122 protein-coding genes, 1 pseudogene, 2 riboswitches and 3 other annotated features (1 of these 128 cut by a window edge) are annotated in these 114,079 nt (G+C 42.9%); of the genes and pseudogenes, 86 read left to right on the top strand and 37 right to left on the bottom strand.

Annotation, left to right across the window (positions count from 1 at the left end):
- Nucleotides 1–116: the beginning of an MATE family efflux transporter gene (locus tag D3H55_RS08790; RefSeq protein WP_119546532.1), read on the bottom strand. It extends 1,246 nt beyond the left edge of the window; the window shows 116 of its 1,362 coding nt (coding positions 1–116); the start codon lies at nucleotides 114–116; its stop codon lies off the left edge, out of view.
- A 659-nt stretch (nucleotides 117–775) separates the two neighbouring features.
- Between D3H55_RS08790 and murG the strand changes: the two genes are divergently transcribed.
- Nucleotides 776–1,846, top strand: a complete 1,071-nt coding sequence (gene murG / locus D3H55_RS08785; protein ID WP_119546531.1) for an undecaprenyldiphospho-muramoylpentapeptide beta-N-acetylglucosaminyltransferase — start codon at nucleotides 776–778, stop codon at nucleotides 1,844–1,846.
- 986 nt (nucleotides 1,847–2,832) lie between these two features.
- Here murG and D3H55_RS08780 read toward each other — a convergent pair.
- The 4 genes from D3H55_RS08780 to D3H55_RS08765 all read right to left on the bottom strand — a co-directional run bounded on the left by D3H55_RS08780 (nucleotide 2,833) and on the right by D3H55_RS08765 (nucleotide 6,239).
- Nucleotides 2,833–3,384, bottom strand: a complete 552-nt coding sequence (locus tag D3H55_RS08780) for a GNAT family N-acetyltransferase (protein ID WP_119546530.1) — start codon at nucleotides 3,382–3,384, stop codon at nucleotides 2,833–2,835.
- Nucleotides 3,385–3,668: 284 nt separating this feature from the next.
- On the bottom strand, nucleotides 3,669–4,799 hold the full coding sequence (locus D3H55_RS08775; RefSeq protein ID WP_119546529.1) for an amidohydrolase: 1,131 nt from the start codon (nucleotides 4,797–4,799) through the stop codon (nucleotides 3,669–3,671).
- A gap of 36 nt (nucleotides 4,800–4,835) precedes the next feature.
- On the bottom strand, nucleotides 4,836–5,447 hold the full coding sequence (uptA, locus tag D3H55_RS08770; RefSeq protein ID WP_119546528.1) for an undecaprenyl phosphate transporter UptA: 612 nt from the start codon (nucleotides 5,445–5,447) through the stop codon (nucleotides 4,836–4,838).
- Nucleotides 5,448–5,459: 12 nt separating this feature from the next.
- Entirely contained in the window at nucleotides 5,460–6,239 is a 780-nt protein-coding gene (locus D3H55_RS08765; protein WP_119546548.1) for an undecaprenyl-diphosphate phosphatase, read from the bottom strand.
- 222 nt (nucleotides 6,240–6,461) lie between these two features.
- Between D3H55_RS08765 and D3H55_RS08760 the strand changes: the two genes are divergently transcribed.
- The 13 genes from D3H55_RS08760 to ribH all read left to right on the top strand — a co-directional run bounded on the left by D3H55_RS08760 (nucleotide 6,462) and on the right by ribH (nucleotide 17,414).
- The gene (locus D3H55_RS08760; protein ID WP_119546527.1) at nucleotides 6,462–6,788 is read left to right on the top strand and encodes a DUF4870 domain-containing protein; all 327 of its coding nucleotides are present in this window, start codon (nucleotides 6,462–6,464) and stop codon (nucleotides 6,786–6,788) included.
- Between the two features lie 166 nt (nucleotides 6,789–6,954).
- Nucleotides 6,955–7,944, top strand: a complete 990-nt coding sequence (locus tag D3H55_RS08755; protein WP_240628523.1) for a helix-turn-helix transcriptional regulator — start codon at nucleotides 6,955–6,957, stop codon at nucleotides 7,942–7,944.
- A 398-nt stretch (nucleotides 7,945–8,342) separates the two neighbouring features.
- The gene (locus tag D3H55_RS08745) at nucleotides 8,343–8,558 is read left to right on the top strand and encodes a PLD nuclease N-terminal domain-containing protein (RefSeq protein WP_119546524.1); all 216 of its coding nucleotides are present in this window, start codon (nucleotides 8,343–8,345) and stop codon (nucleotides 8,556–8,558) included.
- On the top strand, nucleotides 8,555–9,460 hold the full coding sequence (locus D3H55_RS08740; RefSeq protein ID WP_119546523.1) for an ABC transporter ATP-binding protein: 906 nt from the start codon (nucleotides 8,555–8,557) through the stop codon (nucleotides 9,458–9,460). The genes D3H55_RS08745 and D3H55_RS08740 overlap by 4 nt, the downstream gene beginning before the upstream one ends.
- Nucleotides 9,461–10,237 carry an ABC transporter permease gene (locus D3H55_RS08735; protein WP_119546522.1) on the top strand — a complete coding sequence of 259 codons (777 nt, stop codon included), beginning with the start codon at nucleotides 9,461–9,463 and terminating at the stop codon, nucleotides 10,235–10,237.
- 84 nt (nucleotides 10,238–10,321) lie between these two features.
- A complete protein-coding gene (locus D3H55_RS08730) occupies nucleotides 10,322–11,164 on the top strand; it encodes a GNAT family N-acetyltransferase (RefSeq protein WP_119546521.1) in 843 nt (280 codons plus the stop codon).
- 92 nt (nucleotides 11,165–11,256) lie between these two features.
- Nucleotides 11,257–12,141 carry a patatin-like phospholipase family protein gene (locus tag D3H55_RS08725; RefSeq protein ID WP_119546520.1) on the top strand — a complete coding sequence of 295 codons (885 nt, stop codon included), beginning with the start codon at nucleotides 11,257–11,259 and terminating at the stop codon, nucleotides 12,139–12,141.
- Nucleotides 12,142–12,349: 208 nt separating this feature from the next.
- Nucleotides 12,350–12,799, top strand: a complete 450-nt coding sequence (locus D3H55_RS08720; RefSeq protein WP_119546519.1) for an NUDIX hydrolase — start codon at nucleotides 12,350–12,352, stop codon at nucleotides 12,797–12,799.
- Between the two features lie 123 nt (nucleotides 12,800–12,922).
- On the top strand, nucleotides 12,923–13,588 hold the full coding sequence (locus tag D3H55_RS08715; protein WP_119546518.1) for a hypothetical protein: 666 nt from the start codon (nucleotides 12,923–12,925) through the stop codon (nucleotides 13,586–13,588).
- 91 nt (nucleotides 13,589–13,679) lie between these two features.
- Nucleotides 13,680–13,827: riboswitch (FMN riboswitch) on the top strand.
- Between the two features lie 133 nt (nucleotides 13,828–13,960).
- Nucleotides 13,961–15,052 (top strand): bifunctional diaminohydroxyphosphoribosylaminopyrimidine deaminase/5-amino-6-(5-phosphoribosylamino)uracil reductase RibD, encoded by a 1,092-nt coding sequence (gene ribD / locus D3H55_RS08710; protein WP_119546517.1) that lies wholly within the window; start codon nucleotides 13,961–13,963, stop codon nucleotides 15,050–15,052.
- A gap of 4 nt (nucleotides 15,053–15,056) precedes the next feature.
- Nucleotides 15,057–15,713, top strand: coding sequence for a riboflavin synthase (gene ribE, locus D3H55_RS08705; RefSeq protein ID WP_119546516.1), 657 nt, complete (start codon nucleotides 15,057–15,059; stop codon nucleotides 15,711–15,713).
- A gap of 23 nt (nucleotides 15,714–15,736) precedes the next feature.
- A complete protein-coding gene (locus D3H55_RS08700) occupies nucleotides 15,737–16,930 on the top strand; it encodes a bifunctional 3,4-dihydroxy-2-butanone-4-phosphate synthase/GTP cyclohydrolase II (RefSeq protein ID WP_119546515.1) in 1,194 nt (397 codons plus the stop codon).
- Nucleotides 16,931–16,943: 13 nt separating this feature from the next.
- Nucleotides 16,944–17,414 (top strand): 6,7-dimethyl-8-ribityllumazine synthase, encoded by a 471-nt coding sequence (gene ribH / locus D3H55_RS08695; RefSeq protein ID WP_119546514.1) that lies wholly within the window; start codon nucleotides 16,944–16,946, stop codon nucleotides 17,412–17,414.
- A gap of 106 nt (nucleotides 17,415–17,520) precedes the next feature.
- Here the strand turns inward: ribH and D3H55_RS24885 are convergent.
- Nucleotides 17,521–17,977, bottom strand: a pseudogene (locus tag D3H55_RS24885) (transposase); the annotation flags it as partial.
- Nucleotides 17,978–18,472: 495 nt separating this feature from the next.
- On the opposite strand from D3H55_RS24885, the gene D3H55_RS08685 reads away from it, so the two are divergent.
- The gene (locus D3H55_RS08685) at nucleotides 18,473–19,762 is read left to right on the top strand and encodes an NCS2 family permease (RefSeq protein WP_119546512.1); all 1,290 of its coding nucleotides are present in this window, start codon (nucleotides 18,473–18,475) and stop codon (nucleotides 19,760–19,762) included.
- Nucleotides 19,763–20,005: 243 nt separating this feature from the next.
- Nucleotides 20,006–21,283 (top strand): EAL and HDOD domain-containing protein, encoded by a 1,278-nt coding sequence (locus tag D3H55_RS08680; protein WP_119546511.1) that lies wholly within the window; start codon nucleotides 20,006–20,008, stop codon nucleotides 21,281–21,283.
- Here D3H55_RS08680 and D3H55_RS08675 read toward each other — a convergent pair.
- Nucleotides 21,274–21,561, bottom strand: coding sequence for a hypothetical protein (locus D3H55_RS08675; RefSeq protein WP_119546510.1), 288 nt, complete (start codon nucleotides 21,559–21,561; stop codon nucleotides 21,274–21,276). The two genes, D3H55_RS08680 and D3H55_RS08675, sit on opposite strands and share 10 nt — an antisense overlap.
- Before the next feature lie 231 nt (nucleotides 21,562–21,792).
- Here D3H55_RS08675 and dapF point away from each other — a divergent pair, with 231 nt between their 5' ends.
- Nucleotides 21,793–22,785 (top strand): diaminopimelate epimerase, encoded by a 993-nt coding sequence (gene dapF / locus D3H55_RS08670; RefSeq protein ID WP_119546509.1) that lies wholly within the window; start codon nucleotides 21,793–21,795, stop codon nucleotides 22,783–22,785.
- Nucleotides 22,786–22,944: 159 nt separating this feature from the next.
- Here the strand turns inward: dapF and D3H55_RS08665 are convergent, their stop codons facing one another.
- Nucleotides 22,945–24,783, bottom strand: a complete 1,839-nt coding sequence (locus tag D3H55_RS08665; protein ID WP_119546508.1) for a DNA ligase D — start codon at nucleotides 24,781–24,783, stop codon at nucleotides 22,945–22,947.
- Between the two features lie 142 nt (nucleotides 24,784–24,925).
- On the opposite strand from D3H55_RS08665, the gene ku reads away from it, so the two are divergent.
- Nucleotides 24,926–25,786: a non-homologous end joining protein Ku gene (gene ku, locus D3H55_RS08660; RefSeq protein WP_119546507.1), complete on the top strand. Its 861-nt coding sequence runs from the start codon at nucleotides 24,926–24,928 to the stop codon at nucleotides 25,784–25,786.
- A gap of 12 nt (nucleotides 25,787–25,798) precedes the next feature.
- The gene (locus D3H55_RS24880) at nucleotides 25,799–26,494 is read left to right on the top strand and encodes a phosphatase PAP2 family protein (RefSeq protein WP_240628521.1); all 696 of its coding nucleotides are present in this window, start codon (nucleotides 25,799–25,801) and stop codon (nucleotides 26,492–26,494) included.
- A 227-nt stretch (nucleotides 26,495–26,721) separates the two neighbouring features.
- Here the strand turns inward: D3H55_RS24880 and D3H55_RS08650 are convergent, their stop codons facing one another.
- Both D3H55_RS08650 and D3H55_RS08645 read right to left on the bottom strand, forming a co-directional pair.
- Complete coding sequence (locus D3H55_RS08650; RefSeq protein WP_119546506.1) at nucleotides 26,722–28,269, bottom strand: hypothetical protein; 1,548 nt, start codon at nucleotides 28,267–28,269, stop codon at nucleotides 26,722–26,724.
- Between the two features lie 234 nt (nucleotides 28,270–28,503).
- Entirely contained in the window at nucleotides 28,504–29,004 is a 501-nt protein-coding gene (locus tag D3H55_RS08645; protein ID WP_119546505.1) for a GNAT family N-acetyltransferase, read from the bottom strand.
- A gap of 143 nt (nucleotides 29,005–29,147) precedes the next feature.
- Here D3H55_RS08645 and D3H55_RS25195 point away from each other — a divergent pair, with 143 nt between their 5' ends.
- The 5 genes from D3H55_RS25195 (at nucleotide 29,148) to D3H55_RS08630 (ending at nucleotide 33,483) form a co-directional block, all read left to right on the top strand.
- The gene (locus D3H55_RS25195; RefSeq protein WP_276310217.1) at nucleotides 29,148–29,279 is read left to right on the top strand and encodes a hypothetical protein; all 132 of its coding nucleotides are present in this window, start codon (nucleotides 29,148–29,150) and stop codon (nucleotides 29,277–29,279) included.
- 213 nt (nucleotides 29,280–29,492) lie between these two features.
- Complete coding sequence (locus tag D3H55_RS08640) at nucleotides 29,493–30,332, top strand: GNAT family N-acetyltransferase (protein ID WP_119546504.1); 840 nt, start codon at nucleotides 29,493–29,495, stop codon at nucleotides 30,330–30,332.
- A 403-nt stretch (nucleotides 30,333–30,735) separates the two neighbouring features.
- Nucleotides 30,736–30,885 (top strand): hypothetical protein, encoded by a 150-nt coding sequence (locus D3H55_RS24135; RefSeq protein WP_168413009.1) that lies wholly within the window; start codon nucleotides 30,736–30,738, stop codon nucleotides 30,883–30,885.
- A 116-nt stretch (nucleotides 30,886–31,001) separates the two neighbouring features.
- Nucleotides 31,002–31,271: a binding site (T-box leader), on the top strand.
- A gap of 64 nt (nucleotides 31,272–31,335) precedes the next feature.
- Nucleotides 31,336–32,958 (top strand): methionine--tRNA ligase, encoded by a 1,623-nt coding sequence (metG, locus tag D3H55_RS08635; protein ID WP_119546503.1) that lies wholly within the window; start codon nucleotides 31,336–31,338, stop codon nucleotides 32,956–32,958.
- A gap of 27 nt (nucleotides 32,959–32,985) precedes the next feature.
- The gene (locus D3H55_RS08630; protein WP_168413008.1) at nucleotides 32,986–33,483 is read left to right on the top strand and encodes a metallophosphoesterase family protein; all 498 of its coding nucleotides are present in this window, start codon (nucleotides 32,986–32,988) and stop codon (nucleotides 33,481–33,483) included.
- Between the two features lie 37 nt (nucleotides 33,484–33,520).
- Here D3H55_RS08630 and D3H55_RS08625 read toward each other — a convergent pair whose 3' ends face one another.
- Nucleotides 33,521–34,348 (bottom strand): GNAT family N-acetyltransferase, encoded by an 828-nt coding sequence (locus tag D3H55_RS08625; RefSeq protein ID WP_119546502.1) that lies wholly within the window; start codon nucleotides 34,346–34,348, stop codon nucleotides 33,521–33,523.
- Nucleotides 34,349–34,473: 125 nt separating this feature from the next.
- Nucleotides 34,474–35,538 carry a DUF3900 domain-containing protein gene (locus D3H55_RS08620; protein WP_119546501.1) on the bottom strand — a complete coding sequence of 355 codons (1,065 nt, stop codon included), beginning with the start codon at nucleotides 35,536–35,538 and terminating at the stop codon, nucleotides 34,474–34,476.
- 175 nt (nucleotides 35,539–35,713) lie between these two features.
- On the opposite strand from D3H55_RS08620, the gene D3H55_RS08615 reads away from it, so the two are divergent.
- The 4 genes from D3H55_RS08615 to D3H55_RS08600 all read left to right on the top strand — a co-directional run bounded on the left by D3H55_RS08615 (nucleotide 35,714) and on the right by D3H55_RS08600 (nucleotide 39,420).
- Nucleotides 35,714–36,295, top strand: a complete 582-nt coding sequence (locus D3H55_RS08615) for a DedA family protein (RefSeq protein ID WP_119546500.1) — start codon at nucleotides 35,714–35,716, stop codon at nucleotides 36,293–36,295.
- Nucleotides 36,296–36,467: 172 nt separating this feature from the next.
- Entirely contained in the window at nucleotides 36,468–37,694 is a 1,227-nt protein-coding gene (locus D3H55_RS08610; protein ID WP_119546499.1) for an ATP-binding protein, read from the top strand.
- A 479-nt stretch (nucleotides 37,695–38,173) separates the two neighbouring features.
- Entirely contained in the window at nucleotides 38,174–38,482 is a 309-nt protein-coding gene (locus D3H55_RS08605) for an ArsR/SmtB family transcription factor (protein WP_119546498.1), read from the top strand.
- An 11-nt stretch (nucleotides 38,483–38,493) separates the two neighbouring features.
- A complete protein-coding gene (locus D3H55_RS08600; protein ID WP_119546497.1) occupies nucleotides 38,494–39,420 on the top strand; it encodes a cation diffusion facilitator family transporter in 927 nt (308 codons plus the stop codon).
- Between the two features lie 38 nt (nucleotides 39,421–39,458).
- Here D3H55_RS08600 and D3H55_RS08595 read toward each other — a convergent pair whose 3' ends face one another.
- A complete protein-coding gene (locus tag D3H55_RS08595) occupies nucleotides 39,459–40,265 on the bottom strand; it encodes an EcsC family protein (protein WP_119546496.1) in 807 nt (268 codons plus the stop codon).
- Nucleotides 40,266–40,416: 151 nt separating this feature from the next.
- Here D3H55_RS08595 and pssA point away from each other — a divergent pair, with 151 nt between their 5' ends.
- Complete coding sequence (gene pssA, locus D3H55_RS08590) at nucleotides 40,417–41,106, top strand: CDP-diacylglycerol--serine O-phosphatidyltransferase (protein ID WP_119546545.1); 690 nt, start codon at nucleotides 40,417–40,419, stop codon at nucleotides 41,104–41,106.
- A 275-nt stretch (nucleotides 41,107–41,381) separates the two neighbouring features.
- On the opposite strand, the gene D3H55_RS08585 is transcribed toward pssA, so the two are convergent.
- The 4 genes from D3H55_RS08585 to D3H55_RS08570 form a co-directional block, all read right to left on the bottom strand.
- The gene (locus D3H55_RS08585; RefSeq protein WP_119546544.1) at nucleotides 41,382–42,005 is read right to left on the bottom strand and encodes a TetR/AcrR family transcriptional regulator; all 624 of its coding nucleotides are present in this window, start codon (nucleotides 42,003–42,005) and stop codon (nucleotides 41,382–41,384) included.
- Nucleotides 41,959–43,224: an MFS transporter gene (locus D3H55_RS08580; RefSeq protein ID WP_119546495.1), complete on the bottom strand. Its 1,266-nt coding sequence runs from the start codon at nucleotides 43,222–43,224 to the stop codon at nucleotides 41,959–41,961. The genes D3H55_RS08585 and D3H55_RS08580 overlap by 47 nt, the downstream gene beginning before the upstream one ends.
- A 160-nt stretch (nucleotides 43,225–43,384) precedes the next feature.
- Entirely contained in the window at nucleotides 43,385–44,284 is a 900-nt protein-coding gene (locus D3H55_RS08575) for a ferritin family protein (RefSeq protein ID WP_119546494.1), read from the bottom strand.
- A gap of 124 nt (nucleotides 44,285–44,408) precedes the next feature.
- Nucleotides 44,409–45,884, bottom strand: a complete 1,476-nt coding sequence (locus D3H55_RS08570) for an amidase (protein WP_119546493.1) — start codon at nucleotides 45,882–45,884, stop codon at nucleotides 44,409–44,411.
- A gap of 204 nt (nucleotides 45,885–46,088) precedes the next feature.
- On the opposite strand from D3H55_RS08570, the gene D3H55_RS08565 reads away from it, so the two are divergent.
- Entirely contained in the window at nucleotides 46,089–47,027 is a 939-nt protein-coding gene (locus D3H55_RS08565) for a ring-cleaving dioxygenase (RefSeq protein ID WP_119546492.1), read from the top strand.
- Nucleotides 47,028–47,063: 36 nt separating this feature from the next.
- Here D3H55_RS08565 and D3H55_RS08560 read toward each other — a convergent pair whose 3' ends face one another.
- Nucleotides 47,064–47,258, bottom strand: coding sequence for a histidine kinase (locus tag D3H55_RS08560; RefSeq protein WP_119546491.1), 195 nt, complete (start codon nucleotides 47,256–47,258; stop codon nucleotides 47,064–47,066).
- Nucleotides 47,259–47,415: 157 nt separating this feature from the next.
- On the opposite strand from D3H55_RS08560, the gene D3H55_RS08555 reads away from it, so the two are divergent.
- The 5 genes from D3H55_RS08555 (at nucleotide 47,416) to D3H55_RS08535 (ending at nucleotide 49,321) form a co-directional block, all read left to right on the top strand.
- Nucleotides 47,416–47,697, top strand: coding sequence for a hypothetical protein (locus D3H55_RS08555; RefSeq protein WP_119546490.1), 282 nt, complete (start codon nucleotides 47,416–47,418; stop codon nucleotides 47,695–47,697).
- A gap of 101 nt (nucleotides 47,698–47,798) precedes the next feature.
- A complete protein-coding gene (locus tag D3H55_RS08550) occupies nucleotides 47,799–48,059 on the top strand; it encodes a spore germination protein (RefSeq protein ID WP_119546489.1) in 261 nt (86 codons plus the stop codon).
- Between the two features lie 14 nt (nucleotides 48,060–48,073).
- Nucleotides 48,074–48,316, top strand: coding sequence for a spore germination protein (locus D3H55_RS08545; RefSeq protein ID WP_119546488.1), 243 nt, complete (start codon nucleotides 48,074–48,076; stop codon nucleotides 48,314–48,316).
- 12 nt (nucleotides 48,317–48,328) lie between these two features.
- Entirely contained in the window at nucleotides 48,329–48,754 is a 426-nt protein-coding gene (locus tag D3H55_RS08540) for an Hsp20/alpha crystallin family protein (RefSeq protein WP_119546487.1), read from the top strand.
- A gap of 123 nt (nucleotides 48,755–48,877) precedes the next feature.
- Entirely contained in the window at nucleotides 48,878–49,321 is a 444-nt protein-coding gene (locus D3H55_RS08535; protein ID WP_119546486.1) for an LptM family lipoprotein, read from the top strand.
- 43 nt (nucleotides 49,322–49,364) lie between these two features.
- Here the strand turns inward: D3H55_RS08535 and D3H55_RS08530 are convergent, their stop codons facing one another.
- Both D3H55_RS08530 and D3H55_RS08525 read right to left on the bottom strand, forming a co-directional pair.
- Complete coding sequence (locus D3H55_RS08530; RefSeq protein WP_119546485.1) at nucleotides 49,365–49,610, bottom strand: DUF2164 domain-containing protein; 246 nt, start codon at nucleotides 49,608–49,610, stop codon at nucleotides 49,365–49,367.
- Between the two features lie 65 nt (nucleotides 49,611–49,675).
- Nucleotides 49,676–50,143, bottom strand: coding sequence for an NUDIX domain-containing protein (locus D3H55_RS08525; protein WP_119546484.1), 468 nt, complete (start codon nucleotides 50,141–50,143; stop codon nucleotides 49,676–49,678).
- Nucleotides 50,144–50,250: 107 nt separating this feature from the next.
- Between D3H55_RS08525 and D3H55_RS08520 the strand changes: the two genes are divergently transcribed.
- From D3H55_RS08520 to D3H55_RS08460, 12 genes are all read left to right on the top strand, one after another.
- Nucleotides 50,251–50,637: an NUDIX hydrolase gene (locus D3H55_RS08520; protein WP_119546483.1), complete on the top strand. Its 387-nt coding sequence runs from the start codon at nucleotides 50,251–50,253 to the stop codon at nucleotides 50,635–50,637.
- Between the two features lie 270 nt (nucleotides 50,638–50,907).
- On the top strand, nucleotides 50,908–51,459 hold the full coding sequence (locus tag D3H55_RS08510; protein WP_119546481.1) for a DinB family protein: 552 nt from the start codon (nucleotides 50,908–50,910) through the stop codon (nucleotides 51,457–51,459).
- A gap of 335 nt (nucleotides 51,460–51,794) precedes the next feature.
- Entirely contained in the window at nucleotides 51,795–53,378 is a 1,584-nt protein-coding gene (gene abc-f / locus D3H55_RS08505) for a ribosomal protection-like ABC-F family protein (RefSeq protein ID WP_119546480.1), read from the top strand.
- Nucleotides 53,375–54,136, top strand: a complete 762-nt coding sequence (locus tag D3H55_RS08500) for an SDR family oxidoreductase (RefSeq protein ID WP_119546479.1) — start codon at nucleotides 53,375–53,377, stop codon at nucleotides 54,134–54,136. Before abc-f ends, D3H55_RS08500 begins: the two co-directional genes overlap by 4 nt.
- A 117-nt stretch (nucleotides 54,137–54,253) precedes the next feature.
- A complete protein-coding gene (sda, locus tag D3H55_RS25480; RefSeq protein WP_119546478.1) occupies nucleotides 54,254–54,397 on the top strand; it encodes a sporulation histidine kinase inhibitor Sda in 144 nt (47 codons plus the stop codon).
- Between the two features lie 266 nt (nucleotides 54,398–54,663).
- Nucleotides 54,664–55,290: a flavodoxin family protein gene (locus D3H55_RS08490; protein WP_119546477.1), complete on the top strand. Its 627-nt coding sequence runs from the start codon at nucleotides 54,664–54,666 to the stop codon at nucleotides 55,288–55,290.
- Between the two features lie 522 nt (nucleotides 55,291–55,812).
- Nucleotides 55,813–56,235, top strand: a complete 423-nt coding sequence (locus D3H55_RS08485) for a GNAT family N-acetyltransferase (protein ID WP_119546476.1) — start codon at nucleotides 55,813–55,815, stop codon at nucleotides 56,233–56,235.
- A gap of 221 nt (nucleotides 56,236–56,456) precedes the next feature.
- A complete protein-coding gene (locus tag D3H55_RS08480; protein WP_119546475.1) occupies nucleotides 56,457–57,311 on the top strand; it encodes a dimethylarginine dimethylaminohydrolase family protein in 855 nt (284 codons plus the stop codon).
- Nucleotides 57,312–57,383: 72 nt separating this feature from the next.
- Nucleotides 57,384–57,428, top strand: a riboswitch (PreQ1 riboswitch).
- A gap of 121 nt (nucleotides 57,429–57,549) precedes the next feature.
- Nucleotides 57,550–58,212: a 7-cyano-7-deazaguanine synthase QueC gene (gene queC / locus D3H55_RS08475; RefSeq protein ID WP_119546474.1), complete on the top strand. Its 663-nt coding sequence runs from the start codon at nucleotides 57,550–57,552 to the stop codon at nucleotides 58,210–58,212.
- Entirely contained in the window at nucleotides 58,209–58,643 is a 435-nt protein-coding gene (gene queD / locus D3H55_RS08470) for a 6-carboxytetrahydropterin synthase QueD (RefSeq protein WP_119546473.1), read from the top strand. Before queC ends, queD begins: the two co-directional genes overlap by 4 nt.
- Complete coding sequence (queE, locus tag D3H55_RS08465; protein ID WP_119546472.1) at nucleotides 58,640–59,359, top strand: 7-carboxy-7-deazaguanine synthase QueE; 720 nt, start codon at nucleotides 58,640–58,642, stop codon at nucleotides 59,357–59,359. Before queD ends, queE begins: the two co-directional genes overlap by 4 nt.
- Before the next feature lie 299 nt (nucleotides 59,360–59,658).
- Entirely contained in the window at nucleotides 59,659–60,903 is a 1,245-nt protein-coding gene (locus D3H55_RS08460) for a DHH family phosphoesterase (protein ID WP_119546471.1), read from the top strand.
- A gap of 31 nt (nucleotides 60,904–60,934) precedes the next feature.
- On the opposite strand, the gene D3H55_RS08455 is transcribed toward D3H55_RS08460, so the two are convergent.
- The 4 genes from D3H55_RS08455 to D3H55_RS08440 all read right to left on the bottom strand — a co-directional run bounded on the left by D3H55_RS08455 (nucleotide 60,935) and on the right by D3H55_RS08440 (nucleotide 64,672).
- Entirely contained in the window at nucleotides 60,935–61,669 is a 735-nt protein-coding gene (locus D3H55_RS08455; protein ID WP_119546470.1) for a LamB/YcsF family protein, read from the bottom strand.
- A gap of 41 nt (nucleotides 61,670–61,710) precedes the next feature.
- Nucleotides 61,711–62,670 carry a 5-oxoprolinase subunit C family protein gene (locus D3H55_RS08450; RefSeq protein ID WP_119546469.1) on the bottom strand — a complete coding sequence of 320 codons (960 nt, stop codon included), beginning with the start codon at nucleotides 62,668–62,670 and terminating at the stop codon, nucleotides 61,711–61,713.
- A complete protein-coding gene (pxpB, locus tag D3H55_RS08445; RefSeq protein ID WP_168413007.1) occupies nucleotides 62,671–63,369 on the bottom strand; it encodes a 5-oxoprolinase subunit PxpB in 699 nt (232 codons plus the stop codon).
- A 238-nt stretch (nucleotides 63,370–63,607) separates the two neighbouring features.
- Nucleotides 63,608–64,672, bottom strand: coding sequence for a hypothetical protein (locus D3H55_RS08440; RefSeq protein WP_119546467.1), 1,065 nt, complete (start codon nucleotides 64,670–64,672; stop codon nucleotides 63,608–63,610).
- A gap of 180 nt (nucleotides 64,673–64,852) precedes the next feature.
- Here D3H55_RS08440 and shc point away from each other — a divergent pair, with 180 nt between their 5' ends.
- From shc to trpA, 9 genes are all read left to right on the top strand, one after another.
- Nucleotides 64,853–66,712 carry a squalene--hopene cyclase gene (gene shc, locus D3H55_RS08435; protein ID WP_119546466.1) on the top strand — a complete coding sequence of 620 codons (1,860 nt, stop codon included), beginning with the start codon at nucleotides 64,853–64,855 and terminating at the stop codon, nucleotides 66,710–66,712.
- Between the two features lie 171 nt (nucleotides 66,713–66,883).
- Nucleotides 66,884–67,137: a binding site (T-box leader), on the top strand.
- A 137-nt stretch (nucleotides 67,138–67,274) separates the two neighbouring features.
- Nucleotides 67,275–67,527 (top strand) — a binding site (T-box leader).
- A complete protein-coding gene (locus D3H55_RS25190; protein ID WP_276310215.1) occupies nucleotides 67,492–67,623 on the top strand; it encodes a hypothetical protein in 132 nt (43 codons plus the stop codon). Its footprint overlaps the feature before it by 36 nt.
- Nucleotides 67,616–69,013, top strand: coding sequence for an anthranilate synthase component I (gene trpE / locus D3H55_RS08430; protein WP_119546465.1), 1,398 nt, complete (start codon nucleotides 67,616–67,618; stop codon nucleotides 69,011–69,013). The genes D3H55_RS25190 and trpE overlap by 8 nt, the downstream gene beginning before the upstream one ends.
- Nucleotides 69,010–69,618: an anthranilate synthase component II gene (locus tag D3H55_RS08425; RefSeq protein ID WP_119546464.1), complete on the top strand. Its 609-nt coding sequence runs from the start codon at nucleotides 69,010–69,012 to the stop codon at nucleotides 69,616–69,618. Before trpE ends, D3H55_RS08425 begins: the two co-directional genes overlap by 4 nt.
- Nucleotides 69,590–70,615, top strand: coding sequence for an anthranilate phosphoribosyltransferase (gene trpD, locus D3H55_RS08420; RefSeq protein WP_119546463.1), 1,026 nt, complete (start codon nucleotides 69,590–69,592; stop codon nucleotides 70,613–70,615). The genes D3H55_RS08425 and trpD overlap by 29 nt, the downstream gene beginning before the upstream one ends.
- A 1-nt stretch (nucleotide 70,616) precedes the next feature.
- Entirely contained in the window at nucleotides 70,617–71,411 is a 795-nt protein-coding gene (gene trpC, locus D3H55_RS08415; protein WP_119546462.1) for an indole-3-glycerol phosphate synthase TrpC, read from the top strand.
- Complete coding sequence (locus D3H55_RS08410; protein WP_119546461.1) at nucleotides 71,395–72,015, top strand: phosphoribosylanthranilate isomerase; 621 nt, start codon at nucleotides 71,395–71,397, stop codon at nucleotides 72,013–72,015. Before trpC ends, D3H55_RS08410 begins: the two co-directional genes overlap by 17 nt.
- 15 nt (nucleotides 72,016–72,030) lie before the next feature.
- Complete coding sequence (trpB, locus tag D3H55_RS08405; RefSeq protein ID WP_119546460.1) at nucleotides 72,031–73,233, top strand: tryptophan synthase subunit beta; 1,203 nt, start codon at nucleotides 72,031–72,033, stop codon at nucleotides 73,231–73,233.
- The gene (trpA, locus tag D3H55_RS08400) at nucleotides 73,226–74,017 is read left to right on the top strand and encodes a tryptophan synthase subunit alpha (RefSeq protein WP_119546459.1); all 792 of its coding nucleotides are present in this window, start codon (nucleotides 73,226–73,228) and stop codon (nucleotides 74,015–74,017) included. Before trpB ends, trpA begins: the two co-directional genes overlap by 8 nt.
- Before the next feature lie 378 nt (nucleotides 74,018–74,395).
- On the opposite strand, the gene bcbE is transcribed toward trpA, so the two are convergent.
- Complete coding sequence (bcbE, locus tag D3H55_RS08395) at nucleotides 74,396–75,619, bottom strand: bacillibactin exporter BcbE (protein WP_119546458.1); 1,224 nt, start codon at nucleotides 75,617–75,619, stop codon at nucleotides 74,396–74,398.
- 433 nt (nucleotides 75,620–76,052) lie between these two features.
- Nucleotides 76,053–76,589 carry an Hsp20/alpha crystallin family protein gene (locus D3H55_RS08390; RefSeq protein WP_119546457.1) on the bottom strand — a complete coding sequence of 179 codons (537 nt, stop codon included), beginning with the start codon at nucleotides 76,587–76,589 and terminating at the stop codon, nucleotides 76,053–76,055.
- A gap of 582 nt (nucleotides 76,590–77,171) precedes the next feature.
- Here D3H55_RS08390 and D3H55_RS08385 point away from each other — a divergent pair.
- The 7 genes from D3H55_RS08385 to D3H55_RS25185 all read left to right on the top strand — a co-directional run bounded on the left by D3H55_RS08385 (nucleotide 77,172) and on the right by D3H55_RS25185 (nucleotide 82,440).
- Complete coding sequence (locus D3H55_RS08385; RefSeq protein WP_119546456.1) at nucleotides 77,172–80,003, top strand: 2-oxoglutarate dehydrogenase E1 component; 2,832 nt, start codon at nucleotides 77,172–77,174, stop codon at nucleotides 80,001–80,003.
- Between the two features lie 19 nt (nucleotides 80,004–80,022).
- The gene (odhB, locus tag D3H55_RS08380; RefSeq protein ID WP_119546455.1) at nucleotides 80,023–81,267 is read left to right on the top strand and encodes a 2-oxoglutarate dehydrogenase complex dihydrolipoyllysine-residue succinyltransferase; all 1,245 of its coding nucleotides are present in this window, start codon (nucleotides 80,023–80,025) and stop codon (nucleotides 81,265–81,267) included.
- A gap of 308 nt (nucleotides 81,268–81,575) precedes the next feature.
- Complete coding sequence (locus D3H55_RS24130) at nucleotides 81,576–81,719, top strand: hypothetical protein (protein ID WP_168413006.1); 144 nt, start codon at nucleotides 81,576–81,578, stop codon at nucleotides 81,717–81,719.
- On the top strand, nucleotides 81,667–81,825 hold the full coding sequence (locus tag D3H55_RS24125; RefSeq protein ID WP_168413005.1) for a hypothetical protein: 159 nt from the start codon (nucleotides 81,667–81,669) through the stop codon (nucleotides 81,823–81,825). The genes D3H55_RS24130 and D3H55_RS24125 overlap by 53 nt, the downstream gene beginning before the upstream one ends.
- 34 nt (nucleotides 81,826–81,859) lie before the next feature.
- A complete protein-coding gene (locus D3H55_RS24120; RefSeq protein WP_168413004.1) occupies nucleotides 81,860–82,030 on the top strand; it encodes a hypothetical protein in 171 nt (56 codons plus the stop codon).
- Nucleotides 82,031–82,034: 4 nt separating this feature from the next.
- A complete protein-coding gene (locus D3H55_RS08375; RefSeq protein WP_168413003.1) occupies nucleotides 82,035–82,295 on the top strand; it encodes a hypothetical protein in 261 nt (86 codons plus the stop codon).
- Nucleotides 82,296–82,305: 10 nt separating this feature from the next.
- Complete coding sequence (locus D3H55_RS25185) at nucleotides 82,306–82,440, top strand: hypothetical protein (RefSeq protein WP_276310214.1); 135 nt, start codon at nucleotides 82,306–82,308, stop codon at nucleotides 82,438–82,440.
- Between the two features lie 114 nt (nucleotides 82,441–82,554).
- On the opposite strand, the gene sda (D3H55_RS08370) is transcribed toward D3H55_RS25185, so the two are convergent.
- Nucleotides 82,555–82,689 (bottom strand): sporulation histidine kinase inhibitor Sda, encoded by a 135-nt coding sequence (gene sda / locus D3H55_RS08370; RefSeq protein ID WP_119546453.1) that lies wholly within the window; start codon nucleotides 82,687–82,689, stop codon nucleotides 82,555–82,557.
- Between the two features lie 272 nt (nucleotides 82,690–82,961).
- Between sda (D3H55_RS08370) and D3H55_RS08365 the strand changes: the two genes are divergently transcribed.
- The 4 genes from D3H55_RS08365 (at nucleotide 82,962) to D3H55_RS08350 (ending at nucleotide 86,840) form a co-directional block, all read left to right on the top strand.
- Entirely contained in the window at nucleotides 82,962–84,602 is a 1,641-nt protein-coding gene (locus D3H55_RS08365; RefSeq protein WP_119546452.1) for an AMP-binding protein, read from the top strand.
- A 183-nt stretch (nucleotides 84,603–84,785) separates the two neighbouring features.
- Nucleotides 84,786–85,166, top strand: a complete 381-nt coding sequence (locus tag D3H55_RS08360; protein WP_119546451.1) for a gamma-glutamylcyclotransferase family protein — start codon at nucleotides 84,786–84,788, stop codon at nucleotides 85,164–85,166.
- Nucleotides 85,167–85,395: 229 nt separating this feature from the next.
- Nucleotides 85,396–86,196: a GNAT family N-acetyltransferase gene (locus tag D3H55_RS08355; RefSeq protein WP_119546450.1), complete on the top strand. Its 801-nt coding sequence runs from the start codon at nucleotides 85,396–85,398 to the stop codon at nucleotides 86,194–86,196.
- 35 nt (nucleotides 86,197–86,231) lie between these two features.
- Nucleotides 86,232–86,840: a DedA family protein gene (locus tag D3H55_RS08350; protein ID WP_119546449.1), complete on the top strand. Its 609-nt coding sequence runs from the start codon at nucleotides 86,232–86,234 to the stop codon at nucleotides 86,838–86,840.
- A 2-nt stretch (nucleotides 86,841–86,842) separates the two neighbouring features.
- On the opposite strand, the gene D3H55_RS08345 is transcribed toward D3H55_RS08350, so the two are convergent.
- Nucleotides 86,843–87,187 (bottom strand): hypothetical protein, encoded by a 345-nt coding sequence (locus D3H55_RS08345; protein ID WP_136035662.1) that lies wholly within the window; start codon nucleotides 87,185–87,187, stop codon nucleotides 86,843–86,845.
- Nucleotides 87,188–87,354: 167 nt separating this feature from the next.
- On the opposite strand from D3H55_RS08345, the gene D3H55_RS08340 reads away from it, so the two are divergent.
- The 5 genes from D3H55_RS08340 to D3H55_RS08320 all read left to right on the top strand — a co-directional run bounded on the left by D3H55_RS08340 (nucleotide 87,355) and on the right by D3H55_RS08320 (nucleotide 92,639).
- Nucleotides 87,355–87,561: a DUF6501 family protein gene (locus D3H55_RS08340; RefSeq protein ID WP_119546447.1), complete on the top strand. Its 207-nt coding sequence runs from the start codon at nucleotides 87,355–87,357 to the stop codon at nucleotides 87,559–87,561.
- A gap of 312 nt (nucleotides 87,562–87,873) precedes the next feature.
- Nucleotides 87,874–88,755 carry an ATP-binding protein gene (locus D3H55_RS08335; protein ID WP_119546446.1) on the top strand — a complete coding sequence of 294 codons (882 nt, stop codon included), beginning with the start codon at nucleotides 87,874–87,876 and terminating at the stop codon, nucleotides 88,753–88,755.
- 11 nt (nucleotides 88,756–88,766) lie between these two features.
- Nucleotides 88,767–90,686: a vWA domain-containing protein gene (locus tag D3H55_RS08330; RefSeq protein WP_119546445.1), complete on the top strand. Its 1,920-nt coding sequence runs from the start codon at nucleotides 88,767–88,769 to the stop codon at nucleotides 90,684–90,686.
- A 153-nt stretch (nucleotides 90,687–90,839) separates the two neighbouring features.
- A complete protein-coding gene (locus tag D3H55_RS08325) occupies nucleotides 90,840–92,417 on the top strand; it encodes a cation:proton antiporter (RefSeq protein WP_119546444.1) in 1,578 nt (525 codons plus the stop codon).
- 39 nt (nucleotides 92,418–92,456) lie between these two features.
- The gene (locus D3H55_RS08320; protein ID WP_119546443.1) at nucleotides 92,457–92,639 is read left to right on the top strand and encodes a hypothetical protein; all 183 of its coding nucleotides are present in this window, start codon (nucleotides 92,457–92,459) and stop codon (nucleotides 92,637–92,639) included.
- A gap of 42 nt (nucleotides 92,640–92,681) precedes the next feature.
- Here the strand turns inward: D3H55_RS08320 and D3H55_RS08315 are convergent, their stop codons facing one another.
- The 3 genes from D3H55_RS08315 to D3H55_RS08305 form a co-directional block, all read right to left on the bottom strand.
- A complete protein-coding gene (locus tag D3H55_RS08315; RefSeq protein WP_119546442.1) occupies nucleotides 92,682–93,833 on the bottom strand; it encodes a toxic anion resistance protein in 1,152 nt (383 codons plus the stop codon).
- A 15-nt stretch (nucleotides 93,834–93,848) separates the two neighbouring features.
- Nucleotides 93,849–94,460, bottom strand: coding sequence for a 5-bromo-4-chloroindolyl phosphate hydrolysis family protein (locus D3H55_RS08310; RefSeq protein ID WP_119546441.1), 612 nt, complete (start codon nucleotides 94,458–94,460; stop codon nucleotides 93,849–93,851).
- Between the two features lie 190 nt (nucleotides 94,461–94,650).
- Nucleotides 94,651–94,929, bottom strand: coding sequence for an acylphosphatase (locus D3H55_RS08305; RefSeq protein WP_205685439.1), 279 nt, complete (start codon nucleotides 94,927–94,929; stop codon nucleotides 94,651–94,653).
- 482 nt (nucleotides 94,930–95,411) lie between these two features.
- On the opposite strand from D3H55_RS08305, the gene D3H55_RS08300 reads away from it, so the two are divergent.
- From D3H55_RS08300 to D3H55_RS08285, 4 genes are all read left to right on the top strand, one after another.
- Nucleotides 95,412–96,560, top strand: coding sequence for a D-alanyl-D-alanine carboxypeptidase family protein (locus D3H55_RS08300; protein ID WP_119546439.1), 1,149 nt, complete (start codon nucleotides 95,412–95,414; stop codon nucleotides 96,558–96,560).
- A gap of 771 nt (nucleotides 96,561–97,331) precedes the next feature.
- A complete protein-coding gene (gene crcB, locus D3H55_RS08295; RefSeq protein WP_119546438.1) occupies nucleotides 97,332–97,718 on the top strand; it encodes a fluoride efflux transporter CrcB in 387 nt (128 codons plus the stop codon).
- Nucleotides 97,715–98,074, top strand: a complete 360-nt coding sequence (locus D3H55_RS08290; RefSeq protein WP_240628520.1) for a fluoride efflux transporter FluC — start codon at nucleotides 97,715–97,717, stop codon at nucleotides 98,072–98,074. Before crcB ends, D3H55_RS08290 begins: the two co-directional genes overlap by 4 nt.
- Before the next feature lie 154 nt (nucleotides 98,075–98,228).
- Nucleotides 98,229–98,828, top strand: a complete 600-nt coding sequence (locus D3H55_RS08285) for an IS3 family transposase (RefSeq protein ID WP_168413002.1) — start codon at nucleotides 98,229–98,231, stop codon at nucleotides 98,826–98,828.
- A gap of 73 nt (nucleotides 98,829–98,901) precedes the next feature.
- Here D3H55_RS08285 and D3H55_RS08280 read toward each other — a convergent pair whose 3' ends face one another.
- Nucleotides 98,902–99,357: a cupredoxin domain-containing protein gene (locus D3H55_RS08280; RefSeq protein WP_119546436.1), complete on the bottom strand. Its 456-nt coding sequence runs from the start codon at nucleotides 99,355–99,357 to the stop codon at nucleotides 98,902–98,904.
- A gap of 555 nt (nucleotides 99,358–99,912) precedes the next feature.
- Between D3H55_RS08280 and D3H55_RS08270 the strand changes: the two genes are divergently transcribed.
- Nucleotides 99,913–100,326, top strand: a complete 414-nt coding sequence (locus D3H55_RS08270) for a DUF1033 family protein (protein WP_119546434.1) — start codon at nucleotides 99,913–99,915, stop codon at nucleotides 100,324–100,326.
- A gap of 72 nt (nucleotides 100,327–100,398) precedes the next feature.
- Here D3H55_RS08270 and D3H55_RS08265 read toward each other — a convergent pair whose 3' ends face one another.
- The 5 genes from D3H55_RS08265 to D3H55_RS08245 form a co-directional block, all read right to left on the bottom strand.
- Entirely contained in the window at nucleotides 100,399–101,478 is a 1,080-nt protein-coding gene (locus D3H55_RS08265; RefSeq protein WP_119546433.1) for an AI-2E family transporter, read from the bottom strand.
- A gap of 116 nt (nucleotides 101,479–101,594) precedes the next feature.
- Nucleotides 101,595–103,112, bottom strand: a complete 1,518-nt coding sequence (locus D3H55_RS08260; protein ID WP_119546432.1) for an HD-GYP domain-containing protein — start codon at nucleotides 103,110–103,112, stop codon at nucleotides 101,595–101,597.
- A 225-nt stretch (nucleotides 103,113–103,337) separates the two neighbouring features.
- Complete coding sequence (locus D3H55_RS08255) at nucleotides 103,338–104,501, bottom strand: Ger(x)C family spore germination protein (protein ID WP_119546431.1); 1,164 nt, start codon at nucleotides 104,499–104,501, stop codon at nucleotides 103,338–103,340.
- Complete coding sequence (locus tag D3H55_RS08250; RefSeq protein WP_119546430.1) at nucleotides 104,498–105,610, bottom strand: GerAB/ArcD/ProY family transporter; 1,113 nt, start codon at nucleotides 105,608–105,610, stop codon at nucleotides 104,498–104,500. Before D3H55_RS08250 ends, D3H55_RS08255 begins: the two co-directional genes overlap by 4 nt.
- Before the next feature lie 15 nt (nucleotides 105,611–105,625).
- A complete protein-coding gene (locus tag D3H55_RS08245) occupies nucleotides 105,626–107,146 on the bottom strand; it encodes a spore germination protein (RefSeq protein WP_119546429.1) in 1,521 nt (506 codons plus the stop codon).
- A gap of 101 nt (nucleotides 107,147–107,247) precedes the next feature.
- Between D3H55_RS08245 and D3H55_RS08240 the strand changes: the two genes are divergently transcribed.
- The 9 genes from D3H55_RS08240 (at nucleotide 107,248) to D3H55_RS24110 (ending at nucleotide 113,736) form a co-directional block, all read left to right on the top strand.
- Nucleotides 107,248–108,024 carry a nucleotidyltransferase domain-containing protein gene (locus tag D3H55_RS08240; RefSeq protein WP_119546428.1) on the top strand — a complete coding sequence of 259 codons (777 nt, stop codon included), beginning with the start codon at nucleotides 107,248–107,250 and terminating at the stop codon, nucleotides 108,022–108,024.
- 40 nt (nucleotides 108,025–108,064) lie between these two features.
- Complete coding sequence (locus tag D3H55_RS08235; RefSeq protein ID WP_119546427.1) at nucleotides 108,065–108,196, top strand: YuzL family protein; 132 nt, start codon at nucleotides 108,065–108,067, stop codon at nucleotides 108,194–108,196.
- Nucleotides 108,197–108,455: 259 nt separating this feature from the next.
- Nucleotides 108,456–108,656 (top strand): cold-shock protein, encoded by a 201-nt coding sequence (locus D3H55_RS08230; RefSeq protein WP_006834898.1) that lies wholly within the window; start codon nucleotides 108,456–108,458, stop codon nucleotides 108,654–108,656.
- Between the two features lie 104 nt (nucleotides 108,657–108,760).
- Nucleotides 108,761–108,964, top strand: a complete 204-nt coding sequence (locus D3H55_RS08225; RefSeq protein ID WP_119546426.1) for a cold-inducible protein YdjO-related protein — start codon at nucleotides 108,761–108,763, stop codon at nucleotides 108,962–108,964.
- Between the two features lie 187 nt (nucleotides 108,965–109,151).
- Nucleotides 109,152–110,093: a nucleoside hydrolase gene (locus D3H55_RS08220; RefSeq protein ID WP_168413000.1), complete on the top strand. Its 942-nt coding sequence runs from the start codon at nucleotides 109,152–109,154 to the stop codon at nucleotides 110,091–110,093.
- A 95-nt stretch (nucleotides 110,094–110,188) separates the two neighbouring features.
- Nucleotides 110,189–110,362, top strand: coding sequence for a hypothetical protein (locus D3H55_RS24115; RefSeq protein WP_168412999.1), 174 nt, complete (start codon nucleotides 110,189–110,191; stop codon nucleotides 110,360–110,362).
- Nucleotides 110,363–110,709: 347 nt separating this feature from the next.
- The gene (gene recQ, locus D3H55_RS08215) at nucleotides 110,710–112,833 is read left to right on the top strand and encodes a DNA helicase RecQ (RefSeq protein WP_119546424.1); all 2,124 of its coding nucleotides are present in this window, start codon (nucleotides 110,710–110,712) and stop codon (nucleotides 112,831–112,833) included.
- A 136-nt stretch (nucleotides 112,834–112,969) separates the two neighbouring features.
- On the top strand, nucleotides 112,970–113,155 hold the full coding sequence (locus D3H55_RS08210) for a hypothetical protein (protein WP_119546423.1): 186 nt from the start codon (nucleotides 112,970–112,972) through the stop codon (nucleotides 113,153–113,155).
- Nucleotides 113,156–113,580: 425 nt separating this feature from the next.
- Entirely contained in the window at nucleotides 113,581–113,736 is a 156-nt protein-coding gene (locus D3H55_RS24110) for a hypothetical protein (protein ID WP_168412998.1), read from the top strand.
- Nucleotides 113,737–114,079 lie beyond the last annotated feature (343 nt).

Raw genomic sequence — 114,079 nt, 5'->3', positions numbered from 1 at the left:
GACATCATCGTATCGAAAAAGCTCATGCTGAACATCCCTAACTGTGTAACCAGGATAGGCACCAGTACGACCAGGAATTGTCTGAATTTATCTTTTAATGTTGTGGTTTGTCTCATGAATTTAAGCCTCGCATTTAAAGTGAATTATAAGATGGGGTATACAGATGCAGCTGTTATGAAAGTCTGATGTCGCTTTCATTGCAGCCTTCGGAAACATCACAATAGCCGGGTTTTCACTCTGTATCCCTTCAAGAACGAAAGAGCAGGAAATTTTTATTAAATAGCAGAAGAATTTACGAAAAGAGCTTTCGAAAAACTGAAGCCTTATGAAACTAACGGTTTTCTCTTCCAATCAAGTGAACATCAGTTTTGAATCCCTTGTTAATAAATGCTGTTTTGGCAAGCATTGTTGCTTTTGGAAAAATCCCGAGCACCGGATTTTTTCGCTGTATTCCAAGGTTTTACCCTCTAGAAAGAAAGAGCAGATCTTTTCTTCTGCTTAACGGCGTTTTTACGGCTATTTATCAGGATATTAATTGAAGCTTATATTGAATAACAACAAAGTATACGAAAAGAGCCTTAATAAAACTCTGGGAATCGATTTAAATGAACTAATGAATTATATCACACTTATTTCAGAATATGGGCAAAGAAGGTTTACGAAAGGAGTTACTGCTCGATAGCGATGGACTTACGTGTTAATATAAATATTTGATTATGTTTAGGCAATTAGCGTGTATAATGATAAAGGATACTTAATGGATAGGAGCTTGAAGATGAGCAAACATATACTTTTTACCGGCGGCGGTTCTGCCGGGCATGTTACCGTGAATGCGGCCCTTATCCCTTTTTTTAAAAGGCAGGGATGGAATGTTTCTTACATAGGATCACAAGACGGCATAGAAAATGAAATCATTACAGAACAGTTCCCTGAGATTCCTTATTATGGTATTTCCAGTGGAAAGCTGCGCAGGTATTTTTCCTGGAAAAATTTCTCCGATCCCTTCAAAGTAATGAAAGGACTTCTGGAAGCCTTAACGATCATCAGGAAAACTAAGCCGGATGTCATCTTTTCAAAAGGCGGGTTTGTTTCTGTTCCTGTCGTCATGGCGGCGAAAATGTCCGGTATTCCCACCGCGATCCACGAGTCGGACTTTACACCTGGGCTGGCGAATAAGCTCGCTGTTCCATTTGCGACGAAAATCTTCACAACATTTCCGGAAACGTTGAACAGCATGCCTGCTGACAAAGCGATTTGTGCTGGTGCCATCATCAGGGAAGAATTATTTACTGGAGATAAAGCAGAAGGGAAGAGACTGACCGGTTTTTATGAAAACAAACCGGTCCTCATGATCATGGGCGGAAGCCTGGGTTCACGCAAGATCAATGAAGCTGTGAGAAAAAATCTGCAGGAGCTGCTTTTGGATTACCAAATTATCCATCTCTGCGGAAAAGGGAACCTCGACCCCGCTTTGCAGCAAAAGGGTTACCGCCAGTATGAATATGTGTCAACTGAACTATCGCATTTCCTGGCCATGACAGATTATGTCATCTCAAGAGCGGGATCAAATTCGATATTTGAATTCCTGGCACTCAAGATACCGATGCTGCTGATCCCCCTTTCAAGGGAAGCCAGCAGGGGGGACCAAATCATCAATGCAGATTCTTTTGTAAAGCAGGGCATTGCCTTGAAGCTGGAAGAGGAAGAATTAACACCTGAAACCTTCAAGCATAAAATGGATGAGCTGGAACAAAACAGTGCTTCCATGATCTCAGCAATGGAAAAAAATGAATCTTCATATACCATCGAGGATATTTTCCATGAGCTTTCCAAATTATCGAAATAGAAATATCTTGCCTGGCGCTGAATTGCAGTGCCGGGCATTTTGATTTTTGCCGGGGTATTCATGGTTTTAAATCGCGTCAGGCTCGGAGGTTTCACCGGAAGCAGATAAAATACTAGTGATGGAGTGGCAGATGAAAATACAGAAGGGTTGAATGATGTATGAATAGTAGTCAGCAGTGTCAGGCATGAAAAACGCGGGGATCTTGGAATGATGTATGAAAAGGGAGTGGATTCAGGCATGCAAAGAGCGGGGGCCCTGGAATTATGTATGAAAACCTCGTGGATTCGGACATAAAAACCGCGTCCCCCTTGAAATGATGTATGAAAAGGCAGTGGATTCAGGCATGAAAAGAGCGGGGATCCTGAAATGATGTATGAAAAGGGAGTGGATTCAGACATGAAAAGGGCGTGGACCCTGGAATGATGTATGAAAACCTCGTGGATTCGGACATAGAAAACGCGTCCCCCTTGGAATGATGTATGAAAAGGGAGTGGATTCAGACATGAAAAGGGAGGGGGCCCTGAAATGATGTATGAAAAGGGAGTGGATTCAGACATGAAAAGAGCGGGGACCTGAAAATGATGTATGAAAAGGCAGTGGATTCAGACATGAAAAGAGCAGGAATCCTGGAATGATGTATGAAAAGGCAGTGGATTCAGACACGAAAAGAGCACGGACCTGAAAATGATGTATGAAAAGGCAGTGGATTCAAGCATGAAAAGAGCGCGAACCTTGAAATGATGTATGAAAAGGCAAGGGATTCAGACATGATAAGCGCTTCGCCCTTGGAATGATGTATGAAACAACCGTGGAATCAGGCATAAGAAAAACCCTTCAATGAAGTAATAGAAATAACACAAAATGCTGAATTTAAAAGGTCAATTCTCAACTGGTGAACACCAAATTTCTTTCCTATTAAAGTTGTATTCCCAAAAGAATTTTAATAAAAAAACTCCGGATCCCAGTTTGGTATCCAGAGTTTATTCTTATGCCTCCATTGCTTGCTCGTCTTCTTGAGAAGTAGTGTAAAGATGCATGGTATAGAGGTCTTTTGGAATTTCATATAGATCGTAGATATCGCCATCTGCGTTTAGCTGCTGATAGATTACCGGTCTTAATTCATTGGCTTTGATGACATAAGGAAGCTTTTCCGCAGCTTTTTGTGAACGTATGTTGACTTTCCTGATTCTCATGAAAATTGTTTCCATACCAAGCTCATAGAAGAGTTCCTGGAAAAAAGCTTCTTTTGCAGGCTGGTTATAACCTTTTCCATGGTATGGTTTTCCGATCCAAGTGCCAAGGAATCCAGCCCCGTTTTCAATGTCGAACAGATTGATTGTACCGATAGGGCTTCCCCACTCATCAACAATCGTACGTGAAATTAATTCTCCGCGCTCTTCGGCTTCAATTGTGCTTTTTGACAAAAATAGAAATTCCTCATAGGAAAAAGCTTTTTGACGCACAAAAGGGAAGACCTCAGGGTGCACCATCAAATCGAACAGAACATGACAGTCCTGCAGATCGCGTTTCTTGATCATTAGTATCCCTCCATGAGGGCAGTCTTTTAGCGTAAGACCCCACCCTCGAAATTTTTCATAAAACACATAAAAAATTTCGGGGTGGGAATCGAACCCACTAAGACCAGTCAAGAAACTGGTGGCGCACCATTTGCCTTCCCTCCATTACATAAGCCATATATATTCAGATTGCTCGGCTAGTGAACAATATAATGGAATATATCATCTGTTCGTATCATACTAAAAAAAATCATAAAAAGAAATAGGTAAAACGTTAATTTTTTTTGAAAAAATTCACCAATTTTCTACATTTTTTTATAAGCGATTTCCCCATCTATCATTGTCAGCAGAGGCTTAGCCAAAAAATGAAATGGGTGGTCGCTCCAAAGGACCAAATCGGCATCCTTTCCTTCTTCAATACTTCCCAAACGGTGGTCAACACCTAAATTCCTTGCAGGATTTATTGTGATGCCTTCAAGGGCTTTTTCAATGTCCCAGCCTTCCCTTACCGTGACAGCCGCACACATATTCAGGTATTGAACAGGAGTATAAGGATGATCTGTGGTAATGGAGACTTCTACACCATTATTCGACAATTCCTGATAAGTCGTCCAGCTCTTATTTCTAAGTTCCACCTTGGACCGACGGGTAAAAGTCGGTCCGACACAGACTTTTAACGATAAGTTCCGCAGCTCCTTGGCAATCAGGTGCCCCTCGGTACAATGCTCGATTCTTAAATCCAGATCGAACTCTTTTGCAAGTCGGACAGCAGAAAGGATATCATCCGCACGATGAGCATGCACCCTTACAGGAATTTCCCTTCTTAAAGCCAGGACCAGCGGTGCGGTCCGGAGCTCTTCGGGTTGGTCGCTGTACTTGGCATTGAAGAAGGCCTCCCTTAACATTCCCATGATTCCCATACGGGTGATGGACTCTTTATTTCCGTTACTGTGTATTCTTTTCGGGTTTTCCCCAAGCGCGATCTTCAGGCCGGAAGTTTCCCGTACAAGCATCTGAGCTATATTTTTTCCATGTGTTTTGATGACAGCCGTTGTACCGCCTATAACATTGGCGCTGCCCGGCATGACATTCACTGTTGTCACGCCATATTTAAGCGCGTCTTGAAAACCAGGATCAAAGGGGTGTACACCATCAAATGCACGGATATGCGGAGTCATCGGTTCGATGGTTTCATTGGCATCATTTCCCGCCCAGCCAGTTCCTTCGTCATAAAGGCCTAGGTGGGTATGGACGTCAATGAAGCCGGGAAGGAGGGGTCTGCCCTTACAATCAATAACCGTGGCATCCTTCACTCCCTCGCATCCGGCAGAAGAAATTTTTTTGATTTTTCCTCTCTCAATCCATACGCAGCTGTTGGGAATAATACCGGAAGTGATCGTATATAACGTTGCATTCCTGAATATGATTTTCTGCATGGTTTCTATTTCCTTCCTATTCGGGCTGAGAATAAATCAATCCCGGGTTTTTCCCCCGCGGCTTCCACGCCAGAGATGGGTGGCAAAATACAAAGCGATGCCTGAACAAGCAATAAGAGCGATAGGTTTTACATACTGGCTGCCGATGACTTCGATCTGCTCCCAATGATTTCCAAGCTCCATTCCTATCAGAAGGAACAGGATTGTCCAGGGAATCATTGCTGCAAAAGTATAGAGGAAGAATAAAGAAAAGTTCATTTTACCGATGCCTGCCGGAATGGATATCGCATGGCGGACCACAGGTATGAAACGGGCAGCGAAAATGACGAATGTCCCATATCTGCTGAACCAGTCCTCAGAAGCCTGCAGGTGCTTTTCGCGAATAAAAAGGAACTTCCCCCATTTTTCAAAAAACGGACGGCCGCCATAAAGCCCCAGCCAATATAAAAACAATTGAGCCAGAGTACCGCCAAGGACACCTGCCAGAAGGGCTCCCATAAAATGCAATTGATTTTCGGATACCAGAAAGCCGCCGTAACTCAATACCAGCTCACTTGGGATCACTTCTACCATCAACCCGAAAGCAATACCGAAGTATCCCCATTCAGAAAGGAGCTGAAGCAATGCTTCAATCCATTCATGTCCCACTTCAATTCCTCCTTAAAAGATTCCCGACCATTGAAGAATCAATATCAGGATTCCGAGCCCCCATACATAATATGAGAATATCTTTAATGAACGGTTCTTTAAAAAATTTATCATGGCTACGATGGCGATATAGCCAAACACAGCAGATGCAGCCGTGCCAACCATTAATGCCGTTAGTGATACAGCTTCGACATGGCCGGTGAAAAGGTCTTTTCCTTTCATGATCAGTCCGCCAAGGATGGCTGGAGTAGAGAGAAGGAAGGAAAAATAGGCTGCGGTCTGGCGGTCCAGCTTTCGAAAAAGACCGGCTGCAATGGTCAGGCCGGACCGGGATAATGCAGGGAAGATGGCCGCTGCCTGAAAACTCCCGATGACAAATGCGTCTGTATAGGTGATGTCTTCAATTTTTTTTAAGCCGTCCTTGACTCCATCTGCAATGTACATGATCAATCCTGTAATCAGAAATTCCCATCCGATGGTGCTTCCGGTAGTGGAAATCCTGTCAAAATAATCTTCAAAGGAAAAGCCGATAATGACAGCCGGGATCGTCCCGATCACCAGTATGAAGCTTAACTTACTGAAGGGGTGGCGAATCATATGGAGAAGCTCCTTCTGATAAACGACGACAACGGCCAGCAAGGTGCCCAAGTGCAGCATCGTATCAAGGAAAAGCCCGGCTTCCTCAAGACCAAACGCTTTCCTTCCTAAATAAAGATGGCCGGTGCTGGAAACCGGCAAAAATTCAGTCAGTCCTTGAATCATCCCCAATATCAAGGCTTCCAGTTTTGACATCATATTCCTTCACCCTTCCTGGACAAGGTTTCTCTATTAACATATATTCAGAAATACCTGAAGAAGACCTAAACTTTACCGCTTTAAAGCACCGGGGGACAGTCCCCTGTTACTTTAAAGTACTAAAGCACAAACGATGAATGCGAATAGATAATAAGAAACTTTTCGGCCGCTCATTCGTATAGATAATTAGAAACAATATTAGCTTTGAGGGGGAATAACGTGGAATCCACAAAAGATGAAAGGTTATTGGCAGCATTCATTTACATTATCAGCTTTTTTACCGTCTTTATAGGACCGCTGATCATATGGCTAATTAAGAAAGATGACTCAGAATATATTGACTTCCATGGAAAAGAATATATGAATTTTCTTATATCCTATTTCGTCTATGGTCTTATCAGCTCGTTACTGATGCTGGTTCTGGTTGGATTCATTCTGGCACCGATCGTCGGACTGCTTGCCTTCATATTTACAATATTGGGGGCGATCAAGGCGTACGAAGGAGAAAGGTACCGGATACCGACAGTTTTCCGCATCATTAAGTAAGGATTACTTTATTGTAGTAACGCTTCACCGCAAGTGGGGACTGTCCCCGCTTGCTTTAAAGTGTTAAAGCGCTGGAAACCGGCTGTACTTCGATATGTGCAGCCGGGTTTTCTATTTTCAGGAAATCCTTCCTCTGATTTGCTAGAATAAGAGAGAGGTGAGCAGAGTGGAACGAGTAAATAATAAGGAACGGCTGCTGAAGTTGATGGAAATTTTAAGAGAGTATACCGATGAAGAACATGAGCTAAGTTATGAAGAACTAATGGATCGCTTCAGGCTTTCCTATGGTCCGGGAATGAAGGTCAATAAGATCTCGCTGAAGGATGATATTGATCACTTAATCGCTTCAGGCTTTGACGTAACCATCAATCAGGAGAAAGAAGGCCTTCCAAAATACTATAGTCACCAATACCGATTATTTGAGCTGTATGAGTTGCGGATGCTGATCGATGCCGTGGTGTCTGCCCGATTCATTACCAAGAATGAAACCAGGAATTTGATTCGCAAGATTAAGAAGCTTACCAGTATCCACCAGGCAAAATTACTTCAAAATGAACTATTGATTGATTCCTCAGTGAAAAGTGAAAGCCCGATGGTAAGGCTTGCTATTCATGTGCTTCATCAGGCTGTTGCGGAGAAGAAAGTGATTGCGTTTCAGTATGGCAGATATAATGTGGACAAAGAATTTACATTGAGCAGGAATGGAGGGAAATACCTCGTCAAGCCCCTTGCCCTTACATGGACGAATGACTTTTACTATCTCATTGCGTGCTTTATGGAAGCGGATGAAATCCGTCATTATCGGATCGACCGAATCAGGAATGTTGAAGTGACGACTGAATCTTTCAAATACGATCCGTTTGATGTGAGCAGATATGTTCAGTCCACTTTCCATATGTTTGCCGGCTCTGAGCAATGGATCAAAATCTGCTTCAGGAACGAACTGATAAACGTCATGCTCGATAAGTTCGGGAAAGAAGTGGACATTCAGAAAGATGGTGAAAGCCATTTTATCCTTACTACTAAAGCAAGAGACAGTGCAGGACTGGCAAGCTGGATTTTAAATTGGGGAAGTCAGGCCAAAGTCATTTCTCCTCCATCTCTTGTGGAAAAAATCAAAAGCGAGATTGCAAGCATGCATGAATTATATAATTGAAGGGCAGTCCCAGCTGATATAGGGGGCTGTCCTTTTTCTTTATGGTTAATTATGAAATCTTTGAGAAGAAGGAAAAATGTATTCCGAATCGTGGCAGAACCCTATTTCCCGGCACAGTACCTAATTCATCAAGGAAATAAAGGAGCTGGCCCTTCTGTCGGTTTTCCTCAACCCTGCCAGGGAGCTGATAAACTGCTCCCGTTTTTTAGTCAATCCAGCTGCGAGGTCCAAACAGCTGTCAAACTGCAGGCTTCCTTCTTGTGACAAGTCAACATCAACTCCCGTTAATTCCCATTCTCACATCGCTTCAGTTCAAAAAATTAAAATTAAAATGAACGAAAAGGGGTTCCCTTCGTATTATCCTTGAAAACAAAAAAACACCAAGTGGGGGAATTGCAATGGCGGAAATACAACAGGCACTGGAATCAATCAATTGGGGGCTGGTTGCTCCTTTAATCGTCATCCAGCTGATTTTGATGGTGACAGCACTTGTGGACCTGATCAGAATTAAAGATACAAATGGACCAAAATGGATGTGGGTATTGATAATCATTTTCATTAATGTAATCGGGCCGATCATCTATTTCGTTGCCGGAAGGAGGCAAAATGGATGAATGTCATTTCTGTAAATGGATTGAGTAAAAGATACAGAGATAAAGTTGCAGTGGAGAAACTGAACTTTCAGCTCGAAGAAGGCAAGTGTACAGCATTGCTTGGGCCGAACGGGGCGGGCAAGACGACAACAATCAACATGCTCGCAGGATTGACCAGGCCATCTTCTGGAAGCATCTTTACAGAACTCCTGCCCAATAAGAAGGACCTCCGCACATTGATAGGCTATCTTCCTCAATATCCAACCTTTTTTGAATGGATGACCGCACGGGAATATATGGTGTTCTCAGGTGAACTTGCAGGATTAAGTAAAACAGAAGCGGGAGAGCGGACTGTTGAACTGCTTGAGCTTGTCGGCCTTGCTGAGGATAATAACAGGAGGGTCGGCCAATTTTCCGGCGGGATGAAACAGAGGCTCGGCATTGCTCAAGCACTGATCCACCGCCCGAAACTTGTCATGCTGGATGAACCAGTCTCGGCTCTTGATCCATTCGGCAGGAGGGAAGTATTGGAATTGATGAGGAAACTTAAGCAGCAAACGACGATTCTATTTTCCACTCATATCTTGAATGATGCAGAAGAAATCTGCGATGATATTCTGTTTCTTCATAAAGGAAAACTGGTGGAAAGCGGAACGTTGAAAGATATCAAGGGAAAATATAAAGAAGCTGTGCTGACTGTTCAATTTGAAGATAAGGAGGAGAATTACACTGAACAGCTTACCAGTATGCCCTTTGTGAAAAGGCATCGAATAAATGGAAGCCTTTTACACTTGGAAGTCGAAGAAATCAATTTTGCAAGAGCTCAAGTGCTGAAGGCAGCCGCAGGTTCAGATATGCCAATAAAAAAGTTTGAGACCAGTGAAAGCAGTCTTGAGGATATATTCATGAAGGTGGTTAAATAGATGCGGCAATTCATTGTGTTACTAAAAAAAGAACTCCTTGAATCCAGACGGAACTTAAAGTGGGTGTGGATGCCGGTTGTATTTATCCTTTTCGGCATCACGGAGCCTTTGACTGCTTATTATATGCCGGATATTCTTGATGCAGTGGGGAATCTGCCAGAAGGAGCGGTGATAGAGATACCGACGCCCACATCTGAAGAAGTGCTGCTTTCTACGCTTGGCCAGTACAGCATGCTCGGTGTTCTTGTGATCGTGCTGGGATTCATGGGTACAGTGGCAGGTGAAAGGAAGAACGGCAGTGCGTTCCTTGTATTGGCAAAACCAGTGTCAAGCCGGAACTACATTTTGTCCAAATGGACTGCTGCTATGATCATTGTTTGGGTTTCTTATATATCAGGCATGCTCATCAGTTGGTATTATATCAATATCCTATTTGAAGCCATCGCGGCAGAGTATTTCATGCAGACACTCATCGCCTATGGCCTCTGGCTTTCATTTGTCTTGTCTTTGACTGTGTTTTTCAGCAGCCTGACCTCATCACAAGGGTTATCTGCATTCTCAGCCATTGCTGCTTCGATTCTTCTGTCATTCCTTTCCGGGACATTTTCCCGGCAATTGGAATGGTTGCCATCACAATTGTCCTCTTATGCAGAAGAAATTATGCTGGAAGGAAATTGGTCTTTTGATCTTTCCATGACAATGATCATAACTATGGGAAGCATTATCCTGCTCATGGCTGCATCTTCAAAAATTTTCAAAAATAGTGAATTATCATAGGAAAAAGCAATCTTTCGTAGAATAATAGTAGAAATAAGGCTGGTTCTAATCTGGAATCGGTCTTTTGAACTTGGGGGGATTGCATTGGAAACATACTTTCTGACAAATAAAGTGAAATCTTTAATCAAAAATGCGGAAGAAGTCAGCGAAGGACCGGTTTCGCCGATCGATCTATATCTAGGGGCAGCACTTGTAAAACAAGGGACATTGCTGGAAATGTATCTGCTCATTGAGGAAAAGCTGCATGATCTTCTTGTTTTAAATAGCACAAGGGAAGAAACAAGTATCTTTCATCGTGACTTTTCAACTCCGGTTACTAAAAGAACAGAAAGTATTTGGAACAAGGCGCTGGAAATCAAGAAACATTACAATCAAACCTTTTTGAATGAAGGACATATCATAAAAGCATTTTATCAACATTGGACTACAGAAGAGCAGGATTTGCTGCATGGACTTCCTCATGAGAGGATAATGGAAGCCGTGACAACCGCAAGGGATCTGCTCGTGTCTATGAATGATTACGTAAAAAAGGAAACCATGAATACAGGAGTGGCACTTAGAAGGGCGCTGAAATCAGATGAACCATCATTGATGGAATTTGCAGGAAGAAACTTTGGCGAAGGCTGGAAAGAAACCCTGAAAAATGGTTTCCGAAAAGAGAAGATACCTATTTTCTTGGCCTGGAAAAACGGGCGAATCATCGGCTTTTCTTCGTATGATGTCTATCGGAACCAGAAGGGGATTTATGGCCCGATGGGGGTTGTGGATACAGAAAGAAAAAACGGGCTTGGAAGTTCACTTCTGCACGAAGCACTCTCTGATATGAAAAGGAATGGCTATGCGTATATCGTTTTAGGAGAAGCAGGACCGATTGAATACTATGAAAGAGAGTGCAAAGCCAGGTTGATTCCTTTAAATCCAACCTAAGCGGATTGATACACAACATTTCCATTTTATGAGACAATCAGTATGTGTTTTGAACAGACTAGGAAAGAATCAAAATAAAGAAGGTGAGTTTCATGCTTTTCAAACAAACCGGGCTTGTCTTGGAAGGCGGGGGGATGAGAGGAGTATACACTGCAGGAGTGCTGGAGTATTTTCTGGAAAAAGATATCGAGTTCCCATATGTAATCGGTGTATCAGCCGGAGCCTGTATCGCAGCCTCTTATTTATCAAAACAAAAAGGGCGGAACAAAAAGGTCAATATTGGATTTGCAGGCAACCCGCAGTATCTATCCTGGAGAAATTATTTTAAAAAACGTGAACTATTCGGCATGGATTTTGTCTTCGATGAAATCCCTAACAAGATCGTTCCATTCGACTATCAAGCGTTCCAGGAAAATAACGCTGAGTTTGTAATCGGAACAACCGACTGCGAAACAGGTGAGCCTGTCTATCACTATCGTGAGGATTATGCAGGGGATGTCCTTACTCCGATCCGCGCCTCCAGTTCCCTTCCTTTTGTGGCACCGGTGGTGGAGTACAATTCCCGGCATTTGCTGGATGGTGGAATAAGCGACCCGATTCCTTTAAAGAAAGCTGAAGACGACGGGTTCGGTAAGAATGTAGTTGTGCTGACAAGGAACAAGGATTATCAAAAAAGTCCATCCCGGTTCAACTATCTCGTAAAAAGGAAATACCCTCAATATCCAGGGCTGTGGCAGGCTATGGTGCAGCGGTATAGGCGATATAATGAGACAGTGGACTACCTCGAAAAGGAAGAAGAGAAGGGAAATGTCTTTATCATCCGTCCTAACTTGCCGCTGAAAGTTGGAAGGATCGAACGCAACCCAAGAAAACTTGAAGATTTATATAATCAAGGCTATTCGGATGCAGAAAGAAGATTTATGGATCTCTTGTCATGGAAAGAAAAAGATATTCAATTCCAGGATGTCAAGGTTTAATTATAACAATTACCTCAAGAAGAAATGACCTTTCTTGGGGTTTTTCTTGACAGCTTTTTAATACATCCCCTCCATTCCCGAGAGTCCCTCGAAATATCGGCCCTGCCAAGCTGAAGCGGTATATTCGTTACTGGCATAACTCCTGAGTTGAAAAATCTCTAAGAAAGTCATTATTTTACACTAAATACGAAAGCAGGTTGAAACTAATTTGAGTGCTATTAACAAAACCGTTGTTGCGGTTAAAGGGATGGTCGTTAATGATGAGGGGAAGGTTCTGATCGTCCAGCGGTCGCTGGAGGACGCGGTTGGGGCTGGTTCCTGGGAGTTTCCCGGTGGCAAGATTGATTTTGGTGAAGATTTGGAAGCGGCCCTTTACAGGGAGATTAAAGAAGAAACGAATCTTGAATCAGCAGTTGAGAGAATTTTATTCGCTGTAAGCTTCAAAACAGATCCGAACAGGCAAGTGGTGCTGTTGACTTATCTATGCAGAACCAAGTCAGCGAGTGTATCCTTATCTGAAGAACACATGGATTACCATTGGGTGGAAGCGGAACAATTGAGGGCATTCCTGCCTGATGAAATCATTGCAGAAATGGAGGCTCATAAGGTGTTTTTGTTAGATGAACTAAAGCTTGAAGAAAGGGAGGCCCTCTCGTAAAAGGGCTTCCCCTTCTTTTTGTTTGACCTTGCTCCCTGATCTGAAGGCGATTTTGCTAGAGTTCTATAATCTCTATTAAACTCATACTATAAAAGGAACTCTGGTAAGGGGTGACTACTACTGATGAACATAGCCCTATTTTATGATAGAATGAGCCGGCTGTATTTTAAGAGAGCGATGGCATTGTTGCTCCTCGGTGTATTGTTGAGCATTCTTATACCTGGTATCCATATCATCTTTTATCTGGTTATGATCCTGATGGGGATGGCATTTGTTTCTGTGCATCTAATCTATGCTTATGAAGTCAGGCGTTCAAGCCGGGGATTGAAACGTGCCACTGCCGGCAGCGAAAATTGCCTTGTGGTTATTAGAAATGAAACTTCTTACTGCTTCTTCAATTTCAGTGGAAGGATGACTGCCAGGGTGATTCAAAGAGGCGGTGTTTGGACGCTTCAATATGAGAATGAAGAAGCATTGATGCAGAGAAAAGGGAGTTCTGTAATGGTTTCCGCACCTTTTTTTGGAAGGACTGCCTTTACTGGGGACGACAGATTATGGAAAGACCGCCAAGGAAACAGGATCTCTTTTGAGAAAAAGGGGGAGGGATGGGATCTTTCAATCAATGAAGACAAAGTATGTTCCTTGATCAAGGGAAAGATGCCGGTCGTTAAACAGCAGCTATTCGATCCGGCAAGCCTTCTCATTATGTTTGAAGAAACGGATATGGCCCTTAAACAGATTGCTTTGCTATTTATTGTGCTGGTAATGGAGGATTATTTCCTTATATAGAAGCAGCTGTCTGTAAAGCATTGTTCGAACTTTCAGGCAACCGACTATGTACGTTCTTTATTATTATGGTATAGTAAACACAATCGAATAATTATTCCTTCGGGGCAGGGTGAAATTCCCTACCGGCGGTGATGAACTTTTTAGTTCTTAGTCCGTGACCCGTCATTTTCTATTGGATGACGGTGGATTTGGTGAAATTCCAAAGCCGACAGTGACAGTCTGGATGGGAGAAGGAAGAGGCCGCGTAAAAAACTTTTGTTTTATACGCTTATTTAGTTATGGCTATTCTCCCTGAGTGCTCCAACCGCTCAGGGTTTTTTATATTTTGCAATATATTTGGGGATATGTTGTGTCAGAAAGGAGATTTCATCTTTGCAGGAAGAAGAATACATGAAATTGGCTTTATCCCTGGCAAGTGCAGGTAAGGGACAGACCTCTCCTAATCCTGCAGTCGGTGCTGTAGTCATTAAAGATGGAGAAATCATTGGAATGGGAGCACACTTGAAAGCAGGAGAGCCGCATGCAGAGGTCCATGCCATCCGCCAGGCTGGTTCGAAAGCAGAGGGAGCAGATATATACGTAACCTTGGAACCATGTGCCCATAAAGGGAAGACACCTCCTTGTGCCAATCTTATCGTTGAAAATAAACTGAAACGTGTTTTTATTGCAAGTTTGGACCCCAATCCATTAGTGGCCGGAAAAGGAATTTCAATTCTTGAAATGGCCGGAATAGAAGTCATGACAGGTATTTGTGAAGAAGAGGCACTGGAATTAAATGAACACTTCTTTCACTTTATCCAGAACGGGACACCTTATGTCACTCTCAAGGCAGCAGTGACCCTGGATGGGAAAACAGCCGCATATACAGGTGACAGCAAGTGGATCACTTCTGAAGAATCCAGGATGGATGTACATAAATACCGCCATGCACATGATGCCATTTTAGTTGGAGTCAACACAGTCTTAACAGATAACCCTCTTCTTACCACCCGTCTGCCCCGCGGTGGAAAAAATCCCATTCGAGTTGTTTTGGATACGAATTTAAGAATTCCTTTGGATAGCAGTATTTTAAATACAAAGGACGCAGAGACTGTAATTTTTTGCGGAAGCGAAGCGAAGGATAAGAGCAAAGCGCTTCTTCTGGAAAAGGGAGTGAAAGTTGAACAGCTTCCTTCTCCTGTTTTGCAGATTCAACCGGTTTTACAGCGGCTTGGTGAGATGAATGTAACCTCACTTTTCGTTGAAGGCGGGTCAGCAGTACATTTTTCCTTTTTAAAAGAAAAGGCATTTCAGAAAGTGGTTACCTATATCGCTCCTAAGTTGGTCGGGGGATCCCAAGCATTCTCCAGTTTTGGGGGCCAGGGGTTTCCTTCGATTGCAGAAGGCGTGGAACTGCAATTCACTTCCATAGAAAAAATCGGAAATGATATCAAGGTCATTGCAAAGCCGTTAAGAAAGGAGTGACCTTATGTTCACTGGAATCATTGAGGAAATCGGCACAATTGAAAAAATAAAAAAATCTTCCGCATCCATGGTACTTTCGGTTTCAGGAAAAAGGGTATTGGAAGATGTGAAACTGGGAGACAGCATTTCAATCAACGGAACTTGCCTGACGGTCACTTCCTTTAACAGCCGGACCTTCACTGTTGATGTCATGCCTGAAACCTTTGAACATACGTCATTGAACATACTTGGAGCAGGTGCGAAAGTGAACCTGGAAAGGGCAATGCCGGCAAATGGGCGGTTCGGCGGTCATTTTGTGACTGGACATATAGACGGGACGGGTACAATTGTCTCGACTCATTTTGTTGAAAATGCGCTTTACATCACCATTGAAATCCCAGGCGGCTTATCCCGTTATTTTATCCATAGGGGCTCTGTTTGTCTTGATGGCACTTCGCTGACCGTCTTCGAATTAGGGAATAATACCATTACAGTTTCGTTGATACCGCAAACAAGGCATGACACGATTCTCGGCAGCAAGAAAGTCGGGGATATCGTTAATGTCGAATGCGATATGATGGCAAAATACATTTATAAATTCATGAACGGCGGCGGGGGTGAAGGGCCGGGAAAAAGCGATATTGGAACCGATTTTCTTACCCGGCATGGATTTATGGAATGAGCAATTTGGAGGAGGTACAGGACATGTTCAATACGATTGAAGAGGCATTGGAAGATTTAAAAGCTGGGAAAGTCATCATTGTTGTAGATGACGAAGACCGGGAAAATGAAGGGGACTTCGTCGCCCTTGCAGATAAAGCGACTCCTGAAGTGATCAACTTCATGGCAACAGAAGGAAGAGGGTTAATCTGTACTCCGATTACAATCGAAAAAGCAACTGAACTACAGTTGAATCCGATGGCTGACCAGAATACAGATCCTTTCGGCACAGCCTTCACCATCAGTGTCGATCATGTAAACACCACAACAGGGATCAGTGCTTTTGAGAGGTCGACAACTATTTTGGAAATGATTAAAGAGGGGACACAGCCTGCCGATTTAAAGCGGCCGGGCCATGTCTTTCCGTTGATCGCCAAAACCGGCGGTGTCCTTAAACGTGCTGGCCATACAGAAGCGGCTGTAGATCTTGCAGCCTTGTCTGGAGCAACAAAGGCTGGAGTGATATGTGAAATCATGAATCCTGATGGAACGATGGCCAGAGTTCCACAATTGAGGGAAATCGCTGAAAAGTTCAAATTAAAACTGATTACCATCCAGGATCTGATCGCGTATAGAAGGAAAGAGGAGAAACTGGTAGAAAAAGAAGTTGAAATTGAGCTTCCTACAGATTTCGGACATTTCAAAGCGGTAGCTTATACAGAGAAATTAACAGGCAAGGAGCATGTTGCGCTCGTGAAAGGAGAGTTATCTCCTGATGAGCCGGTACTTGTAAGGGTTCATTCTGAGTGCCTGACAGGTGATGTATTCGGTTCTAACCGGTGCGACTGCGGTCCCCAGCTTCATGCGGCACTTTCTCAGATTGAAAAGGAAGGCAGGGGTGTCCTTTTATATATGAGGCAGGAAGGACGAGGAATCGGACTCGTCAACAAGATGAAAGCCTATAAACTGCAGGAAGAAGGATTAGATACCGTCGAAGCGAATCATAAGCTGGGTTTTGCAGCAGACCTGCGTGACTACGGCATCGGGGCCCAAATCTTGAAGGATCTTGGCGTCTCGAAAATGAGGCTTTTGACGAACAACCCCCGCAAAATCACAGGTGTCAAAGGCTATGGACTTGAAGTCGAGGAAAGAGTGGCCATCCAAATGCCTTCAAAAGAAGAAAATGAAAAATATTTAAAGACAAAACAGAGTAAATTGGGACACTTACTTCAATTTTAGGGAGGAAATAATAATGAAAACAATTTATGAAGGCAATTTAGTAGGGTCGGGATTAAAGGTGGCAATCGTGGTTGCGCGATTCAATGAATTCATCACAAGCAAACTTCTCGGTGGTGCAGAAGACGCATTAAAACGCCATGGCATTGATGAAGCAGACATTACGGTTACATGGGTGCCAGGTGCTTTTGAAATCCCGGTCATTGCCAAGAAATTGGCCGCAACGAAAAAGTATGATGCTGTCATCACACTGGGAACAGTCATCAGAGGCGCGACAGCCCACTTTGAGTATGTTAGCGGTGAAGTTGCAAAAGGTGTTGCTAATGTGGGGCTTCAGGAAGAGGTTCCAGTGATCTTCGGTGTCCTGACAACAGATACAATCGAGCAGGCAATCGAGCGTGCAGGAACAAAAGCAGGAAACAAAGGATGGGAAGCAGCTGTCAGTGCCATTGAAATGGCAAATCTTATCCGTCAGATCAATCAGTGACTCAAAGAAGAGCGGGATATTTCCCGCTTCAGACCATAGACAAACCCCACTCCAAACAAAAGGTTGGAGTGGGGTTTGTTAATTTTCGAGTGAAAATCGTTGATATTTAGACTGGACATGGCCTTCGCCATGTCCAGTTTGCTAACTTTTTAAGGTTCTTGGCAGCAAACGTAAGCATCGCCTGCATTGAAACTTTTTTAACTCTCAAGGTTGTCCAACGCGTGCCATGCTTCTCTTTCGCATCAGCAAAAACTCTTTCGATTGTTTCTTTTCACTGCACGTATAGTGTATTATTCATATCTGTGTGCCTCAGATGAATCAACCTCATATATGTAATCCTGCCAAAGGTGTCTATGTTTCATTTTGGTATGGATGTGACTTTGAGTGCACTTCTGTAATAACGGACAATCCTTACACTTTAAAGGATCAGAAGCGTACTTTTTGTATCCATCTCTTGTGGTGGTGTGGTATGGAAGTAATTGACCTTCCGGAAAAATAGAGCAGTCAAAATGTTCATTATAAACGTAATCGTATTTCCTTAGGTACCCATCTTTCGTTCGAGGACAATCTGGTTCCTTCCTTCTTCAACATGTTTTGATAACATAGTGTATCCCCCAGATTTTTTTAAAAGTTTTTATGTTGGAAGCAGCGTAGTTTACAATGGTTGATTGGAGCGGAAGGCGTACGACCTCCTGCGGGATTAGCGGGACAGGTGAGACCCCGCAAGCGCAGCGAGGAGGCTCACCGCCCGCCCCGCGGAGTCGTGCGCCTGTAGCGGAAATCAACTTTCCGTTTCCAACCACCCTACTTTTTAACAAACTTATAGGCATGGTCCATCAATTGTACTTTGTCTACAAGCTGAAGCGGGATATTTCCCGCTTTTTTTATAGGAGATTTTTAATAAACAGCAGTTCATCTGTACAACACTACTCTGCCACAATCAAATCGTTCAATACATATTGGCAAAGGTACGTACATCTGCTACAATTACTTCTTGTGGCTTCCCTTTTTCAGGGTAAGCGGGTAGGGAGAGGGCTATGTCGTGAGGACATGATATTATGAAAACAACAGGAGGTATTTTTCGTTTAAAGCAGCACGGAACAACAGTGAAAAAAGAGATGACAGCAGGAGCGATCGGGTATTTTACGATAGTGTATATCATCGCGATCAATGCAATGATCCTATCGGAAGCAGGCATGCCGTTTGAAGGAGCGGTTATGGCGACCATCCTTGCCTCGTTTTTCGGGTGCCTCGTAATGGCATTATGGGCAAATGCCCCGATTTTGCTTGTTCCCGGAATGGGAATCAACGCGATGTTCACCTTTACCTTGGTGGGGTCGATGGGGCTTTCCTGGCAGGAAGCGTTGGCAGCTGTATTCATTTCTGGACTGTTATTCATGCTTGTTGCATTTACGAAGTTATCAAGTATTCTATCAAAAGCGATTCCGAAAACTCTTAAAGAGGCGATTACGGTCGGATTAGGTATGTTCCTGATGCTGATCGGACTGGAAAAAGGCGGAATCGTCGAAAGAGGCTCAAGTGCCTTGATCAGTTTGGGAGACGTCAGTGACATTCGTGTCATTGCCACTATCCTGACCTTCCTTGTGACGATTTTTCTGTTTATCAGAAACGTTAAAGGCGGATTCTTATGGAGCATTGTCTTCGGTACACTGCTAGGATTCTTTTTCGGGATTGAACCGGAAACCAGCGGATCGGGATTCAGTTTCTCCGAATACGGTTTTGTCTTTGGTGAACTGTCTTTCTCTAAATTAATGGAACTGCCGTTTTGGATTGCTGCTTTTTCAATCACCATGGTTTTGGTTTTTGAAAATATCGGCTTGGTTCATGGCCATACCGATATGGCCGGAAATCCGGAAAAGTATCCAAGAGCGTTTCAGGCTAACGCATTTTCGGCCGCATCATGCGGTGTATTTGGAACAAGTCCTACTGTTTCCACGGTAGAGAGTGCAGCTGCCATAGCAGCAGGTGGAAGAACGGGATTGACCTCTTTGACAACGGGTGTGTTATTCCTTGCATCTTCATTGTTCATCCCATATCTTAAGTGGATCCCGGACCATGCGATTGCCCCGATATTGATCATTATCGGAGGGCTGATGATTCAAAATATCCGCCATATGGACTTAAGAGATTTAACAGAAGCGTTTCCTGCCATTTTCATCATTGCGATGATTCCGTTTACTTTCAGCATTGCTGACGGAATAGCGATCGGATTTATATTGTATCCCATCTTGAAGGTCGCAAATGGAAAGGCAAGGGATGTTTCAATTCCTTTATATATAATAGCAGGACTGTTCTTGATTAATTTCTTTGTACATTCAGTCCATTGATCCGAAAACACCAGGACCATTTTTCCTGGTGTTTTTTTGTGTATTGTATTACACATCATCGCGTTAAAGCAGCGGGGGACAGTCCCCCGCTGCTTTAACGTGGTAAAGTGAGCTTAAAGAAATTAGATAGACTTATGTAAGAATTCTTGATATTCTAATAGAGAAATCTTCAAATATTATCCTTTTTTGTGTTAGTAAAGAACTAATGCGGACTTTTTCATCATCTCATAGGAGTGAACAGAAATGGAAGTTTTTGTGGCTAGACAGCCTATTTTCGACGACAATGAAGAAACGATGGCCTATGAGTTACTATATCGAAATAACCAGGAAAATGCTTTTCCTAATATAAATGGTGACAGGGCAACAGCGGATGTGATAATCAACAGTTTTTTGAACATAGGAATCGATCAGCTTTCAGGGGGAAAGCCCTGCTTTATCAACTTTACTGAAACTTTGCTGAAGCTGAAGGTGCCCACTTACTTCCATCCTCGTGAAATTGTAGTGGAAATCCTGGAGACTGTAAAGCCATCACCTGCTATCATCACGATCTGCAGGGAACTGAGACAGCTGGGGTATAAGGTAGCATTGGATGATTTTGTATTTGACAAGGAAGATCCGAATTGCAGGGAATTGATGAAGCAGGCAGACTATATAAAAGTCGATATGCTTGCGACATCTGAAGAAAAAAGGGAAGAAATCGAGTTGATTGCCCGGCTGCTGGATATAAAGCTGCTTGCGGAAAAGGTTGAGACCAGAGCAGACTACGATGAAGCGAGGAAGAGGGGATATACCCTTTTTCAGGGATACTTCTTCAGCAAGCCGGTCATACTGAGTACCTATGATGTGCCGATCTATTTTCATTCTTATTATGATGTGATCCAAAGCCTCGAGATGAATGAACCAAGTATACAGAAAATATCGGAGCTCATTGAGAGGGATATTTCACTATCCTACAAACTTCTGAAACTCATTAATTCTCCTGCCTATCGTCCTAAACAGAAAATCAATTCAATAAGGCAGGCAATCATGCTGTTAGGGTTGGTCGAAATAAAACGATGGATATACGTCCTTGCTATAAGGGACATGACCGGCTCATCTAATCAAATGTCCGATGAGGTAATCAAACTTTGTCTCATCCGTGCCAAGATGTGTGAATTAATTTCTGCAGCGGCCATTGGAGATGAAGTCCCTTCCAGTTATTTTCTCACCGGGATGTTTTCCCTGATGGAATCCATCATTGGACAGCCCATCGAAACAATATTGAAAGATATGCCTCTTCAGGATGATATCTGCGATGCGTTAAAAGGGAAGGATAATCATCTTGGAAAAGTGCTGGATCTTGTTGTGGCAATCGAGACAGCTGACTGGGAAAGCGCAAATATGCTTGGACAGGATCTCGGCCTGGCACAAAGCGATATCAATCAGTATTATGCAGATTCCTGCCAATGGGCTGAGGGGCTTTTAAGAATCGAATATTTAAAAGAATCACATATGACAGGCGGGCACGAGAATCAATCGTAATCGCCTGGTTCCAAAAACTGCTTCTGCGGCTTGATATACCGCTTTAACTCAAAAGGAATCAGTCTGCGAAGTGCAGGGTGCTGCACCTTTTCGGCAATGGTTTTTGGTACAGGGAAAATTCCAATTTCCGTAATTCTGACAGGGAAATCATCCTCAAGGCAGATCTCACCGCTGCCTTTTTTTATTTTCGTCTGGACCAGCACTTCTTTTACACTGTCGTCATCTTCTATTACAACTACTTTTTTTACTTTGAAATAGAACCTGTAATCCGTGGACATGAGAAAATTCTCCTCCTAATTTTGCATGGCTGACTTTTTTCTTATCATAACGTTTCCTGCTTAATAACTGAACTGATTTTGCTCATACTGAAAGCCCATGGCCGTCCCCCCATATTTCGGTTGCTTAATGGCCTTGAATATGGCAAGCTAATGATACGAATAATATAGATTAATAGGAGGATACCCCGTTAGTTATCCTCCGCCAACAAGTTACTCCCTGGAGGGTCTTATATGGAACTTAACCTTATAAAATGTCATGGATCGAACAATGATTTTTTGTTGATCGATGAAATTACTGAAACGTATAATTTTTCCGAGAAGGATCGTCAGAATCTGGCTATTGCTCTTTGTGACCGCAAAAAGGGAATCGGGGCAGACGGTATTCTCTTTGTTATGAATAGTGATAGATGTGATGGTAAGATGAGGGTCTTTAATGCGGATGGATCTGAAGCGTCCATGTGCGGCAATGGCTTAAGGTGTGTCGGCCGGTATGTAACGGAATTGAAGAATAAAGCTGAAATAACGATCGAAACACTGAAAGCCGACCTGCAGGTTTCTAAGGAGCCGCCGATTTATTCCCGAATCCCAACGTACAAGGTAGAGATATCCCCTGTGTTGTTCGAACTGGAACACCTGCCAATGAATCTTGACAGAGAAACCTTGATTTCCGGTAAGGTACCGGAAATCTCCGACTCTTTGACATTTACGGCAGTGGCAGTTCCGAATCCGCATTTGATCAGTATTGTCGAGAATGAGCATATCATTTCCAATGAGCAAAAAAGTATTTCGGAAACGGTGAATGGCCCAAACAATCTTTTCCCGGATGGAGTCAATGTCAGCTTTGTGCAGTCACTTGGACCAGCCGGAATATATGTAAGGACCTTTGAAAGAGGTGTCGGCTTCACCAACGCCTGCGGCACTGCAATGTCGGCTTCAACGCTTGTAACTTGCCTGGCCGGCATGAATGAGTACGAAAAAGAAATTGACGTTTACAATAATGGAGGCAAAGTTAAGGTCATCGTCCATAAAGATGCCGGGAAATACTCCATGGACTTAATCGGAAATGCAACATACATGGCCAGCTTCAAGCTTGAGGTGGATGTGAAGGAGCCTGAAAGCTTTCGTACATTGAATCATGAGGAGCTTGAGGAAAAGGAAAGTTATTCAGAGCTTCAGGAACACGCTAAGGAAATAGTGGAAGAGAACGTTTTTTTGAAAGCTTAAAAAACTTGAAAAACCATGGGTGACAAGCAGGAAAAGGTTTTATTCTGTTATAAAACTCTTTGTACCCAGGTGGACTCAGGTCCTTAAGCACCGATGCAGTCAAAAATAATAATCATAAAAGACAGGCGCATGGTTATGCCCTGTCTTTTATGATTGTTTTTATCCTTGTTTGTTTGTTTGCAGGAAGGAGAGGACCTCTTCAAAATTCTGATGTTCTTTTGCTTCTTCAAATCCTGCAAAAGGACAGCCGGTTTTTTTTAGTCTTTCCAGTACTGTCTTCATTGTGAATGCTTCTGGCCTTAGTTGATCTGTTACTTCATCCCAATACAGCGGTGCGGAAACAAGAGCATCATCATTAGCTCTTGGTGAATACGGCGAAATGATTGTCTTTCCTTCAGCATGCTGGATATAGTCCACATATAACCGGTTATTCCTGTTCTTCTTCAAACGCTCTATCGTGAATTCATCAGGGTGGAGATTGACCAAATAATTTGCCATGAACTCCGTAAAGAGATGAGTATCTTCCCACGTGTACCCATCATTTATAGGAATATAAATCTGCAGTCCCTTATTGCCGGAAGTCTTGACAAAACTGATTAAATTCAATTGATCGAATACTTTCTTCATTTCTTTCGCAGCTTTGACAGCCAGGTGGAAGTGCTCCCTTGAAGGAGGGTCCAGGTCAAAAACAATTTCATTTACATAAGCAGTTCCGTTCTTCTGGAACGGGATATGAAATTCAATGGCAAGCTGGTTTCCCAGCCAAATAAGGGTTTCCAGGTCATTACAGAGGATGTAATCAATATTCTCCTTCTTAGCAGTTTTTACAAAGTCAGGAGCATAATCGGGGCAGTTCTTCTGGTAAAAGGATTCGCCGAACATCCCGTGCGGGAGCCTGATTACGGTAAGGGGACGGTCGCGAAGGAAGAACAAAAGCCGGGATGAAACCTTCCTCAAATAGCGGATGTACTGTAATTTATCGATTTCAGGCTCTTTCCAAAGAGGCTTGTCAGGGTGGGTGATCTCTGCCTTTATGGGAAGGGCTGCTTCATCCAGCATGAACTGTGCCCACGTGCATTCCTCAGGTTTAACATGAAACAGAAATTGATGAAAATGCGGTTCTCTTAATTGGTCTTCATACCATTCTAAATAGTGCAGTTCAACACATAGTCCAGGCTGGACGAACGCCTTCCCATTCTCGGTCTTCATTGCATTATCTTTAATGATTGAATTCAGTGCTTGTTTCTCTTCCGGACTTATGCCGAAATAAAACGCACCTATGTGGATAACCTTTTTATTGTGAAAAACTCCAACCTCATAGTACCCGTTTTTACTGTCATGAGATAGGATAAAACACTTTGCGTTTCTCCAGTTTTTCATTTTACGCCAAGTTGTAGTCCGTTTTCCCTCTTCCCAAACGCTTTTCTCTGCTTTGGCAATCAATCCTTCGCCGTCAAACGTCCGGACATTGGTCCAGGCTGTATGGGTGTCTGTTGTGGATGGTATCATTTGGATCCTTGCTGAAGATCCATGGCTTGGTTCTAATGGAAGGCTTGCCTTCTTGAACAATGTCTTCAATTCCTTCTTTCTAAGTGAATAAGCCTTATCTGCGATTCCCTTCCCGCTTAATCGTAAAATATCGAATGCAAGGAAGGTACATGGGTTTTTGTCAGCTGCTTTCTTGATGTTAATTGGGTTCTTCATCCTGCCTCTTGCTTGCAGGCTGCCGAAATTGCTTTTGAAATCATTTTCCAAAAGTGTGATTTCACCATCCAGAAGAAGAGGCAGCGCCCATTCTTGTTGATCGATTATGCTTGTTATAAAATCCCGGATTTCAGGGAATTGGGGAAGCAGGTCATTTCCATTGCGCGACATGAGGGAAATTTCAGCTCTAGAGCCGATGCATAACAGTCCCCTGAAACCATCATACTTCACCTCATATTTCCACTTTCCTTTTTCGGGAAATTCTTCGAATAAAGTCGGTAGCATTGGCTTCACCGTTAATCACCACTTCTTATTACAGGATAATCATTATTTTAACCAGACATGGAAGAAGTATTTCCAGAACTTTTATAGGATAGATCCATAGCCCGCTAATCCAAATTAAGAGTAAGACGAAGAAAATGGAGGACTTAATGTCATGCACACAATTTGGAAAGGAAGCATCAGTTTTGGCTTGGTCAATATACCGATAAAACTGCACGCGGCCACAGAAGATAAAGATGTTAAATTGCGGTCACTGCACCGGGAATGCCATACACCGATTAAATATGAGAAAATTTGTCCCGTCTGTGAAAAGGATTTGGAGTACGAGGATATCGTAAAAGGATATGAAATTGCAAAAGGGAAGTTTGTCGTCATAGAAGAAGAGGAAATAAAAGAATTAAGGAATTCCAGTGAAGAGAAAGCTGTAGAGATTGTAGACTTCATAAAAATGGAAGATATTGACCCGATCTACTACAACAAAAGCTACTTCATGTCCCCGAATGAAGGGGGAAAAAAAGCTTATAGTCTCTTAAGGAAGGCTCTGACGGAATCAAACAAAGTCGGGATTGCCAAAATTGCCATAAGGTCCAAGGAGCAGCTGGCAGTGGTAAGAGTCTATCAAAACACAATGGTGATGGAAACGATCCATTTTCCAGATGAGGTCCGCAGTACCGGGGATGTGCCGAATGTCCCAGCAGAAGATGAAGTAAGCAAGAAGGAGCTTGAAACAGCTGTGATGCTGATCGATCAACTGTCAACCGGGTTCGAACCGGAGAAGTATGAAGATGAATATCGTCAAAAGCTGATGGACCTGATTCAATCCAAGCAAACAGGGGAAAAGTTTGTTACACCAAAAGAAAAAGCTCCTGCTGCGAATGTTACAGATTTAATGTCAGCACTGCAGGCTTCCATAGATAAGACGAAGCCGCAGAAAGGACCCAAACCTGACACAAAAGCACCGGCAGAGAAAATCCAGAAAAAGAAAAGAACGACCAAGAAGGTAGAGGCTCAGTAAACCTCTGCAGGAATGGAGAAGGGAGAGGTCATGAGAGAGAGGGAAATTGACTGGAAGCAGACAATCTTATTTATTATAGGGGTCGGCCTGATCATTTTGTTGGCAGCGGGCTTCATCGAAATTGTAGAAGAATGGAAGGAACGGGAGATTGAAGCATTCGACTCAACAGTTTACTCTGAAGTAAACACCATTACTTCTCCAGGCGTGACGGAGTTCATGAAGAAGATAACTTTTCTTGGAGGAGTTCAGTGGATTACGGTTTTAACCGGGATTGCTTCCATTCTGTTCTTTGTCTTCAAAAAATATTCTTTAGGGCTCTATGTCTTGTTGACCGTAGCTTTGGGGGGCGGCTTCAATTGGCTGCTTAAGGAGTATTTCAAAAGACAGAGACCAGACATTGAAGCACTCGTTGAGCAAGGGGGATACAGCTTTCCCAGTGGCCATTCAATGGGTTCTTTCATTCTCTACGGGGCGCTCGCATTTGCTGTCTTCAGGCTTTATGATCATCGTTGGTCAAAATTCATAGGTGCCGCGGCTTTGCTCCTGCTTGTGCTTTTAATAGGACTGAGCAGAATATACCTTGGCGTACACTACCCGAGCGATATCCTTGGCGGGTTTTCAGCCGGAGGGGTGTGGCTGGCCTTTTCAATTCTTGTGTATACTTTTATCAAAGGAGCCAGACCATGGAGAAAAATTAGCAGAGCATAACAAAACGGACTGGGTTATGCCAGTCCGTTTTGTCTTTGTTCCCGAATAGCGGATTTGCCTTGATGACAGTCTGGTAATACAGAGTACCCCCGGGTACTGGAGGTTCTGCTTTTAAAAGGAAGAGCTGGACTTTTCTTTCATATCAGCTACTTTTCCAAGGAGAGCAGGGATGTATTTTTCTGATCCATATCAAAGCAATGAGCCTTAAGAACTTACGAAAATTATTATTAGAAAAGATTGAAAACATAGGTTCCGATGCTTGTGATGTAAAGCATAATGTATATCCCGATGAAATAGAAGGCACCTCCGAAAGTTCCCCATTCAGGATCACGGCCGAATTTCCAAACAGCTGCAGAGACTGCCGTGATCACCAGGAGAAGAACCCATCCGCTCCCACTGAAGGTGAGGTAAGAAGGGGCGATTTCATAGAAATAGCTATTCATCGCTTTATCAACAAAAGTGAACGGCATGACTGCAAAGATTGCAATGGAAACATATTCAACCCAATTAATTTCTTCTTTTTCAAAAATATTTGGCTTTGCCATGTACAGGACGATCAGAAGTAACAGGGACGGCAGGATCCAATAGAATGAAACAAGGAAAGTGATAAGGCTGCTGGCCAGCATAAGCACTGTATTAATACCTGCTTCCTTATAGGAACGTGACCCCAATTCTGTGCTTTCGTCTTTAACTTTATCTGACTGTGAGGCACCATACAGTTCGTAGCTGGCACCGTCATAGTCCAGCCATATGATGGATCCATCACTGGCTTCTACAGGATAATGGGTTATGCCATCGGTAGTAGTCATGGACGAGGCACTGATGTCAGTGCCGTTGTCGAGGCTTCCCGTATACAGGCTCACAGAATTGCCATTGCCGACTCCTTGTCCTTCAGCTGTGAAAAGAAGGGTCGGTGCTTCCTCAGAATTCAGGATTTGAACATAGCGGGGAGTTTCCAGTTTAGCACCGGTGGCCTCGTTGATAATGGTTGCCTTATCGGCTTTCAGTGTGCTCGTTCCTAATTCAGTTACAGCTGTTTTGGCCGTATGTAAATTATAGGAAAGGGCTCCCTGGGAACGCATTTGTGTATCAAAAATAAAAGTGATTTCTCCATCTTGGACGGTATAGGCGATATTTCCAATCTTGTTATCTTTGTTATTAGCAACCTTCAGGAAAGGATTTTGCTTTACCTCCCCCTCCGGAGACACGAAAAACAAGTCAGCATTGACATCATCTGTCTGCTGAGCGACTATGTAACTTCCATCATTGCCGAAGAAAACATTTCCTACCTCTCTTGCAAAGCTGTGGATGCTTTTCGATTCCATTGTGGACGGATCTATTTCAAAAACATCGCTTCCCTGCCAGTACACAATTTTGTTGCTCATGGTGGCTGTTCCAGTGACATCTTCAGCAATGACTTTTTCATCCCCCCCGCTGAGTTTAAGAGTACCCTGGCTTAAAGTGACAAACTGCCGTCCATCTGTCCAGAAAGGATATCCCCGGGGAATGCTAAAAGAAATATCCCCTTCGTCCTTAATTTGCAGTCCCTCATTCATACTGAAGTGATGGACCTTGTCTTTTTCACTGTAAAATACTTCGTCTCCATTTTGAAACACTAATGGTTTCTCTTCGGTTTCCATAGTGAATGGAATGGATCGGCTCCAGTTTTCATTGGGAAGCTCGGTCATTCGCTGAAGTTGTTGAAAAAATATTATGCCGATCAGCACCAAAATAATTACAATCGGCAGTCCAAAAGCTTTTAGTTTCTCTTTCATACATTACCCCCGAGTATTTTTTCTATTTCTCTAATTTTGAATTTTACCACAATTTGGCGGTTTGTAATATATTTTGAATAAAACATTTTTTGTTGACAGGGGAATAATTATAGATTAAAATGATATTGAAAATCATTCTCAATGATGTGACAAGAGATTCCCCCTCTTATGAGAGTGATGAAAAGGTTAAGAAAAAGAAGTGAGAGCTGTGCTCTCACTTCTTTTTTTGATCCTTCATATCATCTTGTTCATCCAGACTTCATCAATATAATTCCCGTTCTGTTTCATAGCTTTTTTTTCAATACCGAATGACTCAAAACCAAAATCCCTGTATAGAGTAATAGCTGATTTGTTTGTGGTCACTACTGTCAGCTGTAAGAGTTCAATCCCATTCTTCTTTGCAGTTGTTTCAGCAGCCTCAAGCAGTTGCCTTCCAATACCCGCCTTTCTGAAAGAAGGAGATACATACATGGCTGCAATAGTAGCCTTATGTCTCATCTTTTCGTGTTGATTATATAAGAGGGTTACATTAGCGGACAAATGTCCTTCAATGAATGCCCCGATTGTTACACTGTTTTCGGAAGCGAGGTTATTCCGGACTCCCGCAATCGGATTGCTCCGGGCAAGGGATTCTTTATATGTAACGGCAAATGCCTCTCCATTTTTTTGCAAAGCCTCCAGCCGAAGGTTCCAGTATTCCTCCGCATCGGCAGCTGTCAATTCTCTTATCGTCATCTTGATACCCCCTAAATGGTTAGTATTATAGCGGAAAAATGCCGATTGAGCTACCTTGATTTTCCTGAACAAGGCACAAAGTTATTCAGTGGATAAACGAGAAGCAGAGGTAAACACTAGAAGAGTGAAAGGAGAGATGAGAATTGACAAAACGCAACCGAAAAACAAAATCAGGCATGCAATCAGCCAAGCCCCTGACTTCTGAAGAGTTCTCCAGGGAACTAACAGCAGGCGGCAAGAACCAAAAGGCCGAGAAAACAAAGCCTGCTACGTAAGCCGGGAGGTTCATCCCGGTTTTTTATTGATATCCTTTGATTGTAAATCTTTCAGTTTGGGAATTCCCGCTTCAGCTGCAGGGTTGATGGTTTGGATGCTTTTTAATGATTTCAGGGCTCGAATCCACAAGGGACCTTTTCCCTCTCTTTTGTTTCCGATAGCAGCAGGAATAATGGCAGTTATGTCGAATTTTCCATGAGAGGTGAAGGAAAATGAATATAAATGTCTATACGGACACCAGAGATTTTGACAATAAGGTACGTCCATTACTGCTTGAAAAGGAAGCAGAAAATAATCTGCCATTAGGCCTGCTTGACCAAATCAATGAAGGAAGATATGAAGATCCGTTCTTGGCTGTCATGGAAGACGGCGGCATCAATGCGGCAGTTTTCATCCGAACCCCGCCGCACCACTTGATTGTTACAGTATTCCAGGAAGAAAGAATAGCGGAGATAGGGGAAGTCCTATGGGATTACATAAACGCTTATAATATCTCATTACCGGGTTTTGTCGGAAATAAAAAAGCGACGGTACAATTAGCTGAAATGTGGAGCAAAAAAACAAGCAGGCCATATGAGGTAAATATGAGGCAGAGGATATACAGGCTTGACAGGCTGAATGATATTGAAATCAGTGAAGGGAAAATGGAACAGGCTGATGGGAGCGAGGTTGATTTAGTAACTCAATGGCTGATGGGGTTTACTGAAGATACACCTGGTAAGCCAATCTCTATCGAGGATGCCAGTAAACGTGCCAAGGAAATGCTGGAAGAAAAGTCGGTGTTTTTTTGGGAGGTGGAGGGTGTACCTGTCTCCATGGCCAGAAGGGCAAGGAAAACAGATAATGGAATCACAGTGAATTTTGTTTATACGCCAAATAAATTCAGGCGCAAAGGGTACGGCAGGTCAGTTGTTGCTGAACTGAGCAGCATGCTGCTTGAAACAAACCAATTCTGTACCTTGTATACCGACCTTGACAATCCCACATCGAACAAAATCTACATGGAAATTGGATACACGCCTGTCTGTGATTCGATGATGATCAATATCTAGTTAGAGTGGTTCCTTTCGTGCAGCGGAAGGGCCTTTTTATATTGGCTCTTGTCGTAAACTTTGTTGCAATTTAATATAACTTCAAATAATATCCTGGTACATCGTTGTAAAACCCCGGTGAGCAGGAAAGAAAAGAGCTGTCCGGTCTTTATCGAGAGCGAAACCTTTGAATACAGGGGAAAAATCCGGCACCTGGGATTTTTCCGAAAGCAAAAATATAAGCGAAAACAGCCGTATATTTTAATCCATTCAAAATATCTTTTGAAAATATTGGATTTGTAAAAACTGTAAAAGCCCATATAAGATATTGTAAAAATCAGGTAAAATACCTTTTTCGGAACTGATTATCATGTAAGATAAAAATGTAATTCAGCAATGAAGCATATTAAAGGAGGCTATTATGATGAAGAAGATGTTAATAATGGTATTGACGGCTTTTACGGTAGCAGGCTTTGCAGCGGGTTGCAGCAATACAGGTGAAAACGACACCGAAAACACAGAAAATACAGGAACAAATTCAGAAGAAAGCACAACTAATAACGCTGAAGAATAAGAATCACGCAAGCTAGCTGTCAGCCGCCAGACTGGCAGCTTATTTTGTTTCTAAAATGTATAGGCAAAAAAAACTTGAAAAATCTTTTGATTTCCAATAAGATGAAAATTAATAAATTACATGCGTAGATGAGAAGAGTAAATCAATAAGGAACCTTACCAGAGAGCTTCGGAAGCTGAGAAGAAGCAAGGGGAGAGTTGATTGAAGATGGTCTCTGAGCATTTCATCCGAACCTGCAGGTGTAGGGTGGAACGGGTTTTGGCATCCGTTATCAATGCCACAGTATAAGAATGTGCTTTTCCTGCATTCCGTACTTGATGAGGCTGTCGGCGTGAGCCCTCAGTGAACTAAGGTGGTACCGCGAGTTGAACCCCCTCGTCCTTAGATGTCTTTACATCTGTGGACGCGGGGGTTTTTTGTATTCCCATACCAACTTAGGAGGAAAATATCATGACTGTTTTTATCGGGGGAGCTTGGCCATATGCAAATGGTCCTTTGCATATTGGACATCTGGCTGCTTTGCTGCCGGGAGATATATTGGCAAGGTACTATAGACTTAAGGGGGATGACGTACTATATGTTTCCGGAAGTGACTGCAACGGCACACCAATTGAAATACGAGCGAAACAAGAGGGTGTCCAGGCTGGGGAGATTGCTGACAAGTATCATAAAGAGTTTCTGGAATGTTTCTGTAAACTGGGCTTCAGCTACGATCAGTACGGACGTACCGATTCTGCTGTTCATCACAAGGAGGTACAAAAGATATTCCTGAAGCTGAAGGAAAACGGCCACTTATATAATAAATCAACAAATGAAACCTTTTGCGTTCACTGTGACCGCTTCCTGCCGGACAGGTTTGTGGAAGGGGTTTGTCCAAACTGCGGCGATAAGGCGAGAGGTGACCAATGTGATTCCTGCGGGCGAATTCTGAATTCAGTCGACCTGGCAGATAAGTCCTGCAAACTATGCGGAAACCCGCCAACTTTAAAGGAGACTTCTCATTATTACCTGAGTCTTTCTTCTTTCCAACAGGATCTTGAAGAGTATGCAGATGGGAATTGCGTAAAATGGAGAGATAATGCAGTAGCATTGACAAGTCGGTATATTCGAGAGGGTCTGCAAGACAGAGCAGCAACACGTGATATCAGTACAGGAGTTGATGTGCCTGTAGAAGGATATGAAGATAAGAAAATATATGTCTGGATTGAAGCCGTCAGCGGCTATTTAACTGCATCTGTTGAATGGGGGGAAAGGAATGGGGAGGACTGGAAGAGGTTTTGGGATAAAGATACAGTCTCTTATTATGTACACGGCAAGGACAATATTCCATTCCATACAATTATTTGGCCGGCAGTACTGAAAGGGCTGGGCAATGACAGCCTGCCTGACTGGATCGTGTCCAGTGAGTATGTAACCCTGGAAAAGAAAAAAATTTCAACAAGCAGGAATTGGGCTGTTTGGCTTCCGGATATATTGCAAGCTTACCATCCTGATACATTGCGGTATTATTTCAGTGTTCAAAATCCGGATACAAGAGATGCTGATTTTTCCTGGAGGGAATTCGTGCACAAACATAACAGCGACCTATTAGGAGGTCTCGGAAACTTTATACAGAGGACAGCGAAATTTTATCAAAAAGAGTTTGGCGACACCGCCCGCCTGGAAACCATCGATGCAAGGATTACTGAAGAAGTATCCTCAGCATATAAGAAAACCGGGGAACTCCTTGAGAAAGGCGAATGCCGGAAAGCAGCAAAAAGGGCATTTGAGTTAGTCCGTTGGAGCAATAAATATTTTGACGCCGCGCAGCCTTGGAGTATCATCAAGGAGAATCGTGATCAGGCAAGGTCCATCTTGGAGAATTGCCTATTCATCAGTATTAACCTTGCTGGCTTGTTGGGTCCGTTTCTTCCTTTCACTGGAGAAGAAATCCGGAAACAATTTCATGTGGACGAATCCTTATCATGGAAACCAGTCAGTCTTCCCATCGATGTGAATCTTAGAGGGCAAAAACCCTTATTTGAGCGGATACCTGAAGAACGGATTGAATTGGAACGGGCTAAACTGGGGTAAAGGAACATAGAAAAGAGGAGGGATGGTGTGAAAATTGTCGTTCTCAGTGATACACATATGCCAAATAGGGGGGAGGAGCTTCCTTCGATTCTAATCAGGGAATTGAAGGGGGCAGACCTGATTATCCATGCAGGTGACTGGAATACGATGGCTCTCTGCGAATTACTGCAGAAGTATGGGCCGGTGGAAGGGGTGTCGGGGAATACCGATAACCAGGACATCAAGGATGCCTTTCCAAAGAGCAAGATTTTGAATGCAGGCGGATTTTCCATAGGAGTCGTCCATGGGGATGGCACTGGAAAGACAACCGAAAAGAGGGCGCTGGAAGCTTTCCCTGAAAAACCCGACATCATTATTTTCGGGCATTCCCATATTCCTTACTTGAGGTTTGTACAGGGCATACTTTTATTCAACCCGGGATCCGCAACAGTTAAACGGAAACAGCCTTTATATTCCTTTGGTATCCTGGAACTGGATAACGAGATAAAGTCGCATCACATTTTTTACAAAGATAAGAAGGTTTAAAAAGAAGGCAGGCTTTTGATAAGGCCTGCCATGATTGTTATAATCCTTCAAAAACAAAATAGTCCTGAACCTGATAAGAAACAAAGCCCGCCTTTTCATACAGCTTTAAGGCATTATCATTTTTTGCAGCGACTTCAAGATAGATGCTTCTTCCGGCCATGCTTTCAGTGTGTACGGTTTTTGCCAATACTGCACTCCCGATGCCTCTTCCCTGGAGAGAGGGGTGCACAGCAAACCCGAATATATAGCTTCTGTCCTGTTCACGCTGAATGTGGATCTTTCCGGATTTTCTCCCTTTGTACTTAATAACGAAACTTGAGTTCCCGGCCTCTTGTTGAACGTGCTCCATGAACTCCATTGAGTCATCACGACCAACGTTGAAGCAGAGGTAATCCAATTCAAGGATAAGCCCGCGGTCCTCTTTCGTAACGGGAGCAAGCTGTATATCTTCGTTTACTGGTTCGAGGTCCCTTGGTTTCCATTTCATTTGATATTCAGAGAATGAGTATGGGGCAGGAAGTGAAGAGGTGAATGCCTTTCCAGTTAATGACGAGCCCGGAGAATTGATGAGCAGTTTATTGATCCTGCGCTCCTTTAATGAACTTACTGCCTGGTGAAAAAGGGAAGAAAAGATTCCTCTTCTCCTGAAATCGGGATGAACCATGCCGCAAAGTTCATAACTGCTGCCAAACCCATATAACCCAAGATATCCTATTAAAACATCTCTTTCATAATAAAAGTAATCATCTTTGTTGTGAGTCCGTGAGCGGAGCATATCATCATTCAGCTTCAATCGATAACATCCATGCTCTTCGCAGACTTCTTGAAGTTTCTCAATGTCTTTTAACTGTTGTTCGGTCAGCATATGAAACTCCTCCGTGAAAATAGGGTATAAGTCAATTATAGGCGTTTTCCGAAGCGGAAGGGCGAACTTTATGAATTTTTTATAGAAAAAGAGACACGTGTTTTCCGTGTCCCTTTTTTGTTTGCCTACTCGCTTTTCCTTTGGATACGTTCGATGACATCCTGCAGGTCATCAGGCTTCAGGAATTCAATCGGTGACGCTCCTTTTTCGAATTGAATGGATTCTGCTTCAATCAAAAGCATATAGCGGCCATTTACCTTCGCCATATGGATAGTATCACCGAAATCCGAAAGCATGGCTTTAACATCAATATGATCCAGCTTCATTTTCAGCTCGACTTCAGGAGACTGCTCAACAATCTGTGAAGCGGCCTCGACTACCTGCTCAGTTGAGAACCTCTCCTGTAATTCCCGTTTGGGGCTTACCGACCAGGCTTCCATAGCAGATTCGAATTCCACCCGTTCTTCGCTTTCCGGTTCGTAGGACTCAGCGATATGGTCCTGCACCATACCCATCACCTGGGTCCGCATGATTTCCGGCATCGATTTCTCATACTCTACAAATTTAAGAAAATCTTCAAAGTAACGGGCGTGGGAAGCCTGATGGATTTTCAATTCAGCCTCGTCCATCATGCCTTCTTCAGGCATGAAGGGATACTGTATCGATTTCATATTCTTGGTGGTGATCGCCATCTCAACATTGTGAATCAGTGTTGACTCGTCGGTGATCCGCGCAACCTTAGGTTCAAAATCACACTTCATGACAAAAAGGAATGGATCATCGAAATATTTACGGAGCTTTGCAAGAGCCACTATAAAAACCCCGCCTCTTACAGCGCTCGCATCCACATACGCTCTGACAAACTCCGCTGATGAATCTCTGAATCCGTCAATCGATTCAGGGTGCCGTGCACGGTTAAACAAGTTATAATTCGGATTGGAATCCAATTCATGGCCGGGTTCTACGATGAATCGGCCGATTTTCGTCGGTGCACCTTCTGATTTGCTGTGCCTGTCCACTTTCCGCTTGGCGATTTTTGTGAATTCCCCGTCCAGGAATTCTTTTAATGGATTATTTTCATATCCCTGTTCATCAAGAGTTTGAAAATGTTTAAATCTCTTATCGGCACTTTCGCCTTTTCCTTCGACCTCAACCACGTAAAAAGAAAGGTATTTAATTTCGAAGTCCATCATAATTCATCCTGTTCTTCTAGATTTGCTTTACTCAGTATAGTGAAATGAACATATTTCGTCAATAAAATCCCTGGCGGGTATATATGTGCAGTGTTTCCAGACTGAAGAGAAAGGGTATGATATGTAAGACTAAAATCGGAAGTAAGAGGATGTGTGAAAAATCGAACCGATAATGCAATTCTTGGTTGGACTTGGAATGTGGGGACTATTACTTGGCGTTTTCATCGAAGCTGTTTCCTTGCCGTTTCCTGCAGCACTGTTCATCTTAATTTATGGATACATTCTCAAGCCAGGTCCTATGGAAGTCATTTTATATGGGCTGATGATAAGCTTATTCTATGTCTTGATAAGTTATATCCCTTATTGGCTGAGTATAAGATATGAGTCAAGCATCCGGAAAAAGCTATCCAAAAGAAAACAGGCGAAATTTGATCGCTGGACCGAAAAGTATGGAGACTGGACGATTACACTCGGAAGGATACTTGGTATGGGGTATATTGCATACTTGGGAGGTTTCTGCACCATCAAACCAGCCAGATACGGTTTTCTCACTTTTATCGGTGTACTGCCTGTTGCCATAGTGATGTTTTATCTCGGGAGCATCGGAAATCTGAATGCAATGAAGGAAAGCTTTGAAAGTGTTCAATATGTGATCAATGCGCTGCTTCTCACTACGGCGATTAGTTATGTCCTGTTCAAACTTCTAAGGAAAAAAGCCGTGTTCACCAGAACAAAACAAAAGGACAACATTTAAGGGCCTCTAAATTAACAGGGGTCCTTTAATACGTTAAAGTAACAGGGGACTGTCCCTTTTAGTGCTTTAGAGTGTCAAATAGCACAGCCTGTACTATTGTCTCCCAATGGGTAGAAAGATATAATAAGAGTATGTAATTAATTGGCAGATTCCTTTAGTAAAGGACGATGGTATGGAAAATAATGCAGATGAATTAAAGGCGAAAATAGAAAAGCTTGAAAGAGAAGTAGAGTATTACAAAGGATTAGTTGGTGCGGATTGTACTGCTTCATCTGGAAACGGGCAGCCAATTTCAGGTGATGGTATCAGAACAGGCGATGGCAGGCCGTTTATTGACTATTCTTCAACAGGAGACCCTTCACTGGTCATTTCCGGTTTGGATATTCCGTTTGTACAGCTTGAACAGTTACTGATCCCGATCTTTGATATGGTACATCATCATATAGTATTCATAAATGCCGATGGAATCATAACCCTCTGCAACAGCAAAGCGGCTGAGGACCTTGGGGCGGACCGGGAGACAGTCATCGGTAAGCATATCAGAGACCTGCTGGGGCTTCCGGACTGTAAGATAAACCTTCTCGAAACTTTAAGGACAGGAAAGCAAATTGTGAACAGGGAAGTCATGGATAAAAATTATGGAATCAATAACACGATGATACTCAGGGATTCAGACGGGGAAGTACTTAGGGTTGCCGGGACTTTTCAATTCCTGAATGGCATCAAAGAGGCAGAAAAGAGGGGGCTTGCAGGAAGGATCGCCGCCGGTATTGCCCACGAAATCAGAAACCCTTTAACAACAGTAAGGGGATTTTTGCAGCTTTTACATATGAAAGAAGATTCAGAAACAAGCTCCCTTATCCAAAACCTGTTGATACCTGAAATTGACAGGGCCAATAAGATCATAACCGACTTTCTCCGGATTGCTAAACCCCTGGAGACGACGGAAGAGAAACTTGAAATAGTATCTTTCATGAAGGATTACATTGTTAAGTTCCTCAACAGTGAAGCTTTGTTATATAATATTGCCTTTTCCTGCACCATTTCGGATGAAGTAAAAGGATGCTACATTAATGGGAACAAAGAAGAGTTCCTTCAGGTTTTCATCAACTTGTTCAGCAACTCCTTTCAAGCAAGGAAGGATGCACTTGAAATCACGATTGATGTGCTTAAAAGGAATTCCTATATAGAAATCAAATTTAAAGATAATGGATACGGGATTAAAGCCTCTATGATTCCACATGTCTTTGATCCATTCTTCACAACCAAAGATGATGGGACGGGATTAGGATTATCGGTAAGCAAGAAGATCATTGAAAATCATGAAGGGGATATGACAGTTTCAAGCGATTCCTCCGGGACTGAGTTCACAATCATGCTCCCTCTTCAGAAACGATGAGAAAAAAAAGCGGTTGAAGTATTGTAAAATAATCCGGGCTGTGATATATTAATTAAGCGATGAGCTGAATTGTGTAAGTCGACAGATAAGCTTTCGAAGCTAAACGTGCGATGTGGCGCACGGTCTCTCGCCTCAATACGCAGGCGCCTGTTTTCGGACAGGCGCCTTTTTATTTTGTCCGCAAAATGTCTGCTCTTTCCTGCAGGTCTTTACGTGAACTTCGTTGCATTTCAATAGTAATCTCAACTAATTACCTGGGAATTTGCCGTGGAAACCCGGTAAGCAGAATAGAAAAGTGCCGCTCTCTCTTTTTGAGAGTAATACCTTAAAATTCGGCTCTTTATATCTTTAAAAAGGCAACAGTGAATAAGAAAACAGCCTGCCTTTAAGAACAAGAGAAAAAATGTTATAGTGTATTTATCAACATATGAACATTTGTTCATATAATAAAATACATAGTGAAAGAGGATGATGTTCTAATGGATAAAAGCCGTCATGACTTTTTAGAAGAAGAAACGGTTGAGAAGGTGGCTTGGAGTTTCAAAGCACTTTCCGATCCGACGCGAATCCGTATTTTGTATTTACTTACACAAGAGGAATGCTCGGTTGGGCACATTGCAGAGGTATTGAACTTATCTCAGTCGGCAGTTTCCCATCAATTATCTTTTCTAAAGAATCACAGGCTTGTGAAGGCGAGGCGGGACGGCCAGTCTACTTATTACAGCTATGATGATAACCACGTTATTGAAATACTGAAGCAAGTAATCAACCATTCATTACATGAATAGGAGGGAGTATCATGCATCATCATCACCATCATGGCCATGATCATCACAGCCATGGACATGGGCAGTCAAGGGACGGCAATAAAAAAGGTCTTCTTATAGCTTTGATCATCACTACAGGAATCATGCTGCTTGAATTCTTTGGAGGATTAATCACCAACAGCCTTGCCTTATTATCCGATTCAGGCCATATGCTGAGTGATGCCAGTTCGCTGGCTTTAAGCCTTGCAGCCATGTGGATTGCCGGAAAGGCGGCGACTACTGTAAAAACCTACGGGTATTACCGTTTCGAAATTCTAGCTGCACTATTAAATGGTGTAACCTTATTTCTGATTGCCGGTTTCATCGTTTACGAAGCTTATGGACGGATTTTTGATCCGCCTGCTGTATCCAGCGGAAGCATGATGCTTATCGCATTTATTGGTCTGCTGGCAAATTTGTTGAGTGCATGGGCATTGATGAGCAAGGGGGATGTGAAAGACAATGTCAACTTGAGAAGTGCCTATTTACATGTCCTGGGGGATGCCTTGGGGTCAGTCGGTGCAATTCTTGCTGGCGCCGTCATGCTGCTTTTTGATTGGTATTGGGCAGACCCTGTCATTAGTGTACTGGTAGCCTTGCTTATTTTAAAAAGTGCCTGGGGCATCATTTCCCATACTGTCCACATCCTGATGGAAGGAACACCTGCGGGAATTGATGCACAGAGAGTGAGAATGGCTTTAGAGGGCATTCCAGGGGTCAGGAAGGTCCATGATCTCCATATTTGGACGATTACTTCAGGAATGAATTCATTGAGCTGTCATATATTAATTGAAGACAAAGAAGACGATCAGTCCATCTTACAGAAGGCAATAAATGTAATCGAAGAACAATTTCACATTAACCATACTACCATACAGGTTGAACGTTCTGAATTATCCCATGGTGAGGTCCATGAGTAAAGAAAATCCCCATCCGTGAAGGAGGGGGATTTTCTTTATCAAGATTCTTCCAGGGATTGCAGCCTGTCGATGATCCTTCTCTTGCGATAAAGAATGGATCCTGCCTCAGCTATGTCGCCTACCATCGCTCTGTTGGTGAATGCCCCGAAAAGGATACCGGCGACAGGAACCATCTGGAACAGTTTCTTCCATCCGAACTGATCCCTGTAAGTATAGACGACCTCACGCCATCCTTGGATTTGAGCCATGACTTCATTGGAAGAGACATCTTTGTCATAATAAGATGCCAGGTTTTCCAGAATGGCTCTTTTGCCAACAATGTCGGCCGATGCAAATTGCAAGCATTTGATGATGAAGATTCTTTCTGTTTTATCATTCGGATCATATCCGTGAATCAGAGCTATTTCCTGAAGGGTCTTCAATGATATGCCGAGTAATGCCGGTATATCAATTGTAAGTGTGAAAAGTCCGCCGATTCCTGTCGAGGCACCCTGAACAGCTGCTGCTTTCCTTCTGCTGCTTGCCAGTTCACGGCTGAGGCTGTCCATTTCCTCAAGTCCCAATGCCGACATGTCTTCAATGCTGTTTATTTTGGATCCGGTCTTTTTTTCGACTGATTTGAAAACGTGTTTTTGTGAAGTTAAATATTTTCCTCCATTTTGTATGTAGCTGCCCATTTCGTCCAGAAGGGCACCCACTTTCTTATGTACGAATTCGGGAGTGATTTTGTCCAATAGTTTAAAAGGAAGCCGTGTCCATCTTTCCCAGAACCAGGCCTTTTTCCGATCTTCAATCCACCGGTCTGTTTCTTCCAGGGCTCCCTGCAATTCCTGCTTTGTTTCCATTCAGCTCCACCTTTCTATGAATACCAATCCATCATTATCATAAATTAGGGGCAGGGCATTGGCAAATCTTAAGAAAGCAGGTGAGACTATCCTTTTTAATGATATAATGGGGAAAAACAGAAAGAAATTTACGGAGAGTGAAGATAATATAATGCGATTTAAGAAGAGCATCCCAAACATGTTTACGCTGGGTAATTTATATTGCGGATTTTTATCGATAGGGTTTGCGGCCAGCGGGGAATTTAAGAATGCCGCCATCTTGATACTGATAGGAATGATGCTTGACAGCATGGATGGAAGGCTGGCGAGGATGCTTAATGCAGACAGTGTTCTGGGAAAGGAGCTTGACTCGCTTGCAGACATAGTCACCTTTGGTGTTGCTCCTTCATTTTTGGTGTATTATACATACTTCTATCAATTTGATTTGTTAGGATTTGCTGTAGCCGGTTTATTTCCCTTATTCGGAGCCTTCAGGCTGGCAAGGTTCAATGTGAGTTCTGATAAAACAGGGTTGAATTACTTCATCGGGGTGCCGATTACAGCTGCTGGCGGAATATTGGCCTTGCTGACGCTTTTCGGTAACTTCATTCCCAATATCTTGACTACTGTGGTGTTCACCGCTCTATGCTTTTTGATGGTTAGCAGGATACGGATTCCAAGTTTCAAGGAAGTGCCGCTTCCGAAATATGGAACGATTGTGACTGCCTTCCTTGGTTGCTTGTTATTCGTGATTTACAGGGGGACTTATGAACAATTTCCTTATTTGATTTATGTAGCAGCGCCATTATACATTGCTTATTTGTCTTATCTATTTGTCAAAGGGAAGAATAGAAAAGATTAAATGGAATCAGGAAAAACGATTCTCTTGAAGCGGATTTTTTCTTTGGCTCTTTTCGTAATCTTTGTTGCTATTCAATATAATTTTAAATTATTATTCTGGTAAATCGCCGTAAAAACCCCGGTGAGCAGGAAAGAAAAGTGCTGCTCGTTCTTTTTGAGAGTAAACCCTATGAATACAGGGGGAAAATCCGGCACCCGGGATTTTTCTGAAAGCAGCAATATATGCGAAAATAGCCTTTTCCTTTAAGGGCGGGCTGATGCCAGCCCCTGGAAAGTCTATTGTTCTTCCAACCCGAGTGCCCATCTGAGAAAATCGACCAAGAGGGCAGTTTGTTCTTTTAATTCGATTGTGCTATGGTCCAAAACAGCATGGCCCAAAGCCAATCCGTCTATATAGGAAAGGATTGATTTGGCAATGACTTGTTTATCGAAGCGGGGGGAAAACTCCCCTGATTTTTCCCCTTCTTCTAGTAAACGGAATGTGACCTCTATAGCATGCTGGTACCTCCGTTTTGCATATTCCCGTCTGTCTTTTTCATTTCGCCCGGTAATGAAATACTCCAGCTTGGAAGGCGAAAGGGGATCCATATTATCATCAGGCTGTTTTCCTTCTCCCAAAAAAGTCATAAGAAGCGCATCCCAATAGGTATCCTGCTGTTTCAGAAGATTCTCTAATGAATGGTCAATTATCTTTTCCTGCTGGGATTCAATTACAGCGTGAAACAGATCCTCTTTGTTATCAAAATATTGATATAATCCACCACGGCTGACACCTGCCTTTTCCATAACATGTTTCATTGTGGTGTTTTCATAGCCATGCTCCATAAATACTTCTGCTGCAGCTCCGATTAACTTAGCCCGGCGCTGTTGTTTGTGTTCCCGGCTTACTTTCGGCGACATGAATATCCCCCTGTCCGACTTTGTTTTTCAATAGAATTGAGATGAAGAATAGCATAATCAATAACGAGCTTGTAATGAGAAAAGAAGGGATGATCCCGATCCAGGTGGCCAGTGCACCTCCCGCAAGCGGTCCGATTATTGTTGCGGTGGTCGTTGTACTGTTGATTACACCAAACACCCTCCCCGTCATGTGGACGGGAGTCTTTTCCTGCGCTGCTGCCTGAAACGGGATGAAAACCAGTCCTGCTGCCAAGCCTGCAATAAAACCGAGAGCAGGGACCCAGATGATTGAATGTGCAAGATCGAAATAAATGAGTACAGCCATTATTCCAAATGCCATTCCTATTCCAAGGACGCCAAAACACATAAATAGAAAAGCATTGTAATCTGTTTTCTTTGATAGGTAGATACCCGTGAAGAGCATACCCAGGCCTGAACCTGTGACGGCATATCCGAAGAGATCAGGTGAAACATCAGACAACTGGCGCAGCAAGACAATAATCTGCGAATCCGACAATTGCAAAATCAGCAAACTGACACCCAGTAAAAACATACCGTACAATAGATAACTGCTCTGCCTGATGAACGCCATTCCTTCTTTCATTTCTTCTTTGAATGAAGAATCCCGCTTGGTTTCGTCCTGGTTAATGTCATTCATTGTTTTAGGCAAAAAGAAAATTAATACAACAGAGAGGAAAAAGGTTGCTGAGTCAATATAAAATACATTGTATGTTCCGATTGCGGTCACCAATATTCCGCTTAGAAGCGGTCCTGCCACTTTTGTACTGGAATCGATCATTGAAGTAATCGACATTGCCCCTTTAATATGTTCATCCTTGACCAGCTCTTTCAATTTCCCATTTTTTGCAGGGACAAAGACGGAGGAAAAGATGCCGATTGTAAATAAACAAATGTAGACCATCCAGACATTGTCCGCCAAGGTCAGCAAAAGGATGAGGATACCACGTACAACATCCGAGGTGATCATCAGTGTCTTCCGGTCCATCCGGTCGGCAACTGCACCGGATACAGGACCTAATAATGCCATTGGCAATGCCAGACTTAAAATGATCAGTGACATCTGGATGGGTGTTGCTTCCCATTTTAACCCAACCAGCGTAATGATTGCCACAATACTTAACCAATCTCCCAAGCTCGAAATGGCCTGGGCTGTCATCAGTGTAATGAAATTTTTGTTTTGACTTAATCTCTCTCCCATTTGAATCCCTCCCTATTAATTTAAATGACATTAGTGTCGATTTGTTGCTTTTATTATATCGACACCTGTGTCATTTTACAACTATTTTCTTTAAATTTGATAATTATTATTAATTTTCATTAAAAAAAGACCTGATATGAGGTCTTAGTGAAATATTGCTTTAATAATGCCTGGCAAGACCGCGCTCGAAGGCAGCTAAATGGTTGAAGGAGGCATTTCTCAGCTGGGTAAATACAAATTGCATATCAACGGGGAGGTTGTATGTCAAAAATTTATCATACATGGCAATATTATCGATTTCTCCTTTTACACCTGCTGCATAGGCATCTTTTAACGTTTTAGGCACTGTAGCATACATGCCTGATGTATCAGGAGGAATTGGAACGCCGTATTGGCTGAAAAAGGGCTGCAATGCTGCAATATGCCTTTTCTCAGCTTCTTTGATTCTGGAGAAAGTCCTGATCTGACCGAACTTTTCTAAAATAATGTTGTATCTGGTTTGAGCGAGATATTCATCCTGCATGGCGTAGGTCAGCATTTGCGGCACAGTAAGGGACGCGGCGTTGATGGCACCTTCTGCACCAAAGTCGGCTGTCTGCCGTAAATACCTGCCGGAATATGCAGAGTTTAGAAAATAAAGGAACCAGACAGCGTGATTCTGCTCATCTGCTGCCGCTCTTTGAAAGGTCCGCATGATATAAGGATCATCTGTCTTTTCTGCGATTTCCAAGTAAAAGTCGACGGTATCCTGTTCATCCTTGAAGGCAGCATGCAATCCTTTCCTATATTGTTTTGGGCATTCTTCAGTTACTTTAGGAACGGGGTTTGAACCAGTTAATTTTTTGTATATCGAGATGAATTCCTTATAGTGCCGTTTTTCGTCCTGTTGAATTTCGAGGATCTGTTCCATTTCTGCTTGTGTTTTTGCTCTTTTGCTTAGTTCTTCGTAACATAAAATGGCGCTGTATTCTCCATTTATTGCCCGCTGAATATCGCCGGCCAGCTCTTTCTGCCTTTTCGGCCAACCGGTCCAATATGGGGGATCAAGGTAGTTGTACATAAGTTCCTCTCCTTCATAAAAGTCAAGAACATTTTATGTCTTTACGCGTTTGCCTGTGCCTGAATGATTCTAACCATAATGAAAAAAGCAGCTGGATGACCAACTGCTTGTCGAGGTGTTTAATTCATCGCCGGATCCAGAGAGAACTCTTTTCCAGGTCCCCTGCCAGCCTGAATAATAAATCTTCTCTTCCGCGCGCCGCCATTACTTGGACACCACAGGGCAGATTATCCTCGGTCAAATGCAGCGGAAGGGATATCGCAGGTTGTCCTGATAGATTGGCCAATTGAGTAAAGGGGGTTCTTTCCAAACTCTTGGTCGCCAGTTCATCCACAAATCCCGTTTTTTTCAATAATCCCCCTGCATTCAACATTCCAACAGCTTTCATCAACATTTTTTCACCACCGGTTTGATCCAATTCTCCAATACGTGAAGGCGGGTAAGCTGTCGCTGGTGTGATATAAAAAGTATATTCTTCATGGAAGGCTTCCATTTCAATTGCAGAATGATCCCACATCTGCATAGCCTGGACAAATTCTCCGGCTGTAACTTTGTTTCCCAGCTGATTCAATAACCAAGTTACAGGCTCTACATCCTTCATCGTGACTTTTCGTCCAATTATTTCCCCTGTATTCGCCAAGGCTGCAGCTACTTCACCAAAATACATCGTCATGTAGCTCTCGGCAAGTCGGTTTCCATCAATCCGAGGTTCCTTTTCTTCGATTTCAAATCCCATGTCTTCAAGCGATTTCACTGTCTGAAGCACCGCTTTTTTACATTCAGCATGTACGGGGGTCCCTAAGGGGGATTCACAAGTAAAAGCAATCTTTAGGTTCCGTTCCAGCGGGCTGTTTACCAAGTTTAAATAGGATCCAATGAATTCGGGCGCATGAAAAGCAGCTGTCCGTTCATAGCCATGTGTTTCATCGAGCATTGCAGCACTGTCTCTGACGGATTTGCTAAGGATATGATCCACTGAAGCTCCTTGCCATGCACGTCCTTTGCCAGGTCCCACCGGCGTCCGCCCCCTTGTAGGTTTCAGTCCGAATAACCCGGTGAATGCAGCCGGAATGCGGATGGAGCCGCCTCCATCATTACCTCCTGCCATCGGAACCATCCCTGATGCAACCGCTGCTGCCGAACCGCCGCTGGATCCGCCGGGTGTATGGTTCAGATTCCATGGGTTCCGTGTAGGTCCATAGTGACGGGGTTCGGTTACAGCCAGCAAGGCAAATTCAGGAACATTGGTTTGACCGAGTATTATAGTGCCGGTCTTCTTTAATCGTGTTACATACTCGGCATCCACATCACTTATATAGTTTGATAAAATCTTGGAACCAAGAGTCATAGGATGGCCTTTAACTTCCTGCTGCGCATTTTTCAGCAGGATAGGCACACCGGCAAAAGGCAGCGATTTATCCAGGTTCTTCAAGGATTCCTGTGCAGAGTCATACATCTTATGGATGACAGCATTTAAAGAAGGATTCAGTTCTTCAATTCTGGTAATTGCTGATTCAATCAACTCAACGGGCGAGACCTCGCCATTTTTTATGAGTGAGGCAAGGCCCAAGCCATCGTATTTCTCGTATTCAATTGTCATGAGAAAACCTCCAATGAAACAACTTTATTTACTTATTTATATAATTCGACATCAGTGGAAAATTCCTTCTTGTTCTAAAAGATGAAACTTTACAAAAAACCTTGAATGATTGTAATCTATTGACAACTGAAAGTGGATATAATAAAATTATCTCGAATTCGAGATAATTTAGATGATGAACTTTATAATAGGAGGAGTGATGAAATGCGCAAGCAAACAAAAGGAATCCATCATATAACGGCTATAGTCGGAAACCCTCAGGAGAATATCGATTTCTATGCAGGAGTCTTAGGATTAAGGCTGGTCAAACAGACGGTCAATTTTGATGATCCTGGCACCTACCATTTATACTTTGGTGATGAGCAGGGCAGCCCGGGGACCATCGTTACCTTTTTCCCGTGGGATGATGCTCATCAAGGAAGAATTGGAGGCGGACAGGTAGGAACCACATCATATGCAGTACCTGAAGGAGCGCTGCCGTTTTGGGAAAATAGATTGAACGACTTCGCCATTTCCTATAAAAAGAGTGTGCGTTTTGGAGAAACCTATTTGCAATTTGCAGACCCGCATGGGCTTCAGCTTGAACTGGTTGAGCGCGGGCAAGCAAAAGGCAATGGGTGGAATTTTGGCAAGATCACATCTGAGTCGGCCATCCAAGGTTTTGCAGGAGCTTTACTTTTATCGGCCAGCCCTGAATTGACTGCCATGCTGCTTGAGGAAGTAATGGGGCTTGAGCGTATTGGAAAAGAGGAAGGGCTTATCCGTTATAAATCCACTTCAGATATAGGGAATATCATCGATTTGAAAATGGATGAGGTTCCCCGCGGAAGAATGGGAGTGGGGACGGTTCATCACATCGCCTGGCGGGCAAATGATGATCAAGACCAGATGGCCTGGAAAGCCCATCTGGAAGCCAATAGCTACCCGGTGACACCGGTTCAAGACAGGAATTATTTTAACGCGGTCTATTTTAGGGAGCATGGAGATATCCTTTTCGAAATCGCAACGGATCCACCGGGATTTGCTATCGACGAGCCGCTGGAAGGACTTGGGCAGGCTTTGAAACTCCCTCCCCAATTTGAACCTCACAGGGAGAAAATCAACCAAGTATTGCCTCCAGTCCAAGTGAGGGAAATAGAATAAAAAAAACCCTTGTCACGTCTATGTGACAGGGTTTTTTTATTTCACTTTTTCATCTTCAGGAAATAGAAAATAGGTTATAACACCCGAAACCAGCATTCCGCCTATCGAAATGAGGATTCTTGCCGACTGTTCGATTTCGCCATAACTTCTGGATAAGAACCAGAGAGATAGTATAAAGACAAGGATGGAAACTGGAATCACAACAGCCAGTCTCTTATTCAATGAAATCACGTCCTCCCGATAATGTAGCCTTATATAGTTTAACACAGACGTCTTAAAGATAAAGGGCTAAACCACGGCAGAATCAGGGAAATCGGGAAGGAGGATACATGAATCACCAGGATCTGCACAATCTAAGATCAAAATTTCATATTGAGAGGGATGGACTATGGAACATTTTCCAGTCATACATACAAACTTTTGGGATGCTGTTACAGCTATTCCATTGACTATTATCATCACCCAGCTCCTAAAGCTTACTTTTTCGATACGGAGGAATTGGGTCCCGACATTGGCAAATGTCATCGAACTGATTATTTCCATCTTTTTTGCACAAAAAGGCAGCATTTCGGCAGGGGTGTTTATGGGGGTGATTTATGGGAATGCCGCAGTTGGTGTATATGCATCTTTGAAAACAAGTATCATTGCTTTCCGGAACGAGAAGGATTGACTACTGAATAATTGATTAAGGAAAGGCGGGAGAAGGCATCTGCAGTAACATGTGGGCATTGCTGGCATATGATACTCTATAGTTTATAAGGGGTGTGCGATATGCCATCTACTGTCATCAATCTGTATTATCTCAAAGTCAACAGTGTTTCAGGAAATGGATCGGTGAACATAGGTGACACCGCCCATAACAGCCATACTGCTAATAGTAAAGCGCAGGGAACCAATTCTTCCTTTGGAGATACTTCACCGACAGAGGGAATCATGGAAAACATCCTGATTGATCCGGATGTAAACGACATGGCATCTATTGGTACTGCTGACTCTACAAATGTTTTTCCTAAACCCTTGGTCCCGTTATAAGGAAGGAGTATATTATGCCTTATGCAATTAATATTTTTAATATAAAAGTCAATGGAACCACGCAGAATGGGAACATCGATATTGGTCCGACTGTGCAAAACAGCCACACCGCCAATTCGAAATTCGTGGGAGCAAACTTTTCATTTGGTGATTTGTCACCGGCAGCAGCATTCCTGAACTCAGGTAATTTTGACCCGGATGTAAGTGATCAGGGGCAAATAGGCAATCCATCCATGCCGATTGCTAATCAAATATAGTGGGTCGATTACATGGACATTGAAAAGATCAGAAAATGGATGGAAATTACCAATGAGTATCGTTCCAGTGACTTTTGGACGAAGGTGCTTCAGGAAAAAAGGCCGGAAGATTTTTTCAGTGAGCAGAAAAAACAGCAAAATATCGATATTCATCAAAACGATGAGTATTATTATATTACGATGGAGATTCCCGGTATAAACAAAGAGGACTTGGCAATTCACCTGCTTTCTGGCACTAGGCTGCAGGTAAAAGGTGTCATTAGGCATGTTTTTCCTGTTGAAATGGAAGTCAGAAGTGAAAGAATGTATGGTGAATTTGAACAAATCATCGACCTGCCGGGTTACGCCAATGCAGAGACGATTCATATTCAAGTCCATAACGGTTTATTGTTTATAACTTATCCCCGTCAAATCGAAAAAATTCAATTTGATTATTGAAACTCCCGCCATCAATTAAGATGCGGGAATTTTTGATTCTTTTTGAGCATACATTTCAATTTTCCTGCAGGCTGCCGTTATAGTATTATATTAAACAGAGATAGATGGCAGGGGGATAGTATTGTGAAAAAGTTATATGCAGCGGCGCTTTTGCTGGTTTTCTTAATTATTCTGGCGGGTTGCGGAAATAAGAAAATAGAAATGATTGAGAAATCCAGTGTTTCTTTATCAGAGAATGGAAAGAAGCTGGAAGTTCACATCACTTTGGATGATGCAAACATGGAAGAACCAGAAACTTCCTTTCAGGTGAGGCTTTACGCTGGCAGCGGAGAGCTCGTGGAAGCTTTGGGGACAGACCTGTTCGTATTAGATGAAAAATATGTAAGCCATAAAGAAGGTGAAAAGCCTAAAATCTTCGAAATCCATGAATCTTTTCCTCTTGAGCAGCCCATTTCGGAGGATGAGTTGAGGAAGATCATTGAAGATAAAGACGAAGATGCCCTCGAAATTGATGTGCTGAATTCGGAAAAGGTGTTTGCCACTGAAGGAATTCATACAGTTGAATAGGATATAGAGCCCCCTCTTGTGAAGGGGGTTTATTAGATGTACCCTATTCCACAGGCCGTTTCAAGGCGTACAAGTCATCTTCCACTTGAAGCATTTTATCCATCAATACTTCCTTGGAATCCATGATCCCCTTGTTATAAAAATAAGGACCAAGTTCCTTCATGAAGAATTCAAAAAGATTTTCTGCTCCTATGTTCCCGATTTCTTCTCCATGCTGTTCGTAGTGGAAGGTTTGGATCCGGCCGATGATTTCTTCTTTTTCCTCTTTGGACATTTTAATTACCAGCATTCTGACACATCCTTATAGAACTTTTCTTCATAGTAACATACAAAGAGCTGTAGTGTGAGCAGTCACTATTTCATGAGGCTGCACTCTTCAATAAGGTCCATCTCGTAGAGTCCCGCGGCATAATCTTTTATTTGCTTGTGGATCTTCGGGTATAGTGTGATTGAATCCAGTTCAGTGAAGTTTATCCACTCAACACCGGTCTGGTTAACGTCGGGTGTACCAGGCATGGAAGGAGAGCTGCCATTTCTTATCGAACACTCATAAAATAAGCTCAAGTTCGGCGTTGATCCATATAATTCATCATTATGATGAGGAGCATATTCGTAAATGAACGCAAGTTTTTCAACTTTAACTTCCACGCCGGCTTCTTCTTTTGCTTCCCGTACTGCTGCTTCAATGGTAGATTCGCCTTTTTCGACCCCTCCACTTGGAAGGTTGTAGTGAACGCCATTTTCATCTTCAAATTTAACCAGTAGAATTCGTTTATCAGTCATAATCAATGCCCCGGCTCTGACCCGAATAGGATAAGTCATTCAATCATCTTCCTTTCTAACTAATGGAAATATAGTTTACCAGATTTATACTTTAATGGAAATGGTGTAAAATAGATTTAAAAGATAAAAGTAAAGGGTGGAACAGCGTGATCTCACAAGGAATCATATTCAGGGATGAATATATTTTGATGGTAAAGCAGTTCGTTCAGAGAGGTGACATCGTATGGAACTTTCCCGGCGGCGGGATTGAAGAGGGGGAAACCCCTGAGCAGGCGATGGTAAGGGAAGTACAGGAAGAGACCGGATACTGGACTGAAGCCATTGAACAGCTGTCCATCTCTTCGGATAAATACTCCTTCCTGGCAAAAATCGTATCAGGTGAATTATATTTGGATACATCCCTCCCTGAAAATGATGACTTATTGGATGCAGCGTGGGTTCATATTAATGACATGGAGAAGTTCGATCCATTTACACTTCCGATAAGGGAACTTGTCGTGAACCGTTTCAAAATGAAGTTGAATGAGTGTTAATTTAAGCTCTTTGCGTAAACTTTGTTGCTATTTAATTTTTTTTTCAAATAATATCCTGGTAATTCACCGAAAAAATCTCTGTAAACAAGAAAGAAAAGAGCTACTCTCCCTTTTTCGAGTGAAAGGCCTTGGAATACAGGGGGAAAATCCGGCTCATGGGATTTTTCCGCAAGCAACAATGAATGCGAAAACAGCCTAATAATGAGGGTAAATGTCTGATTATTATGATAGTATAGTCAGGTATCAAAGATGTTTCTAGGGGGCTGGAGTATGGAAATCAATGAAAATATGTTTTTAATCAAAGAAAAAGACGGATATAAGAAAGATTTCTCTATATTGATATCTATGATGAATTATGCCAGATTCACCACGCTGGCTGATTTGAAGAATGTATCACAAGAAGAAGTGGATTACCGCCACAATGGTGAGTTCAATTCCATCGCCATGCTGCTTGCTCATTTGACGGCTGTCGAAAAAGTGTATCAAAAAATGACGTTTGAAGAAGCTGGTGATGAAGAGATCAATGATTATGCAGATACACTTGAGCCGGCAGTTGGATTGGGGAAAGAGGCTGCAGTCATTCAAGGAAAGCCTCTTCAATACTATCTGGATGAATTAGAGGCAGTCAGAAAAATCACGGAAGAAAAGTTCGCCTCGCTGGATGAAAGCTGGCTTTATCATGAGACGGATTTTTGGTACAGCAAAAAGGGGAACAACTTTTTTAAATGGTTTCATGTATTTGAAGATGAAATCAATCACAGAGGCCAAATCAGGCTGATCAGGAAGCTTTTCAAGGAGGGAAAAGGACTCGGCAGGGTGTGAATTTTTTCATGGACTTGTTGCAAATTCTAATGGTTGCCAATATACTGAGAGTAGCTAAAATAGAAAGGACTGAATTTTTGAGCAATGAAGTAATTACCTATCCCACTAAAACGAGAAAAAGCAAAAGCATATTTGTAAAATTAAACTCGTTCCGGATAGGATAAGTATGTCCATTTTTCACTTTGGACTCTTCGCTCAAAAAAAGTATACCACTCAGTCTGCAGGAATCTTTCTTTAGAAGGTTTTCTTGGTTTTTTCTGTACGTGTAACTTTTTTTAACTAATGAGCATAGAATACATACTAACCTTTCCGGAGCATTTCGGGGAGGTTTTTTTATGTTATTGATGAGAGCCAGAAATGTTCAATACACAATCGGTGATAAGAAGTTTTTTGATGAGAAAGAAATAAATATCTATCAAGGGGATAAAATCGGCTTGATAGGAAAGAACGGCCAAGGTAAATCGCTTCTCTTAAAGTACCTTCAGGGATTGACGGATGCAGTGCCGGAAGTGGAGTGGTACTGCAGCAGCGGATATTTTGAGCAGCTGAATCAAAATATCAGTGACACCTATTTAAGCGGAGGAGAAATGACGATCAAAAAGTTGAATGCGCTTTTTTCCGAAACCAGTGGCTTAATGTTTTTGGATGAGCCGTCGAACAATCTTGACTGGGAAAGAATTGAAGAGCTTCAAAAACGCCTGAAGACTTTTAACGGCAGCTTTATCCTGGCATCCCATGACAGGTCCCTTCTAAATGCGGTCTGTTCAAAAATCTGGGAAATTGAAGAGGGGAAACTGATAGAGTACCAGGGAAATTATGATGATTATCTGCAGGAAAAGGAACGGCAAAAGAAAGAGCAGGAAGCGAAGTATGAGGGCTACACGAAAGAAAAAAAGCGGCTGCAGGAAAGGTATGAACAAAAGAAGAAGCAAGCTCAAGGTATGGATAAGCCTCCTTCCCGTATGGGGAATTCCGAATGGCAGCTGTATAAAGGGAAGGCTGCAGGGAAGAGAGCGAAAGTGGAACGTGTTTCCACTGTGATACGGGAGCGGATTGACAGGATGGAAAAGGTGGAAAAACCATTTGAGTGGGATGCCGTAAAAATGGAATATAAACTGCAAACGCCCATCCATAGAAAGACATTGCTATCAGCTAAAGACATCGAAAAATGGATTGATGGCAATAAACTTTATCAAAGCAGCCATCTTAAATTAAAAACCGGCAGTAAAACAGCTTGCATCGGCCGAAATGGGTGCGGAAAAACGACCTTGATCAGGCAGCTTCTGCAGGAGGATCCAGAACAGGTGGACATTGCACAGAATGTGAAGGCGGGATACTTTGAGCAGACGCTGGAAAACCTTCCGGAAAACTCTACTATCCTCGAATATGTAACAGAAGGCAGTACCCTACCGCAGCATGTCATCAGGATCATCCTGGCACGATTAAGATTTTATGAAGAGGACGTCCATAAACCAATTCATGTACTGAGCGGAGGGGAACGCGTGAAGATCTCCCTTGCAAAGCTGCTGGTCGGTGATTATAACCTATTGATCCTCGATGAGCCGACAAATCATGTCGACCTTGATACACTGCAAGCAATGGAGGGACTTTTGCGGGACTATCCGGGAACGGTCCTCGTCATTTCCCATGATAGGGCATTCCTTGATAATGTTGCGGATAAGCTATGGAGATTCCAGGATGGAACAATAACTATGTTTGACGGTGGTTTGCAGCAGTCCGAGGAGTGGAGCCGACAGCCAACGAAAGCAGATGAAAATGAAGAGGAAATCTTGATGCTTGAAACAAAGATGACCGAACTGATCAGCCGCTTGAGCATACCTTCTCCTTCTGATGATGTTTCTTTAATTGAGGGCCAATACCAGGAAGTGCTTCGTCAGCTGAAGGAGTTAAGATCATGAACAGGATTGCTGTGGTGACAGGGGCCAGCAGACTGGGGGGCATTGGTGCCTCCATCTGTCTTAAATTAGCGGATCAGGGCTGCGATATATTTTTTACAGGGTACAGGGAATATGACAACAGCATGCCTTGGGGCGCAGAAGAAGAGGGATTCGAGCGTTTGAAAACAGCTATAGTGGAAAAAGGAGTCAGGTGCGAATGGGAAGAAATTGATTTTATGAAAGAAGAGGCACCTGAACAAGTGTTGAATTCCGTAATAAACAAATTGGGGAAGCCGGCAATCCTTGTGAATAACGCTGCTTATTCAACAGAAACAAGTATCGGGAAGTTTTCGGGCAGGGAATTGGATAGGCACTACTTTGTCAATCTTAGGGCACCAAGCCTTTTAACAGCTGAGTTTATCCGGGTTGTTGATGAAGATGCCGGAGGACGGGTGGTATTTCTTACAAGCGGGCAATCACTGGGAGCCATGCCCGATGAACTGGCATATGCAATGACCAAAAGCGGGGCTGAGGCATTAGTCAGATCAACAGCCGTTCATGCTGCCCGAAAAGGGGTCACCATTAATGCTGTCAATCCCGGGCCGACTCAAACGGGATGGATGACTGAAACCATACAAAAAGAATTGATCAGCCAATTTCCGATGGGAAGGCTGGGGGTTCCTGAGGATACAGCAAACTTAATCGCTTTTCTGGTCTCACCTGAAGCACAGTGGATTACTGGTCAGATCATTCATTCAGAAGGCGGCTTTATCCGGTAAATGTCAAAGATGCCATCCACTTAAATTGTAAAAAGTTATAAACTGTAAAAATAGGGTAAAAACCTTTAAATACCTTTTGTCAAATTTGAATGTTCTTCTTTTCGTAAGGAGGAATGCATGGACCCTATAACTCTAAAGCAATTAAGCAATAAACAGCTGATGACTGTATGGAGGCATGCCAAAAAGCAGAGACACTCGGAAGAATATATTGCCATGTTAAAAAAAGAAATGAAAAGAAGGGTAATCGTTACCTATAAATAGATAAAAGGATTAAAATTCTGATCGGCTCTTTTCTGCTGTTGATGAAAATTTTAAAGGGTCCATCTCTGAGAGCCCTTTTTAAATAAGGAAAAAAAGAGCCGGCCCCCTTGCTTTTATCTAGTAATTAATTTGAAATAATAATAAATACTAAAACAGAACGCTTGCAAGACTTCCTGCAGTTAAATTGTTCTCATACTCACCAGCTAGTTTGATTATAGCTTTAAGTGGATATTAAATAAGAGAACTATCTGAAGGAGGTAAGTATTTTGACTATAAAGGCATTATTTCTGAATTGCAGTTTAAAGAAAAGCCCTGAAACTTCTAACACACAAGGCTTAATGGACAAAGTAATCGATATTATGCAGGATGAAGGCGTTGACACAGAAACGATCCGGATTGCCGACTATAATGTGGCACCCGGAATGACTCCTGATGAAGGAATCGGTGACGAGTGGCCAGAGATTTTCGAGAAAGTGAAGGAATCGGATATCCTCGTAATCGGTACACCCATCTGGCTGGGCGAAAAAAGCAGTATTGCCAAGCGGGTAATCGAACGGATCAATGGAGGTGCAAGCCTGACAAATGATAAAGGCCAATACCTTTACTATAATAAGGTTGCAGGTTCAATCGTAACTGGAAATGAAGATGGAGCCAAAAGTGCCTCGAGGGATATTATTTACGGGATGTCCCACCTGGGGTTCACTATCCCGCCTAACGTCGACTCCTACTGGGTCGGGGAAGCGGGGCCGGGACCTTCATTCCTTGAAGCGGAAGGCTTCAAAAATGATTTCACTAAACAAAATACCAGAATCATGGCCTACAACCTGATACATTTTGCTAAAATGCTGAAAGAACATCCGATTCCAGCAGAAGGAAATGTAGTTAATTCATAAATAAACCGCTGAGATACACTTCTCAGTTCCAGAACCCCGCTTTATTGAGCAGGGGTTCTTATTTTTTTGTTGGCTTTTTCCGTAAACTTTTATGCTCTAATTAATATCTATCACAGATCATCTCCTGGTAACCCCCCGAGAAACCCCTGGTTTGTTAAAAGGAAAAGAAATCTTTCCCTATTTTGAGAGAAAAACCTTGGGGTACAGGGAGGAAAATCGGTATCTCGGATTTTTCCGAAAGCAACAATATATGTGAAAAACAGCCTTTAATAATGAAGATAAGCGGCCGAACTCCATGCTCCTTCTTCCCATAGGCTGTCTTCAAATCCTTCTGTTCAGCAGGAGTAAGGCAGCAATCCTATCCTTCCTCTCCATAGTAATCACTATCACTTCGAAGGCTTGCAGCCGGTATCAACTCCGGCCTTACTAAGAACAGACTGGGGAATTGGTATGAAGGAATTAATTCTTCTTATAAAGAATAATAGTGGGAAGTCAGGATTTTGAGAAAAGGGAGTAATGAACATGGAATTTAGGGAAGCCGTAACCCAACAGGATTGGGCCAAGGTATATCAGCTATTGATTGAGTTGAGGACAGATTTATCCAGAGAGGGATATAAAAGTTTATTGAAAGACATGAAGAGTGAGGGGTACAGAGTTTTCTGCCTGTATGATGAAGAAGAACTGGTTTCACTTGCAGGAGTTATAATCAGAACGAATTTTTATTCCAAGCGTCATGTATTCGTCTATGATCTCGTCACTGCCTCATCGGTCCGGTCAAAGGGATATGGAAGAAAACTCCTTCAATTTGTTGAGGAGTGGGGCAAGGGTGAAGGATGCGAAACGATTGGCCTTGATTCTGGCCTTCAAAGGAAGGATGCCCACCGCTTCTACGAAGTGATGGAATTCAGCAAGTCCAGTTATGCATTTAGAAAGAATCTCTTCTAGACCAGCAGGGCATTTCATATAAAATTGTAAAATTTCTTCAGTAAATATTCATTCAGTAAAAAGGAAGAATTACCCGGTTGTCAAGAATAAACATACAGTAATAATGCGTAATAGTTAATCTTTATGCAATGAGCGGGTTCTTTCCTTCCATCTGCGAGTTTAATATCATCTTATCAATGGGAATAGTCTCATAAAAAGGTATATTAAGATGGAGGGTTAATATGGCGACTACGATTAGAAAGCAGCAAACGGAATATTGTGACAGTGAATATGACAGGTTGAATAAAGTCATCGTTTGCCAGCCTCGTTACATGAAAATAGAGGAAGTCATCAATGAGACTCAAAAGCATTTCCTGGATAAAAATATAGATATTGAAACAGCTTTGATTCAACATGGGAACTTTGTGAAAGCTATGAAGGAAAACGGTGCGGAGGTCATTCAGTTACCGCCTGACCAGAGGCTCCCTGAACAGGTATTTACAAGGGACATCGGTTTCACGATTGGTGATACTGTTTATGTATCTGAAATGGGAAGCGATATACGGTCGGGTGAAGTCAGTGTGTTGACTGACTGGCTCGAAAGCAATGGCCTTCAATATGAAAAGCTTGACTTCAGCAGCATTGAAGGCGGGGACGTCATAATAGATAAAGACAAGATTTTTGTAGGGATAAGCCACCGTACCGACCAAGGAACAATCAATCAATTGCAGGAGCTGGCTGAAGGGTACCAAGTCATCCCAGTTCCTTTCCAGAAAAAATACCTGCATCTTGACTGTGTTTTCAACATTCTTTCCCCGGATGAAGCTCTTGTATTTTCACCTGCATTCAAACGGAAAGAATTGAAAATGCTGGAATCTTATTATGATTTAATTGAAGTGAATGCAGAGGAACAATTCACTATGGGGACGAATGTGTTATCCATCGGGAATAGAAAAGTTTTGAGCCTTCCGCAAAATAAGGGGGTCAATCGGTCTTTAAGAAGTTATGGATATGAAGTCATTGAAGTGGATTTTTCTGAGATCATTAAATCAGGCGGCTCATTCCGCTGCTGTTCAATGCCTTTGCTGCGGGATTAAAACAGATATAAGATGACAGTCGTCCGGCTCTATGTTATAGTAGCAAAATAAATAGAAGAAATCTGTCTGCAGGCAGGAGAGGTTCTAGCTTAACCCTCTATAAAAAACTAAGGAAACGGCATCTCCTTGGGTGCCGTTTTTTTGTTTGTTCAATAGAAAATTGCTTATAGAGAATGTGCAATGAACCTCCTTCTTCTTTTACCAGGCAGGAGTGCCTAAGAAAGAGAGGAGATTTTTTATGAAAAACGAGAAAGCACTTGTAGTTTTCAGTGGTGGGCAGGATAGTACCACCTGTTTGATTTGGGCAAAAAAAGAATTCAAAGAGGTTGAAGCAGTCACATTTAATTATGGACAGAGGCACCTTGATGAACTTGCATGTGCAAAGGAGATCGCCGAAGAATTCAACATCCAACATCATGTGCTGGATATGAGCCTTCTTAACCAGCTATCACCAAGCGCGCTGACCAGAAATGAGGAAATCACCGAAAAAGAAGGGGAACTTCCTTCCACCTTTGTTCCGGGCAGAAATCTATTGTTTCTTTCATTTGCAGGGGTCCTGGCCAGGAATATCGGTGCCGGACATATCATTACGGGTGTCTGTGAGACCGACTTCAGCGGATACCCTGATTGCAGGGATATGTTTGTAAAATCATTCAATGTTACGTTGAACCTTGCCCTTGATGAAGGGTACGCTGTTCATACACCACTGATGTGGCTCGATAAGAAAGCTACTTGGAAATGGGCTGATGAGATGGGTATGCTTCAATATGTCCGTGAAAAGACACTTACCTGCTATAACGGCATAAGAGGGGATGGCTGCGGAGAATGCCCTTCCTGCCGATTGAGGAACAAAGGGCTCAGGGAATATCTGTCTGAGAAAAAGGGGGGAGGATCATTATGATTGGACAGATATATCCTGTTCCAGAGCACCCCTTCTCCTATGAGTTGAATAAAGATTTCCAGTTTGCGGCAGCTCATTTCATCCCTTCAGAGTCCGCAGGCAAATGCCGGAAAATCCATGGCCATACCTATTTCGCCAATGTAACGATTGGCGGGGATGAATTAGATGATTCGGGGTTCCTTTTTAATTTCGCAGAAATTAAGAAGCTTATCCATGATAGGTTCGATCACACGATTCTTAACGAAGATCCGCTTTTCTCGGAACATCCTGAGCGGTATCCGACTACGGAAGTCATGGCAGAGATTATATATGGAATCATTCAGGACTGCTTGAATGAACAGGGAAATCATGCCCAATGCCTTCAAGTTTTCTTACGGGAAACACCTACCAGTTACTGTATATTCCGTCCGGGAAAGGATAAGTTCCAATGAGAAAAATACCTGTTCTGGAAATCTTCGGACCGACCATCCAAGGGGAAGGAATGGTCATAGGCCAGAAAACCATGTTTGTACGAACAGCTGGCTGTGATTACTCCTGCTCCTGGTGCGACTCGGCCTTTACTTGGGATGGATCAGCCAAAGATGATATCCGCATGATGACTGCAATCGAGGTCTGGGAAGAACTGAAAACAATCGGAGGCACCCGGTTCAGCCATGTAACCATCTCTGGGGGGAATCCCGCGCTTATTGGAGCCATTGAAGAACTTCTCGTTATTTTTAATGATAACGAAATCCAATCTGCCCTGGAAACCCAGGGAAGCAGGTGGCAGGACTGGTTCATGGACATAGATGACCTGACACTTTCCCCAAAACCGCCAAGCTCAGGTATGAACACTGATTTTGATAAGTTGGATTTCATCATGGGGAAATTAAGAGGGCAAAAGGACTGCAGTTTAAAAGTGGTCATTTTCGATGAAAGGGATCTTGAGTATGCAGCTGCCCTGCATGAAAGATACCCCGGAGTCCCATTCTTCCTGCAAGTCGGGAACAGCAATCTCGCTGAGTCGGATGAAGGCCGCTTGGTGCGCGGACTGATAGCTGAATATGAGAAGCTGATTGATGCTGTGATCCAAAGTGAACGGCTTAATAACGTCAGAGTGCTTCCTCAGCTTCATACCTTTGTATGGGGGAATAAACGGGGAGTTTGACACATAGTCCTTTAGAGTGTCCGCATGAAATGATTTGGATTGGTTCATTGGAAGTAAAGGATGATAACGGCCGCTTCCGCTTTTTATCAATCCAGCTCCAGCGCCTAGCCCCTCGGGGTCATAAGCCAATCCGTCAAGAAGGTTAAAGAGCAACCTTCCCCCCGGCTCGTCTTATGCCTGTCGGGGCTGAACAAGGCGCTTCCGCTTTTTATTTAACATGTGACGTTTTTTGCTGTATATTAGCAGGTGAATGACAAAAAATAGACTTGAATACATAGAGAAAGCCTAGGAGGCAAAATATGCAGCGTTTTTTATTATCACATAATGATTTAGATGGTGTCGGTTGCGGCATCATTGCAAAGATTGCATGGGGCGAAGAAGCTGAAGTCCGCTATAATTCGATCGGCGGCTTGAACTTTCAAGTGGCAAGATTTTTAAAGAAGCCTCATAAAGATACCAAATTGTACATTACTGACCTCTCGGTGAATAAAGAAAACGAGGAAGCGATAGAGGCTTATTATAAAAAGGACGGAAAAGTCGAATTGATTGACCATCATCGAAGTGCTGAACATTTCAATCAATATGATTGGGCTGCAGTCACTGTCCAATATGATGATGGAAGGCTGGCTTCTGCTACATCATTACTGTATGAAGACCTTCAGAAGAAAGGTGAGATTGAAACGACGCCGATTCTTGATGAATTCGTTGAATTGGTGAGACAGTATGATACCTGGGAGTGGGATGTTAATAATAATATGACTGCCAAAAGGTTAAATGATTTGTTTTTCCTTCTGACGCTTGAAGAATTTGAAGAAAAGATGCTCCATCGTCTTCAGCATCATGATAAATTTTTCTTTGATGAGTTTGAACAGAAAATCCTTGAGATGGAAGAAGGAAAGATAGACAGGTATATCCGCAGAAAGCGGAGAGAACTGACAAAATCATTTGTTGATGATTACTGTGTCGGGATTGTGCATGCTGAATCCTATCACTCAGAATTGGGTAATGAACTGGGGAAAGACAATCCATACCTTGATTATATTGCCATAATCAGTGTGGGTGGAAAGCGGATCAGCCTTAGGACAATTCATGACCATGTTGATGTGTCGGCAGTTGCCGGAAAGTTTGAAGGCGGCGGTCATGCAAAAGCATCTGGATGCAACTTGAATCACGAAGCCTTTAAGCTGTTTGTCACCGAGGTCTTCGATATCGAACCTATGCCGATCGATGCTCCTAAAAACCGATACAACCTGAAAGACTCGCCAAACGGTTCGCTGTATAAAAACAGGCAGGAAGATCAATTGTTTGTGTATCCGATTGATGGAGAGAGCTGGAGAGTTGAATATAATGGCGTATTTGAAGGTGATTTCCAAACGTTTCAGGAAGCAGAAAATCACATAAAAAAAGAATATTCCGCTGGCCTTTCAAGAGATGATGACTACACGGAATACCTGATAGAGAATGTCAAAAACAACAAAGTGCTTCAGGCTGCTGCCCAACAGCTGCCCTTTAATGTAATGGCTGATAAACAAGAGAAGAAGTAACACAAAAGCTGGTCTGAAAAAAGACCAGCTTTCATATTGCCTGCTTTAATGCCTCTATTATCTTTTCGGCAAAATCCAGTGCCTTTTCGTTGTCACCGTGTAAACATATCGATTCCGGTAAGATATCGATTTCGATTCCATCCAGGCTCACTACTTTATGTTCCTTGACCATCCGTATCACCTGTGCCAGAGCCTGCTCATCACTGTGGATGACAGCCCCTTCCTGTGACCGCGGCGTAAGAGTGCCGTCACTTAGATACGTTCTGTCAGCAAAAACTTCGTTGACGGTCTTCAATCCTGCTTTTTTTCCAGCAGTAATCAGTTCTGATCCGGCAAGCCCATACAAGCATAATCCCGGATCATAGTCTGCTGTGGCCTGTGCAATTGCATTCGCTGTGTCTATATCAATTGCTGCCCGGTTGTAAAGGGCACCGTGAGGTTTGACATGAGATAATTGTCCTCCTTGTGAGCGGACTATGGCACTCAAAGCGCCAATCTGATATAAAACCAAAGCATAAATTTCTTCCGGCGGAATCTCGATATGACGCCGTCCAAACCCTTGGAGATCCGGGTATCCAGGATGGGCTCCGATCTTTACTCCGTTATGTAAAGCCAGTTTGACAGTCTTCAACATGACCTGGGGATCTCCTGAATGAAAGCCGCATGCAATGTTGGCAGAGGTGATTCTTTTAAGAATTCCTTGGTCATTTCCTTTTACAAATGCTCCAAAACTTTCTCCTAAATCACAGTTTAAATCGATTTGCATGTACCATTCTCCTCCTTTAGTAGGTAAAGTGAAGCAGGATGTCAGCCCCGCTGTGTTTTCAAGCGGATAGCAGCTGCCGCCAGTTTGATATCATTTTCTGCGTTTCGTAATGCTTTATAAGCATCTTCTAATGTCACTTCTTTGAATGTGACTGTTTCGTGAGGCTTTTTTTGGGCAATGACAGGCAGGTCTGCGGTAATGATGTTTGATATCTTTGGATATCCGCCAGTAGGCTGGCTGTCCGCCATGAGGACTATTGGCTGACCGCTGGCTGGAACCTGCACAGTTCCCTTGGTGATGCCTTCTGTTAGGAGCTCCTGGGAATATTTCATTCGAAGGGGCGGACCGCTCAGTCTGTATCCCATCCTATCTGATTCAGGAGTAATCATGAATTCCTTGGACAAGAAGCTGATCTGGGTTTCTTCGGTAAACCAGTCCCATTGGGTGCTTTTGATGACCCTGACTTCTTTTTTACCAAGATAAGAGAATAGAGAGGGAGATAAAGACCACGGAATCGTGGATCCACCAGGCTCTTCTGTGTTTAAATTTATTTTGTCTCCTGCTTTTAAGGGTCTCCCCGCATATCCACCGATTTTCGCAAGTGTATTTGTGCTGCTGCTGCCCAGCTGTTTGCTGACCTGCATTCCGCCTTTAAATGAGATATACGCCCGCAATCCTCTTTCTGCCACTCCAAACCGCAATACATCGCCCCTGCGCACTTGTAAAGGTTTGTTACTCGAAACCGGTTCATCATTAATGGACGGATTCAGGTCCGCTCCGCAAATGGCTATGATGGCTTGACTGGTGAATTGGAGGACTGGGCCCTGCAAGGTGATTTCGACTGCAGCTTCACCTTCGGCGTTTCCTACTAAAAGATTGGCCATGCGAAAAGCAAGTTCATCCATCGGTCCGCTGACAGGCATGCCGATATCACGGTAGCCAATTCTGCCCCCGTCCTGAATCGTTGTTAAAAGACCGCTCCTTTCGACAGAAAAACCCATTCAGCTTTCCTCCATTTCTTTAAATTGATTTTCCGTAATTGAATAAAACCTTACTTTGTCTCCTTGTGAGAGAAGTGCCGGCTTGCCGGGAGTATCCGGGTCGAATAATTTCAATGGGGTTTTCCCTATGATTTGCCATCCACCTGGTGAGGCAAGTGGATAAATACCTGTTTGGTTGCCTGCGATACCCACAGAGCCAGCCTCAATCCGTACACGTGGATTTTTTTTTCGGGGCGCAGCAATGGCAGGATCCATCCCGCTCAAAAATGGAAATCCTGGTGAAAAACCAAGGAAAGCGACCGAATAAATTCTGCTGCTGTGGAATTCGATCACACTGGCTTCATCCAAAGAATTATGATCAGCGACAAAAGAAAGGTCCGGGCCGGCATGTTTTCCGTACAGGACCGGTATAGACAAGACATCCTTGCTTGAGGAATCCTCAAGCATTTTTAACGCATTTATTTCATAAGCCAAGATATCCTTAAGTACATTGAATGGTGAACTTGAACTGATTTTTAATGGATCAAAGTGGACAGTTACTGTTTTAAATGCCGGGACCGCTTCGATGATGGCATTGTTCTTTCGCCTCGACAAAGCAAGGGTAAAGGCTGTAACAGCATTCAAGCACTTTTCAGCATCAGTCAACAGAAATTCTACTATTAAAGCAGAATCACCTAAAGGATGAATCGTATATTTCAAAAGAAATTCACTTCCAATCCTAAAAACATTCTGAATTATTACTTTCATCTTAACATAGAGATGTTTTTGAATAGAATGAGGAGTATTGAAAAACACCACAGAGGAATATATGTTGTCCTGAATGTTCTTTCCTTTGGCATGAGGATGCATGTTTCACTTCCACTGCAGAAAAATTCACGGAAAAAAGCCGGAACAAAAGGCTGCCATGTAAGACAGGCAGCCTTGGAAATTAGAAGTCTCACTTTTCATTATTCAGCTTTTCTTGAAGAGAGGTTCGGAAAGCGGCCGGATCATCCAGTCTGATATGCACTTGATGTACATTTTTTGTTAAACCATAAACATAGTGAGCCGTCTGTGGAGCTTTCAATTTGATCGCGAGCTGTGCTTTCTCAGGCACGAAGTCAGGAGCGACTGCCAGGAAAGTTCTCTTCTCCTGGTCTTTACTAAGCTTTCCTGGCCCTTCATAGGGAGTGATGTACGCTATATTTGTCAGCGGGATAGTGATCCTGCTGGCAAAACCGATCCTGATGACCAGCTCTTTCCCTGTTATACGGACTGGATTCAAACGGATGCCCTGTATTTGAGCAAGGAAAAATAATACCGTATATATGTTAAGGAATAATAGGAACCATGATATGATCGGATTCCATTGATGAAGAAAATAATGAAGGCCGATTGACTCAATAACGACAGCATGTATCAACATCACATAAAGGGCGATGGAGCTTCCTCTTTGATGGATCGTGAAAGTGTTTGAAGTGCTAACCGTATTCTTCTTCCAAGAAAATAAGCTGTAGTAAAACAGGCTGATTTCTGTTAAATAAATCCTTACGAAAAGAGGTGCAGACATATGCTGTTGAATGGCTGCTTCCAAACGGTGTGGAAAAAGGTCACCCCCTCCATCGGAATTAAGCTTTTTTAAGTGGCCCAATACCTTTGGGACTGCTTTAATGAGGTGAAGGGCAATATACACCTCGAATAGTATGAAAGCTCCCTCTGCTGCGATTAAAATATATTTAAAGAATGGGACTGAGGTGAGATGTTCATTCGGTATGATCAGCCATGCAGTACCATATCCTGCAGCGATTACCAGGGAAAGAGCTTTTGAGGAGTGATTTCCCCTTATGATGAAGAAGTAAGCCATCAAAGGGATGACAATCATAAGGTCAACAATGGAGCCAATCGCCATTTTTTCAGGAATATCATCCAGAGTATAGACTGAAATATTGCTTATGACCACAATTGCTGTCAGGGCAAGAAAAAGCGGCCATCTCTTCTTGGGTTTGACTTTTGTTTCGACCATAATTATACCTCCCTTAATCAAGTGCCTTACTAATATTATACAATTCCAATAAATTCCTGAAAGGTGCAGTTGTGTATAATTCATGAAATTATGAAGAAAAACTTCCTGAATGCCCTCTCAGTCTTTGAATATATTAAGGTATGAACCTGCGCTAAAGGCGGTGTAAAGGTGAGAACCTCAATGATTGCAGAACTATCACGCTTGAAACAGGGCTTACTGGAAAGGCAGGATGAAGATGGGGCATGGAGGTACTGTTTTGAAAACAGCTTAATGACTGATGCCTATATGATTGTGCTGATCAGGTCATTGGGAATAAAAAAAGAAGGAATGGTAAAGGAGCTTTCCCAAAGGTTGTTGGCTCAGCAGGACGAAGCAGGTTGCTGGAAGATTTACAGAGATGAAAAAGATGGGAATTTATCTGCTACAGTTGAAGCCTATTTTGCGCTGCTATGGAGTGGGATTGTGAATGAAAAAGATCACAACATGATGAAAGCAGAAGGGTATATTCTTTCAAAAGGGGGACTGGACGGGGTCCATTCCATGACGAAATTCATGCTCGCCGCCCATGGGCAATATCCGTGGAATCGCTTCTTTCCTGTTCCGGTTGAACTGATACTGCTTCCATCCTATTTCCCCCTGAATTTTATGGATTTCAGTGCATATGCAAGAGTTCATCTTGCTCCGATGCTGCTTCTGAAGAGCGAAAGATTCACTCGTAAAAAAACCTCCACTCCAGACATGTCCGGTTTGCTGGTTGATAAAGAAGCTCCATACCTATTCCGGGAAGAAGAAAGGTCATTCATTGATTGCGTGAAAAATGGAATAGATGCCTTATCATCTGTTCCAGTAGACTTACATTCAGCTGCCAAAAGAAATGCCCTGAATTACATGTTGTCAAGAATTGAACCTGATGGAAGTTTATATAGTTATTTCAGCTCCAGCTTCTACATGATCTTTGCTCTTTTGTCACAAGGTTATCCAAAGAATCATCCAATAATAATCCAGGCGATCCAGTCGATGATTTCCCATCAGTGCAGGAGGGAAGGGCATCCTCATATTCAAAATTCGCCATCGACTATCTGGGATACAGCTCTCATATGCCATGCATTGCAGGATGCAGGAGTGAGCGGCAGCCACCCGCAAATTAGAAAAGCCGGGAAGTTTCTTATCGATCATCAGCACACAAAGAAAGGCGATTGGTCTTCGGAAGCCCCAGGGGCAGAAGCAGGTGGATGGGGTTTCTCACAAAGCAACACTATTAACCCGGATGTAGATGATACTACGGCAGCACTAAGGGCATTGAAGGCTTCTTCTGTCAAAGAGGAAGAAAAAGCCCTTAACTGGAAGCGCGGCGTGGAATGGGTTCTATCCATGCAGAATAAGGACGGAGGCTGGCCGGCGTTTGAAAAAAATAAACAGAAAGAAATATTATCCTGGGTTCCGATGGACGGGGCAGAAGATGCTGCGCTTGACAGATCCACTGCAGACCTCACAGGCAGGACACTTGAGTTTCTAGGAAACCACGCTGGTTGGAAGCTTGGCAATAAACCGGTAGAAAAAGGGGTCGATTGGCTGAACAATAATCAGGAGAGGGACGGATCCTGGTATGGGAAATGGGGAATCTGCTATATTTATGGGACATGGGCCGCGTTGACAGGGTTGAAAGCTGCAGGCATCAATGATAATCATAAAACGATTAAGAAGGCGAAAAGGTGGCTCCTGGATATCCAGAACAATGATGGCGGCTGGGGTGAATCTTGCAGGAGTGACAAAGAGAAGAGATATATTCCCCTGGGTGCAAGCACGCCTTCCCAAACGGCTTGGGCCCTGGATGCTTTAATTTCCACCAGTGATTATCCTACAAAGGAAATCGACCGGGGTATGGAGGCGCTGCTTGGTTTATTGCAGTCTGCTGACTGGAGAACGGCGTATCCGACAGGTGCGGGGCTTCCGGGAACCTTTTATATTCATTATCATAGTTATAACTATATCTGGCCGCTGACTGCATTGAGTAAATATACATCGAAATATATGAAATGATGCTGAGAAATCTCAGCGAAAACTGCCTTGACTGCAGCTTGGAACATTTCCAAGCAGGCAGCAGGGAACATTAAACAAGAAAATCGGCCCGCTGTAAAACATAAAAATTCTGATAATTACCTATTGACTTCACCCCTTTCTTCGTATTAAGATAGAAAACAATTAAAGAACGGAACGGCGTTGATGAAGAGGAGTAGCTTCCGATGATCACTTCAGAGAGCTAGTGGATGGTGCGAACTAGCGTGGTCATGGATGTGAATGGACTTCTGAGCCTTCAAACTGAAATCACTTCATGTGAGAGTAGGCTTTGACGAATGTCTCATCGATACAAGGGACACATATTCGAGAATCAAAGGTCTCTGATATGGCTAAGCGGACTGTTTTACAGTCAACGAAGGTGGCACCACGGGTCTCCCGTCCTTATTTTGAGGATGGGGGACCCTTTTTTATTTCTAAAAGCCCCTTTTACAGCTTATCAAAGTCCCCAATTCAAAGAAAAATTTCTTTGAATTGGGGACTGCCAGTATACAGTTTCTAAGCGTAAGGAAAAAAACGACATATCCATAAATCTTTGAACAAGAGTAGTACGTATAGACAAAATCGTTACAGAAAGCCGGCGGTGATGAGAATCCGGCACGAGGGTCAGTACCGAATGGACTTGTGAGAGGCCGCCTGAACATTTTAGTAGGGCAGCCCGGGATTCCTCCGTTAAAAGGATAGGGTATCGGAATGACCAGCATTCCTGTACCTGAAAAAGCGGGAGTTCTTCATGAACTTCAATGCGAGGTGGCACCGCGATTCCAATCGTCCTCCATGAAACAGTATACCTGTTTTGTGGGGGACTTTTTTTAATCGACAAAAACCGGGTCGTGCCTGTCACCAAAGTAAGAGGAGGAGACGAGAATGAATGAGACGAGACAGATTAGAGTTCACACTAGAGAGATGAATGGAGACGAGTTGACCCCGATCAGTGTTTTTAAGAAGCTTGGCGGGCAAAAGAAGTTTTTGCTGGAAAGTTCCCTGAAACATGAAAAGGCAGGAAGGTATTCTTTCCTTGGAAGCAACCCCTTTTTTGAGTTTAAAGCAGACGGCAGCCAAATAACAGAATTGAATCATATGACAGGGACCTCTGCCGCTTCTGTGGGAAATCCATTTGACAGGCTGAAGATGCTTTTTGCAGACACAAAAGGAATGAAGCAGGGCTTTCCCTACTCCGGCGGTGCTGTAGGCTATATAGGATATGATAATATCCGCCACTTTGAAGATATCGGGGACATTCCTGGTAATTCATTGAAAATGCCGGATATACACCTAATGTTTTATGAAAAAACCATCATCTTTGATCATTTGGAGAATAAGGTGATTCTGCTGGTTCTGCAAGGGTTCAATGGAAATGCTGATCAACTTCCGGAAAAGGCGCTTGATGAAATGCAGGAAATGCTATGCCAGAGGGACACTGTCCAGGATGAATCGGATAAAGGAGAGCTTGATTTCAAAGCTCAGGTGACTCAGGAACAATTCGTCTCAATGGTTAATCAGGCGAAAGAAGAAATTATCAATGGTGAAATATTTCAGGTTGTGTTATCACAGCGTTTTAAATCAGAGTACACAGGAGAACCCTTCAGTATATATAGAAAGCTGAGACAGACAAACCCGTCCCCATATATGTTTTATATTGATTTTGAAGATTATGTTGTACTGGGGACTTCGCCCGAAAGCTTTATTAAAGTGAATGGCAGGAAAGTTATTTCCAATCCTATTGCCGGTACCAGGAGAAGAGGCAGTGATGAGGATGAAGATGCCGGCTTCGAGAGGGAATTGGTCCATGACGAAAAGGAAATTGCCGAACACAGGATGCTGGTTGACCTGGCAAGAAATGATCTTGGCAGGGTCTGCGGGATAGGAAGCATATCTTTGACAAAGTACATGCTTGTTGAAAGATATAAATACGTAATGCACCTTGTTTCGGAGGTGGAAGGTACCCTTGATCCTTCGCTTACAAGCATTGATGCAGTAATTGCTTGTCTCCCGGCCGGCACAGTAAGCGGTGCCCCGAAAATTGCAGCCATGAAGATCATCAACGTTCTGGAAAACTGCAAGCGAGGTGTGTATTCCGGTACAGTCGGATACATTTCAGTGAATGGAGATATCGATTTGGCACTGGCAATCCGGACGATGGTGATCAAGGATGGCCATGCTTATGTTCAGGCAGGAGCCGGCGTAGTCTACGACTCAAAGGCTGAATCCGAATACGAGGAAACACTCAACAAAGCGAGAGCGCTGATCGAGGTGGCAAAATGATGCTGTTAATCGATAACTATGATTCGTTTACCTATAACCTCTATCAATATCTATCCGAGCTTGGGGAGGAAGTACTTGTAAAACGTAATGATGAGCTGGCAATTGAAGAAGTATTTGAAATGGATCCATCGGGCATTGTCTTGTCCCCTGGGCCCGGAAGGCCAGAGAACGCAGGGATATCCATCGAAATAATACGTGAGTTTTATAATAAAACGCCAATTCTAGGAGTGTGTCTTGGGCACCAGGCAATCGCAGCAGCTTTTGGGGGTGAAGTAGTCAGGGCAGGGAAGATCAAACATGGAAAGACCTCTCAGATCAAACACAATAATGCCGGATTGTTTCAATATATCCCGCAGCCGGTTGAAGTGATGAGGTATCACTCTCTTGTAGTCAGGAAAGACTCCCTTCCCCCGGTCCTTACAACTTGTGCCGTTTCAATGGACGATAACGAAATCATGTCCATGAAGCATTTTCAGTACCCTGTTTACGGCGTCCAATTTCATCCTGAGTCCATTGGAACGAAACTTGGGAAGAAATTGCTTAAGAACTTTATCGATTTGAAGGAGGAAGAGAGAAATGAAAGAATTTCTTCAGAAATTATTTGAAGGGACCTCATTTGAAAAAGGAGAAATGAAAGCAGCCGTGAACCTTCTCCTGCAAGAAGAGACGAGTGAAAGCGAAGTCGCCTCATTCCTGACGGCTTTGAAAATGAAAGGGGAAACGGTGAAGGAAATTACGGGGCTTGTAGAACTCCTTCGTGAACGGGCAGACTTTCAAGCAGCTCCTGTAGAAAATGTAATGGATATTTGCGGAACAGGCGGGGATGGCTCCCAAAGCTTTAATATCAGTACCACAACGGCGTTCGTATTAGCCGGCGCAGGAGTGAAGGTTGCAAAACACGGCAACCGCAGTGTATCGAGCAGGACCGGGAGCTCGGATGTACTTGATCACTTAGGGGTCGGACTGGACTTTACCAGCAGTGAAGTCAACGAGATGCTGGAGATGAACGGGCTCGCCTTCCTATATGCCCCCAACGTCCATACAAGGTTAAAGAAAATCATGAAAGTAAGGGGGGAATTAAAGGTTCCGACAATCTTTAATATGATCGGCCCTCTGACAAATCCGATTAACATAGATACACAATTATTAGGGATTTACAGGCGGGATATGCTCGGTACCATGGCTTTAGTATTAAATGAATTGGGCAGGAAGAGGGCCGTCGTCTTGAATGGGGCGGGTTACATGGATGAGGCCTCGCTGGCTGGAGAAAATCATTTGGTCCTGCTTGAAAATGGAAAGACATCAAGACTCATCATCCATCCTGATGAAGCAGGCCTCCCTGTCTACTCAAATGACACAATCCGCGGAGGTGATGCGCTCAAAAATGCGGAAATCCTCTTGGAAGTCCTGAAAGGAAAAGAGGGACCTTATCTGGATACAGTGATTTTCAACGCGGGCATCGCATTATTTGCCAACGGCAGGACCACAACCGTTGCGGAAGGTGTGAAATTGGCAAGAGAATCCATCCAGAGCGGTGCAGCTTATGAGAAGCTGCAGCAGACAGTTGAATATTCCCAGCGAAGCAGAAAGAAGGTTATGTAAAATGGCGGATATTTTGACAACAATCATTGAACAGAAAAAGCAGGAGGTTGCTCAATTAAAAAAGATAGGCTATGAACAAGCGAACCTCTACAGGGAAGGAAAACATAAATTAGCTGATTCTCTGCTCTCTTCGAAAGAACTAAGGGTCATAGCAGAAATCAAACGCGCTTCACCTTCAAAAGGGGAGATCGCTTCAGCTGCAGAACCCGCTCAACAGGCAAAACGATATGAGGACGGAGGAGCGGCAGCCGTTTCTGTACTGACCGATCAAAGGTTTTTTAAAGGGTCGATAGAAGATCTTAAAGCGGTGAGGCGTGAGGTCGATCTTCCGCTGTTATGCAAGGATTTCTTTATCGATGAAATACAGATAGACAGAGCAAAAGATGCAGGTGCAAATATCATTCTATTGATTGTTGCCGCATTGACTCAGAAAAGGCTGGAAGAGTTATACCGGTATGCTGTTTCACTGGACCTGGAGGTGCTGGTGGAAATACATGATGAGGATGAAGGTGAAAGAGCGGCAGCCCTTGGTGCAGCAATCATTGGAATCAATAACCGGAATCTAAAGACATTCCAGGTGGATCTGGCGAATACCGAAAGGCTCGCTCCTTTAATGAATGGTAAAAATAGTGTGGTTATCAGTGAGAGCGGGATCAAATCAAGGGAAGATGCAATCAGGGCTGCAAGGGCGGGAGCTGAAGGGATTCTTGCCGGCGAGTCGCTCATGATCAGCAGGGACGCCGGAAAAGCAATCAGATCGTTTTCTGTCTGCAAGGAGGATGCTTTGCTTGGTTAAAGTGAAGGTATGCGGAATCAGAACAGTGGAACATGCCAGAGCCGCTGTTGAAGCCGGGTCAGATGCCATAGGGTTCATTTTTGCAGACAGCAGGAGAAAGGTATCAATAGCATCCGCGCGTGAGATTAGTGACAGCATTCCAAGCTCTGTAAAGAAAATTGGTGTATTCGTCAATGAGTGCCGGACAGAAATAGAAAAAATAGCGGCTCAAGTACAGCTTGATTATGTACAGCTGCACGGTGATGAGACGGCCGATTTCATGAACTCCCTTACCGTCCCCTCATATAAAGCACTTTCGATTCAGGGAAAAGAAGATTTAAATGGATGCGGGGAATTCCCCGGGAGGTTCATTCTCTTCGACAGCGGCCATGGTGAAGCAAGAGGGGGAAACGGCACGACATTTGACTGGTCATATCTTAAGGAAGTTTCATTGAACAAACAATTGATCCTGGCCGGAGGGTTACATGCTGAGAACGTCAGACATGCCATTATGGATGTGAATCCATATATGGTCGATGTTTCGAGCGGAGTCGAGGTGAACGGAATGAAAGATGTGCAAAAGATAAAAGAGTTTATCAGGATAGTGAAAACAATCAGAAAATAAGAAGGAGGAAGGGCAATGATCTATACTCAACCAGATGAAAAAGGGCTGTTTGGCCGTTTTGGAGGACAATTTGTCTCGGAAACACTGATGGGAGCAGTAGCGGAGCTGAATGAAGCTTACGAAAATGCTGTTTTGGATCCGGAGTTCCAGCGGGAACTTAAGTATTACCTCAAAGAATATATCGGCAGGGAAACCCCTTTATACTTAGCAGCCAATCTTACCAAACGTGCAGGCGGGGCAAAGATTTACTTGAAAAGGGAAGACCTTAACCATACTGGTGCCCACAAAATCAATAATACGATCGGTCAGGCACTCCTTGCATTAAGAATGGGGAAACGGAAAATCGTGGCCGAGACAGGTGCAGGACAGCATGGGGTGGCAACTGCCACAGTATGCGCTCTGCTTAATCTTGACTGTGTCATTTTTATGGGCGAGGAAGATATCCAGCGGCAGAAATTAAATGTGTTCAGGATGGAGCTCCTTGGTGCGGAAGTCATCAGTGTCAAACAAGGCAGTGCAACACTTAAGGATGCAGTAAACGAAGCAATGCGCTATTGGGTTTCTCATGTCGAGGACACTCACTACATCATAGGATCGGTGCTGGGTCCGCACCCATTCCCTAAGATGGTCAGGGATTTTCAAAGCATAATTGGCAGTGAGACAAGGAAACAATTCATGCAAAAAGAAAACACTCTTCCGGACGCCGTTGTTGCCTGTGTAGGCGGCGGAAGCAATGCAATGGGGATGTTTTACCCTTTCATAGACGATGAGGACGTAAGTTTGTATGGTGTAGAGGCTGCAGGAGCAGGAGTCGATACAGCAAAACATGCAGCCACTATGACAAAGGGGTCATTGGGTGTCCTTCATGGAGCAATGATGTATGTCCTTCAAGATGGGGATGGACAGATACAGGAAGCACATTCAATTTCAGCGGGTCTGGATTATCCAGGGGTCGGTCCCGAACACAGCCTGTTAAAAGAAACCGGACGCGTCTCGTATTCTGCAGTCACTGATGAAGAAGCACTGGATGCATTTAAATTGCTTTCAGTGGAAGAAGGGATAATACCAGCCTTGGAATCCTCTCATGCTGTCGCTTATGGAGTTAAGCTCGCTGCCTCAATGAAGATTGATGAGAGTATCATTATCTGCTTATCTGGCAGAGGCGATAAGGATGTAGAGACAGTCAAGTCAAGAATAGGAGGACATCGACATGGGTAAAGAATTTCTTGAGGCATCTTTAAATAACTTGCGAGCAAAAGGGCAGGGCATATTCATTCCTTATATCATGGCAGGCGACGGGGGACTTGAAAATCTCATTAACCAGCTGTGCTTTCTTGAGGAGGCAGGGGCGTCCGCTATTGAAATCGGCATTCCTTTCTCAGACCCTGCAGCTGACGGGCCGGTCATACAGGAAGCGGGGAAACGGGCGCTGCAAAATGGCACCACGCTTTCAGGGATCCTTGAGGTCCTGAAGAACGAGAGGAAAAGAATCAGCATCCCCCTCCTTTTCATGACCTATTTCAATCCCGTCCTGCAGTATGGATTGGATGCACTTGCTGAAGATTGTTCAAAGGCAGGAGTCGATGGACTGATCATCCCTGATTTACCTTTGGAACATAAAGACATACTGTCACCTTTTATAAGGGATAAGAATATAGCCCTGGTACAGCTTGCCTCATTGACCAGTTCGAAAAAGCGGTTGAAGGAAATTGCAGAAGCAACTGAAGGCTTTCTATATGCAGTGACGATCAATGGGACTACAGGGGCTGTGAAAGACTTCCAGTCACCTGTAATGAATCATCTGGCCGATTTGAAAACGATTTGCAGTGTACCTGTCCTTGCGGGATTCGGAATTTCAACACCAGTTCACGTCCGGAAGTTTCTTGCTGTGTCGGATGGAGTTGTGGTCGGAAGTAAAATCATACAGCATCTGAAAAACAAAAGGCTTGATGAAATCAGGGGATTGGCAGAAGCAGCTCGATATAAAACACCAGTTTCCTGAATAAAAGGCTTGATATTACTTAGCTCTTTGTATGAAAACTCCCATGGCGGCGGGAAGCGCCGTCATGGGAGTTTTTCGTAAACTTTGTTGCTATTCACTATAAATTTCAACTAATATCCTGGTATATCGTAGTAGAAACCCCCGGTGAGAAGGAAAGAAAAGAGCTGCTCGTTCTTTTTCGAGAGTAAAACCTTTGTATACAGGGGAAAAATCCGGCACCTGGGATTTTTCCGAAAGCAACAATATAGGCGAAAACAGCCTTACCTAAGGAGAACAGGGCAGCTGAAAATGAACTTGTTGATTATAAGAAACAATCAAGAAGAGAAAACGCATGGGTTCGGCAGTTAACGATCCCATACGTTTTTACAATCATCTCTATTAAGTGGTCTCAGGCTGCATTTCTTCAGATTCTTCAGGCTCCGGCTTGATGAGGATCAGCGCAATGAATGCTGATACGGCGCTGATACCGATCAAGATCATGAAGGTGACTCCTTTTGACAGCAAAGCAACGACGGGTGGCCCGGCTGCAACCCCTATAAAACGCATACTGCTGTAAATTGAAGTTATGGTCCCCCGGTGTTCTTTCTCGATACCCTCGGTTATTAATGCATCGAGGCAAGGCAGTGCAGCTCCGATGCCAATACTGGCCAGCGACAAGAATATCAGGAGCATCCACTTTCCGTCGGAAAAGAAGATGGGTACCTGGGCACCGGCCCCTAGCAGCATCCCGATCACTATTGCCCATTTCATCAATGCCCTCTTCTTACCGATGAATTTTCCGGTAAGGAAAGAAGTTGCACACAAAAATAGAAGAGGCAGGGCAAGGTAAAGGCCTTTAAGAACTCCATCAATATTATATTTGCGTTCAAGTACATTGGATAAAAAGAAAAGAAACCCGAACAAAATGAACATAGAAACAATCCCGATAATGAAGATTGCTGATAGCCATTTGCCTTCTTTTCCGAGGATTTCCTTTATTTCTTTGGTGAATTCCTTAATGGTCTGGCCTTTTTCTTCTTCTTTTTCTTTCTTTGGAACTTTAACTAGAAGAAAGACCAAGCCGATGGCAATCAATGAAAAAACAGGTATCGAAAAGAACGGGATGAACCAGATCCAAGCTGCAAGAAGGGATCCCAAAACAGGGCTGAGAACTTTACCGAACGTATTGGATGTTTCAATCAAACCCAATCCCTTAGTGACTTCCGTTTCATCTTCAAACATATCCCCTACTGTCGGGATCACGACAGGGAACGCACCAGCTGCGCCGATGCCCTGTACAAATCGTCCAAGAAGGACAATCCAGTAGCCGTCATTCATCTGCCAGGAAGCCCAGCCGGAAATGACACCGCCTATCCCGGCAATTATAAGGCTCGGTATAATGATTTTCTTTCGTCCGAACCTGTCAGACAAGTATCCTGCAATCGGTATCAGGAGGATGGCTACAAGGGAGTATACAGTAATGATCATGCTTGATTGAAATCCGCTGATTCCCAGCTTTTTTTCCATAGTGGGCAAAACTGGTATCAACATAGAGTTTCCCAGTGTCATTACAAGTGGAATAGACGATAGCGCGAATAAGTCCCATTTCTTTTTCTGCTCCATTTGAAGTTCCTCCAAAATCAAAATGCTTCACTCTGCTTATTGTTATCAAAATGGAGGATTTCATTCAGGGGATTTGAAAAGGATGCTGCAGAGAAAAATTGCAGCTTCCTGAAAGAGGAGTTCCATACACCAATACTATCCAAGTGGTGTGAAAAATTGGCCCAATCTATAAAGGAATAGGCCGATTTTATACTGCCGGTCCTTTATTTTGGTACAAACCGGTAATTAACGCCCCAAGATCAAATGTGCCCATCTGTGGCCCAATGTTTATAGGCTGTTTTCGAAGTTGCTTTCGGAAAATCACAGGCAGCATTTTTTTCCTGTATTCAAAGGTTTTTACCCTCGAAAAAGAACGGGAAGCTCTTTTGTTTCCTGCTTACCGGGTTTTTTTCGGTTGATATTTACGAAAAAAAGCTAAAAAAAAGACGTTTCATTATCTTTCTGAAACGTCGATCTCTGTAAACTGAAGATCTATGCTTTTGGGGATCTTTATCTCAAGAATCCCCTCTTTGTATTGTGCGGAAGAACCCTTTTTCTTTACAAGCGAAGGCAGGGTAATGACCTGTCTTTCACCAGAGCTGGGGATGTTTTCAAGGATTGCCTGATTGGAGGTGTGAAAAACCTTCATATTTTTAACAAGTTCCTCGTCGGAAATTTTAAGTTGTATATAAATGCTTTCAAGTGATTCGAAAATATTCACAGGGATTTTCTCATTATGTTGACGATCATCCTGGCCGTCAGGGGAATATTCACCAGCTTTTTCATTCGATCCATTCATACCGTTAAACCCGTTCATCATCCCGCCCATATTCTTCATTAAGTCTCCGGGGTTCTGCATGCCCTGCCAGTCTTTTGGAAACATTTCATGCATTACGCCCTTAACATATTGATCGACATCCTGAGGGTTCATATTCTTCATCATATCCTTCATGTTTTTATTGAATGGAAAAAAGGAGTTCCAAGGAAACATAGTCTCACCTCTTTAATGTAACCGCAGTATTATTTGTTTAGTGTATGCACTCATCCGCCCAGGGGTTCATGGCTGCCTCACATGTTTGAGGAAGGGCTTACAGGGGATAAGAAAATAAGTAAGAAAAGAATTCAATTCAAAGAAGGGAGCTATTAAATATGAAGAAAAAAAACTTTTGCTATTCAAGATTAGGATATGGTTTGGAAAAGTAGACAAAAAAGTGTATAAAATCAAAAAAAATATTTGGTTTTTTTAGGTAACAGTAGTAAGATGGTTTATGAAAAATGGTAAAGATGAAAAACAGAAAGCTTGAAAAAGAGAGTCGGAATTTATTTTTACTATTTCAGAATAATCAAAAATTTAGATGACAATAACAGATTGGGCATAATATTCCATAATATTTTGCCGCCTCAAAAGATGGCGAAATTTTAAAGATTTTGTCACAAATGCTTTATCTCTTACTTTTAGAGTGATAAAATATTGCTGTAAGCGTTTTATATTTCTTTTAAAATACTATACTTACATAGTATTCCAATATCTATACAAAAATTAGAATGGTGAAATGGTTGGAGGTTTTTCAAAGTGAAAAGACAATCAACAAACCAGGCTGGTCCATGGGAAAGTTTTTACGGTCCAAACCTTGGTTATATAATGGAAGTGTATGAGCTTTATCTAGAAAATCCGGAAGAAATTGACCCCGAACTCAAAGAACTTTTTGAACAATGGGGCCCTCCCACGGCTGTCGAAGCAGGAGCGGTTCAAACCTCTCCAGTGACAGATCTGCCTGGCGGTAATTATGATCTGGGGAAAGTTGTAGCTGCGGTGAATCTTGCTGATAACATTCGTACATATGGACATCTTGCAGCTGATATCTACCCTTTAAATGACCGTGATAAGGACAGCAGAAGGATTGACTTGGAAGAGTATAATCTGACTGAGGAAGACCTGAAAAAGGTGCCTGTTGAATTCATAATTCCGGGAGCGCCTGCTCATGTCAGGAATGGACTGGATGCGATTACCCATCTCAAAAAGGTATACACCAGCAAGCTTGCTTATGAATTTGCCCATGTACATGAAATGGAAGAAAAAAACTGGCTCAAGGAAAAGATTGAATCAGGATCGATTCTTTCCGACTACAGCAAAGAGAGGAAGCAGGCTTTATTGAAGCGCCTCTCTGAAGTTGAAGGTTTTGAAAAATACATCCACCGTACATTCGTCGGTCAAAAGCGTTTTTCAATTGAAGGCCTGGATAATATGGTGCCTTTACTGGATGAGCTTGTCCGCTATTCTGTTGAACACGGAGCGAGGACAATCAATATCGGGATGGCCCACCGCGGACGCCTGAATGTGTTGGCACATGTAATCGGAAAGCCGTATGAAATGATATTCGCGGAATTCCAGCATGCGCCCAGCAAGGATTTAATACCTTCAGAAGGGTCGATCGGGATCACTTACGGGTGGACAGGGGATGTGAAGTATCACCTTGGTGCAGACCGGAACATTGGCATCAATGATACCGCCCGTGCCCGTGTCACTTTGGCAAACAACCCGAGTCACCTGGAAGTTGTCAGTCCGATTGTTGCCGGATATACCAGGGCTGCTCAGGAAGAACGGGAACAAAGGGGATATCCGGAACAAAACAACGAAACTTCCTATGCCATCATGATTCATGGCGATGCCGCTTTCCCTGGGGAAGGTGTTGTGGCGGAGACTTTCAATATGGGCGGACTTCGCGGTTTTAATACCGGCGGATCCATTCACTTGATTGCAAACAATATGATCGGGTTCACAACTGAGAGCTATGACTCTCGTTCTACCAAATATGCATCCGATACGGCAAAAGGATTTGAAGTCCCTATCGTCCATGTGAACGGAGATGATCCGGAAGCATGCCTTGCTGCCGCGGTGCTGGCATATGAATACCGCAATAAATTCAATAAAGATTTTGTGATTGACCTTATTGGCTACAGACGTTTCGGCCATAACGAAATGGATGAACCGATGGTGACGAACCCGGTAATGTATAACAAAATCCATAATCATCCCACCCCCCGCAAAATATATGAAGACAGGTTGATCTCGGAAGGTGTCATTTCACAAGATGATGCTTCCAAGATGGAGAAGGATGTTGAAGATACGCTGAAAGCAGCTTACGAAAAAGTTCCGACCAAGGATGAAAATCCGGATATCATCATGAATCCGCCTGAAGATGTTACAAACGGATTCCCTGCTATAGATACAAGTGTCGATTTCGACCAGCTTCATGCTCTGAATGATGAACTGCTTGAATGGCCGGAAGGATTCTCACCATTCAAGAAATTGGAAAAGATCCTGCAAAGAAGGGGTGGAGTATTTGTAGGTAAAGGCAAGATTGACTGGGCACATGCTGAGACACTTGCATTCGCTACAATCCTGAAAGAAGGAACGCCGATCAGGCTTACTGGACAGGATTCAGAGCGGGGAACCTTTGCGCAGCGCCACTTGGTCCTTCACGATCATAAGACTGGTGAGGAACTGATTCCTCTTCATCAATTGAAAGATACAAACGCTTCCTTTGCTGTATTCAACAGTCCTCTTACCGAAACAGCGGTTGTAGGATATGAATATGGATACAATGTCTTCGCACCTGAAACGCTTGTTCTTTGGGAAGCTCAATTTGGTGATTTTGCCAATACAGCACAGGTAATGTTCGATCAGTTCATTTCTGCCGGCAGAGCGAAATGGGGACAAAAATCAGGTCTTGTGATGCTGCTCCCTCATGGTTATGAAGGCCAGGGCCCAGAGCACTCCAGTGCAAGGCTGGAACGCTTCCTGCAGATGGCAGGCGAATTTAACTGGACAGTGGCGAATTGCTCCACTGCCGGTCAGTATTTCCACATCCTGCGCAGACAGGCTGCCATCCTACAAAAGGAAGAAGTAAGGCCTTTGGTTATCATGACCCCGAAAAGCCTGCTGAGAAACCAATTCGCAGCCGTTACAGCTGAAGAATTGGCGAATGGCCAATTCCGTTCCGTGCTTGAACAGCCTGGTCTTGGTAAAGAAGCAGATATGGTGGAAAGAGTCGTCCTTACAAGTGGTAAGATGGCGATCGATCTTGAAGAAAACCTAAAAGATAAAGAGGGTATGGACTGGGTGCATATCTTGAGAGTTGAAGAGTTATATCCTTTCCCTAAAACGGATATCATTGAAATCCTTAAGAAGTATCCGAACCTTAAAGAGTTGGTATGGGTACAGGAAGAGCCAAAGAACATGGGCGGCTGGACATTTGCAGAGCCTCGCATGCGTGATATCGCTCCAGAGGGCGTTGAGGTTAGATATGCAGGCAGAAGAAGGCGTTCAAGTCCTGCTGAAGGGGAACCAACAGTCCATAAAAAAGAACAATCAAGAATTATCAATGAAGCGTTGACAAGATAATCAGGAGGAGGAAGACAAAGTGGCAGAAATTAAAGTACCAGAATTAGCAGAATCCATTACAGAGGGTACAATTGCCCAGTGGCTGAAACAACCGGGTGATTATGTAGAAAAAGGGGAATATATTGTTGAACTTGAAACAGATAAGGTCAATGTCGAGGTAATCTCCGAAGAGGCAGGTACGATTCAGGAATTAAAAGCTGAAGAAGGCGATACAGTTGAAGTCGGCCAGGTCATTGCCATTGTCGGTGAAGGCGGACAGCAGCCGGCATCTTCCGATAAAGGTGATGAACAGCAGGCAGAGGCTCCTAAAGAAGAGGCAAAACAAGAAGAGTCTTCTCCAGCACCAGCCGAGCAGGACAACAAGAAAGAGCGTGTGATTGCTTCTCCGGCTGCGCGCAAACTTGCTCGTGAAAAAGGAATCGATTTAAGCCAAGTATCGACTGACCCGCTGGGCAGAGTTCGCAAACAGGATATTGAATCCTTTGGAAATAAGCCGCAATCTGCTCCTTCCAAACCGGCAGCATCTGAAAGCAAACCAGCTGCTCCTAAACAGGATAATGGTAAACCGGTTGTACGTGAAAAAATGTCACGCCGCCGCCAGACAATCGCAAAACGCTTGGTTGAAGTACAGCAAACTGCAGCAATGCTTACGACTTTCAATGAAATCGATATGTCAGCGGTTATGGAACTGCGTAAACGCAAAAAAGATAAATTCTTCGAAACTCACGATGTACGTCTTGGTTTCATGTCCTTCTTCACGAAGGCGGTAACAGCAGCGTTGAAGAAGTATCCTTATGTCAATGCAGAAATTGACGGGAATGAAGTAGTCCTTAAGCAATACTATGATGTCGGTGTAGCCGTTTCTACAGACGATGGTCTTGTTGTTCCGGTTGTAAGAGACTGTGACCGCAAGAACTTCGCGGAAATTGAAGGCGAAATCATGGAATTGGCAACAAAAGCAAGAGACAACAAATTGGCTTTGAGCGACCTTCAAGGCGGTTCATTCACCATCACGAACGGCGGTGTTTTCGGATCTTTACTATCCACACCGATCCTGAACGGACCTCAAGTCGGTATCCTTGGAATGCATACAATCCAGCTGCGTCCGGTTGCGATTGATAAGGATACTATGGAAAACCGTCCTATGATGTACATTGCCCTATCTTATGACCATCGAATTATCGATGGTAAAGAGGCAGTGGGCTTCCTTTCAATGATCAAAAATCTTTTGGAAAACCCTGAAGATCTTTTGCTTGAAGGTTAATAATAATTACAAAGGCCAGCAGAATCCTATCTGCTGGCTTTTTGTATGCGTATGGCAACGCCTCAGTTTGTGTGATTTTTTGTTTAACAGCAGCTCCTATGTATGGCCTCTTCATATTGAAGAGTGTACAGCCGGTGACGCTGGATAAACGATAGGAATGGGGAACCATTTGGGGGAAGAGAGCCCATGATGCCGGGAAAGCGGTTGGAAAGGAGCATCATTCAGAGAGAGGCCGGGGAATGATGCTGGAAAAGCAGTGGAATTGGGGCATCATTTAATGGTAACTGGAGAATGATGCTGGAAAAGCGATGGAATTGGGGCATCATTCAGAGAGAGAGCAAAGAATGATGCCGGAAAAGCGGTGGAATTGGGGCATCATTTCGTGGCAGACAGAGAATGATGCCGGAAAAACGGTGGAAATGGGGCATCATTTCGTGGCAGACAGAGAATGATGTAGGAAAAGCAGTGGAAATGGGGCATCATTCAGAGAGAGATCAAAGAATGATGCCGGAAAAGCGGTGGAATTGGAGCATCATTCAGAGAGAGAGCAAAGAATGATGCCGGAAAAGCAGTGGAAATGGAGCATCATTTAGTGAGAAGACAGAGAATGATGCCGGAAAAGCGGTGGAATTGGGCATCATTCAGAGAGAGGCCTGGGAATGATGTAGGAAAAGCAGTGGAAATGGGGCATCATTCAGAGAGAGAGCAAAGAATGATGCAGGAAAAGCAGTGGAAATGGGGCATCATTTCGTGGGAGTCATAGAATGATGCCGGAAAAGCGGTGGAATTGGAGCATCATTTCGTGGGAGTCAGAGAATGATGCTGGAAAAGCAGTGGAATTGCATCATCATTTAGTGAGAAGACAGAGAATGATGCAGGAAAAGCAGTGGAAATGGAGCATGATTTCGTGGCAGACAGAGAATGATGCCGGAAAAGCGGTGGAATTGGGGCTTCATTTTGAGAGAGGTCAAGGAATGATGCAGAAAAGCAGTAGAGTAGGTACATCATTCAGAGAGAGAAGGAAATGATACCGAAAAGATGTGGAAAAGGAGCATTATTCAGCATGAAACAGTTGATGATGTCCGAAAAGCGCTTCGAATGGTTCATCATTCCATAAAAGGCTGGCCCAAAGACGATGGAAACATCAAAAGATTGATACCCGATAGAGAGTGATTAAGTGAAAAAAGGGGAGAACCTGTTGATTGAACAGGTTTTCCCCTTTTTATATTGCCCGGTGTTTCATGTGTCCATTTCAATAAGTATCACTGTCATAAGTATCGTCTTTCTTCAAATTTTCCTAATAGGCTTCATCCCTCGACTATGAATCTCTTTCTTAAGCATCTGAATCCAGTCACGATCACTACCGTTTTTCTCAGCGCCCCGATAAGCTGCAACCAACTGTTCATTACTCATAATCTTCATGGAAAACCTCCCAGGAGAATTTAAAAATATAGAATGTTCTATATTTTCTGTATATTCTACCTTTTATACTGAAGAATGAAAAGGGGGTATAACAAATTTTTTTAAAAAATTTTTACCAATGAAATGAATATTCAAGATGGATTAAATATATTTTAAAAAATCAAAAAATTATGATAATATATAGTCGGATGATGTGGATAAGCAAACGTGAGGGCAGGCAGAAAATTTTAATTCCACTGGGAAAATTATTTTTCTTGAATGGGGGAACCAGGTTGTCGAACTTATTGAATGTCACAGTAGGCAGATTATTAGAGGAGAAGGCTGAACTGCAAGGAGACAGGGATGCTGTTGTTTACAATGACAGAAATTTGCGAATGTCCTATAAGGAATTCGATTCATATTGCCGCAAAGTGGCAAAAGGTCTGATGGGGCTGGGACTGCAAAAAGGTGAACACATGGCTGTTTGGTCAACTAATACGCCGGAATGGCTTGCAAGCCAATTTGCAACAGGGAAAATGGGAGCTGTCCTGGTGACAGTCAATACTAACTACCGGACCGCTGAGCTGGAATATTTATTAAAGCAGTCAGAAGCTACAACGATTCTTTTGATGGATCAATACCGTGATGCCTCATACATTGAGATGCTTTATGAGATTTGTCCGGAGTTAAAGGATTCTCATCCGGGAACCCTTGATAGCAAACGCCTCCCGTCTCTCAAAAATGTCATTGTTTTAAGTGAAAAACGCTATAGTGGTACATATAACTGGGAAGATATTCTGCAAATGGCTGATAGGGTCGAGGAGGCAGAGCTTGCGGAACGAATGAGCAGCCTCGATCCTGAAGACGTAATCAATATGCAGTATACCTCAGGTACAACCGGCTTTCCGAAAGGCGTAATGCTCACCCACAACAATATTGTGAATAATGCCTATAATATTGCTCAATGCATGAAACTTTCAAATGAAGACAGGCTTTGTATACCTGTGCCTTTTTTTCACTGCTTTGGCTGCGTACTCGGGACGATGGCATGCGTTTCTGTTGGCGCAGCGATGGTGCCTGTACAGGAATTCAGCCCTGAAGTCGTACTGCAAACGGTCCAGGATGAAAAATGCACCGGATTGCACGGGGTGCCGACAATGTTCATTGCCGAATTGAACCATCCTGATTTTGATCAATATGATCTTTCGTCTCTCCGAACAGGAATCATGGCTGGGAGCAATTGTCCTATCGAAGTAATGAAAGGTGTAATTGAAAGGATGGGTGCTGATGAAATCACGATTGCTTACGGCCAAACAGAATCCTCCCCTGTCATAACCCAGACCAGAACAGATGATCCGATTGAGATAAGGGTGGAAACAGTTGGCAGGGCACTTCCGAATGTGGAGGTGAAAATCGTTCAGCCGGGCTCAACTGAGGAGGTCCCATTCGGAGTGCAGGGTGAACTTTGCACTCGTGGATATCATGTCATGAAAGGGTATTATAACAATGAGGAAGCAACGGCTGAGGCGATTGACCATGACGGCTGGCTGCATACTGGTGATTTGGCTGTTATGGACGAGAATGGATACTGCAGAATCACCGGGCGTTTGAAGGATATGATCATCCGGGGCGGTGAAAATGTATATCCCAGGGAAATTGAAGAATTCATATACACTCATCCCAAGGTGCTGGATGTTCAGGTCGTAGGGATTCCGGATGAGGTTTATGGAGAGGAAGTCATGGCCTGGATCATTTTAAAAGAAGACCAGACAGCCACTGCGGATGAATTGCGCGACTATTGCAGAGGAAAAATCTCTCGTTATAAGATCCCCCGCTATATTGAATTCACCGAAGAATACCCAATGACTGCCTCTGGCAAGATTCAGAAGTTTAAGTTAAGGGAAGATGCTGTACAGAAAGCACTGCATAGTTAAATTCCTAAAAGTGAGGCTGGCAGATTATTGATGCCGGCTTTTTTTTTCTGTAAAGTGGCTTGGGAAAAAAAGGAGACCGCAAAAGAGATGTAGAAAGATTCTAAAGGGGTAATAGGGGATAAAAAAAGGATCTTCAACGGATTTATAGGATTTGAAACCGGCAGGGAGGAGAAATCAGAAAATATGAAGGTTTTTGTATACGGAACATTGCGGAAGAACCAAAAGTACCACCACTATCTGAATGATTGTAAGCTCATTGCTGAGCATGCTTGGATAAAAGGTGAACTATATGATACAGGAAAAGGATATCCAGCTTTAAAAGAAGGAGAGTGCCGGGTATTGGGTGAAATATACCAAATTAACCAGGCGGTCCTGGAACAGATGGATGAGTTGGAAGATTATAAAGAAAACAGGAATGATAATCTATATTTAAGACAGGCGGGGGTGGCTCAAACTGATCAAGGCTCGGTTGATGTCATTTATTACACAGGATTTCGCCCATCCTTGTTTAAAAGACCCATTGCCTCTGGTGACTGGGTGCAGCATATAACGGAAGAACATTAGATACCCTGCCAGGGCTGGATCACCATCGTTTCTGGCCTTCCTTTAAAATTTCGTGCACACCTGCTCTGTAAAATTGATCCATTATGGTAGAATATCAGGAGAAATAGAATGGCAAATGACCATGGGGTTAATATACTTCAACAGTAAAATCTAAAAGATGCAGTGGGATCCTGGTAAAGAAACGATTGAAATCTATAAAACTATTAATTAGTGAAAGGCAGATATTTTAATGTTGAATAGACAAGAAATAATCAAGGCTATTGAAGACCATCATTGGGATTATGAAGAAGAATGGATACCTTCCTATATAGAAACGATTGAGGAAGCTGGGCTGAAAGCAGTCAAAAATCCAAGGATGCATAATGAGTTGAGCAATAAGGTCGTGGAATTTTCATTTAAGAATGATGCCATGATGGAAGAAAAATGGAATGAAGCAAAAGATTTTTTTGGAGACATCCCTTTCAGTCTGTGGCTGGAAAAAGATCAGAGCAGCCGGCTTTCTCCCTTTTTAGAGAAGGATGGATATCATATCACCGACAAATATGATGGAGTCGCATTTCTACTCCAACAATATAAGAAAGTAACGTCTTCATCTAACGAAAACATTGAATATATAGAGGTAAAGGACGATGAGGAAATCAGGAAGCTTGTTGAAGTATCTTCATTGATTTGGGGATACCCAGTGGAACAGCAGGACTCAATATTCAGACAGAGGAAAAGCTATATTTCCTCTCCTTACAGTAATGGAGGTTACATCCTTGGAATGAAAGCAGGACGGCCGGCAGCATACAGTAACTACAGGTTCAGCAGTGACGGAAGGACGATGTATTTGAACGGAAGCGGCGTGCTTCCTGAGTTCCGCCATCAAGGTGTTTACTCAGATATGGTAAGATTTCGTTTAGAGCACGCCAATTCAAAAGGAGCAGAACTTGCCACTTGCCAAGCAAGAGAAGGCCATTCTTCGCCTGTTTTGAAAAAGCTCGGTTTTCAAAGCTACTCAACATATGATTATTGGGTGTATAATAGATAAAATCACCACTGAGCTTTTTTGATTGGAGGACAGGCATGGCTTTTTTAATAGAACTTGTAAATGAATTGGGTTACTTTGCCATGTTTATTTTCAGCTGGCTGATTTTTATAGGGTTTCCTCTGCCTAATGAAGCCGCCGCTGCCTTTTCCGGAGTTTTAACTGAAATAAGGGGGTATTCACCTTTAATAGCATTCACAGCAACTTATCTTGGCATCATTAGTTCCGGGACATTTGGATATGGAGTTGGAAGGGTCGCGAAAACCCGTATATTGAGCAGATTTGAAAAATCAAAATCAAGGAAGATTGTCAAAAAAGGGCAGACATGGCTGAAGAGGTATGGAGCAGCTGGTATTTCCTTCAGCTACTTCGTTCCTGGTGTGCGTCTGGTCATGCCCTACATAGCAGGCGCATCAGGGATTTCGTTTGGAAAATTCATTGTGGCTGCCTACCCTGCGGCATTTATCTGGTGCATGATATATTTTCAGATTGGAAGATTGTTTCCTTCCACTTTTACAACCATTATCGATCACCTATCAACAGTGCTAACTGCTGTGGCCATTGGTTTAATTGTGCTTCTAGGGGGATATTTCTATTATAGAAAAAGGAAGCAGTCAGGAGGCACGGTCATCAAAGAAGGAGAGTGAATTCAGCCCCTTTCCGATTGAGGCTCCAGTTCTTCTACTATCGTGTAGTAATGTCCCAAAAAGCCGAGTGCTTTGATGGTCGTGTGATTTCCGTCTTTCCCTTCGAAAGTTTTGGAAACGGTATTGAATATAAGATACCCCTCCTTGGTGCGGGAGCCAATGACGAGAAGGGTGCGCAGCTTCCCTGTTTCAGCTTCCTTCATTGTGCATGAAACTGTAGAGCACTTTATATGATATTTAGTTTGCAGCCATCTATTAAAATCTTCTTCACCTGGCCGGTGGGTCATTGAGTAAACCATTAACAGACAAACTCCGGCTGCTAACAACCGATTCAATAGTTTCTTCATTATCTTCAACCTCTCTGAATATATACAACTACTATACCATCCTATTTCCAATTGAGACAGGCAGATTTTTTGAAAACAGCCATTGGTGAAAAGACAGAGTAGAGCTATTGATGTGAGCGTCTTAGAGGAATATACTAAAGAGAAAGATATAGAAAGGAGACAGGAAAATGATACATCGTGACTGGACTGAGCGTCCTTCCATCAAAACTGTGAAATGTGTACATACTAATGCAGCAAAGTATAAAGTTGAAAATGTCTTAACAGAGGGTAAAACCTATGAGGTAAAAAATGAATCGGAAGATTATCTTTTCGTGATTGATGACAGCGGGAAGATGGGCGGTTTCTATAAGGATTACTTTGAAGAAGTTAAATAAAGATTCTAAGGGTGAATGGCATCTGCTATTCACCCTGTTTTTTTATATGATTAGGGATGAAGGTTCCATACTGTGATGGTATGCCCCGGCAGGATAAAACGGATAATATACCAATAATGAGGAGTCTGCAGCCAGTTGGACAGACTGTCAAGTGAAATATTCTGCTTAAGAAAATCAGTCCAAGGTTAAGGGGGAATTCAGAGGAAATAAAGGTTGTTGTCCTGTATGAACTTCAATCTTTGCAGTGAAAACGTTTTTACATGTAGAATGGTTTCTAGCGTACAATTATCGTTTTAGGAAGGAAGTTAGACAATGAAACCAGAAAACCAATTGCCTGAAGCTGTTTCAGGGATTTTAACAAATAGAAAAGTACAGTTTGCGGATAGTGAGGATCAGCCATTGGTTGGAGAAGGCGGATATACAGCAGAAGATGCTGCTGTCCTGGAAGATGCAGTCATTGCACTTGCAATGGGTAAGAATGTCCTATTGAAGGGGCCGACTGGTTCGGGGAAAACAAAACTAGCTGAAACGCTATCCTCCATTTTCTCTCAGCCGATGCACAGCATTAACTGTTCAGTCGATATGGATGCGGAGGCCCTGCTTGGTTACAAAACTATTGCTGAAAAGGGTGGGAAGAGCACTATTGAGTTCATTGAAGGGCCTGTCATTGAAGCGATGAAAAAAGGCCATCTCCTTTATATCGATGAAATCAATATGGCCAAACCTGAAACCCTTCCGATTCTGAATGGGGTCCTCGATTACAGGAGAATGATCACCAATCCATTCACAGGTGATGTTATCAAATCGTCAGAAACTTTCGGGGTTATTGCCGCCATCAATGAAGGATATGTAGGGACAGTTCCACTTAATGAAGCACTGAAAAACCGATTTGTAGTGATCGAAGTTCCGTATATCAGCGGACCGACATTGAAAACGGTCCTATTGGCTCAGAGCAAACTTCAGGATGAAAAGCTCGTGGAAAAGTTCATTTCACTGTCTTCTGATCTGCTGGTACAGGTCAGAAATGGCCAGGTTTCTGAAGAGGCTGCCTCTATCAGGGCATTGATTGATGCCTGTGATCTTGCCGTATATCTTCCTCCCCTGCGGGCGATTCAGCGTGGAATCATCGACAAGCTGGAGGATGACAGAGAAAAAGCAGCCATTCATAATATCGCAGAAACTCTTTTTGAGTAAGGATTGATTGTATGCGGAGATTTATACAATTCAACGATGAAACCATTGATTCCTTTTTATTCATGGAACTTACGGACCTTGCAAAGACGCTTTCTAAGAACGGGGAGATGGAGCTTGAATACGGTCCGCATTCCTATATGGATATCCAAGATGAAAAAGTATATGTGACCCACTTTTGGGATCATAGAAGCAAACAGGAAGAGCTGCATGGGCTGAAAAGTGATATTTTTCTTCGTACAATCGGGAATTTGCATCATACAGATGTTGCAGAAACACGCCGATTTATTGAAAACGTAAAAGGAACAAAACTGCCAAGCCTCGGGAAGCAATTGTTTGTCCTTGGCGAGGATATCCGCCTCGAAGAGATCTGCAAACGGGAGAGACCGGGTACAAAGGCAGCGTTTGCGACACGCCGGAATTTGTACCGCCAGCACTTTCAGTCACAGTTGAAGGTGAATTTGGTGAAAAGTGTGTTTACGGATGCATTGTTCAATGGGATGTATATAATTCTGAATGCGCAGTCGCCGCTTGAACAGGAAATCTCAATAAACCACAGGATTGATATGGCGATGCCATTTATCAAGCATTCTCTCTCGAAATTTTTCGATGCCGGCACAACTAAAGATATCAGCCGGATTTGTCTTGAATTAATTGATGTCTTTGAAGATATCCTGGAAAAAGATATGCTGAATGAATACTTTCATCTTCCTGAAAAGGTCTATGCACAGGATGAGAAGGGGATAACTATCGATGATTTGAAACGAAAAGACCCCCTTCAGAATGATGATACTCTTGATGAGAAGAGTACTGGTGAAGAAGAGGTTTTTGAAGAGGAAATGAGAACGTGGCACCGTGAAACGAGCGATAAAGGAGATTCTTTCCTCCAGTTCGAAATAGACCAGGGCTCCCAGGCAGATTTGATGGGGAGCGGAGTGAGAGAAGGGGAGGAAGGGGACCAGGCACTTGGAATGGTGCAAGGTTCTTCTCAGGAGACGTCCAATAAGGACTATTCGCAGATGGAAGCGGCCCGGCAGGACAGGGATGATGAAAAGGGCGGGGGAGAATTGGAGTATGGAAAGGAAAACCGGTACGCCTATCCAATATTCCTTAAACCTGACAGCCCTGAATATGATGAGATTAAAGCCTATGATGTCAATAAGGGCTTGATTGGACCTTATCAAAAAAAGCTTCAGAAGATGATTGAGAAAACCCTGGAGCACAAAAAGATCCAGCCAAGAAGCGACCTGCACTTTGGAAGACTGAACAAAAAACTTTTAAGGTTCCTTACAGATGATAACCCCAGGCTGTTTTATAAGAAACAGAACCCCTCAACGGAAATTGATGCTGTCTTTTCGCTGCTGGTGGATTGTTCAGCTTCCATGTATGACAAGATGGAACAGACAAAACTGGGGATCACTCTATTCCATGAATCATTAAAGTCGGTAAGAGTCCCCCATGAAGTTGTGGGTTTCTGGGAAGATACCAATGACGCTTCTGAAACCAGGCAGCCAAATTACATGAAAGCGGCACTTGATTTTACAAGCAGCCTAAAACCGGGAAGCGGACCGGAAATCATGGGACTGCAGCCTGAAGAAGACAATCGTGACGGATTTGCCATCAGGCTTATGACAGAAAGGCTTCTGCAGCGAAGTGAAAAGCAGAAGTTCCTTCTTGTATTTTCTGATGGGGAACCTGCTGCCTTTGATTACGAGCAGAATGGAATAGTGGACACACATGAAGCTGTTCTGCAAGCCAGGAAACAGGGAATCGAAGTCATCAATGTCTTCCTTTCCAATGACGAGATTACAGAAGCTCAAAGGAAAATGATTGAAAACATCTATGGTAAGTTCAGCATTCTTGTATCTGATGTGGAAGAGCTGCCGGACGTCCTGTTCCCGTTATTGAGGCGTTTATTGATCAAAAGTATCTAAAAGATTACTTCAAAGTTGGCCTGCTGCTTAATTGCGGCGGGCTTTTTTGTTTTACAGTCTGCTGTAATGGTTATTATAAATAGATATGCATGATAAAAATGAAAGAGAGCTTTGTTACATATATCTTAGAACTCAAAGAAGGGGAGTCATTGCATGCAGGAATTGGATTTGCATCATATTTTTGAACTTGGACTTATACTGGTAATGATTGCTGCCGGGATTACGGCGATTGCGAAGAAGGTAAAACAACCCTATCCTATTGCACTGGTCATCATTGGGGCGTTGATAGGACTATTCGATATTCCGGTTCTGCAGCCATTGAAATTGTTCATTACAGAAGGTGAAGTTTTCAACTTTGTCATCATAACTCTTTTCCTCCCGGCTCTTCTTGGTGAAGCGGCACTGAAGCTCCCTTTTTCGCACTTGCAAGAGAACAAAGAGCCGATTTTTTCACTGGCTTTTGCAGGTACCTTTTTGTCTTACTTGATCATCGGGTTCAGTACTTATTTCTTTTTTGACTTTTCAATACCAGCTGCATTTGTGTTTGCAGCATTGATGAGTGCTACTGATCCTGTGAGTGTGCTCTCCATATTCAAAAGTGTGGGAGTCAACAAAAGGCTGGCGGTTGTGATTGAAGGGGAAAGTTTATTCAATGATGGCCTTGCTGTCGTTCTATTCAATATTTCTGCCTTTTATCTGCTTTCTTATCTGGATGCCGGCTGGGCGGGACTTGGAAGCGGCGTCTGGGAATTTGTCAGAGTGGTTTCACTTGGCCTGATCATAGGTGGATCACTGGGTTTTGGTTTTTCCATTTTGACGAAGTACTTTGATGACTATCCACTGGAAATCATCTTCAGTATCATTTTGTTTTATGGATCATTCCTGATGGCGGAAAGTGTTCATGCTTCAGGCGTTATCGCAGTTGTCGTTGCAGCTTTGATCTTTGGGAATTACGGAGGCAGGATCGGGATGAGCCCTACCACCAAGCTGAACATCAACAATTTCTGGGATGTGGCTGCACTGCTTGCCAACTCACTAGTCTTCTTGATGGTAGGTCTGGAGATCACAAGGATCGACCTCGTGGATAAATGGCAGCTGATTCTTGCCGCGATTCCTCTTGTTCTTATAGCACGAAGCATCGCCGTTTATTCCAGTCTGGCGTTTATCAAAAGCTTTCCGATTAAATGGCAGCATATTTTGAATTGGGGAGGCTTGAAAGGCTCTCTTTCTGTAGCGCTTGTCCTGAGTCTTCCCCGTGATTTCCCCGGCAGGGAGGATGTCCTTGTCTTGGCTTTCAGTGTCGTATTATTCTCGCTGGTGGTCCAAGGATTATCCCTTAAGCCTCTGATCGGATGGCTCGGGGTCAAGCCGCAGGAGGAAGGTTCTGCGGAGTTTGAGCAGCTCCTGGCTCAGCTTCACCGTTATGAGACAGCGATCACAGAGATACACAGGGTGAAACAAAAGCTTTATATAACAGACCCCGTTTCCGAAGAGCTGATTAATACGTATGAAAACAGGCTGGATATGCTGAAGGCACAAATAAATGATCTGTTCGAGAAAATTCCTGATTTAAAACAAAATCAGATGGATACGCTTGTCAAACATACTCTTTATGCGGAACACGAAGCGATCGATAATCTTCTCAGGGAAGAAATCATTTCAAACGAAATAGCTGAAAGGGAACATGAGCGAATCACGGATGCCATCATTAAAATAGAAGGTAAACATTAATTGAGCAAAATGGTATAATAAGGGAAAGGAGGCAGAGATATGTTTTGGTTATTCTTCGCAATTCCTTTCATTCTGGTCCTTATTTACGCCGTTTATCACGATTTAAAGAAAAAACCCTATTCTACCGGCCGAAGTCCCTCTGACAATGAGGACTATGCTTATGCCCAAAGCATGTCAGAGGTAAATAGGTATAATAACAGCAGCGGCGGAGGACCGCTTTGAGACCAACAAAAAAAGGCTGATATCAGCCTTTTTTTGTTGGTCTCATTTCAGGTGGAGCAGCTTATTCTTCAATTCATTCTCCATAGAGATGAGTTCTTTTTCAGCCTGCTGCCGCTTCGAGCGTCCTTCTTGCTGGATCTTCAATGTTTCTTCGATGGTTGAGATGAGATTTTCCTGAGTCTTTTTCAGTGTCTCCATATCAATGATGGCACGTTCATTTTCCTTGGCAGCTTCAATACTGTTTGTTTTGAGCATTTCCGAGTTTTTCAAAAGCAATTCATTGGTTGTATCTGATACCTGTTTTTGAGCCTGAACAGCTTTCTTCTGGTGGAACAGCGTAAGAGCAATCGCAATCTGATTCTTCCAAAGAGGGATGCTTGTCAATATGGATGATTGGATCTTTTCAGCCAAAGCGCCGTTCGTATTTTGAATCAAACGAATCTGAGGTGCAGTCTGAATGGTCATCTGCCGGCTGATTTTCAAGTCATGAATCCTTTTTTCCAAACGATCAAGGAACTGAAGGGCATCATTGACTTCCTGATAAGCCATATCATCCTGGCTGGAGTCAGCCTTTCTCCTTAATGCCGGGATTGTTACAGAAGATAATTCTTCATGCTTCAGTTCCGCTGCGGCAATATAGATATTCAGAGATTGAAAATAAGTCTTATTTTTTTCATACAGTTCATCAAGAAAACGGTTATCGTCAACAAGGACATTCTTAGAATGCTCGAGCTTCACGGATATTCTATCAACCTGGCTGCCTATCTTTTGATACTTTGAAAGAACTTCAGAGATCGAACTCGAAAGCTTTCCGAAAAGTCGCTTGACGAAGCCCTTTCTTTCATCAGAAAGTTCTTCGGGATTCATTTCCTTCAGCCTTTTCATTAAATCATTCAAGACATCGCCAATGGGACCGACATCTTTTTTCTGTACATGATCCAGCATTGAATGTGAGAAATTTGACATTTGAGCCTGCGCTGCCGTTCCATACTCCAAGATGGCCTGGCTGTTATGCATGTCGATCTGCTTTGCGATTTCCTGCGCTTTCTGTTTGTGTTCTGGGGTCAGCCGGTCTGCCAGCAAGACCGGGGCACCGGCGACTTCGTTTTTCCCGGAAGTGCTGCCGGCAAATGGATCTGCCAAAAGGCTTTCCAAATCATCATTTTTATAATCAGCAGAGTTGTTTGAGTTCATGGGAATGCTCCTTTGTTATTTTTTGTTTTTTCGGGCTACATCCAATTCAAAATCCAATGTCCGGATATCGTTTGACAGGACGTTCATAAGGTCTTCCTGAAGCGAATCCTCCAGCGCGTGCAAAGTGCGCTTTGCATCTTTAATGGATTGGAACACTTGATCATTCTTGATGGGCTGTGTAGCAAGGTAAGTATATTTTTCGGACAGTTCCACCACAGAATCCAAATGGTAAAAGAAAAACTGTTCACTTTGATAGAATTTCTTCGGGTCTTTCCGGACGATGGTAAATATTCTTTTTGAAAGCCTGTTAAGCTCAAGGATTTGTTTGAAAGCGCCAAGTGAGCGGACTTGAAACTGTGTTTTCTGAAGACGTTTAATCTTCAACTGTGCTTCTTTCAAATTTTTATTTATATAACGGTAATCCTGCAGAGTGATACCGTTTTTCTTCAAGAATCTTTTTGTGTACACCCATTTTCCTGCCGAGGAAACGATGTAAGCGCCAGCCGCTCCGCCGGCAGTCCCGATCAGGATAGACTGGTCGAATCCAAAGATCAACACGAGAAAGGTCAAGAAGAACCCGTTAATTCCTAAAAACAACTTTAAGAATGTAAGAGGTATTGATTTCATGTCATCTACTCCTTAAATCATTAATGATAACCTCATTACTATTTATTACGATTCTATACTATAAAAGTTTCAAAAATCCTGCAAATAGCGGTGAAATAGTTTTAGGAGTTGTTACTTATTTGATAAAATCCGACAATAAAAAACTGACCATGTCCAGGCCAGTCAATATTTTGGGTTGATTGTAAAAGTTTTATAGAGCCTTGAAGCCAGTTGGTGAATGTTCGTCTGTTTCTAGTTCATTGATATGAAAAATATCCACTCGCGAAGCAGGACTTGCACCATTTTTTACAAAAGTAGCAAACTCTTCAATGCTGGTTGCTGTTCCTTGCGCTTCTATCTCAACAGAGCCATTATCCAGATTTTTCACCCAGCCGGTAATGCCCAGTTCATCTGCTTTATTTTTGGTGAAGTAACGGAACCCCACTCCTTGCACGCGGCCCTCTGCATTTAAACTTACTTTTCTATTCATGTTCATCCTCCTGTAACTGAGTCGTTATTTTTATTCCCTAACATCCCGGCGGTTAATCTTTTGGGAAGGTTTAACATCACGACGCCATTTTCAGGGGAGGCAGAAGAACTGGGTTAATAATGTTAGGAGCCCGACGAGAACATTAGAAGGAGGAAAATTGAAAAAAGCCTTTTAGAGAGGCTTTAGAGTCCAAAAAGATAGAGAACAAAGAGAGAAAAGGCGTGTAGAGGGGCTCTAGAGTCCAAAAGGAAAAAGGCCGTTTCAGGACACGTGTCTTGAGGAAGGCACGATTTCGATTGTGTGAACGAAACACAAGGAAAGGGTCATAGTAGTGCAAAGGGAAATTGGTAGCGAGACACCGACAGAAGGAATAGTATTCTATTTACCGCTTTGTTAAATTTTCATTTCAAAGGTTGAGAAGCAGATTTATTTGTTAAAATGGATAATGTCTTTTTAAAAATGGTGAGGAGGTGGCACTTCTTTTGAAAAAAATTATTATTGCAATCATACTATTTATCCTAACTAGTCAAGCCGCATCCGCCAATGCTGAAGAAAACTCAAAACCTTCAAAGCTGTACAGTGAAAGTGCGGTCATGATTGATACTGATACAGGAACGATCCTTTATCAGAAAAATGCGAAGAGACGGATGACTCCAGCCAGCATCACCAAGGTAGCCACAGCTATTTATGCAGTTGAAAACGGTGACTTGGACAGCATGGTAACCATCAGTAAGAATGCTGCCGAAACAGAAGGCTCTTCTGTTTACTTGCTGGAAGGAGAACAACTGCCGCTGAAACAATTGATTGCCGGGATGATGATCAATTCAGGTAACGATGCAGCGGTGGCCATAGCGGAGCATTTAGATGGCTCTGTAGAAAATTTCAGCCGGAATCTTAATGAATTCCTCAAAGAAAAAGCTGGTGTGAATAACACTCATTTCACGAACCCTCATGGACTTTATGATAAAGAGCATTATACGACAGCAGAAGATATGGCGCATATCACTTCCTATGCTGTGAAAAACCCTGCTTTTCAGGAGCTTTCCTCACTGAAGGAATATGAGTGGAAAGGGGAAGGGTGGGAGACAACCCTTTTCAACCATCACAAAATGGTGAAAGGCGAATTGGTTTACCCTGAAGTGACCGGAGGGAAAAATGGATTCATAGAGGAATCAAAACATACGCTGGTCACCACTGCCGCAAATGAGAGTCTCTCTGTTGCAGTTATTCTGCTGAAGGCACAATCCAAGAAAGCAGCCTATAAAGACACGACCTCCTTATTGGACTATGGATTAAATGGATTCATACGCAATAGTATCCCTGCAGGAAAAATTTATAAAGCAGGGGATAAAGAATTCATTTCAGGAAATGAAATCACATATACCAGCCTTATAGGTGATGATGCAGAGTTGACAGTTGATCGAACTGGCAGGCTTACACAACTGATGGACGGAAAGGAACAGCTCATAGGCGAGCTGCCCATTGTGCCTGAACAAACAGAACCGAAAGAGACAAAACAAGGACAGGAAAGCAGCACGGTAAAAAGCCAGCTGGTCCTCTATCCGGTCTATTTGTATGCGGCGCTCCTGCTCATTGCAGGAACCGCTTTCCTGAGAAATAAGAAATCATAGAATTCTGTCATTTGACACTTGCAGGATATTACCAGAGATGATGTCCTTTAACTGGCAGCGCCCACTCGTCATAAGGGGATGCACTTAATATAGTTTCCCTCGGCGTCGGGTGCATGCTTTTTTGAAATCTTCGAAACATGGTAACCCCTGCTTGCAAAGCATCAGGCATTCACTGATGTTTCCCCACAGCCAGGCGAGGCTTCAGTTTGGATTCCATTTTTCCCGAGTGAATGATTTATAGCTGCTTCACCCTGTGTTGTTGACAAAATATTATATTTCATGTATAGTTAATGTTTGTGGTCATTAATACCACATAACAGTCAGGTCTTACTGGCTACTAATCTCCGTAGTAGTACATCCAAAATTCTTCTGAAGATCAACCAAGCTTGATCGATTTTTTTAAATCCTTATCCAGCTGGGTTTAGAGAATCCGCTAAGGAATAAGGAAGCTTTTTTCAATCCAGCAAAATAGCAGAGACTTATCCGATACAAGAATGAAGATTGTATGATAATTGTTATTGCTAGAATTTCCCCTAATTCTCACTGGCGTGGCCTAGGAGCCATAAGGATGATCGAGAGGAAGGGCTTTCATTGTGTTAGGGTAATTTATCAATGATTGATCCGGTGTGTGAATCATACAATGTGAATCAACAGACAATAGTAAGACTTGCATATATGCACACTCTTTTTATTTCTACTCTGCAGAGGTAGAATAGAGGAGTGTGCTTTTTACTTTTTTTATTCATTTTTACATATAGGAAGTGTGATGTAATGATCTATGTTCTTGTAGGAGCAGGCGGAGCAGTTGGCAGCATATTGAGATACCTTGTGGGCAATATTTTGTCAGGAGCTGATCCCGCTGTGTTTCCTTTTGGGACTTTGTCAGCAAACCTGGCAGGGTCTTTTGTTTTGGGTCTGTTGACAGAAACCTGGCTGAAAAACGGCAGGATCCCTCCAGGTCTGGCTGCTGCCGCAGGTACCGGAATGATTGGTTCATTTACTACTTTTTCCGCTTTTAGTATAGAAACCATCGGCCTTTTGAAAGAAGGTCAGTTTATGCTTGCTTTTGTCTACTTTTTCTTAAGCTCTGCAGGCGGATTGTGTTTTGCCTGGGCTGGCCTTACTATCCCGAAATTGAAAGGGGTGCGGGAATATTGATTATATTAGCAATAGCCTGCGGGGGATTTATCGGCGCAATTGCGCGGTATGCGGCAGGGAACTTTATCAAGCGGAAACTCAACCCTGGTTTTCCATTCTCAACCTTGATTGTTAACTTGGCAGGTGCCTTTCTTCTGGGTGTTTTACTGGGACGGGGAATAGAGGGCTTGGCCTATGCTTTTTTCGGGGTTGGGTTTCTGGGAGCCTTTACGACCTATTCAACATTCATGGTTGAAGCGGTGAATCTTAAAAGGAAGGTAAACGGAAGGAACGCTATTTTGTATTTGGCTTTTAGTTATACTGGAGGATTAATGACTGCTTTTCTGGGATTAATAATGGGAATGTCTATGCAATAAAGATAAGGCTCAATATAGATCACTTAATACCTTTCAGTTTAATGGCAATTGGCATGATCTGTATAAAATAATGCCTGTTCTTCTTCCTGATTTGATAGTGCAGCTATCCGTAATTTTTCAACGGTGATTGGTGTGGCGGATGCTCGGCTCATTCATGCAAAAGCATCACTTGCAATGCCGGATCAAACCAAAACGAAAATGGAAATCACAAGGTGAATCTGTCATCATAGCGCCGAATCTTCTGCAACGCAATTTCACAGCTTCTGGGCCCAACCAAAAATGGGTGACGGATATCACGTATATCCAATATGGAAGTTCGACGATGTACCTGTCGACGATCATGGACCTGTTCAATAATGAAATTGTCGCGTACAAAATGTACGACCACCAACAGACACCGCTGGTCATTGATACTTTAAAAGAGGCGCTGGAGATGCGCGGGAACCCGGAAGGAGTGATCATCCACTCTGATCAAGGAAGTGTCTACACCTCGTATGCGTACCAAAAGTTGGTCAAGAAAAGTCATCTAGTCAGTAGTATGTCACGGCGTGGAAACTGTTGGGACAATGCGGTCATTGAATCATTCCATTCCAATATTAAATCGGAGGAATTCCAGTACGTCAAATTCAATTCGATTCCCAATATCCAAGTCGTGGAGAAGATCAATGAATACATGCGCTATTACAACCAAGACCGTATCCTAGAAAAATTAGGCTACCTGACGCCCAAAGAATTTGGGGCGCAAGCAGCCTAAAGAGGTGTTTTATATGTGTCTCAAATCGCTATGTCAGTCTAGAAGGATTCTGCCTTTTTTATTTTTTCATGGGTTATTTTACAACAATATAGCCGATCATCGGCCCGTTTTTCTCAATGGTATCATGTGATTCACAAACGAGTTTATAGGTCCCTTTTTTATCAAAGGTCACATTGAATACCGATTCTTCGCCCTTTTTTACTATGCCTTTAACTTCTGTTCCTTCAATATGGAAGGGGTGGGCTTGTCCATTCACTCCATAGATGCGGAATTGAATTTCTTCTCCTTTATCTACAACGATGGTACCGGGATCCCATCTATATGCTTCTATTTCTTTCCCATCTTCTGTTTTAGAAGAAAATTCCCCAGTTACCAGCTTGATTACCTGGACGTTGGGGTTTTCTCCATTCATCGTCACAGTGGGGTATGACTGTTTTGGGAGAAGCATCCAGACGGCACCCAGTGATAAAGCCAGAAACCCAATAATAAATAAGATAATAGACCCTTTTTTCAAAACAACAAATTTCATTAGACAACCTCCTTTGAATAGTACAAATATATGCCTTGTCCATCGGGAACTTGTCAAAAAAGTGAAGAACCCCTATCGAATACAGAAGCCTGCGTTTTGAGAGTTTACTTTATCCCTTAAGGCTGGAGATAGGCTTGATGTACAAAGGGGGCTATCCGCTTTTTTACATAGATGTTTGCAATATTGGCTGCTTTCGGAAAACCCCCAAAATCCGATTTTCTCCCGGGATGCAAAGGCTGTTCAGTAAAAAAGAGACTTTCTTGTTTACCGGGGCTTGTTCGGTGAATGACAAGATATAAATTGAACAATATCTTTCATAATAAAAGGCTGTTTTCGCATATATTGTTGCTTTCAGAGAAATCACAGGTGCCGGATCTTCCCCCTGTAATACAAAGGTTTTACTCTCGAATAAGAACGAGCCGCTCTTTTCTTGCCTGCTCACAGGGGTTTTCACGACGATTTACAAGAATTTTATTTGAAATTTATATTGAATAGCAACAAAGATTACGAAAAGAGACTAATAATAAGATTACAAAAAGTGAATTTTAAAAGCAGATGATTTTGTATCAGATGAAGAATCTTGTACAATTTATCCGTAGGATTCGGAGGTGTATATTCATGGCATCGTACAGTGTCATCAGGATGTCAGGAGAAGCTGAACCGTGGTGGTTTTTTTCTGACTGGGAAAAAGATATTACAGAAAAAATGGAGTTTACTAATGAAAAGGAAGCATTTGAACAATTTCTTGCTCTTGTTCGTGAGCTTTCCGGTGAATATAAAAATAGAAAGCAAAAAAAGAATACTGTTGCTTTTTGGGATGAGGGTGAAAAGGTATTTTGTGAGTCTTGTGATGATGACCTTCAGATTTATCATGGTCTTATCCTAATGGACGGAAAGGACCTCAAGGTTTTCACTAATGAAGAAAAGCAAGAGCTTCAAACAGTAATGGAAAATGTGGTACCTCGATGAACCCGTAAGTGGGTTTTCGCAATACGCCAAAACAGGGACAACCGGATAAAGGCTGTCCCTGTTTTGGGATGGTTATAGGTTGGTACGCAATTTAATGAACCGGTAAACATGTGTGAAAATGACTTTCAGAATAGCATAAGTTGGCACTGCCAGCAGCAATCCAAGGAAGCCTGCGAACTGACCTGCGGCAACCAGTAATAAAATGATGGTAAGTGGATGGATATCCAGTTTTCTTCCCATTACCTGAGGTGAAATCAGGTTTCCTTCAATCTGCTGCACAACCAGGATGACGATGATCACCCATAGGGCCATGATTGGTTCCTGCAGGAAGCCGACTATCACTGCCGGTACGGAACTGATAAAAGGGCCGACAAAGGGAATGACGTTCGTCAGCATCGTCAGAATGGCGATGACGAGGGAGTAGTCCAATCCGATAATCAAATATCCGATATAAACAAGGACACCTACACAGAAGCTGACGATGACTTGTCCCTGGATATAAGAGCTTAAAGCTTCGTCCATATCTCTCAATACTTTTTTGCCTTCATTTTCATGTTTTTGAGGCACGAGCTTGAGGACCTTTCCCGGCAGCTTGTTTCCATCCTTAAGCATGTAATAAAGGACGAATGGAATGAGAATAATCAATACAATGATATTGGTGATGGTACTGATGATGTTCATCAGATTCGATCCAAGCGTCGTTGCTGCTTCATTCAGATAATCCGTCAGCCTGTTGGTAATCGTTTCGAGCGAGAACCTGTCACTTTCCTGAAAGCGGGAAACCCACTCATTCTGCTGAAGATTCAACAAGGTGTCACGGAATTTCTCAATCAACTGCGGGGTGTTGTCTATGAGGCTGTTTACCTGCTTCTGCAGGATCGGGCCGACATAGAAGAAAACGCCGGTGATCAAACCGATTACAGCAAGATAGAGAAGAAGGATGGCAAATGGTTTGGGCATTTTTTTAGCCAAAAGATTCACCAGCGGCCTTAATAGATAATAAAATATTCCGCCAAGCACAATCGGCCCGAATAATGCTGTTATAAGGACTGTAACGGGCCTAAAGATAAAATCAACTAATGTTCCTAAATAAATTATCAGCAGTATCAGTGCAATTGCATATCCTCTTCGAAACCATTTTCCCTCCGGCATAATTTCACTCCTAAAAAATAATAAAGAGACCATTTGGTGAGTCCCTTTCAGTTATATATTCTCTATTATCATTTCATTAAAACAAAAACGAGGAATTTTCCTCACTAAACAAGCTTCTACCCTGAGGCAGAAGCTTGTTTAGTAGAGGATTGAAAATTATTTCGCACAATCGAAACAAAGTGTGCAACATATTCAGGGTCCCATTGTGTCCCTTTTCCGGATTCCAGTATGGAGAGTGCCTTCGTAATGCTCATTCCTTTTCGGTAAGGTCTGTCGGAGGTCATGGCGTCATAGGCATCCGCTACAGCGATCATCCTGCCGAATTCTGGTATTTGAAGACCTGACAGCCCCTCTGGATATCCTTTTCCGTCAAGCCTTTCATGATGGTATTTTATTCCGGGGAGGATTGGGAGCAGTTCTTCTGTAAGATTTATTCCTTCTAATATGCTGGCGCCGATTACCGGATGTAATTTAATCTGATCGAACTGTTCATCCGTCAGTTTTCCTTCCTTTAATAGAACCTCATCCCTGATCCCTATTTTGCCAATATCATGGAGAAGTGCTGATTTTCTTAGTAATTCGATTTTTGGAAGCGGCCACCGTGCACTTTCGGCAATTTTCACGGAATACTCGGCTACCCGCTGGGAATGGCCAGCGGTATATGGGTCACGAGCATCCAGTGCGGCTGCGATGACATCGAAGAAACTGGTGATCAATTGTTCGTTTTTCTCTTCCTTTTGCTGCAGAGAGACAACCATGTTATTAAACCCATTGATTAGGTCGGAGAATTCGTCTGTGTAGGGATTGACCATTGGTTCAGGCTTTCCGAGTTCTATCCCCCGGAACCCTTCCTGTAATTCTTTGACGGGATCTTCTATGCTCTTGAATATAAGGACTGTGCTGGCAACAGCCATAACGAGGATGATCAGGATCAGGACTCCTGCCCAATTCCAATAATCAGTCTGAGGTTCCAGCGTGATGGACAGTCGCACCTGCAGAGCAAGGCTGAACAATAATACAGGAAAAAGTGCCAGAAAAAGCGAACCTGCCAAAAGTTTCCTTTTTAAACTGAGGTGAAACTGTTTCTCCTTCAAAAAATCTATATTATATAATTGCAAAGCTTTAGCGGCTATGTCGGATGATACCGGTGCAGCGGTCCTGAAGGTCAGGTGAAATTCAATGAGCGCATGCATGGAAGCTATTAAAAAAGCTCCTGCCCAAGCATATCCTATGTATGAATAAGGGATACTCAAATGGCCGCTTCGAATAAATAGATAGCTAAGGGAAGTTGCGGGAATCGCCAATCCTAGGAAATGCGGAAGCATGATCCGCCTGACCGTCAGCAAAGGGAAATGCAAGCTGTGTATGTAGGCCTTCCTTAGCACTTCAAGAGAGTGATCCTGCTTTCGGTAAACGGCCTTCAAAGGTGCGATATGCCTGCTGTAGACCAGATACTCGGCTGTAAACATAAACAGGAGTGAAATCGAAATTATGAGGATCATATATTGAGACTGCCTGCCGGGAAGATCAAGAGTCTGAAAAATGAAAACAGATCCGACTCCAAGTACGGCTATTAGGGAGCCGAAAATGTAATTAATGAACATTCTTTTTTGAAAAGCGGGGAATAGAGCCATGTAGTCCTCCTGACTATGCTGTTGATGTAATTATAATGCAAAGTCAGGAGGTTTGGTATACTCAATTAGAGGGTGAGAGAGTAAAGAATGCAAACTTTCCTTTAAGCTGCTGCAATACAACAAAAGTAGAAGAACAGCAGTCTGATTGATATGCCTTGAGACACGAGAGCTGAGCCTGTTCGTGCACCGGCGGTTTCTAAGGATTGTCATTCTTTCTAAATAGTCTTAATCAATGATTCCTGTACGGACAATTTTTAAATCAACATCCAAATCAAATTCGGCTGAAGGATATTTTTCCGCCCACATTTTCTTGGTCACTTCTCTGCCTCTGACAGAAGCCCGGTAATAAGAGCCAAAGCCGATCGGGTCTGACCCGGTTTCTTGTATTTCTTCAAGGACCTCCATCCCCTTTTTCTCTAACGATTTCTCAATTTCCTCTTCCAGTTTTCTTAACACAGGTGCTTCTGATAAATTAAGGGGAACAGTCATTTCCAGGATCCTTGACTCCAGTTTCAATTTTATTTCGTAGGAAGGCTTTTGTTTGTCTTTCAATTTGATTTTATAACTATTTTTAATATTATCCAGGGTGATATTTATGTCTTTTATTTCATCTTCCTCGTCAGACTCTATGCTGCTATTCTGGGCGTCCTTAATTTCTTTGTAAAACTCGTCCTTTGGCACCTCCACTTCCACACTTCCCGTTTTGATGCTGTCCATCAAGGATCTTACATAAAAAATCTTGCTTCTGTCCAAGAGGGCCACCTGCTTATCATCTGAAAATAGTGCAAAACCTTTGATGCCGACTTTTTGCTCCATTATTGAAAAATAGGGAAGGATGGCATCTTTGCCAACCGAACCGTATCTTGTCAAGAATTCCTGAAGGGTCGGATTGGGTATCGCTTCATTTTCAATGTTAAGCAGGATAAGGTTATAGAGGTAGGTTCCCATATTAGTGGGCTGGCTTTTTGGCTGATAAGATAAAATTTCCCTGGCACTTGGGTCAGCCACTCCTAAATAGGTCATATTTCCTATTGTTGCATCCCTCGAGAGGGAATCCACCAATGAGCTGATGCCATCCCTGGCTATCTCTTCCCCGTAAAGTGCCACACGGAGCTGGCCGGAAACGAGATTGTGGTCGGTCTCCATATTAGCAGACAGCCTGATGCCTTTACTTGTATCCGCTTCACCTGTAATAACCGTTGACAGATTTTGCATTGATGGATTGAACTGGTAAAAAACAAGGGTGCCGGCAATTTTATTTTTTGCATCAGACTTGTCGTACCCTACACCGGTAATCAATCCCTGCTTTTCAAGGTACCTTGTTTCGACACAGCCGCCAAGGAGAAGGGATGCTGATAAAATCACTGTTAGGAAAAGCATCTTCCTCATGCAGATCCTCCTTTTTGTTTCTTGAAGATATTTTTAGCGAAGACCAGCGACAGTAGTATGGCTGGATATACAAAAGTCAATCCAAAGCTTACGGTCGCCACTCTGTCAGTAAATATATTCATTTCAACCCTTTGATCAATGAGAAAATTACCCAGCCATATCAATACAGCGAAAACATAAATCATCTTTCTTTGCTTTAAGCCGAAAACCATTTTTAAGCCCCTGGTTGCAGCCCAGAAGTACAGGCATATATTCGGCAGTACGATGAGCATCCAGTAGGAGACAGCGATGAACTCAAACCGTTCCAAGTTTGGTATCCTCACAATCTTGAACATTGAGAGGACTGGCCAAATCGTCTTCTCGAGTGTCATATCTGAGAAAAAACCAATGGAAACAAATGTAACAACAAAATAAATCACTGTGGTATAAGCTATTCCGAATAGTGAATACTTCAATACTTTCTTTTTGTCTTTTATGTATGGATAAAAAAATAGTAAAAGCTCAAAGCCAATAACTGAAAAAGAGGTTTTATAAACACCCATTCCTATTTCTTTAAAGCTGTGGTTCCAGATAGGGAAGAAGTGTGTATAATCCATATATTGCAAAGGTACGGAAATAATGAATACAAGCCAGGCTGTAAGGATGAAGGTTATAAAACATACCCCCACAATGATCCTTACACCGCCTAAAACGGCATAAACTGTAAGGAAGATGAGCAGGCCGGATAGTAACCATGTAGGCATTTGCGGGAAAATCCAGGCCTGAACCATTTCTGTATAGTGCATGATCACAAGATAGGCAATCACAAACAGATAACCCATATATAAGATGCTGAAAAAGGAACCGACCCACTTCCCGAAAACATCCTTATGGATCCCATATAGGTCAGCGCTTTCGTATTTCTTAAGTAATATAACGATACATAGGATGGCAAAAGCCAATAGAAAACCGGACAGCAGGACGGAAATCCAGGCATCATGCCCTGCTTCAAGAAAAATGATGCGCGGAAGACCTGCAATGCCAACGCCGGTTTGAGCAACATGTATGACAAACATGATGAAAAACGAGTTAAACATGAGAGAGTTTGGAGGATCAACATTAATTTTCATAGACACAACCCTTTTTTATTCGTCTACGTCTTTCTTTTCCGTTTTCTTTTTAGCTTTCATTTTCTCCGAGTCGATGGTCGAATTGGCTTCAGGCCTTTTTCCCATATATTGAAAAGGCATTCTTATCAAACTGTATTTCAAATCGGCTATCGTCAGCGGGTAAATTGGGGAAAGATACGGCCTGCCGAGTGTTGTCAGTTTCAATAAGTGAATCAGCAGGAAAGAGAAGGCGAAAACAATTCCCACACCGCCGTATAGTCCGGCCAATATGATGACTGGAAACCGGATGATCCGGACCGCGGTCCCGATTGCGTAACTTGGTGCTGTGAAGGACCCCAGGGCACTGATTGCAATTATGATGATTAAAATGTTGCTCGTGAAACCGGCTTCCACTGCTGCCTGTCCGATGACGATACCTCCTACGATACCCATCGTCTGTCCAACTTTTGTAGGCAGGCGCGCACCTGCCTCGCGCAGCAATTCAATGATGAATTCAAGCAGGAGGGCTTCAAACACTGGCGGAAAGGGCACCTTTGAACGTGATTCCCCCAGTGACACAAGGAGGGAAGATGGAATGACTTCATAATGATAGGTAAGAACGGCAACATATGCAGGTGTCAGCAGTACCGAAAGGAAGATAGCAATGAATCTCAGCACTCTCAAAAAGGTTCCCATATTCCATCGCATATAGATATCTTCCGTTGATTCGAAGAAATTAAGAAATGTGGAGGGACCTATGATGGCTTGAGGGCTCCTATCTACCAGGATCCCGATTTTTCCGTGTAATAGGGATATGCTGAAACGATCGGGCAGCTCAGTCGTCACAAGCTGCGGAAACACCGTATAGGAATTATCTTCTATCATCTGGGCAAGGACAGAACTGTCCATAATGCTGTCGACTTCAAGATCTTTTATACGCTGCCTGAAGGTATTTACATTCTCTTCTTCAGCAATATCTTTGATATAGATGAGATAGGTCTTTGTTTTCACCCTGGAACCAAGTACAAACTCCTCGACACAAAGATTGGGATCATTGATGTTGGTTCGGATGACATTCATGTTTGTTGATAAACTTTCAGTGAAAGCAACTTTTGGGCCAAAGACAAGTGATTCTGTTTCAGCCTTCTCCAAAGAACGGCTTGCCTTCTCGGAAATATCCGCCAGGACACCGCAGGGCTGGCCCTCAGCATAGATATAGGCATTCCCGTTAAGGATGGCTTCTGTTATATCGATAAGTCTATTCGTTACGGAGATCTTCCCGATGTTGATATTATTTGCGATGGACTTAGGATCGGGTTCGTCTGCAGTCCTTTCCAGCGGTTTGACAATATGTTGATGAAGTTGGTCTGTATTTATGATATTTTCTAAATAGATGATCAATATATGGTGGTGCTCTTTTTCAATTTTATGAAAAGCTAGATCATCACTTTGTTTTAAGGAGTCTTTTAATTCTTCTTTGAGATCATCGAAGTTGAGGCTGTGGGCAATCGATTTTTCTTCCTCTCTTCGTTTCTTTTCCCGCCACTTGAAAACCATGCCCGAAACACCCTTAACTAGAATTTTTTAGTATTTTGTCCAGCAAGCCGCAAATTATTACCGTTTGTTTTATTGAATACAAAACAGAAAGAAGGAGAGTCATGGAGAACTGGAGAGCAGCACTGGAACGATTTATGGAGGAATGGCCCTATCCTTACGCACTGGCCGGAGTATTGGTCTGCGGGAGTTATATCACTGGTAACCCGTCCGAACGGTCTGATATCGATGTACATATGGTTTTAAAAGAAGGAGTAGAATGGAGGGAACGTGGAAACCGGATCATCGATGGTTACTTGATTGAATATTTTAGTAATTCTCCCGCCCAAATCCGCAGCTACTTTGAAGAGGATCATCAAGAAAGAAGCACACATGCAGCTGTCCAATTTGCAACCGGGGAAGTGCTGATGGACAGGGAAGGAACAATTTCACTTTTAAAGCAGGAGGCATTGGGATGGCTGAAGAAACCGTTTGAAAAAACAGGGGAAACTGGTCTGGAATTTATGAAATACGGGCTTTGGGATACTCTTGATAATTTAGAGGATCTCTATGAAAAAGGTGCAGTTGAATGGGAGTTTGTTTACCATAATTCATTAAATGCCCTTTTTGATGAGTACTGCCGATTTCTTTCAGTTGAACATATCCCCTATTATCAGATCGGCTCATATTTGAATGAAGACAACTACTTGAAGAAGTACTTAAAATCTCCCTTTCCAGATGATGAATTTGCCCGCTTATTCCGGGAGGCATTGATTGCTGCGGATAGAAGGCAGAAAATCTGGTTATTCAAAAAGTTATACAGCCGCGTGCTTAATCAACTGGGCGGCTTTTCGATCGACGGATGGAAGGTGAAGACACCTGCAGGAAATTCAGTGACATAAGTCTAAGGGAAATTGTCATACTAAGCATGAGGTGATAACTATGGCAAAGAAGAAACAAGACCCGTCCAAAGCCGGGCTGGGATCTGCCCAGGTAGAGGGACAGGGTACCACAGCCAATGAACTTCCCGGCGGGGTCAAAGCGGAGTCCTCGAGAAAGAGGAATAAGAAATAATTGTGGGAGGTTCTCTGATGGCCTCTCCTTCCCGGGTTGAACCGGAAACCATTACCATTTACTTATTTGACAAAATCAATTAATGTACTATAATAGGAGTATCAGAATTAATATCAGGCACATTGCAAAAGAGCCGGAAGCTATTCACATATTATAAAAAGTGATCGCCTTTCTCAGCCGGTACTTTTTATAATATGTGAATTTTTATTTCAAAAGAGTAACATATTAAATTTTTTTCATTTTTTGGAGGTTTCTATTCATGAAACAAGGTACAGTTAAATGGTTCAACGCAGAAAAAGGCTTCGGTTTCATCGAAGTTGAAGGCGAAAACGACGTATTCGTTCACTTCAGTGCTATCACTGGCGAAGGTTTCAAATCACTTGACGAGGGCCAGCGTGTGGAATTCGAAGTTGTTGAAGGCAACCGCGGACCACAAGCAGCTAACGTTGTAAAATTATAATTTAGTGCGCTGAGGCTCAAAAATAGCTACCCACCGGAAACAGGGTAGCTATTTTAGTAACAGCTGATTCACCCGTTTGGAATGAAAAAGGAGGTAATGACACGATGGCGTTTGGAAGAAGAAATGAAGAAGAAATCAAAACAGAGGAAACAAAGATTTGGAAATGTTCATCTGAAGATTGCAAAGGCTGGATGAGGGATAACTTTAAAAGCGAAGAAACACCTCACTGCCCGATTTGCAAAAGCGAAATGGTCCCTTCATCAGAAGTTCTTCAAGTTGTGGATAATCCTCATCCGACAACAAAATAGTACCGTGATCATTCAACTTCCTATTACTGTAGGAAGTTTTTTATTTGTTGTTGCACTTTAGCGCTTTAACGCAGCCGGGGACTGTCCCCGGCTGCGTTAAAGTGTTAAAGTGTATGATTTACGGCTAAAATCTTCTTCTGTTGAATATGCTGTGATGATAGGGAGTTTCTCGAAAGGGGAAGTTTGCATGAAGAAAGTTGTGCTATTTGCAGACCCGGGTATAGATGATACATTTGCCATCATATATGCTTTAAGCAGTCCGGATATTCAACTGATGGCAGTCGTGACAGGCTTTGGGAATGTCAGCAAAGAGGATGCAACCAAAAACGCTGCTTACATCCTTTCACTCGCAGGCAGGGAAGACATACCCGTCATCACAGGGGCATCAAGGCCATTGACGGGGGAATATGAACCCTTTTATCCGGAAATTCATGGAGAAGACGGCATCGGCCCCGTGCAGATCCCTGAATCTTTTACGTATGCAGCCAAGCCTTTCAGCTCGATCCTCGATATTACATCCAGCAATAAAGATCTGTATTTTGTTGATATCGGCCGGAACACATCAATGGCCCTTTCCTTTAACCTCTACCCTTTCATCAAAGAAAGTATTAAAGAAGTTTACCTTATGGGAGGGGCTTTTCTTGTCCCGGGAAACGTCACAGAAATAGCAGAAGCCAATTTTCACGGAGACCCGACGGCAACCAATTTCGTTTTGGAATCGGGACTCCCTGTTTATGTGGCTCCATTAAATGTGACTCAGTATGCTCAATTGAAGGAAGAACATATCAGGCTGCTTGCCCAAAAAAGCAAAAACCCGTTCAAGAACATCTTCAAACCGATTTTCGATTTTTACCAAGCAGCATATGAAAAGCTGCAGCCAGACTTGGAAGGTGTGCCCCTCCATGATTTATACACTTTGTATTTGCTGTCCAACCTGAAAAACACGACAATCATACAGAAGAAAATCTTCATATCAACTGATAAACCAACTCAGGGATTTACGTATGCAGACTTCAGGAATATGGAAAACGAACCAAAATCGAATCACTTTATAAACATCAATTTTAAATATGAGGATTATGTGAAAAATGTGTTGAGTATTTTATTAGAAGAAATTAAAGGGAAATAAGTCATTTGCCTAAACGATATGCCTCTTCTTGAATAGTATGTAATGTCGATTACCTGCCGGCCTATACCGGAAGCATATACGAAGGAGGCATATCCATGTCAAAGAAAAACGTTGATATAGAAGCAGAAGTGAAATCTGCTGAAGAAAAACCAAGCCATAATATTTGGGATGTATTTTGGAGAGGGGTCCCAAAAGCAGAAGAGGAAGAAGTTGAAACATCTCAGGAAGAGAAATCAGAAGACGAACAGCCTCGTTTTCGCTGGTTCTAATCATTGATAATAAAGGCCTGTTGAATTGATCAACGGGTCTTTTTTTTATTGGCTCCGGAGAATCACTAAAATAAGAGGGGTCTTTTTTTTGAGAAAACCATGGCATACAGGTTGAAATATCCGGTAGGCGGGGTTTCTTGGAAAGTACAATAAATGAGAGCCCTTTTTAACACTCCTGAAAGTGTCCTCGTGGATTTGAAAATGGGATGCTTCTATGAGACTCCTGTTTATGGAAGAAAAAATGAACAATTCTCCTGCATTCATCGACCATAAAGGTTCTGGGGTTTATAATGGGTATATAGATAACGAACAAGCTAATTTGTTTAATATAAGGGGTTTTCCATGCAATGAATATCTTTCATGCAAAAAATTATTTAAAAGAATACTTTGGCTACGAGAATTTCCGGCCGGGTCAGGATGAAATCATACAAAGTGTGGTGTTTGGCAACAATACAGCCGGGATCATGCCTACAGGCGGAGGGAAATCAATCTGTTACCAGATTCCGGCGCTACTCCTGGAAGGGATAACACTGGTCGTCTCTCCTTTAATATCTTTGATGAAAGACCAAGTCGATGCATTGAATCAGACAGGCATCGCAGCAACATTTATCAACAGCTCGTTGACACAGGGAGAAATTGAACGGAGGCTGAGTGAAGCTGAGCTTGGAGTCTACAAGCTGATTTACATTGCACCTGAGAGACTGGAATCTCCCTATTTTGTAAAGTATTTAAAGGATCTTCCAATACCTCTTGTGGCAGTTGATGAAGCTCATTGTATATCACAATGGGGTCATGACTTCAGGCCGAGTTATTTGAAAATCAGCGATCTGCTTAAGGAGCTTCCGAGCAATCCGGTAGTCCTGGCACTGACAGCAACAGCAACACCGCAAGTGCAGAATGACATATGCAGCTCCCTGGAGGTTGAAGAAGAAAACACCTATATCACTGGATTTTCAAGGGAAAACTTATCCTTCAAGGTCATTAAAGGACAGGACAGGAGCCAGTATGCTCAGAATTATGTAAAAACCAATGAGGATGAGTCCGGGATCATCTACGCAGCAACCAGAAAAGAAGTGGATTCCCTATACAATAAATTGAAGCGACAGGGAGTTTCTGTTGGGAAATACCATGGCGGTATGAGTGATATCGAGCGCAATGAAATGCAGGAAGAATTCCTGAAGGATAATATCCAGGTCATAGTGGCAACGAACGCGTTCGGAATGGGAATCAATAAATCAAACGTCCGCTATGTACTTCATTATCAGCTTCCGAAGAATATGGAAAGCTATTACCAGGAAGCGGGAAGGGCCGGCCGTGACGGTGGGGAAAGTGAGTGCATCGTGCTTTACTCACCACAGGATGTCCAAATCCAGCGATTTCTGATATCGCAGAACACCCAGGATCCTGCGCGGCATACTCAGGAGCTGCTGAAATTAAGGCAAATGGTGGACTACTGCCATACGGAAGGATGCCTTCAGGAGTATATCCTTCATTACTTCGGTGATGAAAACGCAGAGCCGTGCGGCAAGTGCAGCAACTGTACAGATGATCGCCAGGCAGTCGAAGTCACAAGGGAAACCCAGATGGTCCTTTCCTGTATGATCAGGATGGGAGAAAGGTTCGGTAATTCTTTGGTGAGCCAGGTTCTTGCAGGCTCGAGGAATAAAAAAATAAAAGAGTTCGGTTTCGAGAAGCTATCGACTTACGGCTTGATGAAAGAGCAAAAACAGAAGGATATCAGCCACTTCATTGACTTCTTGATTTCAGAAGACTACATAACGGTGGTAAGCGGGACGTTTCCGGTATTAAAGGTAAGCCAAAGAGGAAAGAATGTCCTTCAGGGAAAAGAAACCGTCATGCGCAAAGAAACCATGAAAGTGGAAAAAGTGGTGCATCAAGAAAATGATGAATTATTCCAGACATTAAGAGCAATCAGAAAAGAACTGGCTGACTCAGAGGGAGTGCCCCCATTTGTAATCTTCTCGGATGAAACGCTTAGGGACATGGGCAGAAAGCTTCCAACCGACAGTGCAGGATTCCTCGAAGTAAAAGGAGTGGGTTCCCATAAAAACGAAAAGTATGGTTCCCGCTTCTTACAGGCAATCGCAGAGCACAGAAAAGCTGACGAGACAAAGGAAGAAAAGATTGAGACCAGCAATAAAAAAGAGGAAGAGCCTTCCTATCTTGTAACCTATCAATTATTTTCCGAAGGCAGTGACCTTGAAGAAATAGCAAAAGAGAGAAGCCTTTCACTCACAACTGTCCAAAATCATATCCTTCAATCTATAGAAGAGGGAATGGCAGTAAATACGAGCAACTTCCTCACCGATGAAGAAAGAAGGGCGATTGAGCTTGCCATTGAAAAGGCAGGACCTGAAAAGCTTAAACCGATCAAAGAGGAGCTGCCTGAAGAAATCAGCTACTTCCAGATTAAAATATTCCTTCATGAAAAAGTCATGGCTGTGAAATGAGACCTCGAAAGCATGCTCGGATTAACCTTTCTTATAATCCTGCCTGTTTTCTTTCCAGCAGGAATTTATCATTATTTGTATAAGTTCAAATGCCATTACAGATAATACCCCTATAACAAAATTTGGGGGTTTTAAAATGGAAGAGGCAGCTACGAATGCAAATGGAATGAGCACATCCAATAAGGTGAACCTCTCAGGTCTTGGTTTTGGAGCAATAGTACTAACCACTGTCTATACGGCGGTTTTAGCTTCGCAGTTGATGGCTACCAAACATAAAGTCGATTACCTTTATTACAAAGAATTAACACAAAAGAACAGCTAAATAAAGACGGTGATTTTTCACCGTCTTTATTTATGTAAAACAGCAATTGGAACTGACCTGCTCCGATAATGAGTATCCTTTATTTACAATTTCTTCATATTAACTTTTCTTAAAGGTTCATCTTCCCATTAACAGATTGCACAATTGACAAGTCATTTAATACTATAAATAGCAACTCTTTTTTCAGGGGGACAAATATTTTGTCAGCTTGATGATTGAGGGGCTATTTGATTTGCTATCTTACTATAAAATCAAAAATATACATTGTTTTAACAACAAATAAAGCATGAAAATTCATCTGCTGATTAGCCAGATATTTGCGATGGTATTTCTATTTTCTATACCAATACGGAACCACTTAGACTAACTCTAATATGTGTTAACAAACCTGCAGAATTCATCATTTGTTGAATATAGAGCCTGTGATGGCAGAAAAGCGGTGCAATTCCTGCATCATACAGTATAGGTTGGCCGGTGATGTAGGAAAAGCGGGTGAATTGGTACATCATTCAGGAAGGGAAAGCTATGATGCCGGAAAAACGGTGCAATACCTGCATCATACAGAAAAGAAGAGCAGATGATGTAGGAAAAGTGGGTGAATTAGTACATCATTCGTAAAGGAAAAGCCTATGATGCCGGAAAAGCGGTGCAATTCCTGCATCATACAGAAAAGAAGAGCAGATGATGTAGGAAAAGCGGGTGAATTGGTACATCATTCGTGAAGGGAAGAGCGGATGATGCCGGAAAAGCAGATGAATTGGTACATCATTCGTGAAGGGAAGAGCGGATGATGCCGGAAAAGCGGGTGAATTGGTACATCATTCATGAAGGGAAGAGCGGATGATGCCGGAAAAGCGGGTGAATTGGTACATCATTCATGAAGGGAAGAGCGGATGATGCCGGAAAAACGGAGCAATTCCTACA

This window comes from Bacillus salacetis (genome assembly GCF_003581585.1).
Classification (GTDB): domain Bacteria; phylum Bacillota; class Bacilli; order Bacillales; family Bacillaceae_B; genus Rossellomorea; species Rossellomorea salacetis.
Note: the sequence above shows the minus strand (reverse complement) of the source record. Positions and strands in the feature narration are given on the sequence as shown.

Coding starts and splice junctions, on each gene's coding strand:
- murG (WP_119546531.1), top strand. CDS start 776: ATGAGCAAACATATACTTTTTACCGGCGGCGGTTCTGCCGGGCATGTT.
- D3H55_RS08780 (WP_119546530.1), bottom strand. CDS start 3,384: ATGATCAAGAAACGCGATCTGCAGGACTGTCATGTTCTGTTCGATTTG.
- D3H55_RS08775 (WP_119546529.1), bottom strand. CDS start 4,799: ATGCAGAAAATCATATTCAGGAATGCAACGTTATATACGATCACTTCC.
- D3H55_RS08765 (WP_119546548.1), bottom strand. CDS start 6,239: ATGTCAAAACTGGAAGCCTTGATATTGGGGATGATTCAAGGACTGACT.
- D3H55_RS08745 (WP_119546524.1), top strand. CDS start 8,343: ATGGCGGAAATACAACAGGCACTGGAATCAATCAATTGGGGGCTGGTT.
- D3H55_RS08740 (WP_119546523.1), top strand. CDS start 8,555: ATGAATGTCATTTCTGTAAATGGATTGAGTAAAAGATACAGAGATAAA.
- D3H55_RS08735 (WP_119546522.1), top strand. CDS start 9,461: ATGCGGCAATTCATTGTGTTACTAAAAAAAGAACTCCTTGAATCCAGA.
- D3H55_RS08725 (WP_119546520.1), top strand. CDS start 11,257: ATGCTTTTCAAACAAACCGGGCTTGTCTTGGAAGGCGGGGGGATGAGA.
- D3H55_RS08715 (WP_119546518.1), top strand. CDS start 12,923: ATGAACATAGCCCTATTTTATGATAGAATGAGCCGGCTGTATTTTAAG.
- ribE (WP_119546516.1), top strand. CDS start 15,057: ATGTTCACTGGAATCATTGAGGAAATCGGCACAATTGAAAAAATAAAA.
- D3H55_RS08700 (WP_119546515.1), top strand. CDS start 15,737: ATGTTCAATACGATTGAAGAGGCATTGGAAGATTTAAAAGCTGGGAAA.
- ribH (WP_119546514.1), top strand. CDS start 16,944: ATGAAAACAATTTATGAAGGCAATTTAGTAGGGTCGGGATTAAAGGTG.
- D3H55_RS08685 (WP_119546512.1), top strand. CDS start 18,473: ATGAAAACAACAGGAGGTATTTTTCGTTTAAAGCAGCACGGAACAACA.
- D3H55_RS08680 (WP_119546511.1), top strand. CDS start 20,006: ATGGAAGTTTTTGTGGCTAGACAGCCTATTTTCGACGACAATGAAGAA.
- D3H55_RS08675 (WP_119546510.1), bottom strand. CDS start 21,561: ATGTCCACGGATTACAGGTTCTATTTCAAAGTAAAAAAAGTAGTTGTA.
- dapF (WP_119546509.1), top strand. CDS start 21,793: ATGGAACTTAACCTTATAAAATGTCATGGATCGAACAATGATTTTTTG.
- ku (WP_119546507.1), top strand. CDS start 24,926: ATGCACACAATTTGGAAAGGAAGCATCAGTTTTGGCTTGGTCAATATA.
- D3H55_RS24880 (WP_240628521.1), top strand. CDS start 25,799: ATGGAGAAGGGAGAGGTCATGAGAGAGAGGGAAATTGACTGGAAGCAG.
- D3H55_RS08650 (WP_119546506.1), bottom strand. CDS start 28,269: ATGAAAGAGAAACTAAAAGCTTTTGGACTGCCGATTGTAATTATTTTG.
- D3H55_RS08645 (WP_119546505.1), bottom strand. CDS start 29,004: ATGACGATAAGAGAATTGACAGCTGCCGATGCGGAGGAATACTGGAAC.
- D3H55_RS08640 (WP_119546504.1), top strand. CDS start 29,493: ATGAATATAAATGTCTATACGGACACCAGAGATTTTGACAATAAGGTA.
- D3H55_RS24135 (WP_168413009.1), top strand. CDS start 30,736: ATGAAGAAGATGTTAATAATGGTATTGACGGCTTTTACGGTAGCAGGC.
- metG (WP_119546503.1), top strand. CDS start 31,336: ATGACTGTTTTTATCGGGGGAGCTTGGCCATATGCAAATGGTCCTTTG.
- D3H55_RS08625 (WP_119546502.1), bottom strand. CDS start 34,348: ATGCTGACCGAACAACAGTTAAAAGACATTGAGAAACTTCAAGAAGTC.
- D3H55_RS08620 (WP_119546501.1), bottom strand. CDS start 35,538: ATGGACTTCGAAATTAAATACCTTTCTTTTTACGTGGTTGAGGTCGAA.
- D3H55_RS08615 (WP_119546500.1), top strand. CDS start 35,714: ATGCAATTCTTGGTTGGACTTGGAATGTGGGGACTATTACTTGGCGTT.
- D3H55_RS08610 (WP_119546499.1), top strand. CDS start 36,468: ATGGAAAATAATGCAGATGAATTAAAGGCGAAAATAGAAAAGCTTGAA.
- D3H55_RS08605 (WP_119546498.1), top strand. CDS start 38,174: ATGGATAAAAGCCGTCATGACTTTTTAGAAGAAGAAACGGTTGAGAAG.
- D3H55_RS08600 (WP_119546497.1), top strand. CDS start 38,494: ATGCATCATCATCACCATCATGGCCATGATCATCACAGCCATGGACAT.
- D3H55_RS08595 (WP_119546496.1), bottom strand. CDS start 40,265: ATGGAAACAAAGCAGGAATTGCAGGGAGCCCTGGAAGAAACAGACCGG.
- pssA (WP_119546545.1), top strand. CDS start 40,417: ATGCGATTTAAGAAGAGCATCCCAAACATGTTTACGCTGGGTAATTTA.
- D3H55_RS08585 (WP_119546544.1), bottom strand. CDS start 42,005: ATGTCGCCGAAAGTAAGCCGGGAACACAAACAACAGCGCCGGGCTAAG.
- D3H55_RS08580 (WP_119546495.1), bottom strand. CDS start 43,224: ATGGGAGAGAGATTAAGTCAAAACAAAAATTTCATTACACTGATGACA.
- D3H55_RS08575 (WP_119546494.1), bottom strand. CDS start 44,284: ATGTACAACTACCTTGATCCCCCATATTGGACCGGTTGGCCGAAAAGG.
- D3H55_RS08570 (WP_119546493.1), bottom strand. CDS start 45,884: ATGACAATTGAATACGAGAAATACGATGGCTTGGGCCTTGCCTCACTC.
- D3H55_RS08565 (WP_119546492.1), top strand. CDS start 46,089: ATGCGCAAGCAAACAAAAGGAATCCATCATATAACGGCTATAGTCGGA.
- D3H55_RS08555 (WP_119546490.1), top strand. CDS start 47,416: ATGGAACATTTTCCAGTCATACATACAAACTTTTGGGATGCTGTTACA.
- D3H55_RS08550 (WP_119546489.1), top strand. CDS start 47,799: ATGCCATCTACTGTCATCAATCTGTATTATCTCAAAGTCAACAGTGTT.
- D3H55_RS08545 (WP_119546488.1), top strand. CDS start 48,074: ATGCCTTATGCAATTAATATTTTTAATATAAAAGTCAATGGAACCACG.
- D3H55_RS08540 (WP_119546487.1), top strand. CDS start 48,329: ATGGACATTGAAAAGATCAGAAAATGGATGGAAATTACCAATGAGTAT.
- D3H55_RS08530 (WP_119546485.1), bottom strand. CDS start 49,610: ATGCTGGTAATTAAAATGTCCAAAGAGGAAAAAGAAGAAATCATCGGC.
- D3H55_RS08525 (WP_119546484.1), bottom strand. CDS start 50,143: ATGACTTATCCTATTCGGGTCAGAGCCGGGGCATTGATTATGACTGAT.
- D3H55_RS08510 (WP_119546481.1), top strand. CDS start 50,908: ATGGAAATCAATGAAAATATGTTTTTAATCAAAGAAAAAGACGGATAT.
- abc-f (WP_119546480.1), top strand. CDS start 51,795: ATGTTATTGATGAGAGCCAGAAATGTTCAATACACAATCGGTGATAAG.
- D3H55_RS08500 (WP_119546479.1), top strand. CDS start 53,375: ATGAACAGGATTGCTGTGGTGACAGGGGCCAGCAGACTGGGGGGCATT.
- sda (WP_119546478.1), top strand. CDS start 54,254: ATGGACCCTATAACTCTAAAGCAATTAAGCAATAAACAGCTGATGACT.
- D3H55_RS08485 (WP_119546476.1), top strand. CDS start 55,813: ATGGAATTTAGGGAAGCCGTAACCCAACAGGATTGGGCCAAGGTATAT.
- D3H55_RS08480 (WP_119546475.1), top strand. CDS start 56,457: ATGGCGACTACGATTAGAAAGCAGCAAACGGAATATTGTGACAGTGAA.
- queC (WP_119546474.1), top strand. CDS start 57,550: ATGAAAAACGAGAAAGCACTTGTAGTTTTCAGTGGTGGGCAGGATAGT.
- queD (WP_119546473.1), top strand. CDS start 58,209: ATGATTGGACAGATATATCCTGTTCCAGAGCACCCCTTCTCCTATGAG.
- queE (WP_119546472.1), top strand. CDS start 58,640: ATGAGAAAAATACCTGTTCTGGAAATCTTCGGACCGACCATCCAAGGG.
- D3H55_RS08460 (WP_119546471.1), top strand. CDS start 59,659: ATGCAGCGTTTTTTATTATCACATAATGATTTAGATGGTGTCGGTTGC.
- D3H55_RS08455 (WP_119546470.1), bottom strand. CDS start 61,669: ATGCAAATCGATTTAAACTGTGATTTAGGAGAAAGTTTTGGAGCATTT.
- D3H55_RS08450 (WP_119546469.1), bottom strand. CDS start 62,670: ATGGGTTTTTCTGTCGAAAGGAGCGGTCTTTTAACAACGATTCAGGAC.
- D3H55_RS08440 (WP_119546467.1), bottom strand. CDS start 64,672: ATGGTCGAAACAAAAGTCAAACCCAAGAAGAGATGGCCGCTTTTTCTT.
- shc (WP_119546466.1), top strand. CDS start 64,853: ATGATTGCAGAACTATCACGCTTGAAACAGGGCTTACTGGAAAGGCAG.
- D3H55_RS25190 (WP_276310215.1), top strand. CDS start 67,492: ATGCGAGGTGGCACCGCGATTCCAATCGTCCTCCATGAAACAGTATAC.
- trpE (WP_119546465.1), top strand. CDS start 67,616: ATGAATGAGACGAGACAGATTAGAGTTCACACTAGAGAGATGAATGGA.
- D3H55_RS08425 (WP_119546464.1), top strand. CDS start 69,010: ATGATGCTGTTAATCGATAACTATGATTCGTTTACCTATAACCTCTAT.
- trpD (WP_119546463.1), top strand. CDS start 69,590: ATGAAAGAATTTCTTCAGAAATTATTTGAAGGGACCTCATTTGAAAAA.
- trpC (WP_119546462.1), top strand. CDS start 70,617: ATGGCGGATATTTTGACAACAATCATTGAACAGAAAAAGCAGGAGGTT.
- D3H55_RS08410 (WP_119546461.1), top strand. CDS start 71,395: ATGCTTTGCTTGGTTAAAGTGAAGGTATGCGGAATCAGAACAGTGGAA.
- trpB (WP_119546460.1), top strand. CDS start 72,031: ATGATCTATACTCAACCAGATGAAAAAGGGCTGTTTGGCCGTTTTGGA.
- trpA (WP_119546459.1), top strand. CDS start 73,226: ATGGGTAAAGAATTTCTTGAGGCATCTTTAAATAACTTGCGAGCAAAA.
- bcbE (WP_119546458.1), bottom strand. CDS start 75,619: ATGGAGCAGAAAAAGAAATGGGACTTATTCGCGCTATCGTCTATTCCA.
- D3H55_RS08390 (WP_119546457.1), bottom strand. CDS start 76,589: ATGTTTCCTTGGAACTCCTTTTTTCCATTCAATAAAAACATGAAGGAT.
- D3H55_RS24130 (WP_168413006.1), top strand. CDS start 81,576: ATGGAATTGGGGCATCATTCAGAGAGAGAGCAAAGAATGATGCCGGAA.
- D3H55_RS24125 (WP_168413005.1), top strand. CDS start 81,667: ATGCCGGAAAAACGGTGGAAATGGGGCATCATTTCGTGGCAGACAGAG.
- D3H55_RS08375 (WP_168413003.1), top strand. CDS start 82,035: ATGCCGGAAAAGCGGTGGAATTGGAGCATCATTTCGTGGGAGTCAGAG.
- D3H55_RS25185 (WP_276310214.1), top strand. CDS start 82,306: ATGTGGAAAAGGAGCATTATTCAGCATGAAACAGTTGATGATGTCCGA.
- sda (WP_119546453.1), bottom strand. CDS start 82,689: ATGAAGATTATGAGTAATGAACAGTTGGTTGCAGCTTATCGGGGCGCT.
- D3H55_RS08360 (WP_119546451.1), top strand. CDS start 84,786: ATGAAGGTTTTTGTATACGGAACATTGCGGAAGAACCAAAAGTACCAC.
- D3H55_RS08355 (WP_119546450.1), top strand. CDS start 85,396: ATGTTGAATAGACAAGAAATAATCAAGGCTATTGAAGACCATCATTGG.
- D3H55_RS08350 (WP_119546449.1), top strand. CDS start 86,232: ATGGCTTTTTTAATAGAACTTGTAAATGAATTGGGTTACTTTGCCATG.
- D3H55_RS08345 (WP_136035662.1), bottom strand. CDS start 87,187: ATGAAGAAACTATTGAATCGGTTGTTAGCAGCCGGAGTTTGTCTGTTA.
- D3H55_RS08340 (WP_119546447.1), top strand. CDS start 87,355: ATGATACATCGTGACTGGACTGAGCGTCCTTCCATCAAAACTGTGAAA.
- D3H55_RS08335 (WP_119546446.1), top strand. CDS start 87,874: ATGAAACCAGAAAACCAATTGCCTGAAGCTGTTTCAGGGATTTTAACA.
- D3H55_RS08330 (WP_119546445.1), top strand. CDS start 88,767: ATGCGGAGATTTATACAATTCAACGATGAAACCATTGATTCCTTTTTA.
- D3H55_RS08325 (WP_119546444.1), top strand. CDS start 90,840: ATGCAGGAATTGGATTTGCATCATATTTTTGAACTTGGACTTATACTG.
- D3H55_RS08320 (WP_119546443.1), top strand. CDS start 92,457: ATGTTTTGGTTATTCTTCGCAATTCCTTTCATTCTGGTCCTTATTTAC.
- D3H55_RS08315 (WP_119546442.1), bottom strand. CDS start 93,833: ATGAACTCAAACAACTCTGCTGATTATAAAAATGATGATTTGGAAAGC.
- D3H55_RS08310 (WP_119546441.1), bottom strand. CDS start 94,460: ATGAAATCAATACCTCTTACATTCTTAAAGTTGTTTTTAGGAATTAAC.
- D3H55_RS08305 (WP_205685439.1), bottom strand. CDS start 94,929: ATGAATAGAAAAGTAAGTTTAAATGCAGAGGGCCGCGTGCAAGGAGTG.
- crcB (WP_119546438.1), top strand. CDS start 97,332: ATGATCTATGTTCTTGTAGGAGCAGGCGGAGCAGTTGGCAGCATATTG.
- D3H55_RS08285 (WP_168413002.1), top strand. CDS start 98,229: ATGCAAAAGCATCACTTGCAATGCCGGATCAAACCAAAACGAAAATGG.
- D3H55_RS08280 (WP_119546436.1), bottom strand. CDS start 99,357: ATGAAATTTGTTGTTTTGAAAAAAGGGTCTATTATCTTATTTATTATT.
- D3H55_RS08270 (WP_119546434.1), top strand. CDS start 99,913: ATGATTTTGTATCAGATGAAGAATCTTGTACAATTTATCCGTAGGATT.
- D3H55_RS08265 (WP_119546433.1), bottom strand. CDS start 101,478: ATGCCGGAGGGAAAATGGTTTCGAAGAGGATATGCAATTGCACTGATA.
- D3H55_RS08260 (WP_119546432.1), bottom strand. CDS start 103,112: ATGGCTCTATTCCCCGCTTTTCAAAAAAGAATGTTCATTAATTACATT.
- D3H55_RS08255 (WP_119546431.1), bottom strand. CDS start 104,501: ATGAGGAAGATGCTTTTCCTAACAGTGATTTTATCAGCATCCCTTCTC.
- D3H55_RS08250 (WP_119546430.1), bottom strand. CDS start 105,610: ATGAAAATTAATGTTGATCCTCCAAACTCTCTCATGTTTAACTCGTTT.
- D3H55_RS08245 (WP_119546429.1), bottom strand. CDS start 107,146: ATGGTTTTCAAGTGGCGGGAAAAGAAACGAAGAGAGGAAGAAAAATCG.
- D3H55_RS08240 (WP_119546428.1), top strand. CDS start 107,248: ATGGAGAACTGGAGAGCAGCACTGGAACGATTTATGGAGGAATGGCCC.
- D3H55_RS08235 (WP_119546427.1), top strand. CDS start 108,065: ATGGCAAAGAAGAAACAAGACCCGTCCAAAGCCGGGCTGGGATCTGCC.
- D3H55_RS08230 (WP_006834898.1), top strand. CDS start 108,456: ATGAAACAAGGTACAGTTAAATGGTTCAACGCAGAAAAAGGCTTCGGT.
- D3H55_RS08225 (WP_119546426.1), top strand. CDS start 108,761: ATGGCGTTTGGAAGAAGAAATGAAGAAGAAATCAAAACAGAGGAAACA.
- D3H55_RS08220 (WP_168413000.1), top strand. CDS start 109,152: ATGAAGAAAGTTGTGCTATTTGCAGACCCGGGTATAGATGATACATTT.
- D3H55_RS24115 (WP_168412999.1), top strand. CDS start 110,189: ATGTCAAAGAAAAACGTTGATATAGAAGCAGAAGTGAAATCTGCTGAA.
- recQ (WP_119546424.1), top strand. CDS start 110,710: ATGAATATCTTTCATGCAAAAAATTATTTAAAAGAATACTTTGGCTAC.
- D3H55_RS08210 (WP_119546423.1), top strand. CDS start 112,970: ATGGAAGAGGCAGCTACGAATGCAAATGGAATGAGCACATCCAATAAG.
- D3H55_RS24110 (WP_168412998.1), top strand. CDS start 113,581: ATGGCAGAAAAGCGGTGCAATTCCTGCATCATACAGTATAGGTTGGCC.